Origin of the sequence: Kitasatospora purpeofusca (assembly GCF_000718025.1) — a bacterium.
In the GTDB taxonomy this organism is placed as follows: domain Bacteria; phylum Actinomycetota; class Actinomycetes; order Streptomycetales; family Streptomycetaceae; genus Kitasatospora; species Kitasatospora purpeofusca.
In genome coordinates, this window is record NZ_JODS01000004.1 from 171530 (window position 1) to 284973 (window position 113444).

At 72.5% G+C, this 113444-nt stretch carries 100 protein-coding genes, 1 pseudogene and 2 riboswitches (2 of these 103 running past the window's edge); of the genes and pseudogenes, 54 read left to right on the forward strand and 47 right to left on the reverse strand.

Annotated elements, in window-relative coordinates; genetic code table 11:
• The 5 genes from IF01_RS0109200 to IF01_RS0109220 all read right to left on the reverse strand — a co-directional run.
• Positions 1-87, reverse strand: partial view of an amino acid ABC transporter ATP-binding protein gene (locus tag IF01_RS0109200; RefSeq protein WP_030309219.1) — the beginning only. It extends 666 nt beyond the left edge of the window; the window shows 87 of its 753 coding nt (coding positions 1-87); it begins with the start codon at positions 85-87; the stop codon falls past the left edge of the window.
• A gap of 65 nt (positions 88-152) precedes the next feature.
• On the reverse strand, positions 153-1169 hold the full coding sequence (locus tag IF01_RS0109205) for an amino acid ABC transporter permease (RefSeq protein WP_051741147.1): 1017 nt from the start codon (positions 1167-1169) through the stop codon (positions 153-155).
• Positions 1170-1197: 28 nt separating this feature from the next.
• The gene (locus IF01_RS0109210; RefSeq protein WP_030392816.1) at positions 1198-2151 is read right to left on the reverse strand and encodes an ABC transporter substrate-binding protein; all 954 of its coding nucleotides are present in this window, start codon (positions 2149-2151) and stop codon (positions 1198-1200) included.
• 155 nt (positions 2152-2306) lie between these two features.
• Positions 2307-2792 carry a GNAT family N-acetyltransferase gene (locus IF01_RS0109215; protein WP_030392817.1) on the reverse strand — a complete coding sequence of 162 codons (486 nt, stop codon included), beginning with the start codon at positions 2790-2792 and terminating at the stop codon, positions 2307-2309.
• Positions 2789-3967, reverse strand: a complete 1179-nt coding sequence (locus tag IF01_RS0109220; RefSeq protein ID WP_030392818.1) for an LLM class flavin-dependent oxidoreductase — start codon at positions 3965-3967, stop codon at positions 2789-2791. Before IF01_RS0109220 ends, IF01_RS0109215 begins: the two co-directional genes overlap by 4 nt.
• 714 nt (positions 3968-4681) lie before the next feature.
• On the opposite strand from IF01_RS0109220, the gene IF01_RS41480 reads away from it, so the two are divergent.
• Positions 4682-5770, forward strand: coding sequence for an amino acid ABC transporter permease (locus IF01_RS41480; RefSeq protein ID WP_078879808.1), 1089 nt, complete (start codon positions 4682-4684; stop codon positions 5768-5770).
• Positions 5767-7692, forward strand: a complete 1926-nt coding sequence (locus IF01_RS0109235) for an FAD/NAD(P)-binding protein (RefSeq protein ID WP_030392820.1) — start codon at positions 5767-5769, stop codon at positions 7690-7692. The genes IF01_RS41480 and IF01_RS0109235 overlap by 4 nt, the downstream gene beginning before the upstream one ends.
• Positions 7693-7716: 24 nt before the next feature.
• Here the strand turns inward: IF01_RS0109235 and IF01_RS0109240 are convergent, their stop codons facing one another.
• Positions 7717-9609, reverse strand: coding sequence for a serine/threonine-protein kinase (locus IF01_RS0109240; RefSeq protein ID WP_051755039.1), 1893 nt, complete (start codon positions 9607-9609; stop codon positions 7717-7719).
• Between the two features lie 205 nt (positions 9610-9814).
• Here IF01_RS0109240 and IF01_RS0109245 point away from each other — a divergent pair, with 205 nt between their 5' ends.
• The 3 genes from IF01_RS0109245 to IF01_RS0109255 are packed head-to-tail and all read left to right on the forward strand — an operon-like array spanning position 9815 to position 13151.
• Entirely contained in the window at positions 9815-12100 is a 2286-nt protein-coding gene (locus IF01_RS0109245; protein WP_030392822.1) for an FdhF/YdeP family oxidoreductase, read from the forward strand.
• Positions 12093-12737, forward strand: a complete 645-nt coding sequence (locus IF01_RS0109250; RefSeq protein WP_030392823.1) for a CatB-related O-acetyltransferase — start codon at positions 12093-12095, stop codon at positions 12735-12737. The genes IF01_RS0109245 and IF01_RS0109250 overlap by 8 nt, the downstream gene beginning before the upstream one ends.
• 18 nt (positions 12738-12755) lie before the next feature.
• Positions 12756-13151, forward strand: a complete 396-nt coding sequence (locus tag IF01_RS0109255; RefSeq protein ID WP_030392824.1) for a hypothetical protein — start codon at positions 12756-12758, stop codon at positions 13149-13151.
• A 154-nt stretch (positions 13152-13305) separates the two neighbouring features.
• Here IF01_RS0109255 and IF01_RS0109260 read toward each other — a convergent pair whose 3' ends face one another.
• A complete protein-coding gene (locus tag IF01_RS0109260; RefSeq protein ID WP_030392825.1) occupies positions 13306-13497 on the reverse strand; it encodes a DUF397 domain-containing protein in 192 nt (63 codons plus the stop codon).
• A gap of 123 nt (positions 13498-13620) precedes the next feature.
• Here IF01_RS0109260 and IF01_RS0109265 point away from each other — a divergent pair, with 123 nt between their 5' ends.
• Positions 13621-14028, forward strand: a complete 408-nt coding sequence (locus tag IF01_RS0109265; protein ID WP_106981198.1) for a DUF3592 domain-containing protein — start codon at positions 13621-13623, stop codon at positions 14026-14028.
• A gap of 305 nt (positions 14029-14333) precedes the next feature.
• Here the strand turns inward: IF01_RS0109265 and IF01_RS45340 are convergent, their stop codons facing one another.
• Together IF01_RS45340 and IF01_RS0109275 are read right to left on the reverse strand one after the other, a co-directional pair.
• A complete protein-coding gene (locus IF01_RS45340) occupies positions 14334-14525 on the reverse strand; it encodes a DUF397 domain-containing protein (protein ID WP_078879811.1) in 192 nt (63 codons plus the stop codon).
• Between the two features lie 60 nt (positions 14526-14585).
• Entirely contained in the window at positions 14586-14777 is a 192-nt protein-coding gene (locus tag IF01_RS0109275; RefSeq protein WP_030392827.1) for a DUF397 domain-containing protein, read from the reverse strand.
• 301 nt (positions 14778-15078) lie between these two features.
• Here IF01_RS0109275 and IF01_RS0109280 point away from each other — a divergent pair, with 301 nt between their 5' ends.
• Positions 15079-15618: an SMI1/KNR4 family protein gene (locus IF01_RS0109280; protein ID WP_279617255.1), complete on the forward strand. Its 540-nt coding sequence runs from the start codon at positions 15079-15081 to the stop codon at positions 15616-15618.
• Here IF01_RS0109280 and IF01_RS48910 read toward each other — a convergent pair.
• The 4 genes and pseudogenes from IF01_RS48910 to IF01_RS0109295 form a co-directional block, all read right to left on the reverse strand.
• Positions 15590-15784, reverse strand: a pseudogene (locus IF01_RS48910) (hypothetical protein); the annotation flags it as partial. The gene IF01_RS0109280 and the pseudogene IF01_RS48910 sit on opposite strands and share 29 nt — an antisense overlap.
• A gap of 166 nt (positions 15785-15950) precedes the next feature.
• Positions 15951-16262 carry a DUF397 domain-containing protein gene (locus IF01_RS45350; RefSeq protein ID WP_078879813.1) on the reverse strand — a complete coding sequence of 104 codons (312 nt, stop codon included), beginning with the start codon at positions 16260-16262 and terminating at the stop codon, positions 15951-15953.
• Positions 16171-16362 carry a DUF397 domain-containing protein gene (locus tag IF01_RS50930; protein WP_078879814.1) on the reverse strand — a complete coding sequence of 64 codons (192 nt, stop codon included), beginning with the start codon at positions 16360-16362 and terminating at the stop codon, positions 16171-16173. Before IF01_RS50930 ends, IF01_RS45350 begins: the two co-directional genes overlap by 92 nt.
• A gap of 10 nt (positions 16363-16372) precedes the next feature.
• Positions 16373-17221 carry a helix-turn-helix domain-containing protein gene (locus IF01_RS0109295; RefSeq protein WP_030392829.1) on the reverse strand — a complete coding sequence of 283 codons (849 nt, stop codon included), beginning with the start codon at positions 17219-17221 and terminating at the stop codon, positions 16373-16375.
• A 288-nt stretch (positions 17222-17509) separates the two neighbouring features.
• Here IF01_RS0109295 and IF01_RS0109300 point away from each other — a divergent pair, with 288 nt between their 5' ends.
• The 3 genes from IF01_RS0109300 to IF01_RS0109310 are packed head-to-tail and all read left to right on the forward strand — an operon-like array spanning position 17510 to position 18323.
• Positions 17510-17875 carry an ATP-binding protein gene (locus IF01_RS0109300; protein WP_037779417.1) on the forward strand — a complete coding sequence of 122 codons (366 nt, stop codon included), beginning with the start codon at positions 17510-17512 and terminating at the stop codon, positions 17873-17875.
• Positions 17872-18105 (forward strand): hypothetical protein, encoded by a 234-nt coding sequence (locus IF01_RS0109305; RefSeq protein ID WP_030392831.1) that lies wholly within the window; start codon positions 17872-17874, stop codon positions 18103-18105. Before IF01_RS0109300 ends, IF01_RS0109305 begins: the two co-directional genes overlap by 4 nt.
• A complete protein-coding gene (locus IF01_RS0109310) occupies positions 18102-18323 on the forward strand; it encodes a hypothetical protein (RefSeq protein ID WP_030392832.1) in 222 nt (73 codons plus the stop codon). The genes IF01_RS0109305 and IF01_RS0109310 overlap by 4 nt, the downstream gene beginning before the upstream one ends.
• A gap of 1585 nt (positions 18324-19908) precedes the next feature.
• Here the strand turns inward: IF01_RS0109310 and IF01_RS43690 are convergent.
• Positions 19909-21660 (reverse strand): C40 family peptidase, encoded by a 1752-nt coding sequence (locus IF01_RS43690; protein WP_051755041.1) that lies wholly within the window; start codon positions 21658-21660, stop codon positions 19909-19911.
• Between the two features lie 335 nt (positions 21661-21995).
• On the opposite strand from IF01_RS43690, the gene IF01_RS0109325 reads away from it, so the two are divergent.
• A complete protein-coding gene (locus IF01_RS0109325; protein ID WP_030392834.1) occupies positions 21996-23180 on the forward strand; it encodes an inorganic phosphate transporter in 1185 nt (394 codons plus the stop codon).
• A gap of 29 nt (positions 23181-23209) precedes the next feature.
• On the forward strand, positions 23210-23464 hold the full coding sequence (locus IF01_RS0109330; RefSeq protein WP_030392835.1) for a hypothetical protein: 255 nt from the start codon (positions 23210-23212) through the stop codon (positions 23462-23464).
• A 320-nt stretch (positions 23465-23784) separates the two neighbouring features.
• Here IF01_RS0109330 and IF01_RS0109335 read toward each other — a convergent pair whose 3' ends face one another.
• Complete coding sequence (locus IF01_RS0109335) at positions 23785-25275, reverse strand: MDR family MFS transporter (protein WP_078879833.1); 1491 nt, start codon at positions 25273-25275, stop codon at positions 23785-23787.
• Between the two features lie 223 nt (positions 25276-25498).
• A complete protein-coding gene (locus IF01_RS0109340; RefSeq protein ID WP_037779419.1) occupies positions 25499-25972 on the reverse strand; it encodes a MarR family winged helix-turn-helix transcriptional regulator in 474 nt (157 codons plus the stop codon).
• Between the two features lie 111 nt (positions 25973-26083).
• On the opposite strand from IF01_RS0109340, the gene IF01_RS0109345 reads away from it, so the two are divergent.
• Complete coding sequence (locus tag IF01_RS0109345) at positions 26084-27181, forward strand: ABC transporter permease (protein WP_078879816.1); 1098 nt, start codon at positions 26084-26086, stop codon at positions 27179-27181.
• Between the two features lie 19 nt (positions 27182-27200).
• Here the strand turns inward: IF01_RS0109345 and IF01_RS0109350 are convergent, their stop codons facing one another.
• The 4 genes from IF01_RS0109350 to IF01_RS0109365 all read right to left on the reverse strand — a co-directional run bounded on the left by IF01_RS0109350 (position 27201) and on the right by IF01_RS0109365 (position 32548).
• Positions 27201-28415 (reverse strand): ROK family transcriptional regulator, encoded by a 1215-nt coding sequence (locus IF01_RS0109350; RefSeq protein ID WP_030392839.1) that lies wholly within the window; start codon positions 28413-28415, stop codon positions 27201-27203.
• A 37-nt stretch (positions 28416-28452) separates the two neighbouring features.
• Positions 28453-28986: a GtrA family protein gene (locus tag IF01_RS0109355; protein ID WP_051755042.1), complete on the reverse strand. Its 534-nt coding sequence runs from the start codon at positions 28984-28986 to the stop codon at positions 28453-28455.
• A 98-nt stretch (positions 28987-29084) separates the two neighbouring features.
• Positions 29085-31538: an endopeptidase La gene (gene lon, locus IF01_RS0109360; RefSeq protein ID WP_030392841.1), complete on the reverse strand. Its 2454-nt coding sequence runs from the start codon at positions 31536-31538 to the stop codon at positions 29085-29087.
• A 233-nt stretch (positions 31539-31771) separates the two neighbouring features.
• Positions 31772-32548: a rhomboid-like protein gene (locus IF01_RS0109365; protein WP_051755043.1), complete on the reverse strand. Its 777-nt coding sequence runs from the start codon at positions 32546-32548 to the stop codon at positions 31772-31774.
• Positions 32549-33097: 549 nt separating this feature from the next.
• Between IF01_RS0109365 and IF01_RS0109370 the strand changes: the two genes are divergently transcribed.
• From IF01_RS0109370 to IF01_RS0109400, 7 genes are all read left to right on the forward strand, one after another.
• Positions 33098-33835 (forward strand): response regulator transcription factor, encoded by a 738-nt coding sequence (locus IF01_RS0109370; protein ID WP_093864899.1) that lies wholly within the window; start codon positions 33098-33100, stop codon positions 33833-33835.
• Between the two features lie 89 nt (positions 33836-33924).
• The gene (locus IF01_RS0109375; RefSeq protein WP_030392843.1) at positions 33925-35055 is read left to right on the forward strand and encodes a sensor histidine kinase; all 1131 of its coding nucleotides are present in this window, start codon (positions 33925-33927) and stop codon (positions 35053-35055) included.
• Positions 35056-35404: 349 nt separating this feature from the next.
• Positions 35405-39169 carry a multifunctional oxoglutarate decarboxylase/oxoglutarate dehydrogenase thiamine pyrophosphate-binding subunit/dihydrolipoyllysine-residue succinyltransferase subunit gene (locus tag IF01_RS0109380; RefSeq protein WP_030392844.1) on the forward strand — a complete coding sequence of 1255 codons (3765 nt, stop codon included), beginning with the start codon at positions 35405-35407 and terminating at the stop codon, positions 39167-39169.
• A gap of 298 nt (positions 39170-39467) precedes the next feature.
• The gene (locus IF01_RS49235; RefSeq protein ID WP_051755044.1) at positions 39468-41540 is read left to right on the forward strand and encodes a serine/threonine-protein kinase; all 2073 of its coding nucleotides are present in this window, start codon (positions 39468-39470) and stop codon (positions 41538-41540) included.
• Positions 41541-41588: 48 nt separating this feature from the next.
• The gene (locus IF01_RS0109390) at positions 41589-41768 is read left to right on the forward strand and encodes a DUF6104 family protein (RefSeq protein ID WP_030392846.1); all 180 of its coding nucleotides are present in this window, start codon (positions 41589-41591) and stop codon (positions 41766-41768) included.
• A 198-nt stretch (positions 41769-41966) separates the two neighbouring features.
• Positions 41967-42896, forward strand: a complete 930-nt coding sequence (locus IF01_RS0109395) for a DUF4097 family beta strand repeat-containing protein (protein WP_051741158.1) — start codon at positions 41967-41969, stop codon at positions 42894-42896.
• A 1-nt stretch (position 42897) separates the two neighbouring features.
• Complete coding sequence (locus IF01_RS0109400; protein WP_030392848.1) at positions 42898-43977, forward strand: PadR family transcriptional regulator; 1080 nt, start codon at positions 42898-42900, stop codon at positions 43975-43977.
• 116 nt (positions 43978-44093) lie between these two features.
• Here IF01_RS0109400 and IF01_RS0109405 read toward each other — a convergent pair whose 3' ends face one another.
• Complete coding sequence (locus IF01_RS0109405; protein WP_030392849.1) at positions 44094-45056, reverse strand: zinc-binding dehydrogenase; 963 nt, start codon at positions 45054-45056, stop codon at positions 44094-44096.
• Positions 45057-45151: 95 nt separating this feature from the next.
• A complete protein-coding gene (locus tag IF01_RS0109410) occupies positions 45152-46348 on the reverse strand; it encodes an NAD(P)-dependent malic enzyme (protein ID WP_030392850.1) in 1197 nt (398 codons plus the stop codon).
• Positions 46349-46971: 623 nt separating this feature from the next.
• On the opposite strand from IF01_RS0109410, the gene IF01_RS0109415 reads away from it, so the two are divergent.
• The 5 genes from IF01_RS0109415 (at position 46972) to IF01_RS0109435 (ending at position 51813) form a co-directional block, all read left to right on the forward strand.
• The gene (locus tag IF01_RS0109415; protein WP_051755046.1) at positions 46972-47895 is read left to right on the forward strand and encodes an ABC transporter substrate-binding protein; all 924 of its coding nucleotides are present in this window, start codon (positions 46972-46974) and stop codon (positions 47893-47895) included.
• A gap of 454 nt (positions 47896-48349) precedes the next feature.
• Entirely contained in the window at positions 48350-49285 is a 936-nt protein-coding gene (locus IF01_RS0109420; protein ID WP_030392852.1) for an ABC transporter substrate-binding protein, read from the forward strand.
• Between the two features lie 58 nt (positions 49286-49343).
• Positions 49344-50294: an amino acid ABC transporter permease gene (locus IF01_RS0109425; RefSeq protein WP_233290171.1), complete on the forward strand. Its 951-nt coding sequence runs from the start codon at positions 49344-49346 to the stop codon at positions 50292-50294.
• A complete protein-coding gene (locus tag IF01_RS0109430; RefSeq protein ID WP_051755047.1) occupies positions 50291-51091 on the forward strand; it encodes an amino acid ABC transporter ATP-binding protein in 801 nt (266 codons plus the stop codon). Before IF01_RS0109425 ends, IF01_RS0109430 begins: the two co-directional genes overlap by 4 nt.
• A gap of 134 nt (positions 51092-51225) precedes the next feature.
• Positions 51226-51813, forward strand: a complete 588-nt coding sequence (locus tag IF01_RS0109435) for a CGNR zinc finger domain-containing protein (protein ID WP_030392855.1) — start codon at positions 51226-51228, stop codon at positions 51811-51813.
• Between the two features lie 30 nt (positions 51814-51843).
• Here the strand turns inward: IF01_RS0109435 and sodX are convergent, their stop codons facing one another.
• Positions 51844-52227 carry a nickel-type superoxide dismutase maturation protease gene (sodX, locus tag IF01_RS43700; protein ID WP_078879834.1) on the reverse strand — a complete coding sequence of 128 codons (384 nt, stop codon included), beginning with the start codon at positions 52225-52227 and terminating at the stop codon, positions 51844-51846.
• A 320-nt stretch (positions 52228-52547) separates the two neighbouring features.
• On the opposite strand from sodX, the gene sodN reads away from it, so the two are divergent.
• The 7 genes from sodN to IF01_RS0109475 all read left to right on the forward strand — a co-directional run bounded on the left by sodN (position 52548) and on the right by IF01_RS0109475 (position 58776).
• The gene (sodN, locus tag IF01_RS0109445) at positions 52548-52943 is read left to right on the forward strand and encodes a superoxide dismutase, Ni (RefSeq protein ID WP_030392857.1); all 396 of its coding nucleotides are present in this window, start codon (positions 52548-52550) and stop codon (positions 52941-52943) included.
• A gap of 88 nt (positions 52944-53031) precedes the next feature.
• Positions 53032-53176, forward strand: a riboswitch (cobalamin riboswitch).
• A gap of 97 nt (positions 53177-53273) precedes the next feature.
• Entirely contained in the window at positions 53274-54365 is a 1092-nt protein-coding gene (locus IF01_RS0109450) for a FecCD family ABC transporter permease (RefSeq protein WP_030392858.1), read from the forward strand.
• Positions 54362-55156 carry an ABC transporter ATP-binding protein gene (locus tag IF01_RS0109455; RefSeq protein WP_375340975.1) on the forward strand — a complete coding sequence of 265 codons (795 nt, stop codon included), beginning with the start codon at positions 54362-54364 and terminating at the stop codon, positions 55154-55156. Before IF01_RS0109450 ends, IF01_RS0109455 begins: the two co-directional genes overlap by 4 nt.
• Positions 55157-55248: 92 nt before the next feature.
• Positions 55249-56244 (forward strand): ABC transporter substrate-binding protein, encoded by a 996-nt coding sequence (locus IF01_RS0109460; protein WP_030392860.1) that lies wholly within the window; start codon positions 55249-55251, stop codon positions 56242-56244.
• Positions 56245-56325: 81 nt separating this feature from the next.
• The gene (locus tag IF01_RS0109465; RefSeq protein WP_030392861.1) at positions 56326-56802 is read left to right on the forward strand and encodes a GNAT family N-acetyltransferase; all 477 of its coding nucleotides are present in this window, start codon (positions 56326-56328) and stop codon (positions 56800-56802) included.
• Positions 56803-57133: 331 nt separating this feature from the next.
• Complete coding sequence (locus IF01_RS0109470) at positions 57134-57544, forward strand: ATP-binding protein (protein WP_030392862.1); 411 nt, start codon at positions 57134-57136, stop codon at positions 57542-57544.
• A 164-nt stretch (positions 57545-57708) separates the two neighbouring features.
• Positions 57709-58776 carry an RNA polymerase sigma factor SigF gene (locus tag IF01_RS0109475; protein ID WP_231978586.1) on the forward strand — a complete coding sequence of 356 codons (1068 nt, stop codon included), beginning with the start codon at positions 57709-57711 and terminating at the stop codon, positions 58774-58776.
• An 81-nt stretch (positions 58777-58857) separates the two neighbouring features.
• Here the strand turns inward: IF01_RS0109475 and IF01_RS0109480 are convergent, their stop codons facing one another.
• Positions 58858-59286, reverse strand: coding sequence for a hypothetical protein (locus IF01_RS0109480; RefSeq protein WP_030392864.1), 429 nt, complete (start codon positions 59284-59286; stop codon positions 58858-58860).
• A 50-nt stretch (positions 59287-59336) separates the two neighbouring features.
• On the opposite strand from IF01_RS0109480, the gene IF01_RS0109485 reads away from it, so the two are divergent.
• Together IF01_RS0109485 and IF01_RS0109490 are read left to right on the forward strand one after the other, a co-directional pair.
• Positions 59337-60308 carry a diacylglycerol/lipid kinase family protein gene (locus tag IF01_RS0109485; RefSeq protein ID WP_030392865.1) on the forward strand — a complete coding sequence of 324 codons (972 nt, stop codon included), beginning with the start codon at positions 59337-59339 and terminating at the stop codon, positions 60306-60308.
• Positions 60309-60678: 370 nt separating this feature from the next.
• Positions 60679-60930 (forward strand): WhiB family transcriptional regulator, encoded by a 252-nt coding sequence (locus tag IF01_RS0109490; protein WP_014138019.1) that lies wholly within the window; start codon positions 60679-60681, stop codon positions 60928-60930.
• Between the two features lie 441 nt (positions 60931-61371).
• On the opposite strand, the gene IF01_RS0109495 is transcribed toward IF01_RS0109490, so the two are convergent.
• The 7 genes from IF01_RS0109495 to IF01_RS0109525 all read right to left on the reverse strand — a co-directional run bounded on the left by IF01_RS0109495 (position 61372) and on the right by IF01_RS0109525 (position 71242).
• Positions 61372-62892: a sensor histidine kinase gene (locus tag IF01_RS0109495; protein WP_030392866.1), complete on the reverse strand. Its 1521-nt coding sequence runs from the start codon at positions 62890-62892 to the stop codon at positions 61372-61374.
• 502 nt (positions 62893-63394) lie between these two features.
• Positions 63395-64447: an SIS domain-containing protein gene (locus tag IF01_RS0109500; RefSeq protein WP_030392867.1), complete on the reverse strand. Its 1053-nt coding sequence runs from the start codon at positions 64445-64447 to the stop codon at positions 63395-63397.
• 246 nt (positions 64448-64693) lie between these two features.
• Entirely contained in the window at positions 64694-65986 is a 1293-nt protein-coding gene (locus IF01_RS0109505) for an extracellular solute-binding protein (protein ID WP_030392868.1), read from the reverse strand.
• Positions 65987-66431: 445 nt separating this feature from the next.
• Entirely contained in the window at positions 66432-67985 is a 1554-nt protein-coding gene (locus tag IF01_RS0109510; protein ID WP_030392869.1) for a glycoside hydrolase family 3 protein, read from the reverse strand.
• A gap of 7 nt (positions 67986-67992) precedes the next feature.
• Positions 67993-68820 carry a carbohydrate ABC transporter permease gene (locus IF01_RS0109515; RefSeq protein ID WP_030392870.1) on the reverse strand — a complete coding sequence of 276 codons (828 nt, stop codon included), beginning with the start codon at positions 68818-68820 and terminating at the stop codon, positions 67993-67995.
• Positions 68817-69848, reverse strand: a complete 1032-nt coding sequence (locus IF01_RS0109520) for a carbohydrate ABC transporter permease (protein WP_030392871.1) — start codon at positions 69846-69848, stop codon at positions 68817-68819. Before IF01_RS0109520 ends, IF01_RS0109515 begins: the two co-directional genes overlap by 4 nt.
• Before the next feature lie 89 nt (positions 69849-69937).
• On the reverse strand, positions 69938-71242 hold the full coding sequence (locus IF01_RS0109525) for an extracellular solute-binding protein (protein WP_030392872.1): 1305 nt from the start codon (positions 71240-71242) through the stop codon (positions 69938-69940).
• Positions 71243-71578: 336 nt separating this feature from the next.
• On the opposite strand from IF01_RS0109525, the gene IF01_RS0109530 reads away from it, so the two are divergent.
• The 4 genes from IF01_RS0109530 (at position 71579) to IF01_RS0109545 (ending at position 75540) form a co-directional block, all read left to right on the forward strand.
• Positions 71579-72376 (forward strand): GntR family transcriptional regulator, encoded by a 798-nt coding sequence (locus tag IF01_RS0109530; RefSeq protein WP_030392873.1) that lies wholly within the window; start codon positions 71579-71581, stop codon positions 72374-72376.
• Positions 72377-72670: 294 nt separating this feature from the next.
• A complete protein-coding gene (locus tag IF01_RS0109535; RefSeq protein ID WP_051741197.1) occupies positions 72671-72952 on the forward strand; it encodes a DUF3311 domain-containing protein in 282 nt (93 codons plus the stop codon).
• Positions 72949-74562, forward strand: coding sequence for a monocarboxylate uptake permease MctP (gene mctP / locus IF01_RS0109540; protein WP_030392875.1), 1614 nt, complete (start codon positions 72949-72951; stop codon positions 74560-74562). Before IF01_RS0109535 ends, mctP begins: the two co-directional genes overlap by 4 nt.
• 168 nt (positions 74563-74730) lie before the next feature.
• Positions 74731-75540 (forward strand): histidine phosphatase family protein, encoded by an 810-nt coding sequence (locus IF01_RS0109545; RefSeq protein WP_199523300.1) that lies wholly within the window; start codon positions 74731-74733, stop codon positions 75538-75540.
• A 42-nt stretch (positions 75541-75582) separates the two neighbouring features.
• Here the strand turns inward: IF01_RS0109545 and IF01_RS0109550 are convergent, their stop codons facing one another.
• On the reverse strand, positions 75583-76554 hold the full coding sequence (locus IF01_RS0109550) for a helix-turn-helix domain-containing protein (protein WP_030392877.1): 972 nt from the start codon (positions 76552-76554) through the stop codon (positions 75583-75585).
• 93 nt (positions 76555-76647) lie between these two features.
• On the opposite strand from IF01_RS0109550, the gene IF01_RS0109555 reads away from it, so the two are divergent.
• From IF01_RS0109555 to IF01_RS0109590, 8 genes are all read left to right on the forward strand, one after another.
• Positions 76648-77019: a hypothetical protein gene (locus tag IF01_RS0109555; protein ID WP_030392878.1), complete on the forward strand. Its 372-nt coding sequence runs from the start codon at positions 76648-76650 to the stop codon at positions 77017-77019.
• On the forward strand, positions 76962-77456 hold the full coding sequence (locus IF01_RS0109560; protein WP_030392879.1) for a GNAT family N-acetyltransferase: 495 nt from the start codon (positions 76962-76964) through the stop codon (positions 77454-77456). The genes IF01_RS0109555 and IF01_RS0109560 overlap by 58 nt, the downstream gene beginning before the upstream one ends.
• A 109-nt stretch (positions 77457-77565) precedes the next feature.
• Positions 77566-78582, forward strand: a complete 1017-nt coding sequence (locus IF01_RS0109565) for a DUF2510 domain-containing protein (protein WP_030392880.1) — start codon at positions 77566-77568, stop codon at positions 78580-78582.
• Between the two features lie 225 nt (positions 78583-78807).
• Positions 78808-80829: a glycosyltransferase family 2 protein gene (locus IF01_RS0109570; protein ID WP_051755049.1), complete on the forward strand. Its 2022-nt coding sequence runs from the start codon at positions 78808-78810 to the stop codon at positions 80827-80829.
• Entirely contained in the window at positions 80829-82256 is a 1428-nt protein-coding gene (locus tag IF01_RS0109575; protein WP_051755051.1) for a glycoside hydrolase family 26 protein, read from the forward strand. The genes IF01_RS0109570 and IF01_RS0109575 overlap by 1 nt, the downstream gene beginning before the upstream one ends.
• Before the next feature lie 97 nt (positions 82257-82353).
• Positions 82354-83607, forward strand: a complete 1254-nt coding sequence (locus IF01_RS0109580) for a GH12 family glycosyl hydrolase domain-containing protein (protein WP_030392883.1) — start codon at positions 82354-82356, stop codon at positions 83605-83607.
• 61 nt (positions 83608-83668) lie between these two features.
• Positions 83669-83830, forward strand: a riboswitch (cobalamin riboswitch).
• 185 nt (positions 83831-84015) lie between these two features.
• A complete protein-coding gene (locus IF01_RS0109585; RefSeq protein ID WP_051741383.1) occupies positions 84016-86436 on the forward strand; it encodes a ribonucleoside-diphosphate reductase subunit alpha in 2421 nt (806 codons plus the stop codon).
• A 20-nt stretch (positions 86437-86456) separates the two neighbouring features.
• The gene (locus tag IF01_RS0109590) at positions 86457-87452 is read left to right on the forward strand and encodes a ribonucleotide-diphosphate reductase subunit beta (protein WP_051755077.1); all 996 of its coding nucleotides are present in this window, start codon (positions 86457-86459) and stop codon (positions 87450-87452) included.
• 94 nt (positions 87453-87546) lie between these two features.
• Here IF01_RS0109590 and def read toward each other — a convergent pair whose 3' ends face one another.
• The 8 genes from def to IF01_RS0109630 form a co-directional block, all read right to left on the reverse strand.
• Positions 87547-88185: a peptide deformylase gene (def, locus tag IF01_RS0109595; RefSeq protein ID WP_030392886.1), complete on the reverse strand. Its 639-nt coding sequence runs from the start codon at positions 88183-88185 to the stop codon at positions 87547-87549.
• Positions 88186-88227: 42 nt separating this feature from the next.
• Positions 88228-89217: a tetratricopeptide repeat protein gene (locus tag IF01_RS0109600; protein WP_030392887.1), complete on the reverse strand. Its 990-nt coding sequence runs from the start codon at positions 89215-89217 to the stop codon at positions 88228-88230.
• A gap of 385 nt (positions 89218-89602) precedes the next feature.
• Complete coding sequence (locus IF01_RS0109605; protein WP_078879837.1) at positions 89603-90880, reverse strand: HD-GYP domain-containing protein; 1278 nt, start codon at positions 90878-90880, stop codon at positions 89603-89605.
• A gap of 80 nt (positions 90881-90960) precedes the next feature.
• A complete protein-coding gene (locus IF01_RS0109610) occupies positions 90961-92448 on the reverse strand; it encodes an HD-GYP domain-containing protein (protein WP_030392889.1) in 1488 nt (495 codons plus the stop codon).
• 320 nt (positions 92449-92768) lie between these two features.
• On the reverse strand, positions 92769-93155 hold the full coding sequence (gene rsrA / locus IF01_RS0109615) for a mycothiol system anti-sigma-R factor (protein ID WP_063764177.1): 387 nt from the start codon (positions 93153-93155) through the stop codon (positions 92769-92771).
• The gene (locus IF01_RS0109620) at positions 93152-93895 is read right to left on the reverse strand and encodes a sigma-70 family RNA polymerase sigma factor (protein WP_369826154.1); all 744 of its coding nucleotides are present in this window, start codon (positions 93893-93895) and stop codon (positions 93152-93154) included. Before IF01_RS0109620 ends, rsrA begins: the two co-directional genes overlap by 4 nt.
• A gap of 358 nt (positions 93896-94253) precedes the next feature.
• The gene (locus IF01_RS0109625) at positions 94254-94910 is read right to left on the reverse strand and encodes an alpha/beta hydrolase family protein (protein WP_030392892.1); all 657 of its coding nucleotides are present in this window, start codon (positions 94908-94910) and stop codon (positions 94254-94256) included.
• Between the two features lie 60 nt (positions 94911-94970).
• Positions 94971-95729: an SOS response-associated peptidase gene (locus tag IF01_RS0109630; RefSeq protein ID WP_030392893.1), complete on the reverse strand. Its 759-nt coding sequence runs from the start codon at positions 95727-95729 to the stop codon at positions 94971-94973.
• A gap of 117 nt (positions 95730-95846) precedes the next feature.
• Between IF01_RS0109630 and IF01_RS0109635 the strand changes: the two genes are divergently transcribed.
• The 5 genes from IF01_RS0109635 to hisN all read left to right on the forward strand — a co-directional run bounded on the left by IF01_RS0109635 (position 95847) and on the right by hisN (position 100440).
• Positions 95847-96563: a M50 family metallopeptidase gene (locus IF01_RS0109635; protein ID WP_030392894.1), complete on the forward strand. Its 717-nt coding sequence runs from the start codon at positions 95847-95849 to the stop codon at positions 96561-96563.
• Positions 96564-96683: 120 nt separating this feature from the next.
• Positions 96684-98015: a 3-phosphoshikimate 1-carboxyvinyltransferase gene (gene aroA / locus IF01_RS0109640; protein WP_030392895.1), complete on the forward strand. Its 1332-nt coding sequence runs from the start codon at positions 96684-96686 to the stop codon at positions 98013-98015.
• Positions 98016-98030: 15 nt separating this feature from the next.
• Positions 98031-99086 (forward strand): ribosome small subunit-dependent GTPase A, encoded by a 1056-nt coding sequence (rsgA, locus tag IF01_RS0109645; protein ID WP_030392896.1) that lies wholly within the window; start codon positions 98031-98033, stop codon positions 99084-99086.
• 162 nt (positions 99087-99248) lie between these two features.
• The gene (locus IF01_RS0109650; protein WP_030392897.1) at positions 99249-99572 is read left to right on the forward strand and encodes a DMT family transporter; all 324 of its coding nucleotides are present in this window, start codon (positions 99249-99251) and stop codon (positions 99570-99572) included.
• Positions 99573-99642: 70 nt separating this feature from the next.
• Complete coding sequence (hisN, locus tag IF01_RS0109655) at positions 99643-100440, forward strand: histidinol-phosphatase (protein ID WP_030392898.1); 798 nt, start codon at positions 99643-99645, stop codon at positions 100438-100440.
• A gap of 124 nt (positions 100441-100564) precedes the next feature.
• Here the strand turns inward: hisN and IF01_RS0109660 are convergent, their stop codons facing one another.
• Positions 100565-102043, reverse strand: a complete 1479-nt coding sequence (locus tag IF01_RS0109660; protein WP_030392899.1) for a catalase — start codon at positions 102041-102043, stop codon at positions 100565-100567.
• Between the two features lie 104 nt (positions 102044-102147).
• On the opposite strand from IF01_RS0109660, the gene IF01_RS0109665 reads away from it, so the two are divergent.
• On the forward strand, positions 102148-102567 hold the full coding sequence (locus IF01_RS0109665; RefSeq protein WP_030392900.1) for a Fur family transcriptional regulator: 420 nt from the start codon (positions 102148-102150) through the stop codon (positions 102565-102567).
• 54 nt (positions 102568-102621) lie between these two features.
• On the opposite strand, the gene IF01_RS0109670 is transcribed toward IF01_RS0109665, so the two are convergent.
• Complete coding sequence (locus tag IF01_RS0109670) at positions 102622-104589, reverse strand: tetratricopeptide repeat protein (protein ID WP_030392901.1); 1968 nt, start codon at positions 104587-104589, stop codon at positions 102622-102624.
• A gap of 406 nt (positions 104590-104995) precedes the next feature.
• Positions 104996-107962, reverse strand: a complete 2967-nt coding sequence (locus IF01_RS44950) for a UPF0182 family membrane protein (protein WP_078879821.1) — start codon at positions 107960-107962, stop codon at positions 104996-104998.
• Positions 107963-108159: 197 nt separating this feature from the next.
• On the opposite strand from IF01_RS44950, the gene IF01_RS0109725 reads away from it, so the two are divergent.
• A complete protein-coding gene (locus tag IF01_RS0109725) occupies positions 108160-108723 on the forward strand; it encodes a PPA1309 family protein (RefSeq protein ID WP_030392906.1) in 564 nt (187 codons plus the stop codon).
• Between the two features lie 63 nt (positions 108724-108786).
• Here the strand turns inward: IF01_RS0109725 and IF01_RS0109730 are convergent, their stop codons facing one another.
• The 4 genes from IF01_RS0109730 to IF01_RS0109745 form a co-directional block, all read right to left on the reverse strand.
• Positions 108787-109863, reverse strand: coding sequence for a YlbL family protein (locus IF01_RS0109730; RefSeq protein WP_030392907.1), 1077 nt, complete (start codon positions 109861-109863; stop codon positions 108787-108789).
• A gap of 63 nt (positions 109864-109926) precedes the next feature.
• Positions 109927-110115, reverse strand: a complete 189-nt coding sequence (locus IF01_RS0109735; protein WP_030392908.1) for a hypothetical protein — start codon at positions 110113-110115, stop codon at positions 109927-109929.
• 255 nt (positions 110116-110370) lie between these two features.
• Positions 110371-110811 carry a molybdenum cofactor biosynthesis protein MoaE gene (locus IF01_RS0109740; RefSeq protein ID WP_233290175.1) on the reverse strand — a complete coding sequence of 147 codons (441 nt, stop codon included), beginning with the start codon at positions 110809-110811 and terminating at the stop codon, positions 110371-110373.
• Positions 110812-110966: 155 nt separating this feature from the next.
• A complete protein-coding gene (locus tag IF01_RS0109745; protein ID WP_030392910.1) occupies positions 110967-112115 on the reverse strand; it encodes an NAD-dependent epimerase/dehydratase family protein in 1149 nt (382 codons plus the stop codon).
• Positions 112116-112324: 209 nt separating this feature from the next.
• On the opposite strand from IF01_RS0109745, the gene IF01_RS0109750 reads away from it, so the two are divergent.
• A protein-coding gene (locus tag IF01_RS0109750) for a zinc-dependent metalloprotease (protein ID WP_030392911.1) crosses the window boundary here: on the forward strand, positions 112325-113444 show its 5' portion. The gene runs 458 nt beyond the window's last position; the window shows 1120 of its 1578 coding nt (coding positions 1-1120); its start codon is at positions 112325-112327; its stop codon lies off the right edge, out of view.

Below are 113444 nucleotides of genomic sequence, written 5' to 3' on the forward strand. Positions count from 1 at the left end.
CACCGAGCCGGCCGGGACGTCGAGGTCGACGCCGCGCAGCACCGCGGTCGGGCCGAAGCTCTTCCACAGGCCGCGGACCTGCACCATCGACGGTGCGGCGACCGGCCCGTCCGCCGGGGTGTCCTCGACGCGCGGTTCCTTGACGACGGTGGTCATGAGCGGCCTCCGAGGGCGACGGCGGTGGCGGTGCGGGCGCGCAGGCCCCGGACGAGGGAGCGGGCCCGCTGGAGCGGGGTGGGCGGCGGGGTGCGGTCGGCGCCGCGGGCGAAGTACCGCTCGACGTAGTACTGGCCGATCGACAGCACGGTGGTCAGCAGCACGTACCAGACGGTGGCGACCATCAGCAGCGGCACCACCCGGCCGGTGCGGCCGTACACCACCTGCACCTGGTAGAAGAGTTCGCCGATCGCCATCACGTAGACCACCGAGGTGCCCTTGAACAGCGAGATCACCTCGTTGGCGGCGGACGGCAGGATGCCGCGCATCGCCTGCGGCAGGACGATCCGCCAGGCCTGCCGCCAGCGCGGCACGCCGAGCGCGGCGGCCGCCTCGCGCTGGCCGGGGTCGACGGCGATGATGCCGCCGCGGATGATCTCGGCGGCGAAGGCGGCCTGGTGCAGCCCGAGGCCGAGCACGGCCGCGCCGAGCGCGCCCAGCACCCCGATCGTCTCGAAGTCCCCGAAGGTGGGCCCGAACGGGATGCCGAAGCCGAAGCGCTTGTAGAGGTAGGAGAGGTTGAACCAGAAGACCAGCTGGACGATCAGCGGGATCGAGCGGAACACCCAGACGTAGGCCCAGGCGACGGTCTGCAGGATCGCGCTGCGGGAGAGCCGCATCGCGGCCACCACGGCGCCCAGCAGGAAGCCCAGCACGGTGCCGTAGGCGGTGAGTTCGACGGTGCGGCCGACCGCCCGCAGGATGGTGTCGGCGGAGAAGTAGACCCGGAAGGTGGCCCAGTCCCAGCCGGGGTTGGTGGCCAGGCCGTGGGCGAACTGGGCCAGGACGACGAGGGCGGCGAGGCCGGCCGCCCAGCGCCAGGGGTAGCGGGCGCGGACGGTGCGCAGACCGGCGAGTTCACCGAGGTCGAGCGGGGCGTCGGCGGGCGCGCGGTCGGGTTTCGAGCGGGTCGGGGTGCCGGTGGTGGTGGCGCCGGCGGTGGCGGTGGTCATGGGGGACTCCTCCCGGGAGGACAGGGGATCACGCGTGCTCGGGCGGGCTGATCAGGGACTCCTTGACGGCCGAGTCCGTCACCCCCCACTTCTTGAGGATCCGGTCGTAGGTGCCGTCCTTGATCAGCTCGTTGACGGCCGCCTGGAAGGCCGGGGTCAGCGCCGAGCCCTTCTTGAACGCGAAGCCGACGTCGAGCCGGTGGAACTCGCCCAGGAACCTGGTGCCGGAGGCCTCCTGGGCGGCCTGGTAGCGCAGGCCGTTGATGGTGGACATCACGACGTCCACCCGGCCCTGCTGGAGGCTGGTCAGCGTGGCGCCGCTGTCGCTGAACGCCTTGACCTCGTAGGGCTGCTTGCCGGCGTCGGTGCAGACGTTCTTCTTGGCGTTCAGGGTGGTCTCGAAGGTGGTGCCGGCGCCGGTGCCGATGGTCAGCCCGCACAGCTGGACCAGGTCGGTGATCGGCTTGACGGTGGTGTTGTCCTTCTTGACCGCGAAGCCCTGGCCGTCGTCGATGTAGGTGACGAAGTCGATGGTCTTCAGCCGGGCCGCGGTCACCCCGAAGTTGCCGGTGCCGACGTCGTACTTGCCGCTGTCGAGCGCGGGCAGGATGGTCTCGAACGCCGCCTCCTCGCGCCGCACGGTCAGGCCGAGCAGGCGGCCCACGGCGTCGCCGAAGTCGATGTCCACCCCGGCGGCCTTCTTGGTGGCCTGGTCGGCGTAGAAGGCCGAGGGCGGGGCGCCGATCGAGGAGCCGAACTTGACCGTCCCGGCGGCCCGGACGTCGGCGGGCAGCAGCGCGGCGGCGGTGTCCGACTTCTTCAGGCCGGAGACGAGGTCCTCGGCGGCGGCGGAGACGGCCGGCCGGCCGGAGCCGCCCGCCGCGGGGCCGGTGCTCGGGTCCGAACTGCACGCCGCCAGGGCCAGGACCGGCAGCAGGGCGGTGGCGGCGAGCAGCCGGGGGCGGGCGGTGGTGGTTCTCACGGAGGTGCCTTTCGGGAGGTACGGGGGGCGGTGCGGGTGCGGTGGGTTCAACGTGCGGGGCGGGCCCGACGTGCGGTGCGGGCCCGACGTGCGGTGCCGGCTCGACGTGCGGTGCCGGCTCGACGTGCGGTGCCGGCCCGGCGTGCGGTGCGGCTTCAGAGGAGCGGCTTCTCGAACGGCAGCGGTCCGATCGTCAGAGGATCGGCGTCGACGTCGAACAGCGGGGTGTAGCCGGCGGCCAGGTACAGCCCCCTGGCCTCGGGCTGGCGCGGGCCGGTGGTGAGGAAGATCCGGTCGTAGCCGGCCCCGGCGGCGGCCCGCTCCAGCTCGGCCAGCACCCGGCGGGCCAGCCCCCGGCGCCGGTGCGCCGAGGCCGTCCACATCCGCTTCACCTCCGCCGTCCGCTCGTCGTACCGCTTGTACGCGCCGCCGGCCACCGGTTCGCCGTCCTCCAGCAGGAGCAGCAGCAGGCCGTGCGGCGCGGTCCAGCTGTCCGCCGGGTAGCGGGTCATCTCCTCGTGCGCCTCGGGGCCGTAGCGGCGCACGTACTCCTCGGTGAGCTCGCGCACCAGCGGCTCGGCGAGCGGGTCGTCGATCCCGACCCGGCGGACCTCGACGTCGAGCGCCGGTGCGCCGCTCACGCCTGGGCCGCGATCAGCTGGTGCCGGTCGTGCTCGGCGCGTTCGGCCCGCTCGGCCTCCGCCGCCGCCTCGGCCGCCTCCCTGGCCGCGTCCCGCTTGGCGACCTCCTCGCGGACGATCGGGATGACGTGCCGGCCGAAGTCGATCGCGTCGTCCACCAGGTGGTAGCCACGGGCGGAGAGGATGTCCACGCCCAGGTCGTAGTAGTCCAGCAGCGCCTGGGCAACCGTCTCCGGGGTGCCGACCAGGGCGTTGGAGTTGCCCGCCCCGCCGGTGGCGGCGGCGGTCGGCGTCCACAGCGCCCGGTCGTAGCGCTCGCCGGCCTCGGCGATCTCCAGCAGCCGCTGCGAACCGGCGTTCTCGGGCCCGGTACCGGCCGGGCGGCCGCGGCGGATCAGGTCGCCGCCCTCGCGCCGGGCCTTGATCGCGGCGACCGTCCGGTGCGCCTTCTCCCAGGCCAGTTCCTCGGTCGGCGCGATGATCGGCCGGAACGCCACCTGGATCCGCGGCGCGTCCGTCCGCCCGGCCTGCTTGGCGGCCTCCAGCACCCGCTCGATCTGCTCGGCGGTGCGGGCCAGCGGCTCGCCCCAGAGGCAGTAGATGTCCGCCTCGGCGCCGCCGGCCGCGTACGCCGCCTCCGAGGAGCCGCCGAAGGAGACGCCCGGCCGGGGCGCCTGCACCGGGAAGACGTCGGAGACGAAGTCCTTGAAGCGGTAGTGGGTGCCCTCGTGGTCGAAGGCCTCCCGGCTGGTCCACGCCTTCTTGACGATCCGGATGTACTCCCGGGTGCGGTCGTAGCGCTCGTCCTTGGTCAGGAAGTCGCCCTCGCGCTGCTGCTCGTGGTCGTTGCCGCCGGTGATGAAGTGGACGGTGAGCCGGCCGTCGCTGATCCGGTCCAGGGTGGCGAAGGTCTTGGCGGCGAAGGTCGGGTACGAGACGTTCGGGCGGTGGGCGAGCAGGATCTGCAGGCGGTCGAGGCGGGAGGCGATGAACGCGGCGGCGGGCGCCGGGTCGGGCGAGCCGGAGCCGTAGGCGAACAGCACCCGGTCCCAGTCGTGGTCCTCGTGGGCGCGGGCCAGCTTCAGGGTGTAGTCGCGGTCGAACGCGGCCGTGGTGCTCGCGGTGGTCTCCGTACCGTCGGCGGTGGCGGCGATGCCGAGGAATTCGACGGGCATGGTGGCGGAACCTTTCGGATCGTCCGCGGTCCGGCCGGACGCGGGCAGCCGGTGGCGCGGGAGGGTGGGGGAAGGCGTGGGGCACCGCCGGCCGGCGGCCGGAGGGCGGTACGGAGCAGAGGGCGGTAGCCGTACGGGGCGGGACGACAGGAGGTGGCCACGGGCACGTGACGGCCCGGGGCAGTGCGGAGGACTGCCGGAGCGCAGCGGAGCGGGGAGGAAGAGGGCGGGCGGCAGCGCGCGGTCGACGAGCCGTCAGGACGTGACGGCTCTCCCGGCCCGGGACGGGGCACCGAGGGAGGTCGCTCCGGAGGAGGACGGGGCCGGACGAGCGGCCCGCTGCCGGGTCAGCCGCGACACGCCGCGGACCACACCCGACCGAAGTCGATGTGGTCGCGGGTGACCAGGGGCTGCTCGGCGTACATGGCCTCAAGTTGAGCAGCGAACCACGCACCCGTCAACCGGCTTCCATTACCGCTCTGTTGCGATCTCCTGTCGCCACGCGACACCTCCCGCGCCCCCGGCGTCCCGTCACCGCCGACCCTTGACACCCGCCGATCGCGCACGCGTACGATCGAAAGCGGAGTGCAGTGCCCCGCCGGACGCGTTGAGGGACGCGGGCCGGCCGCAACGGCCGTACGTGACCACGCCGTACCCCCACCCCGTGCGCCCGCGCGCATCCCGCATCTCCGCCCTCCCGCCTGGAGCCTCCGCATGGCCACCCCGCCGGACGTCCTGCCCGCCCCCTCCTCCCCGCCCGCTCCGGCACCGATCCGCCGAGGCGCTGCCACCACCACCGCCACCGCGCCCGACCTCTGGGCCGCCACCGCCCGGATCGTCCCGCGCCGCCGCACCGGCCAGTGGATCTCCGCCGCGGTCGCCCTGCTGCTGTTCGCGATGGCGGTCAACTCCCTGGTCCGCAACAAGGCGTTCCAGTGGGACGTGGTCGCCGAGTGGTTCACCGCCACCTCGGTGATGAACGGCCTCACCCTGACCCTCTGGCTGACCGCCGTCACCCTCGGCCTGGGCTTCGTGCTCGGCACCGTCCTCGCCACCATGCGGCTGTCCGCCAACCCGGTGCTGCGCACGCTCAGCTGGATCTACATCTGGATCTTCCGCTCCACCCCCGCCCTGGTGCAGCTGCTGCTGTTCTTCAACATCGGCGCGCTGTACCCGACCCTCGGCCTGGGCATCCCGTTCGGCCCGGAGTTCGTCACCGTCCGCACGGTCAACCTGTTCGGCCCGACCTTCACCGCCGTGGTGGGGCTCACCCTGCTGGAGGCCGCGTACGCCGCCGAGGTGGTGCGCGGCGGCATCCTCTCCGTCGACCGGGGCCAGCTGGAGGCCGCCGCCGCGCTCGGCCTCGGCCGGTGGCGGGTGCTGCGCCGGATCGTCGTCCCGCAGGCGATGCGCTCGATCGTGCCGACCGCCGGGAACATGCTGATCAGCGCCCTCAAGGGGACCAGCATCATCAGCGTGCTGGCCGTCTCCGACCTGCTCTACTCCGTCCAGCTGGTCTATCTGCAGTCGTACCAGGTCATCCCGATGCTGATGGTCGCCACCCTCTGGTACGTGGTGATCACCACCGTGCTCTCGGTCGGGCAGTTCTACGTCGAGCGCCACTTCGCGAAGGGCGCCACCCGCGAGGGCCTGCCGCCCACGCCGCTGCACCGGGCCCGCGCCGCGTACCGGCGGCTGCGCGCCGTCGCGGACGAGGCCGCCCCCGGGGAGACCGGCACGAGCGGGACCGGCACGAGCGGGACCGACACGGGCGGGACCGCCACCGGGAAGGACGCCCGATGAGCGCCGTCCTGGTCGTCGTCGGCGCCGGGCCGCGCGGCACCGGGGTGTTGGAGCGGATAGCCGCCAACGCCCCCGAACTGCTGCCCGCCGACCGGCCGTTGCACATCCACCTGGTCGACCCGCACCCGCCCGGCGGCGGCCGGATCTGGCGCCACGAGCAGTCCCCGCTGCTGCGGATGAACTCGATGGCGGAGGACGTCACCATGTTCACCGACGAGCGCTCGACCCTCGACGGGCCGGTCCGCCCCGGCCCCTCGCTCGCCGAATGGGCCGCCCGTCCCGAGGAGTTCGCCCCCTACCGGGAGATCGCCGACCCCGAACTGCGGGCCGAGCTGCGCACCCTCGCGCCCACCGACTTCCCCACCCGGCGGGCCCAGAGCGCCTATCTGGACTGGGTGTTCCGGCGCGCCGTCGCCGACCTGCCGCCGCACATCACGGTCACCGTCCACCGGGACACCGCGCAACGGATCGAGGGCCCGGCGGACGGTCCGCAGCTGGTCCACCTCTCCGACCGGGTACTGACCGCCGACCACGTCGTCCTCACCCTCGGCCACCTCGAATCCCACCCCGACCCCCGTTACGACGCCGACGCCGCCTTCGCCGCCCGGCACGGCCGCTTCCACCTGCCGCCCGCCCACTCCGCCGACGTCGCCGCCGAGCTGGAGCGCATCGCCCCCGGCGAGCACACCGTGCTGCGCGGCTTCGGGCTCGCCTTCGTCGACCTGGTCTCGCTGCTCACCGAGGGCCGCGGCGGCCGGTTCGAGGAGGCGGCCGACGGCGGCCTGGTCTACCGGCCCTCGGGCCGCGAACCGGTCGTGCACGTCGGCTCGCGGCGCGGCGTCCCGTACCACTCCAAGACCGGCTACCGCCTGGTCGGACCGCCGCCGCCGTTCCCCCGGTACTTCGACGCCACCGCCGTCGACGCCCTGCTCGACCGGCCCGGAGCGATCGAACTGCGGCGCGACGCCTGGCCGTTGATGGCCAAGGAGATCGCCTTCGGCCACTACCACGAACTGTTCCACGCCCACCCCGGGCGCACCGCCCTGCCCTGGGCGGAGTTCCTCGACGGCCTCGACGCGCACCCCTGGGCGTCCCCCGAGCTGGACGCGCTGGTCGAACGCGCCGTCCCCGACCCGGCCGACCGGCTCGACCTCGAACGCCTGGACCACCCGCTGGCCGGCCTGGAACTCGGCTCCGCCGAGGAACTCCAGCGGTACCTGCGCCGCTACATCGCCGAGGACGCCGACCGGCGCGCCGACCCCGCGCACAGCGCCGACCTCGGCGCCTTCCTCGCCCTGCTCTCGCTGTTCGGCCAGCTGCCCCGGATCCTCGCCTCCGGCCGGCTCACCGCCCGGTCGGTGGGCGAGGAGGCCGACGAGTGGTTCTTCGGCTACTTCAGCTACCTGGCGTCCGGGCCGCCCGGCTTCCGGCTGCGCCAACTGCTCGCGCTCTCCGAAGCCGGCGTGGTCCGCTTCCTCGGCGCGGGCGTCCGGGTCGAACGGGACGAGCGCACCGGCAGCTGGCTGGCCTCCGGCGCCACCGTGCCCGGCCGCACCGTCACCGCCACCGCGCTGGTCGAGGCGTACCTGCCCAAGCACGTCCTGGCCCGCACCCGGGACCCGCTGCTGCGCGAACTGCACCGGGACGGGCGGATCGTCGAGGAGGTGGTCAGCGACCCGGAGCACACCCACCGCTCGGGGCTGCTCACCATCCGGCCCCGGGACGGCCTCGTCCTCGACCCGGCCCTCGGCGGGGAACCGCACCCGCGCCGCACCGCGCTCGGCCCGCACACCAGCGTGCGGGCGGCGGCCGCGTTCGCCCGGCCGCGCACGGACTCGCCCGGCTTCCGGCAGAACGACGCGGCGGCGCGGGCGCTGCTGGGCGCGCTCGCCCAGGTGGGGGCCGAGGTGGTGCCGGTGTGAGAGCCCAGGCGCGCGCGGGCCGCGTCACGGACCGTAGATCTCCTCCACCAGGTCCTCGGCCGTGACGTGGTCCGGCGCGGCGAGGATCCACTCGCCGATCTGCTTGATCCCGGTGCCCCGTTCCAGCGCGTCCAGACAGGCGTCCGCCTCCTTCTCCGAGGCGAACTCCCAGGCCAGCACGCGGCGGATCAGCGCCAGCGCCTCGGCCGGGTGCATCCGCGGCCGCTTGCCGGGCTTCGGGCGCCCGGCCGGGGCCGCCGCCAGCCGCTGCTGGCGGGCGGCGAGGTCCTGCCAGGCGTGGACGGTCAGGGGGTGCTGCTCGCCGAGGACGGCGACCAGCTCCGGCAGCAGGGTGCGCAGCTGGAGCACGGCGCCCTCCAGGTCGCCCCGCTCCGCGGTGTACGCCGCCAGGTCGTGCCGCGCCTGGAACACCCGCGGGTCGTGCGGGCCCCAGACGGTGTGCAGCTCCGGCAGCAGCTCGGCGAGCCGGCGCATCGCGCTGACCGTCTCGCCGCTCTCGCCGATGCAGCGGAGCAGGTGGTAGCGGGCGGTGAGGGTGTCCGGGTCGGACGGGCCGAGGGCGACGCGCAGGTCCTCGGCGACGGTGGACAGCAGCCGGATCGCGCCGTCCAGGTCCCCGGTCCGGCTCAGGAACCAGGCGAAGTCGCGCCAGGCGGCGAGGGTCTCGCGGTCCGCGGGGCCGAGCGCGGCCAGCGCCTCCTGGGCGACCGCGTGCAGCAGGGCGGCGGCCTCCTCCGGCGTCGCGGCCCGGTGCGCGGCGCTCCGGCGCTCGCTCAGGGCGGCGCGGACCGGCGCGTGCGGCGCGGCGGACGGGGGCGTGGTGAGCGGGGGCAGCACACCCGGCGCGAACACACCCGGTGCGAACACGACCGGCGGCGGGAGCACCGGCACCGGGCCGAGCATCACGGGTGGCGGGAACACCGGCACCGGCGGGACGAGCACCACCACGGGCCCGAACCCCGGCTGCTCGGCGGGCACCTCGACGGCGGGCACCTCGACGGCGGGCGACGCCTCGGCCACGGGCACCTCGACGGCGGGCACCTCGGCCACGGGCTTCCCCGAAGGCCCCTCCCCCTCCAGGTCCGCGAGCCGCCGCTCCACCGTCCGCGCGTCCGCCGGCCGGTGCTCGGGGTCCTTCGCCAGCAGCTCCGTGACCAGGCCGGCCAGGTCCGCCGGCAGCCCGAACTCCGCCGGGTCCAGCGCCGGCGGCGGCGCGTTCAGGTGCTGGTACATCAGCACCGGCGTCGAGTCGCCGCTGAACGGCCGCACTCCGGTGCAGAGTTCCACCAGGACGCAGCCGAAGGCGTAGAGGTCCGCCCGGCCGTCCACCCGGCCGCCGGTCCAGCGTTCCGGCGCCATGTACGCGGGACTGCCGACGACCGTCCCGGTGGTGGTCAACCCGCCAGCCCCGATGTCGAGTTGGGCGATGCCGAAGTCCAGTACCTTCACCGTGCCGGCCTCGGTGACCATGATGTTCTCGGGCTTGATGTCGCGGTGCACCATGCCCGCGTCGTGGGCGGCGGCCAGCGCCGAGCAGATCTGCCGCCCCCACCGCACGCTCCGCTCCGGACCGGGCGGGCCGTCCCGGAGCACCGAGGTCAGGGTGCGGCCGGTGATCAGCTCCATCACCAGGTACGTCACCGTGCGGCCGCCCAACTCACCCTCGCCCAGATCGTGCACGGTGACGATGTGCGGATGCGAGAGGTTGCCCGCCGCGCAGGCCTCGCGGACGAACCGGAGCGCGGCCTTCTGCTGGTCCTCGCCGTGGTGGTTGATGACCTTGACCGCCACCGGGCGCCGCATCCGGGAGTCGAAGGCCCGCCACACCACACCGAAGCCGCCCTGGCCCAGCCGCTCCACCAGCTCGTACCGACCGTCGAGCACGTCGCCGATCATCACCCGCCCACCCCCGCACTCGTGCCGCCTCCGCACTCTATCCACGGGACCGCCCGCTCCGGCCGTCCCTTCGCCCGCTCTTTCTCCCGCCTCCACTTCCCGCCTTCGGCCACATCTCCCCTGCCGCCGGCGTGTGCCCTGGTGGGAGGATGGCAACGGGCCCCGCGACGACGCGTTGGCCGCACGCACAACAAGGAGCGCAGTCATGGCCAAGCAGGCCCCGCAGAGCGATCCGGCGCAGGACGCCCCCCGGGTGTCCGCGCCCCAGCACGCGGCCGCCGGGCTGCCCGCGGTCGGCCACAGCCTGCGGATGGCCGCCGAGCAGATGGGTGTCCGCCGCACCCTCAGCACCCTGCTCAAGGTCAACCAGCCCGACGGCTTCGACTGCCCCGGCTGCGCCTGGCCCGAGCCGGGCAAGACGCACACCGCCGAGTTCTGCGAGAACGGCGCCAAGGCCGTCGCCGAGGAGGCCACCGAGCGCCGGATCCGCGCCGAGTTCTTCGCCGCGCACCCGGTCGCCGAACTCGCCGAGCGCTCCGGCTACTGGCTCGGCCAGCAGGGCCGGCTCACCGCGCCGATGCTCCTCGACGAGGGCGCCACCCACTACACCCCGATCTCCTGGGACGACGCCTTCGCGCTCATCGCCGAGGAACTGCGGGCCCTGGACACCCCGGACGGCGCCGCGTTCTACACCTCGGGCCGGACCAGCAACGAGGCCGCGTTCGCCTACCAGCTGTTCGCCCGCCGGCTCGGCACCAACAACCTGCCGGACTGCTCCAACATGTGCCACGAGTCCTCCGGCTCGGCGCTCACCGAGACCCTCGGCGTCGGCAAGGGCAGTGTCAGCCTCAAGGACCTCTACCAGGCCGATCTGATCATCGTCGCGGGCCAGAACCCGGGCACCAACCACCCCCGGATGCTCTCCGCCCTGGAGCGGGCCAAGCGCGCCGGCGCCACCATCGTCAGCGTCAACCCGCTGCCCGAGGCCGGGCTGGAGCGGTTCAAGAACCCGCAGCAGGCCCGCGGCCTGGTCGGCCACGGCACCAAGCTGACCGACCTCTTCCTGCAGATCCGGCTCGGCGGCGACCTCGCCCTGTTCCGCGCCCTGAACCAGCTGATCCTGGAGAAGGACGCCGTCGACCACGCCTTCGTCGCCGAGCACGGCCACGGCTTCGAGGAGTTCGCCGCCGAGGCCCGGACCACCTCCCGCGAGGAGGTGCTCGCCGCCACCGGCCTGCCCTGGGAGCAGATCGAGGAGCTGGGCCGGATGGTTCTCGCCTCGGAGAAGGTCATCGTCTGCTGGGCGATGGGCCTCACTCAGCACAAGCACTCCGTGCCGACCATCCGCGAGGTGGTCAACTTCCTGCTGCTGCGCGGCAACGTGGGCCGCCCCGGCGCCGGCGTCTGCCCGGTGCGCGGCCACAGCAACGTCCAGGGCGACCGGACGATGGGCATCTTCGAACGGCCCTCCGCGGCCTTCCTGGACGCCCTCGGCCGCGAGTTCTCCTTCGAACCGCCGCGCGAGCACGGCTTCGACTCGGTCGACACCATCCGGGCCATGCGGGACGGCCGGATCGGCGTCTTCTTCGCCATGGGCGGCAACTTCGTCGCCGCCACCCCGGACACCGAGGTCACCGAGGCGGCGATGCGCCGCTGCCGGCTGACCGTGCACGTCTCCACCAAGCTCAACCGCTCGCACGTGATCACCGGCGCCCGCGCGCTGATCCTGCCCACCCTCGGCCGCACCGACCGGGACGTCACCGCACGCGGCGCCCAGTTCGTCAGCGTCGAGGACTCCATGGGCCAGGTCCACTCCTCGCGCGGCGGCCTGCGCCCGCCGGCCCCGGGACTGCTCTCCGAGGTCGCCATCGTCTGCCGCCTCGCCCGCGCCGCCCTCGGTCCGCAGGACACCGTGCCGTGGGAGGACTTCGCGGACGACTACGACACCCTGCGCGACCGGATCGCCAGGGTCGTCCCCGGCTTCCAGGACTTCAACGACAAGGTCCGCCGCCCGGGCGGCTTCACCCTCCCGCACGGCCCGCGCGACACCCGCACCTTCCCGACCGCGACCGGCAAGGCCAACTTCACGGTCAACCCGCTCACCGCCCCCGAGGTGCCGGAGGGCCGGCTGCTGCTGCAGACGCTGCGCTCGCACGACCAGTACAACACCACCATCTACGGCCTCGACGACCGCTACCGCGGCATCACGGGCGGGCGTCGGGTGGTGCTCGTCAACCCGGCGGACGCGGACGAGTTCGGCCTGTCCGACGGCCAGTACGTGGACCTGGTCAGCGAGTGGAAGGACGGCGTGGAGCGCCGCGCCCCGCACTTCCGCGTCGTCCACTACCCGGTGGCGCGGGGCGGGGCGGCCGCGTACTACCCGGAGACGAACGTGTTGGTGCCGCTGGACTCCACGGCGGACGTCAGCAACACCCCGACGTCGAAGGCGGTCGTGATCCGCTTCGAGGCCGACAGCGGCGCCGATGCCTGATCCCTCCGGCCCTGACCCGACGGTGCTCCACCCGATGCCGGAGCAGCCCCGCGTGGTGCTGCTCCGGCCGCTGGTGACGTCGCCGCTGATCGAGGTCGGGGAGTTCACCTACTACGACGACCCGGACGACCCGACGGCGTTCGAGACCCGGAACGTGCTGTACCACTACGGCCCGGAGCGGCTGGTCATCGGCAGGTACTGCGCCCTGGGCACCGGCGTCCGCTTCATCATGAACGGCGCCAACCACCGGACGGACGGCCCGTCGACCTTTCCGTTCCCGATCATGGGCGGCTCCTGGGCCGCGCATTTCGACCTGCTCACCGATCTCCCGAACCGTGGCGACACGGTGGCGGGCAGTGATGTGTGGTTCGGCAACGGCGTGACGGTGATGCCCGGCGTCCGCATCGGCCACGGCGCGATCGTGGCGACGGGCTCGGTGGTCACGGCGGACGTCCCGGACTACGCGGTCGTCGGGGGCAACCCGGCCCGGGTGATCCGCCGCCGGTACGAGGAGGCGGACGTCGCCCGTCTCGTGGCTGTGGCCTGGTGGGACTGGCCTGCTGAGCACATCACCGCCCATGTGCGGACGATCATGTCCGGGACGGTGGAGGAGCTGGAGGCGGTGGCACCGGAGTAGTTCTGGCAGTCTGCCCAGGTGTCGAAGAAGCAGAAGCACGTCACGACCTTCGCCGAGTTGGTGGCGGCCATGCCGTCACCGGCGGAGGATTCCCATGGCTCCTACGTCCAGATGCCCGTGGCTGCCCGCGGCTTCACCGATGCCGACGGCTGCTACTGGCGGCTCACCCGCGGCCCGATCGATCCCCGCCGGGCCAAGCGGCTCGCGGTTGATGCGGACGTGATGACGATGGGCACCTACTACGAGGAGCGGGTCGAACGGTGGCTTCCGCGTTTCGTCAAGGAGGCCGAACGCCCGGCGGCCTGGGTGGAGGCACGGGCCCGCTTCGACGCTGATGAGCTGCCGATTCATGAGGCGTACGAGTTTGTTGGGGAGGACGGCCGCGTCCTGCTTTTCATCGAGACGTACTGCTGAGTCCGGAACGAGCGCGACCGAACTCGGCCGGGAGGCACTCCGGAGTGGGAAGTCGGCGGTTCCGACTTCCCACTCCACCCCTTGCCCTCGCCAGGAGGAACAGCGGCCACTTGATGGCAGCCCCTCGATCGCGCCGAGCGAGAGGCCAGCGGGATCACGCGGGCTGGTCGAATCCGCTGGCCTTGATCGATTCGAGCAGGCTGAGGAAGGTCGCAGGATCCGTACCCAGGATCGTTCCGGGCTCGTCGGACTCCCGCAGTTCCACCACCTCACCGCGAGCACGGACCTCCACGCACTCGTTGTTCGCCGCGCTGTAACTGGACCTCTGCCAGCCGGAGCTGCTCACACCTTCCCCTTTCCGTCCGTGGCGCCGATACCCCTGGCCAAAGCCGACAACCCCGGACTCCCCGGTCATCTCCTATGCCTTGTCCGGCCGATCAGTTGAGCCGTGGACCCTAGACTCCGGTCCATGAACGTTGTGGCTGTCGCCTTTGGCTGCCTGCTCGGCCTCGGTGCTTGCTACGGCGCACGGGAGACCGTCCGGGTGCACCGAATACGGAATCATGGCGTGCGCGCCGTCGGCGAGGTCGACCACATCCGGACCGACACCGATGGAGACGGAGCCCTCCAGCACCACCCGGTGGTCCGCTTCACCCTTCCGGACGGAAAGACGGTGCTGGCGGAGAGCGCCACCAGCATGCCGGGCTTCTGCCCGCTCAGCCCGGGCGAACAGGTCGAGGTCGCCTACCACCCCCGCCGACCCGAACTGATCGTCATCCCCGGCTTCGACGGGCCCGCCAACCCGTGGCTGTACGGCTGCCTCACGTTGTTCCTGGCCGGCTTTTCCGCCCTGCTTCTGTACGCCGCGGTCATTTAGCTCACGATCGGCCGAACAGCCCAGTGGCGCATCACTCGGCAGGAAGTCGGCCCGGCCGACTTTCCACTCCAGCTTGGCCTCAGCCGGGCGGACAGCGCCCCGGATCCTGCTGCCCCTCGCTCGAACCGAGCGAGGGGCAGCAGCCTGGCCCAGGAAGTCGGAACCACCGACTTCCTGCACTCGCGGAGCGAGGAGTGGGAAGTCGGCGAATTCGACTTCCCACTCCCCGCCCGCCTTGGCTCAGCTGTGAGGGGCGGCGGCTTGGGTGGCTGGCCCTCGCTCGAGCCGAGCGAGGGCCAGCGAGATCACGCGGGCTGGTCGAGATCGCCGGCCTTGATGGCATCGAGGAGGTCGGCGAGAACTGCCGGAGCAGCCCGGAGGACGACTGCGCCGTCATCGGACTCGCGTAGCGCAACCAGCCCGCCCATCAGGCGAACCTCGACACACGCATTACTTGAGCCCGAGTAGCTGGACTTCTGCCAACGACGATTGAGCACGCCGCCCTTCCCCGTACCGTTGGCGGCCCCTCGCTCGAACCGAGCGAGGGGCCGGCGAGATCACGCGTACTGGTCGAATCCGCTGGCCTTGATCGATTCGAGCAGGTTGAGGAAGGTCGCAGGATCCGCGCCGAGGATCGTTCCGGGCTCGTCGGACTCCCGGAGTTCCACCACCTCGCCGCAAACACGGACCTCCACGCACTCGTTGTTCGCCGCGCTGAAACTGGACTTCTGCCAGCCGGAGCTGTTCACGCCTTCCCCTTTCCGTCCGTGATGCCAGTACCCCTGGCCACAGCCGACAGCCCCGGACTTCCCGATCATCTCCTGGCGGCACCTCGCTCGACAGGAAGTCGGCCCGGCCGACTTCCTGCTCCAGCTTTGCCTCGGCTGGGCGGACGATCGCGGGGGAGGAATGGAACACGCGCTCGAAGTACCATCCCTGCAAGGTTCTCCGGCCGGTACTTCTCAACCTCCGCAGTGGCGTGGTCGGACGGGGACATCCCTGCAGAGAGGGCAGAGGGCGATGAGTGTGGCTGAGAGTTGGTCGCGTGTGATGAGTCTTCTTCGGGAGCACGCGCCGGCCGATCACGCGGATCTGCCGGGGCCCGCTACGGAGCAGATGCTCGCGGCAGCCGAAGAGCGGATGGGGATCTCCCTGCATGTGGACCTGCGGACGTGGCTGTTGCAGAACAATCCGGATCTGCCGGTGGAGGACGTCGACGACGACGTGATGTGCTGCGGCTTCGACGGGTTCCCCGACGAGGGAAGCTTCTTTCTGGGTGTCCGGGCGATGGAGAGGCTTTACGCGAACCGCTCGACGTCCTGTGGATTCGACCCTCCGGACCAGCCGGACTATCCGTTCTGGCGTAACGAGTGGATCCCGTTCCTGTCCGACCAGGACGGCTGGAGGGGAAAGTTCATCGATGTGCGGGACGGGCGCGTCGGCAGCTGGTTCGTGGGTGAGATCACGGTCACGGGCGAGTACGAGTCGATGGCCCAGTACTTCGACTCCGTGGCGGAGACGCTGACGAGGATCGCTGATGGAAGCTCCCCGGTCTGTCGGTTCACCGAAGGCCGGCTTGTCTGGTCGTGAGACGGTCCTCAACTGGATGACGGCCATTGCCAGGCGTGAGGATGGCTGCGGCGATGACGGTCATCCGGTCGGGGCTGCAGCGGGCCCGGCGGAGGATCTGCCAGGACTTGAGTCGCGCGATGCTTCGTTCGACCGGTGCTCGTTCCGTTGACAAGGCTCGGTTGACGCCACCTGCGCTGATGAATTGGGACGTCGAGCTCGTTTCTCAACGGCACGGGAGCCTCGTGCCTAACGGAACGCTGGCCCGTCACCCGATCAGTGGCCACTCCGAAAGACCTCAGTGACCCGGATCCTGCGGCCCCTCGCTCGGCCCGAGCGAGGGGCCGCCGAGATCACGCGTGGTGGTCGAGTTCGCCAACCTTGATCGCATCGAGGAGGTCGGCGGAGGTGGCTGTGGCAGTGTGAAGTATGAGTTCACCGTCATCGGACTCCCGGAGTTCAACCAGCCCGCCTGCAGTTCGGACTTCCACGCAGTTATCGCTTGAGCTGCTGAAGGAAGACTTCTGGTTGGTGCTGTGGCGCCTCGCTCGGGTCGAGCGAGGCGCCACAGGGTCAGGCGTAGTGGTCCAGCGCGTCGGCCTTGATGATGCGGAGGAGGTCGGCGAAGGCGGCGGAAGTGGCGTGGAGTATGAGTTCGCCGTCATCGGATTCGCGGAGTTCGACCAGTCCGTTCATGGAGCGCACCTCGACACAGTCACCACCTGAGCCGCTGAACGATGACTTCTGCCAGTTGATATCAGGCATCCTCGGCCTCTCACAGGGATCGTGCAATCTTGTGGATCAGCTCGCGCGAGTCACTCTCGCTCAGCGCTGACGCCTCGGTGCGGCCGAAGATCGTTCGGTAGCTTGTCAGTTCGCTCACAGCATCGAGGTAGATGGAGCCTCTGGACGACTCAAGCTCCACGGTGTCCAGCTCTGATATGGCGCCGAACGCATAGGTGAGGTTTTCGACTGCTCCGGGAAACGTGCTGACATCGAACGGCACCACCCTGATCGTCATCCACGGTTGTTCGGAGTCCTCAAGGAGCGACTGAAGCTGCTCCTTGAGGATCTGGGAGCCGCCGAACCTCGTCCACAGGGCCGACTCGTAGATGAAGGCGGTCAGGGGCTTCCTGTCTCGCCGGAGGTCATTCTTGCGTTGCACTCTGAAGGCCGTGCGGGCCTCCAGTTCGTGTCGCGGCAGAGGCGGAATCAAGCGGCCGAAGACCGCAGACGCATAGCTGATGGTCTGGCACGGTCCGGGGATGTGGGTGAGGACCCAGATCATGAGCTCACGCGAGCTCTTCTCCAGTTCCGCGTTTTCGAGGAAGCCGTCCGGGATGGTCCCCCGATACTCCTCCCACCAGCCTCTCGACCGGTCTTGGAGCATGTCCTCAAGCGCGTCGACAAGAGGCGCATTCATGCACTTGCACGCGGCGGCGAATGACTTCAACCGTTCGGGACTCACGCCGACCTTGCCGGACTCCATCTGGCTGACCTGAGTCCTGTCGATCCCCAGCGCCTTGCAGAGCTGCGGCGCAGTGAGTCCGGCAGCCTCACGCATTCTCCGCAGCTCGGCACCGATGCGGCGCTGACGGAGAGTTGGGTTGCGTCGGGGCGGCATGGGTTCCTTCCTTGCCTTGGGTGATCCAAGTGTGCAGTGCGGCCCACGGGCGGGTCCACCTGCACACCCTGGGGTGAACCTATCCCGAATCCGTATCACAGGTGATTCGGTTGCTGTAGCGTCATCTCATCGACGTGCCGATGGTGCGTCAGCAATGCCTGTTCACAGGGCAGTAGGCGCCTGCTGCCCTCATGCGCCGCAGAGCAACCGGCTTCGGCCTGGCCTGGCTCACGGTGACGCATCCGTCGACGTTTCCTCCCTCCCTGCCCCTCCCCTTGGAGGTTCGCCATGCGTGCCTGCAACCCGCCCGACTGCTCCGCCGTCCGGGCCGAACTCCGCTCCCTCCTCCACACCGCCGGCTGGCCGCCGGACGCCATCGCCGACGCCGAACTCGCCTTCCAGGAACTCTTCGTCAACGCCTGGCAGCACGGCCGCTGCCCCGCCCCGGCCGTCCTGGTCTCCCTGCGGCCGACCATCCTCCGAGTCGCCGTCTGCGACGACTGCCCCGACCTCCCCGAACCCCGCATCTCCGCCGACCCCTACGCCGTCTCCGGGCGCGGACTCCACCTCGTGCGCGCCCTCACCCACCGGCTGGGCGTCGACCCCACCAGGACCGGCAAGGTCGTCTGGTTCGAACTGGACTTCGCCGCGTGAACGCCCCCGTCGACCCCCACGACCCCTACCTGCGCACCTACACCGAACCCGAGGTCACCGCCCTCCTCCTCGAACTCCACGAACGCGGCAGACCCCACGGCCTGCGCTGGGGCTCCATCACCGTGGCGGAGCCCACCATCGACGGCCGCCTCCTCGTCGACTTCGGCGACGCCCCCGTCTCCACCCTCCTCAACCTCCTCACCCTGCTCCGCGAAACGGCCCGGAAGTGAGCGGGTTCCTCGTCGGCGCCGCCTTCGCCGTCCTCCTCGCCCTCGCCATCGCCACCGTGATCACCGGCGTCGTCACCGCCCTGAAGATCGGCCCGCCCCCGCCCCCGATCACCCGCCACGGCCACTGGGAAACCCACACCCTCCCCGACGGCACCACCGAACACACCTGGACCGCCCACCAGGCCGACCGGCAACCCCGCACACGCATACCCCAGTAACCCTCCCGGAGTGGGAAGTCGAACCCACCGACCTCCCACTCCACCCGGTGACACGGCTCGGCCCCGGTGGCTCCCTCGCGAGCAGCAAGGGAGCCACCGAACGAGCCTGCAGGAACAGGAAGTCGGCGACACCGACTTCCTGCCCCACCCTCGGGCTTGGCCGGTGCTGCTCAGCAACCCTCGCCGGAACCCAACGAGGGCCCGCGCCGCACTCCGGTGGCTCCTTGCCCCGCGCAAGGAGCCACCGGAAGAAAACCCAGAAACAGGAAGTCAGCCCCGCCGACTTCCCACTCCGCCCGCCCCGGCTTGAACAACTGCCCCTCGCCCGAGCCGGGCGAGGGGCAGCCGGCCGAGGTCGGGTGAAGCGGAGCGGCTTGGTTTTCGGTGGCTCCCTTGCGCGCGGCAAGGGAGCCACCCTAGAAGGCCCAGAGCAGGAAGTCGGCCTCACCGACTTTCCACTCCGCCAGCGCTCCGACTTGAGCGCTGACCCCTCGCTCGGGCCGAGCGAGGGGCAGCCGGCCAGGGTCGAGTGAGTGGAGCGGTGGCTCCCTCGCCCCTCGCGAGGGAGCCACCCAAGGAGAACCCAGGCGTGGGAAGTCGGCGGCATCGACTTCCCACGCCACCTGGCTCCGGCCCACCAGAAAGAACAGCGTCGACAGGCGGCGCCCCGGAGGGGACGGGCGATGTTCCGGTGGCCCCTTGCGTGCAGCAAGGGGCCACCGGAAACGACCCCTCACCCACCCTCCCCTCACCTTCGACCAGAACAGCTGCCCCTCGCTCAGGCCGGGTGAGGGGCAGCCGGCCGAGGTCGGGTGTCGTGGAGCGACTCGGTCCCGGTGACTCCCTTGCCGTGCAGCAAGGGAGCCACCGAAGAAGCCCCCGAGCGCAGGAAGTCGGCGGTATCGACTTCCCACTCCCGGTGACCTCCGACCTCACCAGAAGGACCGGCGCCGGCGAACGGCCGCCCACGGACAACGGTGTTCCGGTGGCCCCCTTGCCGCGCAAGGGGGCCACCGGGGCGGAGTAGGAAGTCAGCCCCGTCGACTCCCCACTCCGCCCGGCCATCGACCAGAACAACTGCCCCTCGCGCGGCCCGAGCGAGGGGCAGCCGGCCAGGGTCGAGTGAGTGGAGCGGTGGCTCCCTCGCCCCTCGCGAGGGAGCCACCCAAGGAGAACCCAGGAGCAGGAAGTCGGCGGCATCGACTTCCCACTCCGCCCCCGGGGCTTGGGGGACCACTCCAAGGAGCCTCGCCCTGGCCCAACGAGTGCCCTTGCCGTGCTCTGGTAGCTCCTTGCCCGGCGCAAGGAGCTACCAGAGAAAGACCCAGAAACAGGAAGTCGGCCTCATCGACCTTCCACTCCGCCCGGCCATCGACCAGAGCAGCTGCCCCTCACTCAGGCCGGTGAGGGGCAGCTGGCCGAGGTCGGGTCATGGTGAGCGGCTCGGCTCGGTGGCTCCCGGGAGTGGGAAGTCGGCGGAATCGACTTCCTGCTCAGCCTGGAACTGCATCGGGGCGCAACAACGGAGGCCGGGCTTCGAGAGGGTCTCTCGAAGCCCGGCCTCCGCCGTGGTCCGTGCTGGGCGTCAGTGCTGGTTGGGCGGGAGGGTGCCCGTGCTGGTGCCGGAGGCCGTCGCGGACGCGGTGCCGGAGGCGGTGGCCGCGGCGGAACCGGAGGCGGTGGGCGAGCCGGTGCCGGTCGGGGTCCCGGTGGGGGTACCCGTGGACGTCTCGGTGGGCGTGCCGGTCGGGGTGCCGGTCGGCGTTCCCGTCGGGGTACCGGTGGGGGTGCCCGTGGGCGTCCCCGTCGGGGTACCGGTGGGCGTACCGGTCGGGATGCCCGTCGGGATCGACGTCGGCGTCCCGGTCGGCGTGGTCGTCGGCGTGCCGGTGCCCGGGTCGGTCGGGGTACCCGTGGGCGTCCCGGTCGGCGTCCCCGTCGGCGTGCCCGGGTTGGTCGGGTCGGGCGTGCCCGGGGTGACAGGGGCGGTGGTGCCCGGCGCGGGCGGGGTGCCCGGGAGGGCGGGCACGACCGGCGGGACCACGGTGCCCTCGGGAACCGGCGGCTGGTTCAGCGGGCTGGACGCGATCGGGGTGACCGCGTCCCAGCCGGCCGGCAGGTCCGGCACCTTCCAGGCGCCGCCCGCCTCGTCGGCGGTGCCGTCCGGGTCCGGCCGCACCGCGCCGAGGACCGGGTTGGCCCCGATCGGACCGACCTTGACGTACGAACCCGGCCGCGGCGCGTGCACGACCAGCCCGCCGCCGATGTACATCGCGACGTGCGTGGCGCCCTCGAAGTAGATGACGAGGTCGCCGGGCCGCATCTGGTTCAGCGGGATGTGCTGGAGCTGCGCCCACTGCTCCTGGCTGGTGCGTGGGATCGGCTTGCCGGCGTGCAGCCAGGCCTGCGAGGTGAGCCCGGAGCAGTCGAAGACGTCCGGACCGGCCCCGCCCCACACGTACGGCTTGCCGAGCTGGGCGAGCGCGAAGGCGACGGCGGCCCGCCCGGCCAGCGACGGCGTGCGCTCGCCCTGGCCGAGCACCCCGGAGGCGAGCAGGGCGAGCTGGGCCTCGTCGGCCTTGGCCTTCTCGACCTGCTCCAGTTCGGCGCGCTGCGCCCCGGTGAGCGAGGAGACCAGCTGCTCGACGGCGGCGAGGTCGGCGGCGACCTTGGCCTTGGCGGCGTCCTGCTGGGTGACCAGGGTCTGCGAGGTGCTGAGCGCCTCCTCGTTCTGCTTCTGCAGCACGCCCAGCGCGTCGCGGTCGGAGGTCAGCTTGGCGAGGAACTCGTTCTGCGAGCGGCTCGCGGTGGCGAGCAGCTCGGCGATGGTGACGGCCTCGTACGGGTCCTTGGAGAGCAGCAGCTCGGCGTAGGCGGAGGCGGAGCCGTTGCGGTACTGGGCGGCGGCGAGCTGGGCGGCGATGTCGGTGCCGGCGTCGACCTGCTTCTCCTGGCGGTCCACCTTGGACTTGAGCTCGGCGAGCGAGGCCTGCTGCTCGGCGACCTTGGCGACGGCCGCGTTGTACTGCTCGGTGGCAGCCTCGGCGCCCTGGTACAGCGCCTGCAGTTGCTCCAGCAGCGGGCCGAGGGTGGCCTTGGCGGCGGCGAGCGGGTCACCGTTGGGGTCGTTCACGGGCGCGCCGGGCGCGGTGGCGCCGGGGGTGGGCTGGGCCGGGTCGGCCCAGGCCGCGCCGGCGGCCAGCGGCAGCGCCAGCGCGGCGGCCGCGAGAACGGCCCCGCAGCGCAGTGCGGCCCGCACCCAGGCCGGCCGTCCGCCGCCGCGGTTGCCCGCCCGCCGTCCGTCCGTCGGTTCCGCTCCTCGTACCCCGCCGCCCATAGGTCCCGTCCTCCCCTAAGCCCACGCTCCGGGGTCCCCGGACCTCCGCAGATCCTGCCATGTGTTACTCACCGGAAACAGACCGCACCCGTACGGCTCGATGAATTTTTCGCCCCCGGTGTGAGACAGCTCTCAGCAAAACGGGCGAACCAGGGCAGACCTCCACTAATGTCCAGCTCAGCGCGGTGGTCAACCCCCTCCGGAAAGGTCCTGGCCACCCCCAAGTCACCATCGGAACCACGATTCCGATGCCTGTTCACCTTCCGTTCATCCACGATCCCTACCGTCGCGATCGACGCCAACGTCTGTGCGACAACTACGACGATTGTTTGGGTATGGAACACATCTCGTTCCTGGTGGCCGTTGTGATCATCACGGCGCTCGCCTTCGACTTCACCAACGGGTTCCACGACACCGCCAACGCGATGGCCACCTCCATCGCCACGGGAGCCCTCAGGCCGAAGGTCGCGGTCACCATCGCGGCCGTCCTCAACTTCGCGGGCGCGTTCCTCTCCGTGAAGGTCGCCACCACCATCTCGGGCGGCATCGTCAACGAGAAGGCCGGCATCCATCCGGAGATCATCTTCGCCGCACTGGCAGGCGCGATCCTCTGGAACCTGCTGACCTGGCTGCGCGGTCTGCCGTCGAGCTCCTCGCACGCGCTCTACGGCGGCCTGATCGGCGCCACCGTGGTCGGCGTCGGCGTCAACGGTGTCAACTTCGACACCGTCGTCAGCAAGATCCTCATCCCGGCCGTCGCCTCCCCGCTGGTGGCCGGCCTGGCCGCCTGGGGCGCCACCAAGCTCGCCTTCGCGCTCACCCGCAAGGCCAACGGCGAGACCGTCGGCAAGGGCTTCCGCACCGGCCAGATCTTCTCCTCCTCGCTGATCTCGCTGGCGCACGGCACCAACGACGCCCAGAAGACGATGGGCATCATCACCCTGACCCTGGTCTCGGTCGGCGCCCTGCCGAAGGGCGCGCTGCCCCCCACCTGGGTCATCGTCTCGGCCGGCGCCGCGATCGCGGTCGGCACCTACATGGGCGGCTGGCGGATCATCCGCTCGATGGGCAAGGGCCTCGCGGACATCACCCCGCGCCAGGGCTTCGCCTCCGAGTCGGCCGCCGCGACGGTCATCCTGACCTCCTCGCACATGGGCTTCGGCCTCTCCACCACCCAGGTCTGCTCCGGCGGCATCATGGGCGCCGGTCTCGGCGGCCCGAAGGCCGAGCTTCGCTGGGGCCTGGTTCGCCGCATGGTCTACACCTGGGGCCTGACCCTGCCCGCCGCCGCCACCGTGGGCGGACTCGCGGCCTTCCTGGCCGAGCAGGGCAACTGGGGCGTGGCGCTGGTCGGCGTCGCCCTGGTGGCCGGCTCGGGCGCGATGTGGGTCATCTCCCGCCGCCAGCCGGTCGGTGCGGACAACGTCACCGCCGACGACGTCGCCGACGTCACCCCGGTCGAGGTCGGCCCGGCCGCGTCCGCCACCCCGACCCCCGCCTCGACCACGGTCGCGGCCTGACCGCCGCCGGCTGAGGAGCTCGAAACACCATGCACATCAAGTGGAACGCCCTGGCCCAGACCGCAGGCGTCAGCTTCGGCATCACCGTCGCCGTCGTCGCCGTCTTCGCCCTCGGCATCCTGGCCCTGTCCCGCCGCGAGGCCTCGCTCACCGCGCAGCGCGAGGCGGCCGGACCGGGCGCCCCGGCGAACGGCGGCCGGCTGGCCCTGGCCGGCGCCTACACCTGCTTCGCCGTCTGCGGCGCGGCCGTCCTCTACGGGCTGTCGCTGATCGCGGGCAAGTAGCCCCACGGCGCAGCAGCCGCGCAGCACCGAACGGCCGGAGGGCCGGGAGCGGACCACCGCTCCCGGCCCTCCGGCCGTTCCCGTACCCGTCCCCCGGGCCGACAGCCGCCGACCCGCCCCCGGCCCTCCGTTCCCCTTCCCGTTCCCGTTCCCGGCCCGGACGCCCGCCCGCGTGCCGAGACACGCACGACCCGGACACCGCACGACCCGGGCCTCGGACGACCCGCACAGGGCACCCAACGCCGGACGCCCGCCCGGTGATCGGGCGGGCGTCCGGTCGGACGGGGTCCTGGTCCTGGTCGGACAGGGTCCTGGGCGGATCAGTCCTGAGCGGTGCGCAGCACCGTCTCGCGGATGAACAGCACCGTGAAGAAGGCCAGCAGCGCGAACGGCGCCGCGACCAGGAACACCACCCCGACCCCGTGCCCGAAGGCGTCGGTGACCAGCGGCACCAGCGGCGCGGGCAGCTTGTGCAGGTCCGGGATGCCGCCGCCGAGCGCGCCGCCGGCCGGGACGTGCGCGGCGGCCAGGTTCTCGGCGAGGTAGTGACCGACCCGGTTGTTCATCAGCGCGCCGAGCGCGGAGACGCCCATCGCGCCGCCCATGGTGCGGAAGAAGGTGACCACCGAGCTGGCCGCGCCGAGCTCGGCGCGCGGCACGGTGTTCTGCACGGCGAGGACGAGGTTCTGCATGGTGAGGCCGAGGCCGATGCCGGTGATCGCCATGTAGACCGAGAGCAGGCCGTAGGCCGTGTCGGCCCGGGCGGTGCCGAGCAGGGCGAAGCCGACGGCGAGCAGCAGGGTGCCGGCGACCAGGTAGGCCTTCCACTTGCCGTACTTGGTGATCAGCCGGCCGGCCACGGTGGACGAGACGGCCAGGCCGAGGATCATCGGCAGGGTCATCAGGCCGGCCACCGTCGGGGACTTGTCCCGGGCGAGCTGGAAGTACTGGCTGAGGAACGTGGTGGCGCCGTACATCCCGATCCCGACCAGGACGCTGGCCAGCGCGGACAGGGTGACCGTCCGGTGCCGGAACAGGTGCGGCGGGATGATCGGCTCGGCGGCGCGGCGCTCGACCACGACGGCCAGGCCGCCGAGCAGCAGTCCGCCGCCGACCATGGCCGCGGTCTGCCAGGAGAGCCAGGCGTAGTTCTTGCCGGCCAGGGTGATCCAGATCATCAGCAGGCTGACCGCGCCGGTGATCACCAGTGCACCCAGGTAGTCGATCCGCACCTTGCGCCGGACCACCGGCAGCTTCAGGGTCCGCTGCAGCACCAGGATGGCGGCCAGCGCGAAGGGGATGCCGACGTAGAAGCACCAGCGCCAGCCGAGCCAGGAGGTGTCCACGATGACGCCGCCGATCAGCGGGCCGCCGATGGTGGCGAGGGCGAAGACGGCGCCGAAGTAGCCGCTGTACCGGCCGCGCTCGCGCGGCGGGACCATCGCGGCCAGGCAGATCTGGGCGAGCGCGGTGACGCCGCCGGCGCCGATGCCCTGGAGGGCGCGGCAGGCGATCAGCTGGCCGGTGTTCTGGGAGAAGCCGGCCAGCGCGGAGGAGGCGATGTAGATGACCAGCGCGATCTGCAGCAGCAGCTTCTTGCTGGCGAGGTCGGAGAGCTTGCCCCAGATCGGGGTGGAGGCGGTGAGGGTGAGCAGGGTCGCGGTGATCACCCAGGTGTAGGCGGACTGGCCGCCGTGCAGATCGGTGAGGATCCGGGGCAGTGCGTTGGAGACGACGGTCGACGAGAGCACGGCGACGAAGAGGCCGAGCAGCAGGCCGGAGAGCGCCTCCATCACCTGCCTGTGCGTCATCGGTTGGTCGGTGGCGGCGGCGGCTCCGGTCGAGGCAGTCGGGGTGGCGGTGGCGGTCATCAAGGTCCTTCGGGATAGTTGCCTGACGCAACCATAGGCCGAGATGGTTGACTTGGGCAACCTTCTTCAAGAACAAGTAAAGCCCGGACCGACCCCGGCCCGGGCTCCCGGCAGACCACTCAGACACTCAGACGCTCAGCAACACGCTCAGGCGCCCAGGCACTCAGGCACTCGGCACGGCCGCCTCGCCCACCACGTCGTTGAAGCGGTGCAGCAGCTCGGCGAAGCGGACCACGTCCTCCTCCGACCAGTCGGCCAGCAGCTCCCGCACCCGGCCCATCCGCGCGTCCCGGGCCGCCAGGAACCGCCGCCGGCCGTCCTCGGTGAGCGACACCAGCGCCGAACGGCGGTCCAGCGGGTCCGCCTCCCGGGCCAGCAGGCCCAGCTCCTCCAGCGCCCGGATCTGCCGGCTGATGGTCGCCTTGCCGACCGCGAAGTGCACGCCGACGTCGGTCACCCGCACCGGCCCGGCCTGCTCGACATGGCCCAGCAGGCTGTACGCCATGCCCTCCAGCTGCGGGTGGACCCGCCGGGACAGCTCCGCCACCCGGGCCCGGCCGCGCCGGAACAGCACTCCGACCTCGCGCTCCACGGCCAGCAGGGGCTGCTCGTCGCGCTCCTCGTTCGGCTCCTTCACCGCGCCAGTATCCCGCAGCCCGCCCGGGGCACTGCGGCGCGGGAGAAACACAGAGGAAACTAGTTCATGCTATTAAGTATCCGGTTTCCCCCGATACACAAGGAGATGTGCATGACCTCCGCCCCCGGGCAACAGGCAGGGCAGGAACCCGTACAGGAACCGGCGCGGGCATCGGCCCCGGAACCGAGGAAGGGCTTCGCCGCCGAGCTGAAGGGCGCGGTCACCCCGCGTGCGGCGATGCTGGTGATCGGCGTGCTGCTGCTCCAGCTCGGCTTCGTCACCTCGTACGTCGGCGCCCTGCACCACCCCGCTCCGCACGAGCTGTCGGTCGCGGTGGTCGCCCCGCCGCAGGTCGCCCCCAAGTTCGTCCAGGGCCTGGAGTCCGTCCCGGACCAGGCCGTGAAGGCCGTCACCGCGCCGGACGCGGAGACCGCCACCCAGCAGATCAAGGACCAGAAGGTCTACGCCGCGCTGGTGGTGAACCCGGCCTCCACCGAGGACGTGCTGCTGGTCGCCAACGCGCGCGGCCCGTCCGCCGCCCGGGCCGCCGAGAGCATCGTCACCGGCCTGGAGAAGACCCAGGGCCGCACCGTGAAGGTCGAGGACGTGGTGCCGCTCGCCAAGGGCGACGCCAACGGCCTCTCCTCCTTCTACCTGGTGATCGGCTGGTGCGTCGGCGGCTACCTGGTCGCGTCCATCCTCGGCGTCAGCGCCGGGGCCAAGCCCGCCAACACCAACCGGGCGCTGATCCGCCTCGGCACGCTGGCGCTCTACTCGGTCGCGGCCGGCATCGGCGGCGCGATCATCGTGAAGTCGGTGCTGGACGCGCTGCCCGGGCCGTTCTGGTCGATGTCCGCCGTCGGCGCGCTGGTGGTCTTCGCGGTGGGCGCGTTCACCATGGCGCTGCAGTGCCTGTTCGACATCATCGGCATCGGCGTCGCGGTGCTGCTCTTCGTGGTGCTCGGCAACCCCAGCGCGGGCGGCGTCTTCCCGCCGCCGCTGATGCCGCCGTTCTGGCGGGCGATCGGGGCCTGGTTCCCGAACGGCGCGGGCACCGACGCGACCCGCTCCATCGCCTACTTCGACGGCACCGCGCTGACCCGGCCGCTGTTGGTGCTGCTGGCCTGGGCCCTGGCCGGGGTCGCGGTGACCTTCGCTGCCGTGCTGCGCCGACCCTCGCACCGCAGCCGCGAGCTGATCGAGGGCTGACCACCACCGCTCCTGGCCCTCAGGCCTCCAGCCGGCCCGGATCGGCGAGCACCGACCGGACCACTCCCGCCGCGGCTCCCAGCAGGGGGCCGCGGCGGCCCAGTCGGGAGACCGTCAGCCGCTCGTCCGCCCAGGGGCGGACGGTCACCCGGGCGGCCAGCTCGGCCCGCATCGCGGGCAGCAGCCAGGGCGCCAACTGCGCGTAGCCTCCGCCCAGCACCACCTCCGCCGGGTCCAGCAGGTTGACCGCGCCCGCCGAGGCGATCCCCAGCGCGGTACCGGCCCCGGCGAGCGCCTGCCGCACCTCCTCGTCCCCGGCCTCGGCCCGTTCGGCGAGCAGCGCCACCCAGTCGCCCCGGATGCCCTCCAGACCGGCTTCGCGCAGCACCGCCGCCTCCCCCGCGTACTGCTCAAGGCAGCCGTGCGCCCCGCAGGCGCAGCGCGGACCGTCCGGACGCACCGGGACGTGCCCCAGCTCGCCCGCGAAGCCGCGCGCGCCGCGCAGCAGCCGGCCCTCCACCACGATCGCCGAACCGATCCCGGCCTCGGCGGAGACGTGCAGGAAGTGCTCCGGCCCGCCGCCGAGCCAGAGCTCGGCGAGCCCGCCGAGGTTGGCCTCGTTGTCGGCCCGCATCGGCAGCTCGGCCAGCTCCCCCGCACCGGCGGCGCGCAGCGCGAGCCGCAGCTCGGCGGCGAGCGGCACCTCCTCCCAGCCCAGGTTGGCGGCCCGCTGGAGCAGTGCGCCGTCGATCCCGACCAGTCCGGGCACGGCCAGGGCCAGCCCGGCCGGGCGCAGTCCGGCCTCGGCGGCGGCCCGGCGGACGAGTTCGGCGAGGTCGGCCATCACGGCGGCCGGGCGCCGGCCCCGGTTGCGGATCTCCTGGCGGCGCCAGGCGCGGACCTCGCCGCGCAGGTCGACCACGCAGGCGCCCAGGTGCTCCACCCCGATCTCGGCGCCGAGGCCGCCCGGGCCGTCCGGGTTGAGACCGAGCGCGGTGCCGGGGCGGCCGACCTTGCCGCTGGGCGCGGCCGGGCCCTCCTCGACCACCAGTCCGGCCCCGATCAGCTCCTCGGCGAGCGAGGAGACCGCGGCCCTGGTCAGCCCGGTCCCGGCGGCCACCTCGGCGCGCGAGCGCGGGGCGCGCGCGATCACACCGAGCACCAGCGCCAGATTGGCCCGGCGCATCCCCTGCTGGCTCGCGGGCCCGGTCGGGGCGCCGTCCGTCTCACGCATCACCCTCACCCGCTCCCGCTGCCGGTCCCGCTTCGGCTCACTGCCCTTCCGAGCCTAGGACCCCGACGCTCGCGGGGCTTCCCGCGCCGGCCTCCTCCACCCGGGTGAAGACCCAGCGCTGCATGGCCCAGAAGCGGAACAGCATCGCCACGAAGGTGCCCAGCACCATCCCGCTCAGGAAGTCGGCCAGCTCCTGGGTGAACGGGCTGACCCAGGGCTCGCGCAGGTTCAGCAGGTAGCGCGAGGCGATCAGCGGCAGGTCGTTGACCGCCACGGCGACGGCGCTCACCAGGACGAACAGCAGCGGTTCGCGCCGGCGCCAGGAGGAGCGGAAGGACCACCGCCGGTTGAGCAGATAGGAGAGGACGGTGCCGACCACGGTCGCCACGGTGAGCGCCAGCACCGGCTTGCTCGGCATGACGGTGAACCGCAGCGCGTAGTTGATCAGCACGGTCAGGGCGAAGCAGCCGCTGCCGACCAGCAGGAACTTCACCAGCCGCCGGTGCCGGACCAGGGCCGGACGCACCCGGCCCGGTACCCGGGCCAGGACGCGCTGGGTGAGGGACGGCATCCTCGCAGTCTGGCACGGCGGACGGAGCCCGTCCCGTCCGGCGGACCGGGGCGGGACGGGCTCCGTGCGGGGCCGCCGGACCGAGGCCCGGCCGGGGATCAGGCGACGGCGGCCAGCACCTCGGCCGGCTCCAGGGCCAGCCGCAGCACCTCCCGGACGTCGGCGACCGGGTGCACGGTGAGCCGCTCCAGCACCTCGGCCGGGACGTCGTCCAGGTCGGCCTCGTTGCGCCGGGGGATGATCACCGTGGTGACCCCGGCCCGGTCGGCGGCGAGCAGCTTCTGCTTCACCCCGCCGATCGGCAGCACCCGCCCGGTCAGCGACACCTCACCGGTCATTGCCACATCGGCGCGCACCTTGCGCCCGGAGAGCAGCGAGGCCAGCGCGGTGGTCATGGTGATGCCGGCACTCGGACCGTCCTTGGGGACGGCGCCCGCCGGGATGTGCAGGTGCACTCCCCGGTCCCGCAGCGAGGTGACCGGCAGCTCCAGCTCGGCCCCGCGCGAGCGCAGGTAGGAGAGCGCGATGTGCGCGGACTCCTTCATGACGTCGCCCAGCTGGCCGGTCAGGGTCAGCCCGGTGCCGCCGGTCTCGGCGTCGGCGAGCGAGGCCTCGATGAAGAGGACGTCGCCGCCGGCCCCGGTGACCGCCAGGCCGGTCGCCACCCCGGGCACCGCGGTGCGGCGCTCGGCGGGCTCCTGGGCCGCCTCCGGCACGTGGTGCGGCCGGCCGATCAGGCCGCGCAGCTGCTCCGCGCCGATCGCGGCGGGCAGCTCGCGCTCCCCCAGCTCGGTCTGTGCGGCAACCTTGCGCAGCACCCGGGCGATCGCCCGTTCGAGGTTCCGGACGCCGGCCTCGCGGGTGTACTCGCCCGCGAGCCTGCGCAGCGCCGGCTCGTCGACCGCGACCTCCTCGTCCTTGAGCCCGGCCCGCTCCAGCTGGCGCGGGAGCAGGTGGTCGCGGGCGATGACGACCTTCTCGTCCTCGGTGTAGCCGTCCAGGCGGACCAGCTCCATCCGGTCGAGCAGCGGCTCGGGGATGGACTCCAGCACGTTGGCGGTGGCGAGGAAGACCACGTCGGAGAGGTCGAGCTCGACCTCCAGGTAGTGGTCCCGGAAGGTGTGGTTCTGCGCCGGGTCGAGCACCTCCAGCAGGGCGGCGGCCGGGTCGCCCCGGTAGTCGGAGCCGACCTTGTCGATCTCGTCGAGCAGGACGACCGGGTTCATCGAGCCGGCCTCCTTGAGCGCCCGGACCAGCCGGCCGGGCAGCGCGCCGACGTAGGTGCGCCGGTGGCCGCGGATCTCGGCCTCGTCCCGGACGCCGCCGAGCGAGACCCGGACGAAGGTGCGGCCCATGGCGCGGGCCACCGACTCGCCGAGCGAGGTCTTGCCGACACCGGGCGGGCCGACCAGCGCGAGCACCGCGCCGCCCGCCCGCCGTCCGCCGCCCTTCGGGGCGACGGCCTCGTCCGAGGCGTCCGGCTGCCCCGGGAGCGCCTGCCCCGCGGCCGCCTGCTCGGCCCGGCGCTTGCGGACGGCCAGGTACTCGACGATGCGGTCCTTGACGTCGGCCAGGCCGGCGTGGTCGGCGTCCAGTACCGCGCGGGCGCCGGCGATGTCGTAGCTGTCCTCGGTGCGCTCGTTCCAGGGCAGCTCCAGCACGGTGTCCAGCCAGGTGCGGATCCAGGAGCCCTCGGGCGACTGGTCGCTGGCCCGCTCCAGCTTGTCGACCTCCTTGAGGGCGGCCTCGCGGACCTTCTCCGGGAGGTCGGCGGCCTCGACCCGGGTGCGGTAGTCGTCCTCCTCGTCGGCCGGGTCGCCGTTCAGCTCTGCCAGCTCCTTGCGGACGGCCTCCAGCTGGCGGCGGAGCAGGAACTCCTTCTGCTGCTTGGCGACGCCCTCCTCGACGTCCTTGCGGATGGTGTCGTTGACCTCCTCCTCGGCGAGGTGGTCCCGGAGCAGGCCGAGCGCGTACTCCAGTCGCGCGACCTGGTCGGCCTCCAGCAGCACCTTGAGCTTCTGCTCGGCGGTGGCGAAGGGCGCGTAGCCGATGTTGTCGGCGAGCTCGCCGACGCCCTCGATCGCGGCCACCCGGTCGACGATCTGCCAGGCGCCGCGCCGCCGCAGCCACTGGGTGGAGAGCGACTTGTACTCCTTGACCAGCTCGGCGGCCCGGCCGGCCACCGGGGTGCCGACCGAGGACTCGCGGAACGGCGTGGTCTCCACCCAGAGCGCGGCGCCGGGTCCGGTGGTGCCGACGCCGATCCGCACCCGGCGCACCGCGCGGACCAGCGCGGCCGGGTCGCCGTCCGCCAGCCGGCCGACCTGCTCGACGGTGGCGAGGGTGCCGGCCGCCGCGTAGGAGCCGTCCACCCTCGGGACCAGCAGCACCTGGGGCTTCCCGGCACCGCCGGTGGCCGCGGCGCGCGCGGCCTCGACGGCGGCGCGGACCTCGGCGTCCTTCAGGTCCAGCGGGACGACCATGCCCGGCAGGACGACCTCGTCGTCGAGCGGCAGCACGGGCAGGGTGAGCGGTGTGGACGTCGATGCCATGATCTCTCCCCGGTCAGTGAACTTGAGTCGACCTGACTAAGGCTTGGCGGCCGCCGGATGTTCCCCGTCGCGCGTTCGCCGTCAGCGAACGCAACGGGCTCATCGAGGGCCGTCGCGGGGCCGTCAAAAAGGCCCGGTGCGCGAACCGGGAAGCGGTCCCACCGGACGGACCCGGCACGCGCCCGGCATGCACCCCCGTCACGCGGGCCCGGGGGCATCCCCGCCGCACGGACTCAGGAGCGGCCCGACACCACGGCCCTGCGGGCCGCGGACGCGGGCCGGGACAGTTCGGCGGGCACCCCGAGCCGGGCGCGGCGCGGCCGGTGGCCGTCCCAGCGGCGCAGCCAGCGCCACAGCGCCACCCCCGCCAGCAGCGCCACCGGATGGCCGATCCCGGTGACGAGGTCCCGGTCGGCGGCGATCTGCTCGGCGATCAGCGCCACCGCCAGCGCGAGCACGGCCGCGCGCCCGGCCGGCCGGAGCAGCCCGGCCAGCGCGCCGAGGCTGGCGAGCACGCCGTAGCTGACGCCGATGTCGAGGTAGTCCATGGCGGCCGGCTCCAGCCGACCGGTCTCCACCGCGACCACGACCACGCCCTGGGAGAGCAGGGTGGCGGCGACGTGCCCGGCCGCGAAGACCACGGCCGCCCGACCGGGGCCGACCCGGCGCTCCAGCGGCGCGACGGTGAAGGCGAAGGCCCAGAGGTAGGGCATCCAGACCGGCCCGGCCACCCAGAAGCCGCTGAACAGCAGCGCGCGCAGCGGGTGCTGCAACAGGTTGTGCCCGTCCGAGCTGGAGGCCTCCTGGAGCCGGAGCACGAGCTCCGGGGCGGCCAGCCCGGCGAAGGTGGTGGTGGCGCCGACCACGGCGAGGTAGCCGAGGGCGAAGGGATTGCGGCGCAGGGTGGGCACCCGGGCCAGGATCCAGTCGACCGCGCCGGTCCGCAGACCGGCCCGGAGCATCCCGTACGGCGGCCCGCCGTGCCCGGCGGGCGCCTGTCGCTCCGTCATGCCGCCTCCGCTCCAACGCCCGCAGCCGTCACCCGCGCGTGTCCAACGTACCGGCGCGTACCGGAAATCCCACCCCCACGAATTTGTCGTGGTCACGGTACGTCCGACAGCTGGGAGTCCGCTGGGAGAACGCCGTGAGGATCCGGGGTCCGCACCGGCCCGCATTGGTCCAGACCTTCTACCCCTTTCGGGGCCGCTTTCCGCCCTGACCGGCGGCTTGGTGTCAACTCATGTGCATACGTACCGTTACAGAGTGAAAAAACGCCGGGTAAGGTATCGGCCCGTGCCCACTTCCCGGTGGGCCCGAAAGCCGGTCCGACCGACCGGTCCGCGGGCCGGAAATGTCCGGTCCACCTGCCGGGAATCACCTGCGGTCCGTACGCTGCGAGGTGTACGGGAGACGGAGAGCGGCCCACGCCCTCGCCGTCACCCCCGCACGCGACGGGACGGCGGACCCGGCACAGTCCACGACGGAACAAGACTACGAAGCGGAGCCTTCGCCATCCCCACAGGTGGCCGGCCCGCAGCCCTGGGGGCGGTGGCGTGACCGTGACAGAAATTCAGCAGGACAACCAGAACACCGGCGGCACGGTGAGCAGCCAGCGCAGAGTGCTGGTGGTGGAGGACGAACCCACGATCGCCGAGTCGATCGCGGCCCGATTGGGCGCGGAGGGCTTCAAGGTGGCGGTGGCCCACGACGGCCCCGGCGCCGTCGACGGCTTCCACACCTGGCAGCCGGACCTCGTCGTCCTCGACATCATGCTGCCCGGCTTCGACGGACTGGAGGTGTGCCGCCGGATCCAGGCCCAGCGCCCGGTGCCGGTCCTGATGCTCACCGCGCGGGACGACGAGACGGACCTGCTGGTCGGCCTCGGCGTCGGTGCCGACGACTACATGACCAAGCCCTTCTCCATGCGCGAACTGGCCGCCCGGGTCAATGTGCTGCTGCGCCGCGTCGAGCGTGCCCAGCAGGCCGCCCGGACGCCCGCGCTGGGCAGCCTGCGCTTCGGCGAGCTGGAGATCGACCATGTGCAGCGCCGGGTCCGGCTGGCCTCGGGCGACGTCCACCTGACGCCGACCGAGTTCGACCTGCTCGCCTGCCTGGCCGCCCAGCCGCGCGCCGTGCTCACCCGTGAACAACTGCTGGCCGAGGTCTGGGACTGGACGGACGCGTCCGGCACCCGCACCGTCGACAGCCACGTCAAGGCGCTGCGCCGCAAGATCGGCGCCAGCTGGATCCGCACCGTGCACGGTGTCGGGTACGCGCTGGAGGCCCCGCTCTCGTAGCGGCACCACCCTCGGACAACGGGCCGCCGGGGGGCCCGCTGTCCCGAACCGCCGTGCGGCGGACCCACGCGGGGGACCACAGGGGACCAATGACCTTTCCACAGCAACGCAACGGGGACATCGACGGCAGTCGGCCGCCCACCCTGGCCGCCCGCGCCGCGAAACGGGTCTGGGCCGACATCCGGCCGCTCGACCCGGTCCGCTCCATCAAGGGCAAACTCGCCCTCCTGGTGATCGTCTCGGTCTTCCTGGCCACCGGCATGGTGGTCGTGGCGATCCGGTCCGAGACCCAGATCCGGATCATCATGATCTTCTCGATGATCGCCTCGCTGCTCTTCATGCAGTTCCTCGCGCACGGGCTGACCGCCCCGCTGCGCGACATGACCGCCGCCGCCCGCGCGATGGCCTCCGGCGACTACAGCCGCCGGGTCGAGGTGAACTCGCGCGACGAGATCGGCGAGCTCGCCGCGACCTTCAACCAGATGGCGTCCGACCTGGAGGCCGCCGACCGGCACCGGCGCGAGCTGGTCGCCAATGTCTCGCACGAGCTGCGCACGCCGATCGCCGCGCTGCGGGCCGTGCTGGAGAACGTGGTCGACGGCGTCGTCCAGCCCAACCCGGCGACCCTGGGTGCCGCGCTGGAGCAGACCGAGCGGCTCGGCCGGCTGGTCACCCACCTGCTCGACCTCTCCAAGATCGACGACGGTGTGGTCGACCTGGACGCGCGCCCGTTCGAGGTGCGCGAGTTCCTGGACGGCGTGCTGCGCGGGGTCACCGTGGACGGCGCCACGGCCGGCGGGGCGTTCTCCCGGCGCGGCGACGTCCGGCTCGCCCTGGAGGTGAGCCCGGCCGGGCTGACCGGCGTCGCCGACACCGAACGGCTCCACCAGGTGGTGGCCAACCTGGTCGACAACGCCTGCAAGCACTCCCCGCCCGGCGGCACCGTGACGGTGCGGGCCAGGCCCGACGAGGGGCCCGGGGCCCTGCTGCTGGAGGTCGAGGACGAGGGTCCCGGCATCCCGGCGGCGGACCGGGCCAGGGTCTTCGAGCGGTTCGGCCGCAGCGGCACCGCGACCGCCTCCGGTCCCGGCTCCGACGGCGGGACCGGCCTGGGCCTGGCCATCGCCCGCTGGGCGGTGGACCTGCACGGCGGGCGGATCGAGGTGGCCGAGGCGGCGCGCGGCTGCCGGATCGAGGTCCGGCTGCCCGGCCCGCGCTGACCGCCGTCCGCGTCGTGGCTCCGGGCCCGGACCCACGACGCGGACGGACCGGCGGCACCGGGACGACCGCTACGTGCACCGGGACGGATGTCACAGATCCGACACAGTGCACAAAGAGGATCGACGCCCACTTTTGTCCGTTTTTGTCACCCTTTGGATGGCGATCGGAAGCGGTCGGTTCCCCGCCGATGTGGCTTTCTAACGCACATTTCCAGCCAATCCGCAGGTCAGGACTGTGATCTGGGCGACGCCTGCCCCCCGGGGACTGCGCGATCACTGGTCGGAGGCGTAGCCTTAATCCCCGCTGTCCAAACATCCCAAAAGGAAGCGGAAGAGGGCGGTTGCCGCCGTGTCGCCACAGTCCCCTGAACACCCCAACAGCTCGGCTAGCTCCACTGGCTTCGGCCCCAATGAGTGGCTCGTCGACGAGATCTACCAGCAGTACCTCCAGGACCCGAACTCGGTAGACCGAGCCTGGTGGGACTTTTTCGCCGACTACAAGCCCGGTACCGAGGTGACCCCAGTGACCCAGGCCGCGACCCAGGTCGGCGTGACGCCGACCCCCGCCGCCGCCCCCGCGTCCGCTCCGGCCGTCCAGGCCCCCGCTGCCCCGGCCGCCCCCGCGCCGGTGCAGCAGGCCCCGACGGCTCCCGCGGCCCCCGTGGCTCCCGCGCCGCTCGCCGCCCCCCCGGCCGCGCCCCCGGCGCCCAAGGCCGCCGCCCCGGCGCCCGCGCCGGCCGCCGCGAGCGCGGGCCCCGAGCTGGTTCAGCTCCGCGGCCCGGCCAAGGCCGTCGCCACCAACATGGACGCCTCGCTGGAGGTGCCGACCGCCACCTCGGTCCGCGCCGTCCCGGCCAAGCTGCTGATCGACAACCGCATTGTCATCAACAACCACCTGCAGCGCGCCCGCGGTGGCAAGGTCTCCTTCACCCACCTGATCGGTTACGCCCTGGTCCAGGCCGTCAAGGCCTCCCCGGGCATGAACCACAGCTACAAGGTGGAGGACGGCAAGTCCTACCTGGTCAAGCCCGAGCACGTGAACCTCGGCCTGGCCATCGACCTGGTCAAGCCGAACGGCGACCGCCAGCTCGTCGTCGCGGCCATCAAGAAGGCCGAGACCCTCGACTTCTTCGGCTTCTGGCAGGCCTACGAGGACATCGTCCGCCGGGCCCGCGCCAACAAGCTGACCATGGACGACTTCACCGGCGTCACGGTCTCGCTGACCAACCCCGGCGGCATCGGCACCGTGCACTCCGTGCCGCGCCTGATGCAGAACCAGGGCACCATCGTCGGCGTCGGCGCCATGGAGTACCCGGCCGAGTTCCAGGGCTCCGCCCCGGAGACCCTGGCCCGCCTCGGCGTCTCCAAGATCATGACGCTGACCTCGACCTACGACCACCGCGTCATCCAGGGCGCGGCGTCGGGCGAGTTCCTGCGCACGATCCACCAGCTGCTGCTGGGGCAGAACGGTTTCTACGACGAGATCTTCGAGTCGCTCCGGATCCCGTACGAGCCGGTCCGCTGGGCCACCGACGTCGCCACCACGCACGACGACGAGGTCAACAAGACCGCCCGCGTCATCGAGCTGATCCACTCCTACCGGGTCCGCGGCCACCTCATGGCCGACACCGACCCGCTGGAGTACAAGCAGCGCAAGCACCCCGACCTGGACGTCACCACCCACGGCCTCACCCTGTGGGACCTGGAGCGCGAGTTCGCGGTCGGCGGCTTCGGCGGCCAGCGGATGATGAAGCTCCGCGACATCCTCGGCCTGCTGCGCAACACGTACTGCCGCACGGTCGGCATCGAGTACATGCACATCCAGGACCCGAAGCAGCGCAAGTGGCTGCAGGAGCGCCTGGAGAAGCCGTACACCAAGCCGGAGCGCGAGGAGCAGCTGCGCATCCTGCGCCGGCTGAACTCGGCCGAGGCCTTCGAGACCTTCCTGCAGACCAAGTACGTCGGGCAGAAGCGTTTCTCGCTGGAGGGCGGCGAGTCGCTCATCCCGCTGCTGGACGCCACCATCGACTCGGCGGCCGAGCACCGCCTGGACGAGGCCGTCATCGGCATGGCCCACCGCGGCCGCCTCAACGTGCTGGCCAACATCGTCGGCAAGCCGTACGGCAAGATCTTCGGCGAGTTCGAGGGCAACCTCGACCCGAAGTCGATGCACGGCTCCGGCGACGTGAAGTACCACCTCGGTTCCGAGGGCACCTTCACCGGCCTGGACGGCGAGACCATCAAGGTCTCGCTGGCCGCGAACCCCTCCCACCTGGAGGCCGTGGACCCGGTCGTCGAGGGCATCGCCCGCGCCAAGCAGGACATCCTGGACCAGGGCGGCACGACCTTCCCGGTGCTGCCGATCCAGATCCACGGCGACGCGGCCTTCGCCGGCCAGGGCGTCGTCGCGGAGACCCTGAACATGTCGCAGCTGCGCGGCTACCGCACCGGCGGCACCGTGCACGTCGTGGTGAACAACCAGGTCGGCTTCACCGCCGCCCCGGCCTCCAGCCGCTCCTCGATGTACTGCACCGACGTGGCCCGCATGATCGAGGCCCCGATCTTCCATGTGAACGGCGACGACCCGGAGGCCGTGGTCCGCGTCGCGCGGCTCGCCTTCGAGTTCCGCCAGGAGTTCCACAAGGACGTCGTGATCGACCTCATCTGCTACCGCCGCCGCGGTCACAACGAGGCCGACAACCCGTCGTTCACCCAGCCGCTGATGTACGACCTGATCGACAAGAAGCGCTCGGTGCGCAAGCTGTACACCGAGGGCCTGATCGGTCGCGGCGACATCACCATGGAAGAGGCGGAGCAGGCGCTCCAGGACTTCCAGGGCCAGCTGGAGAAGGTGTTCGCCGAGGTCCGCGACGCCGCCCAGACCCCCGCCGCCGCCACCAGCGGCAAGCCGGTCGCCGACTTCCCGGTCACCATCCGGACCGGCATCTCCGAGGAGATGGTCAAGCGGATCGCCGCCTCGCAGGTCAACCTGCCGGACTGGCTGACCGTGCACCCGCGACTGCTGCCGCAGCTGCAGCGCCGCGCCGGCTCGGTCGAGGACAACACCATCGACTGGGCGATGGGCGAGACCCTCGCCATCGGCTCGCTGCTCATGGAGGGCCACCCGGTCCGCCTGGCCGGCCAGGACAGCCGCCGCGGCACCTTCGGCCAGCGGCACGCCGTCCTGATCGACCGGGCCACCGGCGAGGACTACACCCCGCTGCAGTACCTCACCGAGGACCAGGCCCGCTACACCGTGTACGACAGCCTGCTGTCCGAGTACGCGGCGATGGGCTTCGAGTACGGCTACTCGCTGACCCGCCCGAACGCGCTGGTCATGTGGGAGGCGCAGTTCGGCGACTTCGTCAACGGCGCGCAGACCATGGTGGACGAGTACATCGCCTCCGCCGAGCAGAAGTGGGGCCAGCACTCGGGCGTCACCCTGCTGCTGCCGCACGGCTACGAGGGCCAGGGCCCGGACCACTCGTCCGCCCGCCCGGAGCGCTTCCTGCAGATGTGCGCGCAGGACAACATGACGGTCGCCATGCCCACCCTGCCGTCGAACTACTTCCACCTGCTGCGCTGGCAGGCGCACAACCCGCACCACAAGCCGCTGATCGTCTTCACCCCGAAGTCGATGCTGCGTCTGAAGGCCGCGGCGAGTGCGACGGAGGAGTTCCTGTCCGGCTCGTTCCGCCCGGTCATCGGCGACACCACCGTCGACCCGGCGAACGTCCGCAAGGTCGTCATCACGGCCGGCAAGTTCTACTACGACGTGGAGGCGGCCCGCACCGAGCGCGGCATCACCGACACCGCGATCGTCCGGGTCGAGCGCCTCTACCCGCTGCCGGTGGCCGAGCTCCAGGAGGAGCTGGCCAAGTACGGCGACGACGTCCAGTTCGTCTGGGCGCAGGAGGAGCCGGCCAACCAGGGTGCCTGGCCGTTCATCGCGATGAACCTGGTCGACCACCTGCAGGTCGTCATCGGCCGCAGCGCCGACGGCCCGCGGCTGCGCCGCGTCGCCCGCACGGCCTCCTCGGCCCCCGCGGTCGGCTCGGCCAAGCGCCACGGCGCCGAGCAGCAGGCGCTGCTGGAGGAGATCTTCACGATCTGACGCCGCCCGCACCGGTCGCCACCGGTCGGCCGCGCGCACGGCAACGGCCCCCCGCGTCCCTGGATCCCAGGGACGCGGGGGGCCGCCGTCGTTCCCCGGTGCGACGGCGGGCCCCGGCGGACCGCGGCCGCGCCGTGTGCGAAGGTCCCAGCTCTGCAACCAAAGCGGCACCGACCTGCGCGGCCTGCTGACGGATCGATAGGTTAAGGCTCGCCGGACCGTCGGCCGGGTGCCCGTCGTCGCGCCCACCGTCGGAGCCCGGTGGACCTCACCGCTCTCCCAGGGGGATCAAAACCGCATGACCGCCGACACGCCACGGGACGCCGCAGCCTCACCCCTCCCGCCGGTCTTCCAGCCGCTGCTCCCCGACGACCCCAGGGAGGTGGGCGGCTACCGGCTGTTCGCCCGGCTCGGGGCCGGCGGCATGGGCCGCGTCTACCTCTCCTACACGCCCGGCGGTCGGCCGGTGGCGCTCAAGGTGGTCCGCCCGGAGTTCGCCGAGGACGGCGAGTTCCGCCGCCGGTTCGCCCAGGAGGTCTCCAACGCCCAGCGCATCCACGGCCTCTACACCGCCCAGGTGATCGACTCCGGCGGTCTGGACTCGGACGCGCCGTGGCTGGTCACCGCCTACGTCCCCGGGCCGTCGCTGCAGCAGGTGGTGCGCGAGAACGGCGCGCTCCCGGTGCGCACCGTGCTGCTGCTGATGGGCGGCATCGCCGAGGCGCTGCAGGCCATCCACAGCGTCGAGGTGGTCCACCGCGACCTCAAGCCGGCCAATGTGCTGGTGGCCGGCGACGGCCCGCGGGTGATCGACTTCGGTATCGCCCGGGCCGCCGACGCCACCGCCCTGACCGGTACCGGCTACCGGATCGGCTCGCCCGCCTTCATGTCCCCGGAGCAGGCCCAGGGCCGCCCGGTCACTCCGGCGACCGACGTGTTCGCGCTCGGCGCGCTGGCCGCGTACGTGGCCGGCGGCAGCGCGCCGTTCGGCGACGGCCCGGACACCGCCGTGCTCTACCGGGTGGTGCACGAGCAGCCCGACCTGGACGCCGTGCCGGCGGACCTGCGCGAGCTGGTCCTGCGCTGCCTCGCGAAGTCGCCGGAGGACCGGCCCCGGCCGGCCGAGATCATCGACGTGGCCCGCAACCACCCGAGCGTCGGCGGCCAGCTGCGGTTCGCCGACGACTGGCTGCCCCGGCAGGTCAACACCGAGATCACCCGCCGCTCGGACCTGCCGAAGACGCCGCCCACCCCGCTGCCGGCCGCGCCTCCGCAGCCCTCCGGCCCGCCGACCGGGTCGTCCCCGCTGACTCCGCCGCCGGCCGTGCCACCGGCCCCGCCGCAGCCGGCCGGGGCGCCCGCCACCCACGCGGCCACCACGCCGTCCTTCGGCCCGCCGCCGCCCGGGTTCGGCCCCGTCCGACCGGACACCCCGCCGCCCGGCTTCGTCCCGCCGCCGCTCGGCGCGTACGGCGCCGCGCAGCCGCCCACCGAGGCGCCCACCGGCCCGCTGCTCGGCGCCCCGCCCACCGTCCAGTTGCGGCAGGAGCCGCCGTCCTACGACACCCCGCCGCCCGGCCCGGTGGTCACCGACAGCCCGGCGCCCGCGCCGGAGCAGGCCCGCAGCAGGGGCGGGGTCTCCTGGAAGGTGCTGCTGACCGTCGCCCTGGTGATGGCGGTCGGCGGCACGGCCGGCGGGGTCGCGCTGATGGCCAAGTTCAACAAGGACGACAAGAACAACTCCGCGCACCAGTCGAGCGCGGGCTCGGGCAGCTCCCAGCCGGCCGCGCCGCCGGCGGGCGGCGCCGCCGCGGCCGCGACCACCCCCGCGACCACGCCCTCGACCGATCCAACCCCGTCCTCGGCCAAGACCTCCGGCTCCTCCTCCGGGGCGGTGACCTCGGCCCCCTCGGCCTCGTCCGGCACCGGTGTGACCGCGCCGGCCCGGCCGACCGGCTACTCCCCGCTGCTGGCCCAGAAGCCGCTGTCCATCCCCGGCACCGACGCCTACTACGACTCCTACCGGATCGACCTGGACGCCGGGACGGTGGTGCCGCGCGGCACCGACCTCAAGTGGGGCCTGGGCCTGAACGCCACCGGCAGCAGCAGCAAGGCCAACTCCTTCGTCACCGCGGGCGACAACAAGTCGGACTTCGCGGTGATCACCGAGTCCACCGTGACGCCCGACCAGTGCGCCGTCGCGATCGACTCCCGGCCGGACACCGACCTGTCCTTCAACCGGGTCTCGCCGGGCCGCCTGCTCTGCATCCGGGACCGGGTCACCCGCAACATCGCCGTCGCGGTGGTCGAGGTCGCGGACGTCACCACCGGCGCGGTGAAGCTCACCGTGAGCACCTGGCGCGCCAGCTGACCCGGTCTATCCTGACCAGGTCGAATCCCCACCGGACCGGAGCGAACCGTGTATTTCACCGACCGAGGCATCGAGGAGCTGGCGAGCCGCCGCGGCGACGAGGAGGTCACCTTCGAGTGGCTGGCCGAGCGCCTGCGCGAGTTCGTCGACCTCAACCCGGACTTCGAGGTCCCGGTCGAGCGGCTGGCCACCTGGCTGGCCAGGCTCGACGACGAGGACGACGAGTGACCTGGTGAAACGGTGGCCCTGAGGGCCCGGAGGCAACCGCCTCCGGGCCCTCTCGCATGCTCCCCGTAGGGGCGGGTCTCGGGGTGTACTCCGGGTCGGCCTCGGGGTCGGACTCCCTTGACTTCGCCGTCACGCGATATATCGTCTTTGGAAGAGGACGCGATACATCGCGAGTCACAGCAACGGGAGGCGGCAGAGATGAGCCAGTGGACGGTCGAAGGACCCGACAGGATCACCATCGAGGAGACGGTCCGGACGCTCCAGGTGCGGACCATCGACGGCACGGTCAACGTGGTCGCCGCCGAGGGCCCCGCCCGGCTGGAGGTCACCGAGCTCAAGGGCGAGCCGCTGCACGTCACCCTGGTCGACGGCGTCCTCACCGTCACCTACAAGGACCTCAGCAGCTGGAACGAGTTCGGCGACGTGCTCAAGTCGGTCGACTCGGTGAAGGGCTTCTTCTCCTCCTTCAAGCGCAAGCGGACCGCCGCCGTCACCGTGACCGTCCCGGCCGGCACCGAGGTCAAGGTCGGCACCGTCTCCGCCGCGACGACGGTCTCCGGCTTCAGCGAGCACGTCTCGACCCAGACCGCCAACGCCGACATCACCCTGGTCGGCCTGACCGGGCGGACCGACGCCAACACCGTCACCGGCGACGTGGACGCCCAGTCGGTGGCCGGGCAGCTGCGGCTGAACACCGTCTCCGGCCGGCTCACCGTGCTGGCCGGCACCGCCGAGAAGGTGAGCGCCAACGCCGTCACCGGCGCGGTCACCCTGGACCTCGCGGCCGCCACCCCCGCCCAGATCAAGGTCAACACGGTCAGCGGCGCGGTCGGCGTCCGACTGCCCGCGCTGACCGGCACCAAGGTCGAGGCCGGCACCACCAGCGGCGACCTCTCCTCCGGCTTCGAGGAACTCACCGTCGCCGGCAGCTGGGGCACCAAGCGCCTCTCCGGCCAGCTCGGCGACGGCAGCGGCAGCCTCTCGGTCACCACCGTCTCCGGCGCGGTCACCGTGCTCCAGCGTCCGGAGGCCGAGGACGACACCCGGGCCGCCCGGGAGCTGCCCGCCCCCGACCTCACCAAGTCCGACACCCCCGGCACCGGCCCCGACCTCACCAAGGAGGCCTGACATGACCCCCGTCTTCGGCCACGGCCGGCTCCGGCTCTACCTGCTCAAGCTGCTCGACGAGGCCCCGCGCCACGGCTACGAGGTCATCCGCCTGCTGGAGGAGCGCTTCCAGGGCCTGTACGCGCCCTCGGCCGGCACCGTCTACCCGCGGCTCGCCAAGCTGGAGCAGGAGGGGCTGGTCGCCCACAGCACCGAGGGCGGTCGCAAGGTCTACCGACTCACCGACGCCGGGCGCGCCGAACTCGCCACCCGGCAGGGCGAGCTGGACGAGCTGGAGCTGGAGATCCACGACTCGGTGACCCAGCTCGCCGGGGCGATCCGCGAGGACGTCCGGGACAGCGCCAAGGACCTGCGCGAGCAGCTCTGGGGCGCGGCGGCCGAGCAGGCCAGGCGCGGCGCCCCGGACCCCGGGGAGCAGGGCCAGGAGAACGGCGGGAACCCGTGGGCCGGGCCGTGGGGCGACCAGGCCGCCTGGCAGCGCGCCAAGGAGGAGTTCGCCGCCTTCAAGCGGCAGGCCAAGGAGCAGGCGAAGCGCGCCAAGGAGCAGGAGAAGGCCGCCAAGGCCAAGGCGAAGGCCGCCGAGGAGGAGGCCCGCCGGCTGCGCGAGCAGTCCCGGGCGGCCCGGACGGCGGCCCAGCAGGAGGCGCTGCGGATCAAGCGCCGGGTGGAGCAGCAGGTCCGCGAGCACGCGGCGCGCGGCGACTGGCCGACCGGACTGGCCGAGGGGCTCTCCGAGCTGACCAAGGGCCTGGCCGGGCTGGCCGACGCGGCCCGCTGGGGACAGCCCGGGGAGTCGAAGGAGGACCTCGGCGCCGAGCGGGTCACCGTCACCCGGATCGACCTGGACAAGACCGACCTGGACGGGCCGGCCGACGCCGTCCCGGCCGAGCTGCCCGGGTGGACCGCCGTCGACCCGGCCGGCGACCCGGCCCGGGAGCTGGAGCGGCTGCTCGACCGCTTCCGCGACCAGGTCCGCGACGCGGCCAGGGACGGCGGGGTGACCCAGGCCCGGCTGGCCGAGGCGCGTGCCGTCCTCGGTACCGCCGGCGAGCGGCTGAAGCGGCTGCTCGACCGCTCCTGAGTACTCCTGAGTGCTCCTGAGTGCTCTCGACTGCGCCCGACCTGTCCCGACCGACCGGTCCGGCAACCGGCGCCCGGCTCCCCGCACAGGGAGCCGGGCGCCGGCGCGTCACGGGCTCACGGCGTCAGGACGAGCTTGCCGAACACCTCGCCCTTGGCCAGCCGGGCGAGCGCCTCCGGCGCCCCGTCCAGCGGCAGCACCGAGTCGATCACCGGCCGGACCCCGGTGGTGGCGCAGAACGACAGCAGCCCGGCCAGCTCCTCCTTGGTCCCCATGGTCGAACCGACCACCCGCAGCTCCAGGAAGAAGATCCGGTTCAGTTCGGCGGCCGCCGGGCTGGGGCCCGAGGTGGCCCCGGAGATGACGATCGTGCCGCCCGGGCGCAGCGACTTCACCGAGTGCGACCAGGTCGCGGCGCCGACCGTCTCCATCACCGCGTCCACCCGCTCGGGCAGCCTGGCCCCGCTCGGGAACGCCGCGTCGGCGCCGAGCTCCAGGGCCCGGTCCCGCTTGGCCTCGTCCCGGCCGGTGACCCAGACCCGCAGGCCGGCCGCCTTGCCGAGCACCACCAGCGCGGTCGACACCCCGCCGCCGGCGCCCTGCACCAGCACGGTGTCGCCGGGCTTCACCCCGGCGTTGGTGAACAGCATCCGATAGGCCGTCAGCCAGGCCGTGGGCAGGCAGGCGGCCTCCTCGAAGGAGAGTCCGGCGGGCTTGGGCAGCAGGTTCCAGGTGGGGACGGCCACCTGCTGGGCGAAGGTGCCCTGGTAGCGCTCGGTCAGGATCGAGCGCGGCTCGTCCGGGCCGACCCCGTGCCCGCTCTGGCCGATCACGGAGTGCAGGACCACCTCGTTGCCGTGCTCGTCGATGCCGGCGGCGTCGCAGCCGAGGATCATCGGCAGCTTCTCGGCGGGCAGCCCGACCCCGCGCAGCGACCAGAGGTCGTGGTGGTTCAGGCTGGCGGCCCGGACCGTGACCACGCTCCAGCCCGGCCGGGCCACGGGTTCGGGGCGTTCGCCCAACTCCAGCCCGCTCAGCGGGTCGTCGGCGTCGATTCGTGCGGCATAGGCAGCAAACATGCACCGGACGATAGCCAGAACGCCCCCGGGCCCGGAACAACGCGTGAGTGTGACGCGTGTCCCGGGCCCGGGCGGGGTTCCGGTACGGGTACCGGCTAGCGGCGGGCGACGCCCTCGGCCCGGGCGGCCTCGGCGACGGCCTTGGTGACGGCCGGGGCGACCCGCTCGTCGAACGGCGAGGGGATGACCTTCTGCGGGGTCAGCTCGTCGGCCACCACGCCGGCCAGCGCCTTGGCGGCGGCCAGCTTCATGCCCTCGGTGATCCGGGTGGCCCGGACCTGCAGCGCGCCGGCGAAGATGCCCGGGAACGCCAGCACGTTGTTGATCTGGTTCGGGAAGTCGCTGCGGCCGGTGGCCACCACGGCGGCGTACTTGTGCGCGACCTCGGGGTGGATCTCCGGGTTCGGGTTGGCCATGGCGAAGACGAACGCGCCCTCGGCCATGGTCGCGACGACCTCCTCCGGCACGGTGCCGCCGGAGACGCCGATGAAGACGTCGGCGCCGGCCATCGCGTCGGCCAGGGTGCCCTTGAGGCCGGTCCGGTTGGACAGGCCGGCGATCTCCGCCTTGACGTCGGTCAGGTCCCCGCGGCCCTCGTACACGACGCCCTTGCGGTCGCACACGGCCACGTCGCCGATGCCGGCCGCCAGCAGCATCTTGGCGATGGCGATGCCGGCCGCGCCGGCGCCGGAGATGACGGCGCGCAGCGAGCCGATCTCGCGGCCGGTCACCTTGGCCGCGTTCCAGAGCGCGGCGGTGGTGACGATCGCGGTGCCGTGCTGGTCGTCGTGGAAGATCGGGATGTCCAGGGCCTCCTGGAGCCGGCGCTCGATCTCGAAGCAGCGCGGGGCCGAGATGTCCTCCAGGTTGACGCCGCCGAAGGACGGGGCCAGCCGGACCACGGTCTCGACGATCTCGTCCACGTCGGTGCAGGCGAGCGCGATCGGCACCGCGTCGACGCCGCCGAACTGCTTGAACAGGATCGCCTTGCCCTCCATGACGGGCAGCGAGGCCTCGGGGCCGATGTCGCCGAGGCCCAGCACGGCGGTGCCGTCGGTGACCACGGCCACCGTGTTGGCCTTCCAGGTGTAGTCGTTCACGAGCTCGGGCTGCTCGGCGATGGCCGTGCAGACGCGGGCGACACCGGGGGTGTAGGCGAGGGACAGGTCGTCCGCGTCGCGCACCGGGACGGTCGCCCGGACCTCCATCTTGCCGCCGCGGTGGAGCGCGAACACGGCGTCGACCGGATCGTCGGTGTCCTGGGTACTGCTGTGGATGATCTCCGCTGCCACGATGACCTCTTCGTCATTGATCGAGCGAGGACACCCGGCCGACGGGGCGGACGACCCGGCCGGTCCCGGCATCCGGTGACCGGCGGCCGGTCAGCGGAACCCGGGAACGCCGAAGCGCCCCCGGGGGAAGGCTGGGTCGGGGCGCCGCCGTCGGACGAGCGCCTCGAAATGAGGGTTTATGGAGTTGTCCGCGAGTGGTCCGCGCTGTGCTTCCGGGCCGAGCGTAGGTCGGACGAGGGCATCGCACCCATGCCTTTTCGTCCAAGTCACATGGTTGTCGTACGCCTCACGGCCACCTGTGGGCACCAGGAACCATGAGAACCGGACCCCGGCAGCGGCAGTGGCGCACACGTACGCACACCCGCGGGGGTGAACACGGACACGGTGTGGAGGCCGGTGCCGCCGGATACGGAGTCGACGTTCTGGACTTCCGTTCCTGTGCACCCCGGGCCTGTTTGCGGCCCGGCGGTCCGGTTCGAGCGTCGGGGGTCACCCGGTACCGAATTCTGACACACCCGCCCACGGACGCGGCAGGTCGGGATGGGAGGATCCGTTGTTCCGCCATCTCGCGTCCACCTCCGCGATGCCGCGGCGCCTCCCCCTCCCTCCCTCAGGAGCAACCGATGCACCACCGTGCCCTGTCCCCCCGCCGGGCCCCCGCCGCGCTCGCCCTCGCCACCGCCGGAACCCTGCTGCTGACCGCCTGCGGCGGCGACAAGACCGTCGCCGAGGACCCGCTCCAGCAGCTCCGGGCGAAGGTCCCGAGCGCCCAGCAGTCGGGCAAGGTGCTGCGGATCGGGATGGACGTCAACTACCCGCCGGTGGAGTTCCGGGGCACCGACGGCAAGCCCGACGGCCTGGACCCGGACATCGCCGCGGCGCTCGGCCGGATCCTCGACCTGCGGATCGAGTACGTCGACACCCCCTTCGACAAGCTCATACCGAGCCTCCACCACAAGCAGTACGACGTCGCGATGTCCGCGCTCAGCGACATCCGCCAGCGCCGGGACGGCGTGGACGAGGCCGGCAAGTCGACCGGCCTGGCGGTGGACTTCGTGGACTACTTCATCGCCGGCACCTCGATCGTGGTGCCGAAGGGCAACCCCAAGGGCATCCGCGGTCTGGACGACCTCTGCGGCCGGACCGTCGCGGTGCAGAGCGGCACCACCCAGGACGAGATCGTGGCCCGCCAGGTGACCGCCTGCACCCGCGCCAACAAGCCGCTCACCGTCCACAAGTTCGACAGCGACGCCAAGGCGCTGGCCGAGGTCGCCGCCGGCACGTCGCAGGCGGGCCTGAACGACTTCCCGGTGGCCGCCTACGCGGCGAAGAACACCGACGGCGGCAACCGCTTCGAGGTGACCGGCGCGCAGTCCCGGTCCAACCCGTACGGGATCGCGCTGCGCAAGGAGGACACCGAACTGCGCGACGTCCTGGCCAAGGCGATCGACCAGCTGATCCGCAGCGGCGAGTACGACAAGATCCTCTCCAAGTGGAACGTCGCCGCCGGCGCGGCCCAGAACGCGGTGGTCAACGGAGGCATCTGAGCCGGGTCCGGTCGGCCGTCCGGGGCGGGGGCACGGGTGGCGGTCCGGGCGGGGGTCCGGGCCGCCGCGGAGCGGGCGCACGATCGGGCGAGTGCGCGGCCGGGCCTCCGGGCGGACCGCAGGGAGATCTGCATACTTATACGCAGGGTGACAGGGACACGGTATTCGTCCGAATAGCGGACAGCGCGGCCCCCCGTTATCCGATTTTGATCTGAATGAGGGCCACCCGAGCGTCATCAGATGGCAGGATTCCCCCCATCTCGGATCGAGCCGACCACTGGTCGAGGCGGTTCGGTCAACGCCCACCTCGGCGGACGGTGGCGGAGAGCAGTACCCGGTACCACCCTGCGTGTTCTCCCTGCCCGGCCGTACAGCGCCGTACGGCTCTGCTGCTCCGGCGCGCCGCTCCCCCGTGGCACGCCCGTCCGACCTCTCCCTCAGGAGGAGATCCCCCATGATCGCCCGTACCCAGCGCACCCGCCTCCTCGCCTCAGCGGCGGTGCTCGCGTCCGCGTCGCTCGTGCTGACCGCCTGCGGCAGCAGCAAGTCCTCCTCCAGCGGCGGCAGCAGTGCGGCCAACCCCAGCGTCAGCGTCGCCGCCGTGTCCGCCGACCCCGCGCTCGCCGGGCTCGTCCCCGCCGACATCAAGTCCTCCGGCAAGCTGATCGTCGCCGCCGACGCCTCCTACGCGCCCAACGAGTTCAAGGACGACAAGGGCAACATCGTCGGCCTCGACGTCGACCTGGCCGACGCGATCGCCAAGAAGCTCGGCCTGACCGCCGACGTGCAGAACGCCGACTTCACCTCGATCATCCCGGGCATCACGGCGAAGAAGTACCAGCTCGGCATGAGCTCCTTCACCGACACCAAGGAGCGCGAGCAGACCGTCGACATGGTCACCTACTTCACCGCGGGCAGCGCCATCGCGGTCAAGAAGGGCAACCCGGACAAGATCGACCCCAAGGACCTCTGCGGCAAGAAGGTCGCCGTCCAGACCGGCACCACCCAGGCGCAGGAGATCACCGACGTCCGCAACCCGGAGTGCACCAAGGCCGGCAAGCCGACCATCCCCAACGACGGTGACAAGTTCACCCTCCAGACCGACGTCACCACCGCGCTGGTCTCCGGCCGCGACCAGGTGATGATGGCCGACTCCCCGGTCGTCGACTACGCGATCAAGCAGACCAACGGCCAGCTGGAGAAGCTCGGCGGGACCTACGACAGCGCGCCCTACGGCGTCGTCGTCGACAAGGGCTCCCCGCTCTCCCCCGCCGTCCAGGGCGCCGTCCAGTCGCTGATCGCCGACGGCACCTACAAGCAGATCCTGGCGAAGTGGGGCGTCGAGGCCGGCGCGATCGACAAGTCCGAGATCAACGCCGCCAAGAGCTGATCCTCCGCACCACCACACCCCCTGAGGCCCCAAGGTGAAATCTTCCGAGCAGGGGGCGGTGAAATCGGGACGGCCTGAGACCATCAAGGCCGTCCCGGTGCGCCACCCCGGACGCTGGGCCGGAGCAGTAGTGATCGTCGTCCTCGCGGCGATGCTGCTCCACGCCCTGATCTTCAACCCCGCGTTCCAGTGGGACGTCGTCAGAGACACGCTCACCAACGAGCAGATCATCCACGGAATCTGGGTGACGCTCGAACTGACCGCCCTGTCCATGTTGATGGGCGTGGTCGGCGGCGTGCTCCTCGCGATCATGCGGCTCTCGCCGAACCCCCTGCTGTCGGGGACGGCCTGGTTCTACATCTGGATCTTCCGCGGCACCCCCGTGCTGGTGCAGCTGGTGTTCTGGAACTTCCTGGGCGCCCTGTGGCCGAACCTGTCGATCGGCATCCCGTTCGGGCCCGAGTTCTGGTCCGAGTCGACCAACACCCTGATCCCGACCTTCACCGCCGCCCTGCTGGGCCTCGGCCTCAACGAGGCGGCGTACATGGCGGAGATCGTCCGCGGCGGCATCCAGTCCGTCGACGAGGGCCAGACCGAGGCCGCCCACGCGCTCGGCATGAGCCGCGCCGCCACGCTGCGCCGGATCGTGCTCCCGCAGGCGATGCGGGTGATCATCCCGCCGACCGGCAACGAGACCATCTCGATGCTCAAGACCACCTCGCTGGTCCAGGTCATCTCGCTGGCGGAGCTGTTCACGGCCGGCCACGACATCTACTCGCGGACCTTCCAGACCATCCCGGTCCTGGTCGCGGTCAGCATCTACTACCTGCTCATGACCTCGATCCTCACGGTCGGGCAGTACTACATCGAGCGGCACTACGCTCGAGGTGCGAACCGGACCCTGCCGCCCACGCCGATCCAGCGGGTTCGGCTGCTGTTCGGCGGCAGGCCCACCCCGAAGGCCAAGAACGACGTGGTCCCCGGACTCGAGGGAGGTGGCCACGCATGACCGACCTCAGCAAGACCCCCGCCGACGCCCCGGGCAGCGGCCCGATGGTGAAGTCCGAGGGCGTCCGCAAGTCCTACGGCCTGGTCGAGGTGCTCAAGGGCATCGACCTGGAGGTCAAGCAGAGCGAGGTGTTCTGCCTGGTCGGCCCGTCCGGCTCCGGCAAGTCCACCTTCCTGCGCTGCATCAACCACCTGGAGAAGATCAACGGCGGCCGCCTCTGGGTGGACGGCGAGATGGTCGGCTACCGGCAGCGCGGCGACAAGCTCTACGAGCTCAAGGACCGCGAGGTCGCGCTCAAGCGGCGGGACATCGGCATGGTGTTCCAGCGCTTCAACCTCTTCCCGCACATGACCGCGGTGGAGAACGTGATGGAGGCGCCGGTCCAGGTCAAGCGCGAGTCCAGGGCCGAGGCCAGGGAGCGCTCGATGGCTCTGCTGGAGCGGGTCGGCCTGTCCGACAAGAGCGGGAACTACCCCTCCCAGCTCTCCGGCGGCCAGCAGCAGCGGGTGGCGATCGCCCGGGCGCTGGCGATGAAGCCCAAGCTGATGCTCTTCGACGAGCCGACCTCGGCGCTCGACCCCGAGCTGGTCGGCGAGGTGCTCGACGTCATGCGCGGGCTCGCCGAGGAGGGCATGACCATGATCGTGGTCACCCACGAGATGGGCTTCGCCCGCGAGGTCGGCGACGCGCTGGTGTTCATGGACGGCGGTGTGGTGGTCGAGTCCGGCAACCCCCGCGAGGTCCTCAGCAACCCGCAGCACGAGCGGACCCGCGCCTTCCTCTCCAAGGTGCTCTGATCCGAGGTGCGCCGGGCGCACCGTCGACGGCGCCCGGCAGGCGGAACCTGCCGGGCGCCGCGCTTTTCCGCTTTCCCCCTGCGGGTAATAGGCTGGAGGCAATCAGCCTGTTACCGATCTCTGGAAGGACCACCGTGGAGCTCGCCTCGTACGCCGATCTGGCCGTCCGGCTGGTGAACACCGAGGAGCCCGAGCGCGGCACCGACTCGCTGACCTCGGTGGACGGAGTGCGCGCCCTGTTCTCGGACTCCTCGCGCGCCCGCAACCTCGCCGACGAAGCGGACGTGCCCCGGCTGCGGGCCGTCCGCACCCGGCTGCGCGGGGTCTTCGAGGCCGCCGCCGAGGGCGAGGAGGTACGCAGCGTCGACCTGCTGAACAGCCTGCTGATGGAGTTCCCGGTCAGCCCGCTGGTCTCCGGGCACGACTACCTCGACGCGGCCGGCCGGCCGCGCTGGCACCTGCACCTCGCCGACAACTCGCCGACCGCCACCGCGCACTTCAGCGCCGTCGCCTGCATGGGCCTGGCCGTCCACCTGACCGAGCTGGGCGCCGACCGGCTCGGCATCTGCCAGGCCGCGCCCTGCCGCAACGCCTATCTGGACACCTCGACCAACCGGTCCCGCCGGTACTGCTCGGACCGCTGCGCCACCCGCGCCAATGTCGCCGCCTACCGGGCCCGCAAGCGCCTGGAGGCCCAGGAGGCCGCGGCGGCCGGGCACTAGCGGAGCCGCCCCGGCGGACCGGGCGTCCCGTCAGGCCTGGCGGACCGGGAGTTCCTCCGGCCGGATCCAGACGCCGAGGCGGCGGGCGAGGCCGGGCACCCGTGCCAGCGGGGCGGCCAGCAGCAGCCGCTCCAGCCGCCGCCCGGGGGCCAGCCAGGCCGGGCGCGGGCGCAGCCGCAGCAGCACCCGGCCGAGCACCAGTTCGTCCGGCACCGCCCCGTAGCTGCGGCTGTCGCTGTCCACCGGCCGGTTGTCGGAGAGCAGCCACCACCCCTTGGGGCGACGGCCGTCGGCCCGCTTGACCACCAGCAGGTTCTGCTGGAACGGGTGCCGGAACACCACCACCGCGCCGGGCCGGATCCGCGCGCCGTAGCGGACCAGCAGCTGGTCCCCGTCGCGCAGCGTCGGCACCATCGAGTCCCCCGCCACGTCGATCAGCCCGAACGGCGCGCCGCCGCCCGGCGGACCGTCCTCCGGTTCCGCGCTCCGTGCCACGGCTCCTCCTCCCGGCTCGCGTCCCGCCGTGTCCCGCGTCCTGCGTCCTGCGTCCTGCTGCCCCGCGTCCTGCTGTCGCGCTGTCGCGCACCAGTCTGCCGCACCGGCGCCGGCCGCCGATGTCCGGATTGGTCCGGTTCCGGCTCCGTCTTTTGCCCCAGGCAGACCGCCCGGCCGGGAAACCGGACGGTCCGGCAGGTAATCTCGGGCGCGGGAAGACGATCTAAGGAAGGACTCCCATGTTCTCTCGTCTGTTTGCACCTCGCGCCACCGCCCACGCCCACTGCGACCTGCCCTGCGGTGTCTACGACCCGGCCCAGGCCCGGATCGAGGCCGAGTCGGTCAAGGCCACCCAGGAGAAGTACCAGGCCAACGAGGACGCGCACTTCCGCGCCCGCGCGGTCATCATCAAGGAGCAGCGCGCCGAGGCCGTGAAGCACCACATCTCGGTGCTGTGGAGCGACTACTTCAAGGCCCCGCACTTCGAGAAGTACCCGCAGCTGCACCAGCTCATCAACGACACCCTGAAGGCCGCCTCGGCCGCCAAGGCGTCCACCGACCCGGCCACCGGCCAGGCGCTGCTGGACCTCATCGCCGAGGTCGACAAGATCTTCTGGGAGACCAAGCAGGGCTGATCCCCGCCCGGTCGCCTTTCGGCCGCCCCCGTCCGGATCCGGACGGGGGCGGCCGTGCGTTCGGGGCCGGACGGGCACGGCCGTTCGAACAGTAAGGGTCGTAGGCCATGAGCGCTTGTTATGCTGCCAGGGCGTCCCACGGGGGAAGCCGGTGCGAATCCGGCGCTGACCCGCAACGGTAAGCGGCCCCCGCGGCCGCGAGCCCGATCACCCGGGGGCGCCGACCTCCCGACAACTCGCCGCGGACTGCGAGGGGATGGCGCCCCGGCACACCCGCGCCCGGACGCGCCGCCCCTCGCCGTACCCGGCCCGAGGCAAGGCGTGCCACCAGTGAGCAGCACCACCGCGGCCGCACCGGCCACCGCTGCGGCCCCACCGGGCCCCCGGCGGATCCCCGCCCTCCCGCTGGCCGCCGTCCTCACCGCGGCCCTGCTCGGCTCGCTGGTCTGCGCCGTCGCGGTGGGCTCGGCCGGCCTCGGCTGGGGCCAGGTCCTGCGGCTCCTGGGCGCCGGCCTGACGGGCGGTCGGCTGGAGGCCGACGAGGCCGCCGCGTACGCCATCGTCTGGGAGATCCGGCTGCCGCGCGCCGTCCTGGCCGCCGTGGTCGGCGCCGGACTCGCCGCCACCGGGGTCGCGGTCCAGGCGATGGTGCGCAACGCGCTCGCCGACCCCTTCGTGCTCGGCATCTCCTCCGGGGCCTCGGTCGGCGCCAACGCCGTACTGATGTTCGGCGCCTTCGCCTCGCTCGGTGTCTGGGCGCTCTCCGCCTCCGCCTTCGTCTCGGCCCTGCTGGCCATGGTGCTGGTCTATCTGACGGCCCGTACCGCCCACGGGCTCACCCCGCTGCGACTGGTGCTCACCGGCACCGCGATGTCCTACGGCTTCTCCGCCGTGACCGCGCTGATGGTCTTCGCCGCCGCCCGCGGCGAGGCCGCCCGCTCGGCCATGATGTGGCTGCTCGGCAGCCTCGGCGGGGCCACCTGGGGCTCGGTGCCGATCGCCGCCGTCACCGTGCTCGCCGGCCTGGCGTACCTGGCCCGCGCCGCCGGACAGCTGGACGCGCTGGCGATGGGCGACGAGACGGCCGCCTCGCTCGGCGTGGACCCGGACCGGCTGCGGCGCGCGCTGTTCGTGGTGACCGCCGCCGTCACCGGCACCGTGGTCGCGGTGAGCGGGGCGATCGGCTTCGTCGGACTGATGGTCCCGCACCTGGCCCGGATGCTGGTCGGCGCCGGCCACCGCCGGTTGCTGCTGGTCGCGCCGCTCGCCGGGGCCCTGCTGCTGGTCTGGGTGGACATCGTCTCGCGCACCCTGCTGGCCCCCGCCGAACTGCCCGTCGGCGTGGTCACCGCGGCCGTCGGGGTGCCCTGCTTCCTGCTGCTGATGCGCCGTCGCGCCTACGCCTTCGGGGGTGGCCGGTGAGCACCGACGGCACCGGGGCCCTGGACCTCGCCGTCGACCGGGTCTCGGTCGACCTGGCCGGCGTCCGGCTGGTCCACGAGGTCACCCTGACCGCCGCCGCCGGCCAGGTGGTCGGCCTGGTCGGCCCGAACGGCAGCGGCAAGTCCACCCTGCTGCGCTGCGTCTACCGGGCGCTGCGGCCCGCCGCCGGAGCCGTCCTGCTGGGCGGCGAGGAGGTCCACCGGCTCGCGCCGCGCGAGGCCGCCCGGCGGGTGGCGGCGCTGCCGCAGGAGCACACCGCGGAGTTCGACTTCACCGTCGCCGAGGTGGTCGGCATGGGCCGGCTGCCGCACCGGCGCGGCGCCCTGGCCGGCCCGTCCGCGGCCGACGAGCAGCACTGCGCCGCCGCCCTGGACCGGGTCGGCGCCGGGCACCTGGCCGGCCGGGGCTTCCTGAGCCTCTCCGGGGGCGAGAAGCAGCGGGTGCTGATCGCCCGCGCGCTGGTCCAGGAGCCCCGGGTGCTGGTGCTCGACGAACCCACCAACCACCTGGACATCACCCACCAGCTGGAGGTGCTGGCGCTGGTCCGGGAGGCCGGGACGACGGTGCTCACCGCGCTGCACGACCTCAATCTGGCCGCCGGGCACTGCGATCTGCTGTACGTGCTCGCGGAGGGGCGGATCGTCGCCTCCGGACCGCCCGCCGAGGTGCTCGAACCGGGCCTGCTGGCGGAGGTGTTCAAGGTCCGGGCGACGCCGGTCCGGCACCCGGTCACCGGCGCCGTCCAGCTGCTGTTCGACCGCCTGCCCTGACCGACCCGTCCGAACCGCCGGCCCGGACCGTCTCCAGGTACGACCGACCGTTCTCCGCACGACCGACCCGCCCACCGCCCCGAGGACCCACCATGCGCACCAAGGCCGTTGCCGCCGCCGCCCTGCTCGCCCTCGCCCTCACCGGCTGCGGCGCCGAGATCGCCCCGCGCGGCGACGGCGCCGCCGCCTCCGCCCACTACCCGGTGACCGTCGAGAACTGCGGCGCCCCGGTCACCTTCCAGCAGAAGCCCGCCCGGGTGGTGACCAACGACGTCGGCATCACCGAGCTGATGTTCGCGCTCGGGCTGGAGGACCGGATGGCCGGCTACGTGATGCCGGACGACAAGGGCCAGGTCGACAAGGTCGCCTGGAAGGACGCCTACCAGCGCGCCCCGTGGCTCTCCAAGCAGCAGATCACCAAGGAGATCGCGCTGGAGGCCCGGGCCGACCTGGTGTTCGCCGGCTGGAACTACGGCTTCGACGAGAGCCGGGGCGTCACCCCGCAGGCCCTGGCCGGTGTCGGCATCGGCTCCTACGTGCTGACCGAGTCCTGCCGCAGCGGCAAGGGCACCGAGCGCGGGGTGATGTCCCCGCTGCACGCGCTCTACACGGACCTCGCCAACCTGGGCGACATCTTCGACGTCCGGGACCGGGCGGACCGGCTGATCGCCGGGTTCAAGGCGGAGATCGCGGCCGTCCCCGAGCCCGCGTACCGCCCGGGCGTCTTCCTGTACGACAGCGGCGAGGACAAGCCCTTCACCTCCGGCCGGTTCGCCGCCCCGGAGGAGATCATCACCAAGGCCGGCGGGCGGAACGTGACCGGCGACCTCGCCGACTCCTGGACCACCGTGGGCTGGGAGACCGTGGTCGAGCGCGACCCCGAGGTGATCGTGATCAACAACTACGGCACCCCCGACGCCGAGGCGAAGCGGAAGTTCCTGAAGTCCTTCCCGCCGCTGGCCGGAGTCTCGGCCGTCCGCAACGACCGGATCTTCGTCCTGGACTACGTGGACCTGGTCGAGAGCCCCCGCAACCCGGCCGCGGTCACCGCCCTGGCGGCCTACCTGCGGACCGTCCCGGCCCGCTGAGGCCCCGGCCGTCCCGCTCCCGTCCCGGCCTGCGGCCTCGGCCCGGGACGGGAGCGGGACGGCCCAAGTAGGCTCGGAGGCATGATCCGCACCGCAGCCCCCGCCGACGTCCCCGTGATCCACCGCATGATCCACGAACTCGCCGAGTACGAGAAGGCCGCGCACGAGGCGATCGCCACCGAGGAGCAGCTGCGGGACGCCCTGTTCGGCGAGCAGCCGGCCGTGTTCGGCCTGATCGCCGAGGACGACACCACCGGCGAGCCGGTCGGCTTCGCGCTCTGGTTCCTCAATTTCTCGACCTGGCGCGGCACCCACGGGATCTACCTGGAGGACCTCTACGTCGACCCGACCGCCCGCGGCGGCGGCCACGGCAAGGCGCTGCTCCTGGAGCTCGCCCGGATCGCCGTCGAGCGCGGCTACGCCCGGGTCGAGTGGTCGGTGCTGGACTGGAACCGGCCCTCGATCGACTTCTACAAGGCGCTCGGCGCGGTCCCGATGGACGGGTGGACGGTCTACCGCCTCACCGGCGAGGCGCTCACCGCCGCCGGCTCCCGTTGATCCGGGGGCGTTGATCCGGGGGCGCTGATCCGGGGGCGCTGATCCGGGCGCCGGACCGGGCGCGCGGAGGGCGTACGCGGAGGGCGCGCAAGGTCCTCGTCGGACCCCTGCCACCCTGAGTCGCGATGCCTTACCATGAGTGACTCCCGCTCCGGGGCACGAACGCGGTAACGTCTCGGGCGGACGGCGGCGTCCGGGAGACCCACGAGGGGTATGACCGGTACGTACCGCACCACCCCTCTGGACAGTTGGGGCGAAGCAGTTGAGCCAAGCAACAGACAGTGCCGCGGCCACCGGCCCGGAAGCACAGCGCGTCACCCAGGAGGTGAGGGTGTCCCAGATCGACGGCGAGCCCGGAGTCCAGGACTTCGTGGAGGTCCGGCTGCCCGCGGCCGGGGCCTATCTCTCGGTCCTGCGTACAGCCACGGCGGGCCTCGCGGCCCGGCTGGACTTCACCCTGGACGAGATCGAGGACCTGCGGATCGCGGTCGACGAGGCCTGCGCCATCCTGCTCCAGCAGGCCGTGCCCGGTTCGGTCCTCTGCTGCGAGTTCCGCCTGGTCGGCGACTCCCTGAAGGTGATCGTCTCGGCGCCCACCACCGACGGCCGGGCGCCCGAACGCGACACCTTCGCCTGGACGGTGCTCTCCGCGCTGGCCGGCGAGGTCGAGTCCTCGGTCGCCGAGGACAAGACCGTGTCGATCAGCCTGCACAAGAAGCGCGGCGGCTCCGCCGCCCACTAGGTCCGCCGCGGCAGCGCGGCAGCAGCACCGAACAAGGGCCGTCCGCCCGGCACCACCGGGCCGGACGGACGGCTCCCGGTACCGCCCCCACCCGGCGGTACGACCATCGAGACGAACCGGGACCGGCGGTCCCGGTGCTCCCGGAACGGAACGGGGGAATGGCCGTGAGTGATCTGGACCGTACCGGCCTCGCGACGGCGGGCCCTGCCGTACCGACCCAGGCGAGCGTCCCCGGCCTCGCCGCCAACGACGAAGCGCACCCGAAGGACGCCCACCGGATGAGCCAGCCGACCGAGCCGACGCCCGAGTCGTCGCCCGATCAGTCGCCCCCGCCCGTGCCGTCGGCCGCGGACCTCCCGCCGGCCGACCGCCCGGACGGGGGTCCGGACAGCGACGGCCCGGAGGACGGGGCCGCCGACGAGGCGGCCCGGGCACTGCGCGCCGCGGTGCCCGCCCAGGGTCCGCAGCGCAGCGGTGCCCCGGACCGCGAGGCGGCCCGGGCACTGTTCGTCCGGCTGTCCGCGCTGCCCGAGGGCTCCCCGGAGCGCGTCGAGCTGCGCAACCAGCTGGTGCGGATGCACATCCCGCTGGTCGAGCACCTGGCCCGGCGGTTCCGCAACCGGGGCGAGCCGCTGGACGACCTCACCCAGGTCGCCACCATCGGACTGATCAAGTCGGTGGACCGCTTCGACCACGAGCGCGGGGTCGAGTTCTCCACCTACGCCACGCCGACCATCGTCGGCGAGATCAAGCGGCACTTCCGCGACAAGGGCTGGGCGGTCCGGGTGCCGCGCCGGCTCCAGGAGCTGCGGCTGTCGCTCACCACGGCGACCAGCGAGCTCTCCCAGCGGCACGGCCGCTCCCCCACGGTGCACGAGCTGGCCGAGCACCTGGGGATCTCCGAGGAGGACGTGCTGGAGGGGCTGGAGTCCGCCAACGCGTACTCCACGCTGTCGCTGGACGTGCCGGACAACGACGACGAGTCGCCGGCCGTCGCGGACACCCTGGGCGCCACCGACGAGGCCCTGGAGGGCGTCGAGTACCGGGAGTCGCTCAAGCCGCTGCTCGCCCAACTGCCGCCCCGGGAGCAGAAGATCCTGGTGCTGCGGTTCTTCCGGAACATGACGCAGTCCCAGATCGCCGCCGAGGTGGGCATCTCCCAGATGCACGTCTCCCGGCTGCTCGCCCGGACGCTCGCGCAGCTGCGGGAGAAGCTGCTGGTGGAGGAGTAGGACCGGGAAAGCAGGACCGACGGCCGCCGGGCGGCGGCCGTCGGTCGGATGCGGTACCGGAAAGGCGGCGGCCCTCCGCGCTCAGCCCTCGTGCGGAGCGTAGAGGGCCGCCGTCGACTTCGGGCTGAGCAGCGCGCAGATGCCGGCCAGGCCGAGCAGGCCGACGCCCACCCCGACGGCGGCCATCGTGCCGCCGCTCTGCCACATGTAGTAGGCCACCGGCAGGCAGATCGAGTTGGTCAGCACGGCCGGGCTGCGGCCCCAGCGGCGGCCCTGGAGCAGCGCCCGGGCGGCGAGCAGCGGCAGCACGCCGAGCAGCACGATCACCAGGCCGCCGAACTCGTTCAGGGCGAGCTGCTTGGACTGGCCGGACAGGGCGGCGACCATGTCCCAGACGCCCACGACGGCCAGCGCGGCGCCCGCGACGGCCGTGATGGCGGCGCCCACGGTGAGGGCGGTCGGACGGCCGGCACCGGGCGCGGGTACGGGTGCGGAGGATTCTGCGGTCACTCCAGCAGGGTAGCCGCCAGGAGGTCCGTACCGACCCGTAGGCTGAGCACATGCGCGCTCTCCTGGTCGTCAACCCGAAAGCGACCACCACCAGCGGCCGCACCAGGGACGTCCTGATCCACGCCCTGCGCAGCGACCTCAAGCTGGAGGTGGCGCAGACCCAGTACCGCGGCCACGCGCGCGACCTGGCCCGCGAGGCGGTCGAGGACGGCACGGTCGACCTGGTGGTGGCCCTGGGCGGCGACGGCACCGTCAACGAGGCGGTCAACGGCCTGCTCTCGCACGGCCCGGGCGAGAAGGTCCCCCGGCTGGCCGTGGTCCCGGGCGGTTCGACCAACGTGTTCGCCCGCGCGCTGGGCCTGCCGAACGACCCGGTGGAGGCGACCGGCGCGCTGCTGAACGCCCTGGAGGGCCGGCGGGAGCGCCCGATCGGTCTGGGCAAGGCGATGACCGAGGGGCTGCCGGACCGCTGGTTCACCTTCACCGCCGGGCTCGGCTTCGACGCCGGAGTGGTCGGCCGGGTCGAGGAGCAGCGCCGGGCGGGGCGCAAGTCCACCCACGCGCTCTATGTCACCCAGGCGCTCCGCCACTTCGTCACCCAGCGTGAGCAGCGCAGATCAGGCCCGGTTTCCCTGGAACTGGCGGGCCACGGGCCGGTGCCCGGCCTGGCGCTGGCGATAGTCAGCAACACCTCGCCCTGGACGTTCCTGGGCAACCGCCCGGTCTACCCCTCGCCGCTGGCCTCCTTCGACGCGGACCTCGATGTCTTCGGCATCACCCGGATGACGGCGTTCGGCACTGCTCGAACGGTCCGTCAGATCCTGCGGTCGCACGGGCCTTCGAGCGACGGCGCCGCATCACCGGGCCCCTCCGGCAAGCACGTCGTCTCCTATCACGACGTCCGTCACTTCACCTTGGTTTCGGAGGAACCGGCCCCGTTCCAGGTCGACGGGGACCACCTTGGGTCCAGGAGTCGCGTCAGTTTCACAGGCGTACGGCGGGCACTGCGTGTGATTGTGTGACTAGAAGGGCCCTTCACCCTTCTTCTCGAACGCACAAGCCCCCTTCACTCCATAGAAGTACTGGCTGTGAGCTAGGCGACACCGAAGAATCAAAAATTCCTCCCTGAAGGGGGTTGTATCCGGGCCCGAGGTTTGCGAACCTCTACATGGCGATCGGGACGCATCGCAGCGACGGCAACCTCAGAACCTGTTGGGTGCCGACCGCGGGGTGTCCCTCGAATCGCCGAATCCCTCCCCAGCACAGACCTCCCGGGCCCGATGGGCCTTTGGTCTCTTTTGTTGTTGCGGGATTCGTGAAAGCGTTCACATTCACAAAGACCATCGATGTGCCGTGCGGGTGACCCCCGTCGGCAGGAGGAGTTGGACGACCATGGACTGGCGCCACCGCGCTGTCTGCCGCGAAGAGGACCCGGAGCTGTTCTTCCCGATCGGGAACACCGGTCCTGCTCTGCTGCAGATCGAGGAAGCCAAGGCCGTGTGCCGCCGCTGTCCGGTCATGGAGCAGTGCCTCCAGTGGGCCCTCGAGACCGGCCAGGACGCCGGCGTCTGGGGCGGCATGAGCGAGGACGAGCGTCGTGCGATGAAGCGTCGCGCCGCCCGCAACCGCGCCCGTACGGCCTGACCCGCACCGCCTGATCACACGCCGTAGTACCAGCAGTAACCACCGCACCGATCAACACATGATCAAAGGCTTCGCCTGCACTTCCTGGTGAAGCCTTCCGTACAAAGGGCCTTGCCCGAAAAGGTCCCGCGACACTTGCCCGCCCAGCCACTTGATACTGTTCACTTAGAGCAATATTGTGGAGCTGTGGCGCTCACCGTGTGCAACGCACCGGCGAGTGGCGCACCACTAGAGCCCCCGTTCCGGCCGACTCCCCCCGACGGCCGGAACGGGTTGAGAGGCCCTGTCGACCCACCCCCCCCGGTCGACAGGGCCTCGTTTTTGTCTTCGCCGTCCCCGCACCGCGGGCGGTGGCGCAGTGGACGGTGGTGAAGGAGCGGGCCACCGGCGCCCACGCCGAGTCGCACGCTCCCCCCGCACCCCTCTACGCCTCGGCGCAGCTCAGCGCACCGGGATCTCCAGCACCACCTTGGTACCGCCGTTCGGCCCCGCCACCATGTCGAAGGTGCCGCCCAGCTCCCCGGTGGCCAGCGTCCGGACGATCTGCAGCCCGAGGTTGCCCGCCTGCTGCGGGTCGAAGCCCTCCGGCATGCCCTTGCCGTCGTCCTGCACGGTGATCAGCAGGTACTCCTCCGGCCGCGCCCCGCCGTTCCAACTGTCCGACCAGCCCATCCCGGTGGCCGGCGCCCGGCCGCGCAGCGCGCTGACCTCCAGGTTGCCGGAGGCGCTCGGCCCGAAGGCGTGCTCCAGCGCGTTCTGCAGCAGCTCTGTGAGCACCATCGCCAGCGGGGTGGCCACCTCGGCCGAGAGGATGCCGAAACTGCCGCTGCGCCGGGTCGCCACCCGGCCGTCCTGGGACAGCTCCACCACCATGGCCAGCACCCGGTCGGCGATCTCGTCGAAGGCCACCTTCTCGTCCAGCGCCTGGGACAGCGTCTCGTGCACGATCGCGATCGAGCCGACCCGGCGGACCGCCTCGTCCAGGGCGGCCCGGCCGGCGTCCGAGTCCATCCGGCGGGACTGCAGCCGCAGCAGCGCGGCGACCGTCTGCAGGTTGTTCTTCACCCGGTGGTGGATCTCCCGGATGGTGGCGTCCTTGGTCATCAGTTCGCGGTCGCGGCGGCGCAGTTCGGTGACGTCCCGGCAGAGCACCAGCGAGCCCGTCAGGGTGCCCTTGGGCTTGAGCGGGATGGCCCGCAGGGTCACCACCCCGCCCTGGACCTCCACCTCGGTCTGCCGGGGTGCCCAGCCGCTCGCCAGCTTGACCAGCGCCTCGTGCACGGCCGCCCGGGAGGGCGGCACCAGTTCGGCGGTCGCCCGGCCCAGGTGGCTGCCGACCAGGTCGGTGGTGAGGCCGAGCCGGTGGTAGGCGGAGAGCGCGTTGGGGCTGGCGTAGGTGACCACGCCGTCCGCGTCGAGCCGGATCAGGCCGTCGCCGACCCGGGGCGCGGCGTCCATGTCGGTCTGCTCCACCCCGGGGTAGGGGAAGGTGCCGGCGGCGATCATCTGGGCCAGGTCGGAGGCGCTCTGCAGATAGGTGAGCTCCAGCCGGCTGGGGGTGCGGACGGTCAGCAGGTTGGTGTTGCGGGCGATCACCCCGAGCACCTTGCCCTCGCGCCGCACCGGGATCGACTCGACCCGGACCGGCACCTCCTCGCGCCACTCCGGATCGCCCTCGCGCACGATCCGACCCTCGTCGTAGGCGGCGTCCAGCAGGGGGCGGCGGCCGCGCGGGACGAGGTGGCCGACCATGTCGTCCTGGTAGGAGGTCGGGCCGGTGTTGGGCCGCATCTGGGCGACCGAGACGTACCGGATGCCGTCCCAGGTGGGGATCCACAGGACCAGGTCGGCGAAGGACAGGTCGGAGAGCAGCTGCCACTCCGAGACCAGCATGTGCAGCCACTCCACATCGGCACCGGTCAGGGTGGTGTGGCGGCGGACGAGTTCGTTCAGCGAGGGCACAGGCTGAGCGTAGCTCCAGGGGCGCGCGGACGGCCCGGGCCCACCCCCGACCGGCGGGCGCCGGGACCGCTCCCCCAAGTTGTCCAGACCAATTTTCGGGTCGGCCTGGACAAGCCAGATTGGTCTAGTCCACAATGAAAGGGCACCAAGGAGAGGCCCACCGCGCAACTGCCCTGACCGCGCGAGGCCCCTTCTCGGTCGGACGCCGCCGAGCGAGGACCCCGCACAGTTCTCGGTCATACACGGCGCCCGACGACAGCTCCGGGCTGCGGTGCCGCATGGGTTGAGGGTCCCGTGTCGGCGCCGTGGCCCGTAGTGCTTTCCAGGCCCGGGCTGCGGTGCCATGGGCCCCTCCTGCCCGTTGGCGGGCAAGGAGGGAGGGTTGAGGGTCCCGTGTCGGCGCCGTGGCCCGTAGTGCTTTCCGGACTTCCCTCGCCCCGAGGCGTGGAACGCCGAGACCCCCGTCCACAGGCTGTGGACGGGGGTCTCGGCGTTTTCCGCGTCAGTGGGTCTCGGTGACCTTGGCGAGGGCGCGGGGGGCGTCCGGGTCCTGGCCGCGGGCGATGGTGACCTCGTAGGCCAGCAGCTGCAGCGGCAGGATCTCCAGGATCGGCTGCACCTCCTCCGGCACGCCGGCCGGCAGCGCGAAGCCCGCCGAGGCGGACTCGACCTGCGCCTGCTGGCCCACCACGACCAGGTCCGCGCCACGGCCGCGCAGGCGGTCCAGCACCGGCTGCAGGGCCTCGCCGCCCTTGCCGTCCGGGACGATCGCGATGACCGGGGAGACGTTGTCGACCATGGCCAGCGGGCCGTGCAGCAGGTCGGCGCCGGAGAACGGGGAGGCCGGGATGTAGGTGGTCTCCATGAGCTTCAGCGCCGCCTCGCGGGCGGTCGGGTAGCCGTAGCCGCGCGAGGTGATGACCAGGCGCTGGGCGAAGCGGTAGCGCTCGGCCAGGGCCTTGACCTCGTCCTGGCGGGCCAGGATCCCGGCGGCCAGCTCCGGCAGGTCCTTGGCGGCCGCGCCGTCGCCGCCGCGCAGGCCCTCGATCAGCAGGTAGAGGGCGAGCAGCTCGGCGGTGTAGGTCTTGGTGGCCGGCAGCGCCTTCTCCGGGCCCGCCAGCACGTCGATGTGGAACTCGGAGACCTCGGCCAGCGGCGAACCCGCGTTGTTGGTGACGGCCAGGGTGATGGCCCCGGCCTCGCGGGCCGCCTTGGTGGAGGCGACCAGGTCGGGCGAGCCGCCCGACTGGCTGACGGTGATCACCAGCACGTCGGTGAGGTCCGGCTGGGCCCCGTACGCGGTGGTGGTGGACATCGAGGTGAGACCGGCCGGCTTGCCGAGCAGGATCTCGATCAGGTACTTGGCGTACAGCGCCGCATTGTCCGAGGTGCCGCGCCCGGTCAGCAGGACGAAGCGCGGCTTGCGGGCGGCGATCTGCCCGGCGATCTCGAAGATCTTGGGGGCGCCCTCGTCGAGGATGCGCTGCAGGACGGCCGGCTGCTCGGCCATCTCCGCCGCCATGATCCGGCCAGGGACGGTCTGCGTGTCGGACATCGTGGGGTGCCTCCGATGAGATGGTTCCACCCCGCCCGGGCGGGAATGCCCGGCGGGGACCTCTACGGCGGCGAGTCCGCACACTCGCTCCGGTGTTTGCTGCGGCAATCCTACGGGGGCCGCCCGGGTGCGGCACATCCGAGGACGTGGTCGCGCCCGGTCGGGCGGCCGCCGGGGGTGCCCCCGGGAGGGCGGAGCCCCTCCCGGCGGTGCGGGGAGGGGCTCCGGATCCGGGGCGGCGACCGCTCAGCCGGCCTTGTTGATCAGCTGGTCGATGGCGGCGTCCGCCTCCTTGGTGGCCTGGTCCACCGGCTTGCCCTTGAGGATGGCGGTCAGCATGTCCGGCAGGATCTTCTGCTTCTCCACCAGGCCCCAGCCGGGCGCCAGCGGGGTGAACCAGGCGTCCGGCACCGCGTTGGCCGCGGCGGCGGTGGCGGGCTTGCTCTTCAGCGGGTTCAGCTGGGTGAGGTTGTTCGGCAGGATGTCCTTGTCCGCCAGCGCCTGCTCGGACTTGGTGCTGGTGAACATCCGGACCCAGTCGGTGGCCAGGGCCGCGGCCGGCGACTTCGCGGTGACGGCGAGCGCCGAGCCGCCGATGAAGGTCGGCAGCGGCTTGCCACCCGGGCCGGGCATCGTGGCCACCTTGACGGCGTCCTTGAGGCTCGGGTCGCCGGTGACCGGGGCGGCGACGCTGGCGGCCTCGTAGCCGTTGCCGTAGAAGGCCGCCGCGTGGCCGCGGGCCATCGCCTCGTACTGGTTCTGCTCGTTGAGCGTCAGATCGCCCTTGTTGTACTTGCGCACCAGGTCGACGAAGTGGTTGATGCCCTGCTGCGACTTGGGGTCGCTCAGGGTGCCGTGCCAGGTGCCGCCGCTGTCGAAGCGGGCGATGGCGCCGCCGTACGCGGAGACGTAGCTCATCGCGGCGTACCAGTACGGGCCGGGCAGGTAGAGCGGGGAGTAGGTGCGGTCCGCCTTGTTCTTGTCGGCGATCCGGTCCAGGGCCGTGCGCAGCTCTTCCTCGGTCTTCGGGAAGTCGGCGCTGCCCGTCGCCTGCTGGAGGGCCGCCGAGTTGTAGATCGCGACCCGGGCGCCCGCGTAGTAGGGCACGCACCAGAGCTTGTCCTGGTAGGTGCAGGTGTTGGCGAGCGCCTTGATCCAGCTGTCCGCGTTGTCGAAGGTGTTCCGCTCGACCGGCGCCAGCGCGCCGGAGAGCACGTACTTCATGGTCTCGGTGTTGCCGAGCTCGACCACGTCCGGGGCGGTGCCGTCGCCGAGCGCCTTGTCGAGCTTGGCGACCTTGTCGGCCCAACCCTGGTAGGCCAGCCGCAGGGTGACCTTCGGGTACTTGGCCGCGAACTCGTCGTTGACCCGCTGGACGAGGTCGGGCCAGCTCTTCTGGGCATCGTCCATCAGCCAGACCGTGACGGTGCCGGTGGCGGACTGCGGGTCCGCCGAGGCCGACTTGCCACCGGAGGCCGGACCGCCCGACGAACAGGCCGTCAGACCCGCGGCCAGCGCCATGATGCCGACCGACGCCATGAACCGACGCTTTCCCACGCCATCCTCCGAGGTGTTTGAGCTGTGCCCGCCGGCTGCGTGCTGGCGCCCGACGGGACGGTGTCCGGGGAGGGCGGCGAAGAGCTTCGGGGTGGGCCAATACCACATCCGGGGAAATTGAAATTCGAACCGGATGGACTGGAGCCTGGCCTAGACCACTGCTGGTGTCAACGCCAAATGGCCTGGCAGGAAGGGCCGTTGCAGACCTGTTGTCTCCCGTGGGCGATCAGTCGCGCCACGGTCACCCTAAGTAGAACTTAAGGGTGCCTTAAGACGGATTTGAGGGAACACCGTCAGGTTGTTCGAATCGGCAGGTCACACGGCCCGCCGCGCCCCGGGGACGCCGACGGGCCCGCCGTGCGCCATGCGCACGACGGGCCCGTCGGAGGGGGACTCGCGGTCCCCCGGGTCACGGTCCGACCGGGAGTCAGCCGATCGCCCCCGGCTGCCCGGTGAGCACCTCGACGGCGGCCAGGCCGCAGACCCGGGCCGCACCGTGGGTGGCGATGTGCAGCGCGCCGACCGGCTCGGACTGCGGCAGGCCCATCTCGACCACCGCGGCGTCCGGCCGGGCCGCCACCAGGCGGGCCAGCGCGGCCGACATCCACTCGTGCCGGTGGGCGTCCCGCACCACCAGCACCAGGCGGCGGTCCGCGGCCTCGGCCAGCACCTCGGCCACCACCGCGTCCAGCACCTGCGGCGCGGCGGCCTCCGGGCCGACCTCACGGGTCCGGGTGCCCGGGAAGCGGTCGGCCAGCATGGCGGCCACGCCCCACGGGGTGACGTCGCCGACGGCGATGTTGGGCTCGGCCGAGAACGAGGCCACGAAGGGGCGCTCGGTCACCGGCAGGACCTCCCGGCCCGGCGCCCGGACCACCCGCAGCGCCCGGCGGGCCGCCCGCAGGCCGACCGCGAGGTCCGCCTCCGGCCGCTCGCCCTGGGCCGCGATCCGGCCCCAGCTGCCCAGCGCCCGCACCCGGTCGGCCGCGTCGGCGAGCCGCTCCTCCGGGAGCCGGCCCGACTGCACGCCCGCCACGATGGCGTCCCGCAGCATCAGCACGGTGGCCTCGTCGGCCAGCCCGCCGCCCACGCAGATCGCGTCCGCGCCGGCCGCCAGGGCCAGCACGGTGCCCTCGCCCATGCCGAAGGTGTCGGCGATGGCGCCCATCTCGATCGCGTCGCTGACGATCAGGCCCTGGTAGCCCAGGCCGCCGTCCTGCGGGGCCGCGCGCAGCAGGTCGCGCAGCACGGTGGGGCTGAGCGTGGCGGGCAGCTTCGGGTCGAGCGCCGGGATCATGATGTGGGCCGTCATCACGGCCTTGGTCCCGGCGGCGATGGCGGCCTGGAACGGCACCAGGTCGCGGGCGCGCAGCACGTCCAGGTCGACGTCGATGACCGGCAGCCCGTGGTGCGAGTCGACGGCGGTGTCGCCGTGGCCCGGGAAGTGCTTCGAGCAGGCCGCGACGCCGGCCGACTGCAGGCCCTCGACCCAGGCGGCGGTGTGGCGGGCGCACAGCTCCGGGTCGGCGCCGAAGGAGCGGACGCCGATCACCGGGTTGCGCGGGTTGGAGTTGACGTCGGCGGTGGGCGCCCAGTTGTAGTTCACGCCGGCGGCGGCCAGGGCCCGGCCCAGCTCACGGGCGACGTCGCGGGTCAGCGCCGGGTCGTCGATCGCGCCGAGGGCGAGGTTGCCCGGCCAGGACGAGCCGGAGCCCGCCTCCAGCCGGGTGACGTCGCCGGACTCCTCGTCGATGGCGATCAGCAGGTCGGGGTTCTCGGCCCGCAGCGCGGCGGTGAGGGCGGCCAGCTGGCCGAGGTCGGCCACGTTGCGGTCGAACAGCGCGACCGAGCCGAGGCCGGCCGCGAGGTGCCGGCGCAGCCACTCCGGCGGCTCGGTGCCGACGAAGCCGGGCTGGAGGACGGTCAGCGCGTCGCGGTGCAGCTGGTCGGAGGCCGGGAGGGTGGGAACGAGGATGCTCACGATGGGATCAGCCCTTCACGGCGCCGTCGGTGAGCCCACCGACCGCCTTGCGCTGCAGGAAGACGAACAGGATCAGCACCGGGAGGGCGAACAGCGTCGACGCCGCCATGGTGGCGCCCCAGTCGTTGCCGAAGGCGGTCTGGAACGAGGACAGCCACAGCGGCAGGGTCTGGCCGTCGGTCTTGTTGATGATGAGGACGAGCGGGAACTCGTTCCAGGCCGTGATGAAGCCGAACAGCGAGGTGGACATCAGGCCCGGCGCCAGCAGCGGGAAGATCACCTTCACGAAGGCCTGGGTGCGGGTGCAGCCGTCCACCATGGCCGACTCCTCCAGCTCCTTCGGGACCGCCGCGATGAAGCCGCGCAGGGTCCAGATGGTGAAGGGCAGCACCATCATCATGTAGAAGGCGGTGAGCGGGACGAGGCTGTTCAGCATCTCGTTGTCGCGGGAGATCAGGTAGACCGCGATGGTCATGACCTCCCAGGGCGCCATCTGCGCGGCCATGATGACCAGCACGAAGACCTTGCGGCCGCGGAAGCGCATCCGCGCGATCGCGAAGGACGCCAGCGTGGCGATCACCAGCGAGATCACCACCGCGAGGACGGTGACGATGAAGCTGTTGGCGGTGTACGTCCAGAACTTCGGCACGTTGACCGCGGTCTTGAAGTGCTCCAGGGTCGCGTCGAACGGCACGAACACCGGCGTCTTGCTGATGATGTCCTTCGACGGCTTGAAGGCCGTACTGATCATCCAGTAGACGGGGAACGCGAAGAAGACGAAGAGGACGACCGCGACGACGTTGGGCCAGGTACGTCCGATGAGCGAGCGCCTCACAGCTCGTCCTCCTGCTTGAGAATGATCCGGAAGTAGTACGCCATCAGGACGCCCAGGATCAGGATGGTGAGCACCGCGATCGCGGCACCGGTGCCGTAGTGCTGGCGGCCGGAGCCCTCCAGGAAGGCGTGGATCGGCAGGGTCCGGGTGAGCCCGTCGGGACCGCCGGCCTTGATCGCGTAGATCTGGGTGAAGGCCTTGAAGATCCAGATGACCTCGAGGAACGTCGTGGCCAGGAAGAACGGCTTGAGGTTGGGGAACATCACCGCGGTGAAGATCTTCACCGATCCGGCGCCGTCCATCCGGGCCGCCTCGTAGAGCTCCTTGGGGATGGTGGTCAGCGCGGCGTACATGTTGAACGCCACGAACGGGATCGAGCCCCAGACCAGCAGCAGGAGGATCACGAAGAAGGTCGAGTACTGGCTGCCGGTCCAGTTGTAGGCGGCCATCGAGTGCCAGCCCAGACTGTCCAGGAGCCAGTTGACGACGCCGAACCTGGTCTCGAAGAGCCAGGTGTAGACGGTGGTCGAGGCGACCACCGGCATCGCCCAGGCGAACAGCAGGCCGATCGACAGCAGCAGCCGCATCTTCTTGCCGAGCCGGTTGAGCAGCAGCCCGACCAGCGCGCCGCCGACCATGATCAGGAAGACGTTCAGCACCGTGAAGGCGACCGACCGGCCGGTGACGGCCCAGAACTGCTCGTCCTTGAGCTGCTCGGTGTAGTTCTCGAAGCCGTTCCACTCGGTCAGGTGCTGGACGAGCTGGCGCGCGTTCAGGTTCTGGAACGAGACCAGGACGGTCTTCAGCAGGGGCCAGCCCAGTAGGCCAAGAGTGGCCACGGTGGCAGGCAGGAGCAGCAGGTACGGCGCGAGTCGGGAGCCGATGCTCCGCCCGTCCGCCGGTCTGGCGCTCTTCTTCTTCGCGGTGCCGGCGCCGTCGCCACGGGCGGCGCTCGTCTCAATAGTGGCCACAGCAGCCTTCCCTGACTCCGGGGACTGTGTCTGCACCCGCTCCGAATGCACAGCCATCGTTCTCTCTTCCTGACAACCCGACCACGACGGACAGGCGCCGCCCACCGGCCCCCCGCCGGGGGCCGGTGAGCGACGCCGCTCGACTGCTACTGCTTGGCGTTCAGACGCTTGGCGATCTCGTCGTCCGCCTTCTTGGCGGCGGCGGCGTAGTCGCCGGTCAGGGCAGCGGTCAGGAACTCCTTGATCGGGTTCGGGTCGTTCTCGACGCTCGCCCAGTTCGGGGTGGTCGGGGTGATGCCACCGACCACCGCGGCCAGCTTCGCCGCGGAGGCGAAGTCACCGACGACCTTGTCGTTCAGCGAGGTCTTGTTCGGGATGAGACCCGAGGCCGCGACCGCGCCCTCGTTCTTGTCGTTGAGCGCGATCTTCAGGAAGTCCTTGGCCATGTCGGTGTTCTTGCTGGCCGAGGCGACGGCCAGGTTCGAGCCACCGAGGAACGCGCCGGAGGGCTTGTCGGCGGTCTTGCCCGGGAGCGGGAAGAAGCCGATCTTGTCCTTGGCCATGGCCTTCTCGTCCGGGAGCTCCCAGCCGAGGCCGATCATCGCGCCGACGTCACCCTTGCCGAAGACGTCCTTCTGCTGCGGCTTGGCCTCGTCCTTGTCCTTGGCACCCGTGGTCGAGTAGCCCTGGAGCTTCTTGTAGACGTCGAAGGCCTTCTGCGCCTCGGGGGTCGACAGACCGCCGGTCCACTTGTCGCCGTCCTTCTTCGCCAGCTTGCCGCCCTCGCTGGTGAGGAGACCGAAGTAGACGTACCACTCCTGGCCCGGCATGTAGATCGGGTCGGCGACGCCCTCGGTGGTCTTGAGCTTCTCCAGCGCGGTGTAGAACTCGTCCAGCGTCTTCGGGATGCTCAGACCGGCCTTGGTCCAGAGGTCCTTGTTGTAGGAGACGACGCGGTTGGTGACGTACCACGGGGCGGCGTACTGCTTGCCGTCCAGGATCGCCGACTCGCTCTGGTTGGCGGCCCAGTCGGCACCGCCGATGGCGGCCTTGTCCTTGGTGATGTCCAGCAGACCACCGGTGGCGGCGTAGCCCGCCGTCTGGGTGTTGCCGACCTCGAGGACGTCGACGGAACCCTCGGAGAGCGCGGCGGTGACCTTGGGGCCGATGCCGGTCCACTCCTGGATCTGGAAGTCGACCTTGGAGCCCGGGTAGGCGGTCTCGAAGTCGCTCTTGACCGAGTCCGTCCAGCCCTTGGGGGCCGAGCCGGTCATCAGCCACACCTTGAGCGTCTTGCCGTTGTAGTCCTTCTTGCCGTCGGCCGTGGCGGACGAGCCGGACGAGCCCGACGCGGAGTTGCCGCTGTCGGTCTTCTTGGCGTCCGAGCCACAGGCCGCGAGACCAACAACCATGGCCGCGACGCCGACCGCCGCGATGAGCTGACGCTTCACGCCATCCTCCTGAGGGATGCCTGGTTACCCCCGTCGGGTGGCAGCGGCATACCCACACGAGGTGGGAGGAATGGTGCCGCGGACTCCATCGAACGGTGGGGGGGATTCATAGTGACCGGCCTAGTGGTGTAGACCAGATGCCTGGAGCTTGGCCTAGACCAATGGGCCTGTCAACGGCTGTTCGACCGATCAGGACCACCCGTTATCAAGCCGACACCGCACATCGTTCATCGCGTGATGAGGTATTCGTTCCGTAGCCATACATGCAACGATGTGAGCCGTTAATGAAGTGGCGAGGCCCCACTGGGGCCCCGCGAGAAGCGGGAGACACGTCCGATGAGCAGCGACGGGGGCAGCACGGCCCAGGTCAACGACCCCCAGGTGAAGAGCCCCGCGGCCCAGGGCGGTACGGACCCGACCGCCAGGGTGCCGAAGTACTACGGCCTCAAGCGCCACCTGCTGCAGCTCACCGAGACCCAGCCCGCCGGCACCCCGGTACCGCCCGAACGGGCACTGGCGGCGCAGTTCGACACCTCGCGCACCACCGTCCGGCAGGCCCTGCAGGAGCTCGTCGTCGAGGGGCGGCTGGAGCGCATCCAGGGCAAGGGCACCTTCGTCGCCAAGCCCAAGGTGGCCCAGGCCCTCCAGCTGACCTCCTACACCGAGGACATGCGCGCCCAGGGGCTGGAGCCCACCTCCCGGCTGATCGAGATCGGCTACATCACCGCCGACGACCGGCTGGCCCCGCTGCTGGACATCAAGCCCGGCGGCCGGGTGCTGCGGATCGAGCGCCTGCGACTGGCCAACGGCGACCCGATGGCCATCGAGGTGGCCCATCTGTCCGCCAAGCGCTTCCCGGCCCTGCGCCGCAACCTGGCCAAGCACAACTCCCTCTACACGGCCCTGCGCGAGGTCTACGGGGTGACCGTGGCCGAGGCCGAGGAGACCATCGAGACCACCCTGGCCGACCCGCGCGAGGCCGGACTGCTCGGCTCCGACCTCGGCCTGCCGATGCTCCAGCTGTCCCGGCACTCCTTCGACGCCGAGGGCGACCCGGTCGAGTGGGTCCGCTCGATCTACCGGGGCGACCGCTACAAGTTCATCACCCGCCTCCAGCGGCCCGAGCCGGCGTAGCGAACGGCCTCCCGCACCACCCCCACCGCTTCCGGGCCCCGGCGTACGCGCCGGGGCCCGTGGTGCGTCCGGGGCGCGCGGCAGGTCCGGATGGCGGGAATCTGCGCCGATCCGGTGACATGGATCACTCGATGCTCTAGATTCCGCATCCATACTGACTGCCGATCACCAGTGGTGCTGCTCGGCGGGCCACGGGGGGCTGTGCGGTTCCCCGGGGCTGCGGCGCCGGCGAGGTGAGACCCTCCGGAGCGGAGCCGAACCATGTCGTCAGATCTCGACACCGACCGACCTGTCATGCCCGAGCCAGAAGAGCCACCGGGCCACGCCCTGCCGGCGGTGACCCCCGAGCGGGTGCTGGCCGTGCTCGCCCTGCTGGTGCCGATCGTCGCGATGCTCTGGGTGGGCTCGTACGACAAGCTCGACCCCGAGGCGGGCGGTGTCCCCTTCTTCTACTGGTACCAGTTGCTCTGGGTGCCCGCCTCGGCCGTCTTCACGGTCGCGGCCTACCTGCTGATCAACCGCGACGAGAAGGCCCGCCGGGCCGCCCGCGCCGGGAAGGCGGGTGAGGTCCGGTGAACGGGGTCAACGTGCCCGCGCTGACGGTCTTTGTCCTCTTCTTCCTGCTGGTCACCGTGATGGGCTTCCTGGCCTCCCGGTGGCGGCGGGCCGACAACGCCCACCACCTCGACGAATGGGGCCTGGGCGGGCGCAGCTTCGGGACCTGGGTCACCTGGTTCCTGCTCGGCGGCGACCTCTACACCGCCTACACCTTCGTGGCCGTGCCCGCCGCGGTCTACGCGACCGGCGCGGCGGGCTTCTTCGCCGTCCCCTACACGATCGTCGCCTACCCGCTGGTCTTCCTCTTCCTCCCCCGGCTCTGGTCGGTCTCCCGGGTGCACGGCTACGTCACCCCCGCCGACTTCGTGCGCGGGCGGTACGGCTCCCGGCCGCTGTCGCTGATGGTCGCGCTGACCGGCATCCTCGCCACCATGCCGTACATCGCGCTGCAGCTGGTCGGCATCCAGGCGGTGCTGGACGTGCTGGGCGTCGGCGGCGGCGAGAACGCGAACTGGTTCGTCAAGGACCTGCCGCTGTTCATCGCCTTCGGGGTGCTCGCCGCCTACACCTACTCCTCCGGGCTGCGCGCGCCGGCGCTGATCGCCTTCGTCAAGGACGCCCTCATCTACGTGGTGATCATCGTCGCGGTGATCTACATCCCGATCCGCCTCGGCGGCTACGGCCACATCTTCGACACGGTCGGCGAGAAGTTCGCCGCGCCCAAGTCCGGCGGCTCGCTCACCGTGCCCGAGAACAAGCAGTGGACGTACGCGACGCTGGCGCTCGGCTCGGCGATGGCCCTGTTCATGTACCCGCACTCGGTCACCGGTGTGCTGGCCAGCAAGTCCCGCAACACGGTGCGCCGGAACATGGCGATCATGCCCGCCTACTCGCTGATGCTCGGCCTGCTGGCGCTGCTCGGCTTCATGGCGATCGCGGCCGGCGTCGGCAAGGGCGACAAGGGCTTCAACACCCAGCTCTCGGTGCCGCAGCTGTTCGAGAACATGTTCCCCGACTGGTTCACCGGCGTCGCCTTCGCCGCGATCGGGATCGGCGCGCTGGTGCCGGCCGCGATCATGTCGATCGCGGCGGCGAACCTGTTCACCCGCAACGTCTACAAGGAGTTCCTGCGGCCCGCCGCCACCCCGGCCGACGAGACCCGGGTCGCCAAGCTGGTCTCGCTGCTGGTCAAGGTCGGCGCACTGGTCTTCGTGCTCGGCATGGACAAGCAGGCGGCGATCAACCTCCAGCTGCTCGGCGGCCTGTGGATCCTGCAGACCTTCGTCTCCATCGTCGGCGGCCTGTTCACCCGCTGGTTCCACCACTGGGCGCTGCTGGCCGGCTGGGCGGCCGGCATGGTCTACGGCACCTGGAAGGCCTACGGGATCGCCAGCCCCAAGACCAAGCACTTCGGCGGGAACGCGGCCGAGATCCCCGGCATCGGCGAGATCGGCTACATCGGGCTCACCGCCTTCGTCCTCAACCTGCTGGTCGCGGTGGTGCTGACGCTGGTCCTGCGCGCCGTCAAGGCGCCCGACGGGCCGGACGAGACCCGGCCGGGCGACTACAGCGCCGAGAGCGGCGACGTGGAGCCGAAGAACGCGCCGGAGCCCGTGGCAGCGCACTGATACGTGCTGTGCGCGCCCTGTGTTCGCGCCGTCCCCTCCGTCAACACTGGAGGGGACGGCGCGATCATATGTATGAACGGCCGCGTGATTTGGGCACCACACCAGGGCACCAACCAGACCGGACCGACAGCCGGCCGGCAACTGATCGACCCACGGGGAGCGGCGGCAATGGCAGAACTCGGCACCACCCTCAACGGCCAGCACCACCACACCGACGGACGGCACCGGACGGCTGCCCCGCACCGGCCCGCCGGTGCCACCGCGGCCCCCGGCCTGTCCTCCGTCCCCTCCGTCCTGATCGCCACCCGCCACGGCGAGTCCACCGCGAACGTCGAGTTCCAGCACGCCGAGGCGGCCGGCGCGCTCAGCGTCCCGATCAGCTGCCGGGACGCGGACATCCCGCTCTCGATGCACGGCCAGCAGCAGGCGCAGGCCCTCGGCCGCTGGTGGGCCGGGCTGCCCAGCGCCGACCGGCCGCGCAGCGTCTGGTGCTCGCCGTACGTGCGCACCGCCGAGACCGCCCGGATCGCGCTCGCCCAGGCCGCCGGCCTCGGCGCCGTCCCGGTCTCGCTGGCCGTCCGCTACGACGAGCGGCTGCGCGACCGCGAGCTCGGCGTGCTGGAGATGCTGACCCGGGCCGCCATCGAGGCCGAGCACCCCGAGGAGGCGGCCCGGCGGCGGAAGATGGGCGAGCTGTACTACCGCCCGCCCGGCGGCGAGTCCTGGGCCGACGTGGCGCTGCGGGTGCGCAGCGTGCTGCGCGACGTCTGCGCCGAGGACGCCGGGCGGCCGGTCCTGCTGATCGCGCACGACTGCACGGTGCTCATGCTCCGCTACGCGCTGGACCGGCTCTCCGAGGAGCAGCTGACCGGGCTGGAGCCGGTGCGCAACTGCTCCACCAGCCTCTGGCGCGCCGAGGCCGGCCGGCTGCGGCCGGAGCACTGGAACGACACCGGGCACCTGGAGCGCACGGACTGAACGGCGGCCGGCGGCCCAGCGTCCGGGGTCCGGACGGAGCCGTCAGGCCCGGACGGCGACCCTGGCGGCGGGCTCGGCGAAGCAGCGCCGGTAGGCCAGCGGCGTGGTGCCCAGCCGGCGGCCGAAGTGGTGCCGCAGGGTGGCCGCGTTGCCGAAGCCGCAGCGGGCGGCGATGGTGTCCACCGGCTCGCTGGTCGACTCCAGCAGCCGCTGGGCGAGCAGCAGCCGCTGCCCGATCAGCCAGCGGTGCGGGGTGGTGCCGGTCTCCTGGTGGAAGCGCCGGGCGAAGGTGCGCGGCGACATGTGGACCCGGGCGGCCAGCTGCTCGACGGTCGACTCCTCGTCCAGGTGGTGGCGCATCCAGTCGAGCAGCGGGGCCAGCGAGTCGCCGTCCCCCTCCGGCAGCGGCCGGTAGACGAACTGCGCCTGCCCGCCCTCGCGGTGCGGGGCCACCACCATCCGGCGGGCGATGCCCCGGGCCACCTCGGCGCCCTGCACCCGGCGGACCAGGTGCAGACAGGCGTCGATGCCGGCCGCCGTACCGGCGGAGGTGATCACCGGGTCGTCGTCCACGTACAGGACGTCCGGCTCGACCGTGGTCCGCGGGTACCGGGCGGCGAGTTCGGCGCTGTACCGCCAGTGCGTGGTGGAGCGCCGGCCGTCCAGCAGTCCGGCGGCGCCGAGCACGAACGCGCCGCTGCAGATCGACAGCACCCGGGCGCCGCGGGCGTGGGCCGCCCGCAGCGCGTCCAGCAGCGGCTCCGGGTACTCCCGGCTGATGGTGGTGGCCGTGACCACCACCAGGTCGGCGGCGGCGATCCGCTCGGGGCCGTGCGGGACGTCGATGGTGAAGCCGGCGTGGGTGCGGTGCGGACCGGGGCGGGGACCGGCGATCGCGAAGTCGTAGCCGGGCAGTCCGTCCTCGGTCCGGTCGAGGCCGAACACCTCGCAGGCCACCCCGAGCTCGAAGGGGTGGACCTCTTCCATCACGACCGCGACCACGTTCTTGAGCATGCCGACAGGGTAGCCCCGGCGTTGGCAGTTTTTCGATGCATTCGGGCATTCCTGCCACTCGTCCGGCGCCGGTGCCGACGGGAGAGTGGAGACATGGATTCCGACACGCTCGCCAGCGCACTGGCCCTGCTCGGGACGGTCGGCGGATTCGGCCTGCTCGGTGCCCTGATCGGACGCGAGGTGGCCGCGCAGAAGGCCACCGGACGCGACAACTGGCACCGTCAGGGGGGCTACCCCGTCGACCCCGCCCTGCCCGACCGGCTCTACGGCACCATGCCCGCCGCCTCGCTCCGCCCGTCCGCCGACCCCGCCACCGACCCTGTCCGCACCGCCGCCACCGCCCCGACCGGCGCCGATGCCGGACCCCCGCTCACCGTCCTCCCCGGCGGCTCGGGCAGACTGACCGAATGGACATCGTCATCCGCCCGGCCCGGCCCGAGGAGTTCGAGGAAGCCGGCCGCATAACCGTCGAGGCCTTCGTCGGCGACGGCCACACCGCACCCGACGGCGACTACGTCCACCGGCTGCGCGACGCGGCCCGCCGGGCCGCGGAGGCCGAACTCCTGGTCGCGGTCGACTCGGCCGCCGGCACCGTCCTCGGCTGCGTCACCTTCGCGGTCGGCGGCACCACCTGGGCGGACATCGCCACCACCGAGGAGGGCGAGATCCGGATGCTGGCCACCGCGGCGGCCGCCCGCGGGCGCGGCGTCGGCGAGGCCCTGGTCCGCGCCGCGCTCGCCCGCAGCCGCGAACTCGGCCTGACCGGGATGGCGTTCTCCACCCAGCCGGCGATGACCACCGCCCACCGGATCTACGAGCGGGTCGGTTTCGGCCGCGCCCCCGAGCGGGACTGGTCGCCGGTGCCGGGCATCGATCTGATGGTCTACAGCATGCTGTTCTGAACGCCGGTGCGAGCCGTCGTCCGACGCCGGCCGGACGACTTGCGAGGCCAGGGTTGCGATCCGCCGATGGGTATGACGATCGGATTTGGGCGCTGCTAGGATCCGCCGCATGACGACGGGGAACACGCCGGCTGGCTGGTACGACGATCCTTCCGGCCAGCCCAATACGGAACGCTGGTGGGACGGTTCCGCGTGGAGCGGCCGCACCCGGCCGAAGTCCGCGGCCGACGCCGCGACGGTGAGCTCGGGGACCGGCGGCGCCGCCGGGCAGGGCGCCCCGGGCGCGTTCGGCCCCGCCCCCTCGGTCTCCGCGACGCCCACGGTGGTCACGCCCGCGGCCACCCCGGCCGCGCCGCAGCCGTTCACGCCGACCTCCGTCGTGTTCGAGACCGTCGAGCCCAACACCGGCCGCCGCAAGCTGCTGCTCGGCGTCGGCGCCGTGCTGCTCTCCGTGGTCATGGCCGGCGCCGGCTACGTCGTCGGCCACCGGACCGCCGACAAGCCCACCACCCCGCAGGCCGGCGGCAGCGCGAGCCCGACCTCCACCGCCGACCCCAAGAGCCCCAACGGCTTCATGGGCGCCACCCTGACCGGCAGTCAGCAGTTCCCCGGCGGGAAGCAGGTGACCGGCCAGGAGTCGAAGATGAACTTCCTGCTGCCGGCCGACTGGCAGGTCCAGAGCGACGCCAAGAACCCCACCGACGTGCGCTACGCGGTCTCCCCGTACGCCTGCGTCGGCCACGGCAGCGGCGCCTGCACCCGCGGTCTGGTGGTCCAGAACCTCCGGGTCTTCAACGGCGGCTGGGCCGATCCGAAGTCCATGGTCCTCGGCATGGGCCAGCTGCTCTACAACACCCGCTTCGGCTCCGACGCGCCCACGCCGCCCGAGCCGCTGAAGCAGTCCGCCGTCAAGATCCAGGGCATGGACGGCTACCTGGCGCTCTGGCACGTCCCGATGTCCAGCGGCTCCTCGACCCCCGACGCCTACTGCGGCGTCCTCGAGGTGACCCCGACGGCCGGCGCCACCACCGTGCCGGTGCTGCAGATCTGCCTCGACCAGGCCCCCGAGGCACCGGCCCTGACGCTGATGGACCAGATAGCCAACTCTGTGAAGATCACTCCCTGATTCGAATACATCCGGACGAATCGAGTCCGCAGGATCTCCCCGCCCCCCGGTGACCCGTCACCGGGGGGTGCCCTTATGCTCACTAGCGGCCACCGGACCCGTCGCCCATACGGCGGGACCACCGGACCCGCCGCCCACACGGCGGGCACCACGCACGCACCGGCCAGGACGAGTACGACCGCAGCCGCCCGCTCACGGGACGGCCCACAACGGGGGATTGGACTGGTGGACTCCACCGACGAACGGACGACGCACACCGGCGGCCGGCGCGGACGAGGACGCCACAGCAGGCTCCTCCCCGAGGCCCCGCACGAGCGGCGCGCGACCCGCAGCCAGTCCCGCAACGCCTCGGCGCGGCGCAACTACCTGGCCTGCGCGGAGGCCACCGGCCCGCTGCAGGACGGCGAGGGCGTCGACACCGTCCGCTACCGCGCCGTCTCCTCACTCGGCGTCAAGGTCGTACTGACCCTGCTGGTCGCCCTGAACGCGGTGGCCGGCCTGGTGTTCGTCGGCTGGCTGCTGCTGCCCTCGCACATACCCGGGCCGGGCGTCGGCTGGTCCCCGGACTGGCGGATCAATGTCGCCCGGATCTGCTTCTGCGCCGTGGTCACCGTCGAACTGGTGCGGCTCGTCCAGAACCTCGCGGTCTGGGTGTTCGCCTTCCGCGCCAAGGACCCGATACCCGTGACCGCCCCGTCCGGCCTCAAGGTCGCGGTGCTCACCACCATCGTGCCGTCCAAGGAGCCGATCGAGATCGTCGAGCAGACCCTCGCGGCCATGCTGGAGATCGAGTACGACGGCGAGGTCGACGTCTGGATCCTCGACGAGGGCGACGACGACCGGGTGAAGGCGATGGCCGCCCGCCTCGGCGTGCACCACTTCAGCCGCAAGGGCCGCCCCGAGTACAACCGGGCGGAGGGCGAGTTCCGGGCGAGGACCAAGTCCGGCAACCACAACTCCTGGCGGGCCGAGCACGAGCACAAGTACGACGTGGTGGCCCAGATGGACCCGGACCACGTCCCCCTGCCGTGCTTCCTGGAACGCACCCTCGGCTACTTCCGCGACCCCGACACCGCCTTCGTGGTCGCCCCCCAGGTGTACGGCAACATGTACGACAACTGGGTCGCGCACGGCGCCTCCGTGCAGCAGTACCTCTTCTCCGGCCTGGTAGAGCGCGGCGGCAACGGCATGGACGCCCCGCTGCTGATCGGCACCAACCACCTCTACCGGCCCGCCGCCTGGCAGCAGATCGGCGGCTACCAGGACTCGATCATCGAGGACCACCTGACCAGCATGCGGGTGCAGGCCACCGAGAACCCGGCCACCGGACGCCGCTGGAAGGGCGTCTACACCCCCGACGTGCTGGCCGTGGGCGAGGGCCCGACCTCCTGGACCGACTACTTCAACCAGCAGAAGCGCTGGGCGTTCGGCATCTGGGAGATCCTGCTCAAGACCCGGCTGCGCAAGGGCATCCGGCTGCGGACGCGCCAGCGGGTGCTGTACGGGCTGGTCCAGTTCTACTACCCCAGCGTGGCCGTGACCACCGTCCTGGGCAGCCTCGCCACCGCCGTCTACCTGGCCTGCGGGATCACCTCGATCCAGCTCGACACCGTGCTCTGGAGCTCGCTCTGGGGCGCCAGCATGGGCAGTTGGTTCCTGCTCTGGCTCTGGCTGCGGCGCTTCAACCTGGCCGCCCACGAGCGGCGCGAGATCGGCATGGCCGGCATGGGCCTGGCCCTGTTCGCCGGACCGGTGTACCTCGCGGCCGCGATCGCCGCGCTGCTGCGCCGCCCGCTGGCCTACGCGGTGACCGCCAAGGGCGACCTGCGCAGCGCCGAGCGGCTGTCGACCTTCCGGCTGCACCTGGTGTGGGCCGCCGTCGCGGCCGGGCTGCTCGCCGCGAGCTTCACCCTGCACCACGGCATCTGGCTGCTGCGGTTCTGGGCCGGCCTCAGCATGTTCACCGGCATCGCGCCGCCGGTCATCTCCTTCGTCAGCGCGCGCCGGATCGCCCGGGCCGAGCGCCGGGCCGCCGCCGGACTGCCCGCCCCGCGCCGTGCCGCCGAGGCCGTCGACGCCGTCGAGGCCGACGACCGTGCCGTCGACGAGGCGGAGGACGAGGCCGAACCGGTCGGACCCGACGAGGACGGAACAGCCGCGGGAGGCCCCGGGACGGGCCCCGAGCGGGAACTCGCGGAGCTGCTGGAGCCGGCCCCGGCCGGCGGCGGCCGGAAGGGCGGTCGCTGATGCTGCGGATCACCGTGCCCCGGATCGTCGGCCTGCTCGCGCTCACGCTGCTGGCCAGCTACGCCTTCGTGCTGGCGCCGAAGTACAACGCCCGCCACGCGCCCGAGCCGTACGCCTTCTCCGGCAAGGCGCCGACCGCGATGCCGGACTGGCTGGTCGCCGCACTGGCCGCGCCGGCCCCGACCGCCGCCGCCACCACCGGCGCCGCGACGCCCACCGACACCCCCGTCGCCACGCCCGCCCCCACCCCCGCCCCGACCGGCGGCGAGGACGCGGGCAGCCCCGCCCCGGCCCCTGCCGAACCGGCCCCGGCCGCGGCCCCCTTCCCGGCCCCCGGCGGCGCCTTCATGGGCCTCATGACCAAGGCCGGCCCCTACGACCTCGACCCGGTCGAGGAGTTCGCCACCGCCGTGAAGCACAACCCGAACGTGCTGGAGTTCTCGGTCGGCTGGTGGGACAAGCGGTTCGACCGCCGGGTCTTCGACACCGTGGCCGAGCGCGGCATCATGCCGATGGTCGCCTGGGAGCCCTGGGACTTCCACAAGGAGTCCAAGGTCGACAAGCTCCGCGGCGAACAGCCCGACTACGCGCTGAGCCGCATCGTCGGCGGCGAGTTCGACCCCTACATCAAGCAGTGGGCGGAGGGCGTCAAGAACCTCGGCTACCCGATCGCCCTGCGCTTCGCGCACGAGATGAACGGCTACTGGTACCCGTGGGCCGAGCAGGCCAACGGCAACCGCCGCGGCCAGTACGTGCAGGCCTGGAAGCACGTCCACGACCTCTTCCGGCAGGCCGGCGCCGACAAGGTGGTCTGGGTGTGGAGCCCGAACATCGACTACGAGAACGCCACCCCGCTGGACTCGCTCTACCCCGGTGACGACTACGTCGACTGGATCGGACTGTCCGGCTACTACGGCACCGTCGGCCTGGAGAAGTACGCCTCCTTCGAGCAGATCTTCGAGCCGACGCTGAAGAAGCTGCGGACCTTCAGCCAGAAGCCCGTGGTGATCACCGAGACCGCCGCCACCGACAGCTCCGGCCAGAAGGCCCGCTGGATCACCGAGATGTTCGAGCAGCTGCCCCGGCACCCGGACATCATCGGCCTGATCTGGTACGAGGCCGTCAAGGAGGTCGACTGGCGGGTCACCGCGTCCGCCGCGTCCGCCGCGGCCTACGCCGCCGGGGTCTCCGCGCCCCGCTACGCCGGGCAGTGGACCGTCCGCTCGCAGCCGCTGCTCACCGTGCCGCCGCCGGCGCCGCCCACCGTGCCGCCCGCCACCACGCCCCCGCCGTCGACCCCGGCGACTCCCCCGCCGAGCGCCAGGCCGACCGGCGGCAGCGGCACCAAGCCGTCCGGGACGGGCGTCCCGACCCGGAAGCCGGCCACCACCAAGCCCCGGAGCTCCCCGTCGGCCGACGCCGGATAGCCCCGACCGGCCGCGGGCCCGTCCGCCCGCAGGAGGCCGCCGGGACACCGGCCGACCCGCACACCGAACACCAGTACCCCGTTGGGAGGCGAAGAGCATGCTCCGCCCGTTCCTGCCCGGCCCCGGGCGTCCCCGGCCGCGCGCCTGGTGGTGGCTCGCGCCCACCGCCCTGCTGGTGCTCTGCCTGTGCGCCGTGCTGATCCCGCGCGAGAGCGCCCCCTCGACCGCCGCCGTCGCCCCGCCGCCTCCCCCGCCGCCGCTGTCCTCGGCCGAGCCGGGCGAGCTGTGCTCCACCGCGCAGAACCGCTACCCCTCGCAGCCGGTGGACTCCGGGCGCTACGTCATCAACCCCAACGAGTGGAACGCCACCGGCGGCCTGTGCGTGCACGGCGGCAACGACAGCGCCGCCTTCAGCGTCACCCGCAGCGCGGTCGCCCGCGGCAACCTCACCGACCCGGCCCGCGGCCCCGGCGCCTACCCCCACATCAGCACCCCGCTCGGCGGCGACGGCGTCAGCCCGCTGCCCATCGCCGTCGACAACCTGCGGTACGCCACCAGCACCTGGCGCACCACCCAGGTGGACGGCGGCGTCTGGAACGCCTCCTACGACCTCTGGTACAGCACCACCCGGGGCAGCTGCTCGTTCACCGAGAGCGCCGAGGTGATGATCTGGCTGCGCGGCAACGGCACCTCGCCGTTCGGCAAGCAGTCCGGCGAGCTGCGCAGCGGCGGCCAGGCCTACCGGGTGTACGAGGCGCCGAAGAAGAGCAGCCACACCCTGATCACCTACGAGGCGGCCTCCGCCACCAACGTCGTCACCGACCTCGACCTGCGCGCCTTCACCCGCGACGCGGTCCAGCGCGGCTACGTCCCGGCCGGCTCGTACCTGTGCGCCGTCCAGGCCGGCTTCGAGATCTGGGAGGGCGGCGCGGGCCTCGGCACCGACACGTTCTCGTTCGAGGTCGCCGCGGGCCGTCCCAGCGGCGCGATCACCTCCGCGGTACCCGGCTACTGCCTGGACAGCCGGGTGGCCGGCGACCCGGCCGCGGTCGGCGCCGCCACCTGCGACGGCTCCCCGGCGCAGAGCTGGACCATGGGCGAGGACGGCTCGGTCGGCCAGGCCGGACGCTGTCTGGAGGACCCCGACATCGGGTTCCCGGTCCTCACCGGCTGCACCCGCCGGCCCGACCAGCGGTGGCGCGCCACCGACGGCGGGCAGCTGCTCAACGAGGACTCCGGGAAGTGTCTGGAGAACCCCGCGACCGGCCCCACGGGCACCGGGAACGGCTCCCAGGTACGGATGCGGCTGTGCGCCGCCAAGCCCGCCCAGGAGTGGCACAGGCCGGTCTGAGGGGCGCCGAAAGCCCCCGCAGCCTATCGCACCCGACCCGCGACACGCAGCGCCGCGACACTACATGTGGTGCTTCGTCGGACGAGCGCCACTAGATGTATGCTCACTCCTGCTGTCGAAGCAGGGGAACCCGGTGTGAATCCGGGACTGCCCCGCAGCGGTGTGCGGCCTACTCCCGAGGGGGCCCGCGAGTCCGAGTACCTGCCGACAGCGTGCCGGCGCCTCCCCGCAGAGGCCATGCGCACCAGCACCATTTCCGGGCCTCGCGGGCGGGCCGGGGACGAATCGCGCGCGACGCCCACGGGCTCGCGCGGCGTACTCCCCTGCCCCGAACGGCCCGGCCCCCGATCCACCGCCGTCGACCGCCGCCAGGAGAGAAGCGCCTTGACCACCGCTGCCTCAGTCGTCCTGCCCGCCCAGGGTTCCAGCTCCGTCCCCGTCGACCCGACGGTCGCCGACCCGGGCGGTGCGCTCCTGCGCCTTCTCACCGACCGCAGCGCCGACCTTCCCCAGGTGGACCCCGGTCATGTCGCCGCCGCCGCGCTCCGCGGCCGCCACGCCGGCTCGGACTTCGCCGAGCTGCGCGGCCTGGCCGTCGACGCCTCCGCGTCGATGATCGCCGAGGACCCGCAGTACTCGAAGCTCGCGGCGCGACTGCTCGCGCTGGAGATCGTCGACGAGGCGGCGACCCAGGGCGTGGTCTCGTTCTCCACCTCGATCGCCGTCGGCCACGCCGAGGGCCTGATCGGTGACACCACCGCCGCCTTCGTCGCCAAGCACACCGCCACCCTGGACGCGCTGATCGACCCCAAGGGCGACGACCGCTTCGAGTACTTCGGCCTGCGCACCGTCCAGAGCCGCTACCTGCTGCGCCACCCGATCACCCGCAAGGTCGTCGAGACCCCGCAGCACTTCCTGCTCCGTGTCGCCTGTGGCCTGGCGGTCGGCGACACCGAGCAGTCGGTGCGCGAGGTGGCCGAGCTGTACCGCCTGATGAGCCGGCTGGAGTACCTGACCTCCTCGCCGACCCTCTTCAACTCCGGCACCCGGCACCCGCAGATGTCCAGCTGCTACCTGCTGGACTCGCCGCTGGACAACCTGGACTCGATCTACTCCCGCTACGCGCAGATCGCCCGGCTGTCCAAGCACGCCGGCGGCATCGGCCTGTCCTACTCCCGGATCCGCTCCCGCGGCTCGCTGATCCGCGGCACCAACGGCAAGTCCAACGGCATCGTGCCGTTCCTGCGCACCCTCGACTCCTCGGTCGCCGCCGTCAACCAGGGCGGCCGCCGCAAGGGCGCGGCCTGCGTCTACCTGGAGACCTGGCACGCGGACATCGAGGAGTTCCTCGAGCTGCGCGACAACACCGGTGAGGAGGCGCGCCGCACCCACAACCTGAACCTGGCGCACTGGATCCCGGACGAGTTCATGCGCCGGGTCAACGCCAACGCCGACTGGTCGCTGTTCTCCCCCGCCGACGTCCCCGAGCTGGTCGACCTGTGGGGCGCCGAGTTCGACGAGGCGTACCTGAAGGCCGAGCTGGCCGGCAAGGCCGTCCGCACCATCCCCGCGCAGACCCTCTACGCCCGGATGATGCGCACCCTGGCGCAGACCGGCAACGGCTGGATGACCTTCAAGGACGCCTCCAACCGCGCCGCCAACCAGACCGCGCTGCCCGGCCGCACGGTGCACAGCTCCAACCTCTGCACCGAGATCCTGGAGGTCACCGACGACTCCGAGACCGCGGTCTGCAACCTCGGCTCGGTCAACCTCGGCGCCCACGTCGCCGCCGGCGCCACCGCCGCCGACCTGCTGAACGCGATGGACTGGGACCGGCTGGACGCCACCGTGCGCACCGCCGTCACCTTCCTCGACCGCGTGGTGGACATCAACTTCTACCCGACCCCCGAGGCCGGCGCCTCCAACTCCCGCTGGCGCCCGGTCGGCCTCGGCGTGATGGGCCTGCAGGACGTCTTCTTCCAGCTGCGGATCGACTTCGACTCCGCCGAGGCCAAGGCGCTCTCCACGCTGATCGCCGAGCGCATCATGCTCACCGCCTACGAGCGCTCCGCCGACCTGGCCGAGCAGCTGGGCCGGCACGAGGCGTACGAGGAGACCCGCGCCGCCCGCGGCGAGCTGCACATCGACCACTTCCCGACCGCCGCGCCCGAGTGGGCCGACCGCTGGGAGGCGCTGCGCACCCGGATCGCCTCGACCGGCCTGCGCAACTCGCTGCTGCTGGCCATCGCGCCGACCGCGACGATCGCCTCGATCGCCGGCGTCTACGAGTGCATCGAGCCGCAGGTGTCCAACCTGTTCAAGCGCGAGACCCTCTCCGGCGAGTTCCTCCAGGTCAACCCGTACCTGGTGCGCGAGCTCAAGGAGCTCGGCGTCTGGGACCAGCAGACCCGGGACGCGCTGCGCGACGCCAACGGCTCCGTGCAGGAGCTCGGCTGGCTGCCCGAGCAGGTCCGCTCGCTGTACCGCACCGCCTGGGAGCTGCCGCAGCGCGCGCTGATCGACCTGGCCGCCGCCCGGATGCCGTACATCGACCAGAGCCAGTCGCTGAACCTGTTCATGGCCGCGCCGACCATCGGCAAGCTCAGCTCGATGTACGCCTACGCGTGGAAGGTCGGCCTGAAGACCACCTACTACCTGCGTTCGCGCCCGGCCACCCGGATCGCCCAGGCCGCCTCGGGCGCCGCCCGTACCGCCGCGCCGGTGCCGACCCAGACCGTCACCGTGGGCGCCCCGACCCTCACCCCGGAGGAGGAGGCCGCGCTGGCCTGCTCCCTGGAGAACCCCGAGTCCTGCGAGGCCTGCCAGTGAGCACCCCCGACCGCGAGAAGATGCTGCTCGACCCCGGTTTCGAGCTGACGCTGCGCCCGATGCGCTACCCGTCGTTCTACGACCGGTACCGCGACGCCATCAAGAACACCTGGACGGTGGAGGAGGTGGACCTGCACTCGGACGTCGCCGACCTGGCGAAGCTGAGTGAGGGCGAGCGGCACATGATCGGCCGGCTGGTCGCGTTCTTCGCGACCGGTGACTCGATCGTCTCCAACAACGTGGTGCTGAGCCTGTACAAGCACATCAACTCCCCGGAGGCGCGGCTGTACCTGAGCCGTCAGCTGTTCGAGGAGGCCGTGCACGTCCAGTTCTACCTGACGCTGCTGGACACCTACCTTCCGGACCCGGAGGACCGCAACGCGGCCTTCGCCGCGGTGGAGAACATCCCCTCCATCCACCAGAAGGCCCAGTTCTGCTTCAAGTACATGAACGCGGTCGACCACATCGACTCGCTGCAGACCAAGGACGACCGGCGGGCGTTCCTGCTGAACCTGATCTGCTTCGCGGCCTGCGTCGAGGGGCTGTTCTTCTACGGCGCCTTCGCGTACGTGTACTGGTTCCGCTCGCGCGGCCTGCTGCACGGCCTGGCGACGGGGACGAACTGGGTGTTCCGCGACGAGTCCATGCACATGGACTTCGCGATGTCGGTGGTCGACACCGTGCGCGAGGAGGAGCCCGACCTCTTCGACGAGAAGATGGCCCAGCAGGTGACGGAGATGCTGGAGGAGGCCGTCGAGGCCGAGCTCCAGTTCGCCCAGGACCTGTGCGGCGACGGCCTGCCCGGCATGAACACCGCGTCGATGCGCGAGTACCTCCAGGCCGTGGCCGACCAGCGGCTCGCCCGCCTCGGCATGCCGATCCGGTACGGCTCGACCAACCCGTTCGGGTTCATGGAGCTCCAGAACGTCCAGGAGCTGACCAACTTCTTCGAGCGCCGCGTCTCGGCGTACCAGGTCGCGGTCGAGGGCTCGGTCGCCTTCGACGACGACTTCTAGACCGCGGCCGGGCCGCCCCGGGACACCGGGGTCCGGACACACGAAGGGCCGGGGAGCTTCCGCTCCCCGGCCCTCCGCCGTTCCCTTACGGGCGTCAGTTGTTCGGGACGGTCGCGTAGCGCGGGGTGCCCTCGCCCATCTGCTTCAGCGCGTCCTTGCGGTCCCGCTTCGACAGCTTGTCGATGTAGAGGAAGCCGTACAGGTGGTCGGTCTCGTGCTGGAGGCAGCGGGCGAAGAAGCCGGTGCCCTCGACCCGGAGCGGGTTGCCGTCCTTGTCCTGGCCGGTCACCGCGGCGTACTCGGGGCGCGGCAGCTCGGCGTAGGCGGTCGGCACCGACAGGCAGCCCTCGTTGCCGTCGTCCAGGATCCGCTGGCGGTCCTTCGGGAACTCCTCCAGCACCGGGTTGATCATGTGACCGATGTGGCGCACGCCCTCGTCGTCCGGGCAGTCGTAGACGAAGACCTTCAGGTCGACGCCGATCTGGTTGGCGGCCAGGCCCACGCCCTCCGCCGCGTACATCGACTGGAACATGTCGTCGATCAGTGCGGACAGCTCGCCGTCGAAGACGGTCACGTCCTTCACCTCGCGGTGCAGCACGGGGTTGCCGAAGACCGTGATCGGACGCGCGGTGCCCTTGGTCAGGTCCGGCTCCGTTCCGACCACCTTCACGGGCGCCTCGGGCGCCGCCCCCTCCACGTCGTGCTCGTGCTCGTGGTCGTGCTGCTCGGCCATGTCTTCCGCTTCCATAGGTCTACGCGTACCTCACCAGGGTACTCAGCAGACTTCTTCGAGATCCCGGTACGCCCGGGTCCCGGGGGCGGCCGCCGCCCAGCGGTCCAGCAGGGTCCGCACCAGGTGCGCGGGCGCGGCGATCCCGCACTCGCGTTCGGCCAGCCAGGACATCCCGCCCGCGCCCGGGCTCAGATGGCTGAGGTGGCCCGGGTGCGCGGCGTCCCCGTCGTCGTGCGGGTCGTGGTGGGCGGTGTGCCCGTCGTCCGTGGCCATCCGGCTCTCCGAACAGGCCCGGCAGAGCAGCCGCACCGAGGACGTCCAGTCCTCCGCCGCGTAGCCGGCGTCCGCGACCAGCCGCTCCAGCGCGTCCCGGTCCGCCTCGGTCGCCGCCTGGAGCAGCACCACGTAGGTCGGCACCGGCGACGGCGCCCACAGCTCGATCTCGTCGAACACCGGGTACGCCACCCCGTCGGTGACCCGCTCGCCGTGCGGGGCGCCGTCGTGCAGCACCACCTCGCCCCAGCGTCTGCCGGAGGACGGCAGCGGGATCGACAGCACCTCGATCCGGGCCGGGTCCAGCCGCCGGCCCCACACCACCTCGGACTCGCCCTCCGGGGAGAGCCGCACCGGGGTGGTGCCCAGGTCCAGGCTGACCGGGCCGTCGCCGTGCGCGTTCGGGCCGCCCGGCAGCCGCAGCCCGTACGCCTGCCAGGCGCGGCGGGCCAGCGGCCAGTCCTGCAGCGCGGTCGCGGTGATGCCGAGGTTCCACCAGTCCGGTGCCCCCTGCTCGCGGTCCAGCAGCGCCACCGCCCGCAGCCCGGCTGCCCGGGACTGCTCCCAGTCGCGGCGGAACTTGTGCAGCAGCGCCAGGTTGAACCACGAGTCCGACAGCCACGGTTCCAGGTCGGCCGCCATCACCAGCAGCGCGCCGGCGTCCTCGTAGCGTCCGTCGCCGATCAGCGTGAATGCCCGATCGGTCGTCTGCCGCCAGGTGGCGGACGGCCGGTGCCGTGCCCGGTGGAAGATCCTCACGTTCGTCCCTGCCGTCGTCGTCCGCTCAAGTCCCTTGTCCGCTCCCGTGCCCGCTCCCGCGGCACGGGCCCGGCGCCCCGGGTCGGTGTTCCACGCTACGACCGCATCCAACCACGACGGCCGCCGCCCGCGCTCCCCACCGCCGAGGTTGCCCGTAACCGGCCCCCACCCCAGCCTGCCCGCCCCGCCCCGGCTCCTCAACCCCGGGCCGGACCGGTCCGGGGCCGGCCCCCGCCCGCCCCGGGTCCGCCCCGCGCGCGCCGCGCCACCGCCCGGCGAGCGCCCGCGGACGCCCGCGAGCGCCCCCCGCGGCGCCCCTCGCGGCGCCCCTCGCGACAGGACGCGGGACGGGCCCGCCGCCCCGTGCCGCCGACCGCCCCGGCCCTCAGCCGCGGACCCGGACCAGCGCGTCCACCACCCGGGGGTCGTACAGCCGCCCCCGCCCCAGCCGCAGCGCCTCCAGCACCTCCAGCCGGCCGACCGCCTCCCCCAGCCCGCGCCCCCGGGCCGCCGTCAGCAGGTCGTCGTGCGCGTTCGCCACCCGGATGATCCGCGCCGCCAGGGGCACCGCCCGCCCGCCGCCCTCCGGCCCGGGGTGCGGATCGGCCAGCCGGGCGACCTGTTCGGCCACCTGCCGGGGCACCCCGGTGCGCCGGATCACCTCACTGCCCAGCCGGGCGATCCGCTGCTGCTCCTCGTCCGGCAGCAGCGCCGTCGCCCCGCCCGGCACCGGCTCCACCAGCGACAGCTGCCCGACGTCGTGCATCAGCGCCGCGTACTCCAGCAGGGCCAGCTCCCGGGTGCCCAGGCCCAGCTCCCGGCCGACCGCGCAGGCCGTGTCGGCCACCCGGCGGGCGTGCCCCGGCGGCGTGTAGCCCGCCACCTCGGTGGCCTTGGCCAGACTGGCGATGGTCTGCCCGGTGGTGGCCCGGACCGCCGCCGCCCGCCGGAACGACACCTGCGCCAGTAGCAGCGGCGCGCAGAACAGCGGCAGCGCCCACAGGCCCACCTCCCCGGCGGCCAGACTGACCAGCATCCCGGTGGCCGCGATCGCCGAGCCGATCCCGAACAGCGAGCGCAGCTCGTCCTCCAGCCCGGCCGGGAACCGCAGCCCGCTGCGGGCCCGCCGCAGCACCGCCGCCAGCACCGCGTCGCACAGCGCGGCCAGCGCGGCCACCGCGGTCAGGAACGCCCCGTACGCCGGGCCGTCGGCGGAGAACCGGTCCACCACCCCGCTGTTGTAGAGCGGCTGGAACACGGCGGCCGCGAACGCCGCCCCGAGCAGCCGCCGCGCCGCGCCGTCCCGGCGGGCCCGCTCCCGCCAGGGCGCCCGCGCCCGCCGGCGGACCCCGTGCCAGGGCCCCAGCGCCGGCGCCAGCGCCCCGGGCAGCAGCGCCAGCAGCAGGCCCGCGCCGGTCACCGCCACCACCTGGAGCACCCCGTGCCCGGTCGGCAGCCCGCGCAGCGGACCGAGCAGCGCGTACGCCAGCGCCCCCGCCGCCCCGATCGGCGCCTGCTCACGATCGCCCGGAAGGGTGATCCGGACGCACTCGCCGAGCGCGATCAGCAGTATGAACGCCAGCGCCACCCCGGGCGCGGACAGCCCCCGCACCGCGACCGCGCCGAGGGACGCGGCCAGCAGGGCGAGCGCCGCGCCGTGCACCGCGCACACCACCCCGGCGCACCCCTCGGGCTCCCCGCCGCGCCCGGCGCCCGCCGTCGGACCCGCGCCCCGCCGCGCGCTCACGACGGCCCGGCCGTCGGCACGGAGCCGCCGCCCTGGGCGGGCACTCCGCGCGGCGCGGCCCGGACCGGCTCGGGCACGCCCAGCGGGATGTCCGGCACCGCCCTGATCGTCTCGGGCGGCGGCAGCACCGGCTGCCAGTCGTGCACGGCCAGCGCGTCGACCAGCGCCCGCACCATCACCGGGTCGAACTGGCTGCCGGAGCAGCGCTCCAGCTCGGCGACGGCCTCGGTGACCGGCCGGCCGCGCCGGTAGGAGCGGGTGGAGGTCATCGAGTCGAAGGCGTCGGCGACCGAGATGATCCGGGCGAACTCGGGGATCTGCTCCCCCGCCAGCCCGCTCGGGTAGCCGCGCCCGTCCATCCGCTCGTGGTGGTGCAGGATCCCCGCGTGCGCCTCGCCGAGGAAGGCGATCCCGCGCACCAGCTCGTAGCCGTGCACCGGGTGCACCTCGACCGCCCGCCGTTCGGCCTCGGTGAGGGGACCGTTTCTGCGCAGCAGTTCGGTGGCGACGCCGAGCTTGCCGACGTCGTGCAGGACGCCCGCGTACCGCAGGGTGCGCAGCCGCTCGGCCTCCATGCCGAGCTGACCGGCGATCAGCACCGAGGCCCGGCCGACCCGTTCGCTGTGGCCCCGGGTGTAGGCGTCCTTGATCTCCACCGCCTGGACCAGCGCCTGGACGGTGGCCTGGTGGGCGTCGCGCTCCCGGTGCCCCTGGGCGAACACCCACGCCGAGATGGACAGCGGCAGCAGGGCCAGCAGCGCCGCGAACGCGCCGTACGGCCCCTGCCACAGCACGGCCACCATCAGCCCGCCGGCCGCGTGCACCAGCACCGGCAGGCCGGGCACGGCGGCCGCGCGGCGGTGCGCCGGCGGACGGTGCGCCGAGGGGCGCCGGGGGCCGTCGGCCAGCAGCCGCATGGCGCCCACCAGCACCCCGTTGACCAGGCAGAACGCGGCGAGCGCGGCGCACCCGGGCAGCAGCGCGGCGGGGAACCGGGAACCGAGCAGCAGCTGCGGGCCGGCCAGCCGGTGGAACACCACCGAGGCCGCGAAGGCCGACAGCGCGAGCTGGGAGCCGTTCCACACCTGGCGGCGGCGGCAGGTCGGTTCGGCGGCGCCGAGCAGCGCGGCCGGGGCCGCGACCAGCGCGGCGGCGGCCGGCGGCAGCATCAGCACCCCGGCGAACAGCACCGGGAAGAAGGAGTTGACATCGGGCCGGGCCGGCGGGCGGCCGTGCGGCCGCGGGCGGCGCAGCAGCAGCCGGACCAGTCGCAGGCAGGGGCTGGGCAGCCCCTGGGCGAGCGACTCCCAGCAGCCGTGCAGGAAGGCCAGCAGTCCGACCTTCGGCCAGTCCACCGGGTCGCCCAGCCAGTGCGGCCCGGCCAGTGGGGCGGGGAGCGGCAGCAGCGGCAGCAGGCAGCAGAGCGCCGCCACCGGGACCGCCACGAGGTAGCCCGCGGCGCCCCGCGGCAGGTCCGTGTCCACGCTGTCGCTGGCGATCCCGACCTCCCCGCGTCCTGGCCCGCGCCGTTCTGGCCCGTCGGCCGGTCGCACGCCGGGGGCGGCGGACGGGCGACGGTGAGCGTCCGTCAGGAGGATAGGCCGCCGCTCCGGCACGGGGACGCATGATCGCGCAATGCCGCTGCTGGCACACCACCAACTCACTCGAACGAGTGACGGCGCATCCGAGTGGAAGGGGCGCGGACACGGAGCGGCCCCGGGAGCGGATGCTCCCGGGGCCGTCCCGATGTACGCCGTTCGCCGTGCGAGATGTACGCCGTACGAGAGGTACGCCGTGCCGCGCGCTAGCCGCCGGCCGCCGCCTGTGCGGCGCGGTCCGGTTCGGCGACCGGCTGCGCGACCGGTTGGGCCGCCGCTTCGGCGTGCACCTCGATCGTCGTCTCGACCGAGACCACCAGCGCCTCTCCCGTCCGCTGCCCGGCCCGGATCGAATCGATCCTGGCCAGCACCTTGCCGCGCAGATCGGCCGGGGTGTCGTCGCAGCCGCAGGAACGCTTGATCAGCGCCTTGATCGCCTGCTCCAGCCCGTACTGCTTCAGGCAGGGCGAGCACTCCTCGAAGTGCACGCGCAGCTTGTCGCAGTCGCCCTCGGCCATCTCGTTGTCGAGGAATTCGTAGAGGTGGTCGAGGACCTCGCCACACTCGGTGTCGTGCGGATCGCCGCAGCTCATGAACCCGAGCCCTTCGCTTCCTGCCCTGCCCCGCTACCGGCCGGGACCAGCCCGCGCTCACGGGCGTAATCCTCCAGCATGCCGCGCAACTGACGGCGGCCGCGGTGCAGTCGGGACATCACCGTACCGATGGGAGTACCCATGATGTCCGCGATCTCCTTGTACGCAAAGCCCTCGACGTCCGCGAGATAGACGGCGATGCGGAACTCCTCCGGAATGGCCTGGAGGGCGTCCTTCACATCACTGTCCGGAAGGTGGTCCAGGGCCTGGGTCTCCGCCGAGCGCAGACCGGTCGACATGTGCGACTCGGCCCGGGCCAGCTGCCAGTCCTCGATCTCCTCGGCGGCGGTGCGCTGGGGCTCCCGCTGCTTCTTGCGGTACGAGTTGATGAACGTGTTGGTGAGGATGCGGTACAGCCAGGCCTTGAGGTTGGTGCCCTCGCGGAACTGGTGGAAGGACGCGTATGCCTTCGCGAACGCCTCCTGGAGGAGGTCCTCCGCATCGGCCGGGTTGCGGGTCATCCGCAGCGCCGCCGAGTACATCGGGTCCAGGTAGCCCAGGGCGTCGCGCTCGAAGCGCTCCCGCCGGGCCTCCTCGGTCTCCTCGGCCGACACCCGGAAGGTGTCCTCACCGATCGCCTCGGCCAGCTCCTCACCGGTGAGCGCCTCGCCCGCGGGCAGGCTCTCGTCCGGGCCCCGGCCCGGCTCGGCCTCGTGCTCGGTCCCGACGACCGGACCCACCTCCTCGGCATGACGGACACGGCCCACGGCGGGCCGCCCCGAAAGCGAGGATATCGGGCCGACGGGCTTCTCGCCCGCGGCGATCCAGTCCGACCAGGAGGGCACGAACGCCGACTCGGCCTCGTGCTGCTCAAGCCGCTCGGGGCACGCGATCGAACCCATCTGCCCTGCCTTCCACCGGGACTCATGCTGACAAGGGCGTCAACCACGCCGGCCCCGCCCGCATTCCCGGCCCCCACGGGCGGATCCGCGCCACCTCCGCGCGGCCCGCCGCACGCCGCGCGCACCGCCCGTCCGCACCGGCCCGCACCGGCCCGCAACGGCCCGCACCGGCCCGGCCCGACCCGCAGGGTCCGTCTCACCCCAGCCGCAGCACCCAGTCCCCCACCGCGGCGACGATCAGCTCCAGCAGCTCCTCCTGCCCCACCGGCGCCCGCTTCGGCACCTCGAAGCCGTGGTTGCCGTACTCCAGCGCCACCAGCTCGTGCGAGGCCGGCAGCTCCGGGAACTCGGCCGGACCGCCGAACGGGTCCGCCGCACCCTGCACCACCAGCGTCGGCAGCCCCGTGCCGAGCAGTTCCTCCGCCCGGCTGCGCTCCGGCTTGCCCGGCGGGTGCAGCGGGAACGCCAGCGCCACCACCCCCGCCGCCCCGGTCTCCGCCCCGGTCCGGCAGGCCACCCGGGCGCCCGCGCTGCGGCCGCCCACCACCAGCGGCGGGCCGGCCGCCGCCAGCCGCTCGGCCACCGGCGTCCACCCGGTGTCCAGGGTGCGCGGCGCGGGCGCCACCTTCTTCCCCGCCACCCGCCACGGCTGCTCCACCAGGGCCACCGAGACCCCCCGGGCCGGCAGTGCGGCGGCCAGCGCCGCCAGGTCCCGCGCCTCGATGCCGCCGCCGGCGCCGTGGCCCAGCGCCAGCACCGCCCGCGGCGCGGCCGCCGGGTGCAGGGTGATCCGGGCGTCCCCGGCGGGCGTGGGCACGAGCTCCCGGGTGACGGGGGCGGTGTCGGCGGTCACGGCGACTGCGGTCCTCTCGGCTCGGCGGCGGCGCGCACGAAAAGGGGGGTGCGCGCGGGATCAGAACAGGGTGGTCTCGTACTCGACCTCGGTATGGGGCTCGGTGAGCCCGGCGTGGTTGTTGCGGATGCTGCCGACGTCCGGCGACACCGGCGTCGCCAGCAGCGCGCCCGGCGGCGGGGGTATCAGCAGCCGCCGCAGCTCCGGTGCCTCCCCGTCGTCCAGCCCCGGGTCCAGCCAGGCGTCGAACGACCCCGGGTCCAGGAACAGCGGCATCCGCTCGTGGATCGGCGCCAGCAGCTCCTCCGCCTCCGTCGTCACCACGGTGAACGTCACCAGCCAGCCCTCCGGGTGGTCCGAGGGCACCGTGCGATTGCGCCAGAACTCGTACAGCCCCGCCAGCGCCAGCGGCGCGCCGTCCGCCCGGGACACGAAGAACGGCTTCTTCTTCGGCCGGCCCCGCTCCGCGGGCACCGTCTGCCACTCGTAATAACCGTCCACCGGCAGGATGCACCGGCGGGACGCGAACGCCTGCCGGTAGGAGGGCTTCTCGTGCACCGTGTCCGAACGGGCGTTGATCATCTTCACCGCCGACTCCGGCGACTTCGCCCACTGCGGCACCAGCCCCCAGCGCAGCGCCCGCAGCTGCCGCACCGGCCGCGCCGCCCCCTTCGGGAGCCGTTCCAGCACCACCAGGGCGCTCTGGGTGGGGGCGACGTTCCAGCTCGGATCCAGCGTCTCGGCCGGATCCCACTGCTGCACGCCGAACAGCTCGACGATGTCCTCGGGCCTGTTACTCGCGGCGAAGCGACCACACATGCCGTCAGCTTGCCACGGCCCCGGCCGCCCGCCAGAACCACCCGCCCCGGGACCGCCGTCCCCTCCATGACAGGCTGCCGTACCGAAGGAGCGGCCGAACCGAGGCGGAGGAGACCCATGGACGCCAGGACCCTCGACGAGCTGTGGACCGCCGTCACCGGCACCCAGCCCGACCCGCCCGGCTGGCTCGTCCTCGCCGCCGGCGCCGCCGCGCTGCTCACCGTGCTCTTCCGCCCGCTGTGGCGGATCGCCCGCAACGCCGTCACCATCGCCCACGAGGGCGGCCACGGCCTCGCCGCCCTCGCCACCAGACGCAAACTGGCCGGCATCCGGCTGCACTCCGACACCTCCGGCCTCACCCTGTCCTGGGGCCGCCCCACCGGTCCCGGCATGGTCCTCACCGCCGCGGCCGGCTACCTCACCCCCGCCCTGCTCGGCCTCGGCTGCGCCGCGCTGCTCGCCGCCGACCGGATCACCCTGCTGCTGTGGCTGGCCGTCGCCCTGCTGCTGGCCCTGCTGGTGCGGATCCGCAACGCCTTCGGCTTCCTCAGCGTGCTGCTCACCGGCGGCGCGTTCTTCCTGGTCAGCTGGTTCGGCTCGACCGAGGTCCAGGCCGGCTTCGCCTACCTGGGCACCTGGTTCCTGCTGTTCGGCGCCGTCCGCCCGGTCCTCGAACTCCAGCGCCAGCGCCGGCAGGGCCGGGCCGACGACTCCGACGCCGACCAGCTGGCCCGGCTCACCGGCGTCCCCGGCCTCGCCTGGGTCACGCTCTTCCTCGTCACCGCCCTCGCCTGCCTCGCGCTCGGCGCCGACTGGCTGCTGCGCCCGCTCTGAGCCCCCGGTCCGGCCGCCGCGCGCCGACCGCCCCGGTCCGCCCCGGGTCCGCCCCGTCCGCCCCGGTCCGCGCATCGGAGGCGAACGGGCGAGCCCCACCACGGCCCCTAGACTGGCGGCATGACCGAGACCCTGTGGCCCGCCCCCGTCGCGACCACCCCCGTGGACGCCACCGTCACCATCCCCGGCTCCAAGTCGGTCACCAACCGGGCCCTGGTGCTGGCCGCGCTCGCCGACGGACCGGGCTGGGTGCGCCGCCCGCTGCGCAGCCGCGACTCCCAGCTGATGGCCGACGGCCTGCGCGCCCTCGGCGTCACCATCGAGGAGCAGGTCAACAACGACACCGGCGGCACCGGCGGCGGCGAGGCCTGGCGGGTCATCCCCGCCCCCGTGCTGCGCGGCCCCGCCTCGGTCGACGTGGGCAACGCCGGCACGGTCATGCGCTTCCTGCCCCCGCTGGCCGTCCTCGCCGACGGCCCGGTCCACTTCGACGGCGACCCGCGCAGCCACGAGCGCCCCCAGCACGGCGTGATCGACGCCCTGCGCGCGCTCGGCGCCCGGATCGAGGACGGCGGCCGCGGCAGCTTCCCGCTCACCGTGCACGGCACCGGCGCCCTCGACGGCGGCACCGTCCAGCTCGACGCCTCCGCCTCCTCCCAGTTCGTCTCCGCCCTGCTGCTCTCCGGCGCCCGCTACAACAACGGCGTCGAGGTCCGGCACGTCGGCGGCCCCGTGCCCTCGCTGCCGCACATCCGGATGACCGTCGACATGCTGCGCCTGGCCGGCGTCCAGGTCGACGCCCCCGAGGACGGCGGCGAGAAGGACGTCTGGCGGGTCACCCCCGGCGCCCTGCTCGGCCGCGACCTGGTGGTCGAGCCCGACCTCTCCAACGCCGCGCCGTTCTTCGCCGCCGCCCTGGTCACCGGCGGCCGGGTCACCGTCCGCGACTGGCCCCGGCACACCACCCAGCCCGGCGACCAGCTGCGCGAGCTGTACACCCGGATGGGCGGCAGCTGCGAGTTCACCGACGAGGGCCTGCGCTTCACCGGCGGCGACCGGATCCACGGCATCGAGGCCGACCTGCACGACGTCGGCGAGCTCACCCCGGTGATCGCCGCCGTCGCCGCCCTCGCCGACTCCGAGTCCCACCTCTACGGCATCGCCCACCTGCGGCTGCACGAGACCGACCGGCTCGCGGCGCTCGCCAAGGAGATCAACGGCCTCGGCGGCGACGTCAGCGAGACCGAGGACGGCCTGCGGATCCGCCCGCGCAAGCTGACCGGCGGCGTCTTCCACACCTACGAGGACCACCGGCTGGCGACCGCCGCCGCCGTGGTCGGCCTCGCCGTGCCCGGCGTCCAGGTCGAGAACGTGGCCACCACCGCCAAGACCCTGCCGGACTTCACCGCCATGTGGGACGAGCTGCTCACCGGACCGGTGGCGGGCGGCTGAGCGGGGACTGGGCACATGCGCCGCTACGGCAAGGACGCCGACGAGGACGACATCCGCAACCGCCCCGCCCGCCGGGGCTCCCGGCCGCGGACCAGGATCCGGCCCAAGCACGAGGACGCCGACGAGGCGATGGTGCTCACCGTCGACCGGGGCCGGATCACCTGCCTGGTCGACCCGGGCACCAAGCAGGAGCGCCAGGTACTCGCCATGAAGGCCCGTGAGCTGGGCCGCAAGGGCGTGGTCGTCGGGGACATCGTCTCCCTGGTCGGCGACCTCTCCGGGGAGCCCGACACCCTGGCCCGGATCGTCCGGGTCGAGGAGCGCACCTCGGTGCTGCGACGCACCGCGGACGACGACGACCCGTACGAGCGGATCGTCGTCGCCAACGCCGACCAGCTCGCCATCGTCACCGCGCTGGCCGACCCGGAGCCCCGGCCCCGGCTGATCGACCGCTGCCTGGTCGCCGCCTACGACGCCGGCATGGAGCCGCTGCTCGTCCTGACCAAGGCCGACCTGGCCCCGGCCGAACCGCTGCTGGAGTCCTACGCCCCGCTCGGCATCGAGTACGTGGTCACCCGCAGGGACGAACTGGAGGGCGCCGGCGCCGAGGCCGTCCGGGCGCACCTGCGCGGGCTGAGCACGGTGTTCATCGGCCACTCCGGCGTCGGCAAGACCACCCTGGTCAACGCGCTCGTCCCGGAGCGGCAGCGGGTCACCGGCCACGTCAACGCCGTCACCGGCCGGGGCCGGCACACCACCGTGTCGGCGCTCGCGCTGCGGCTGCCGCCGCCGCCCGGGGCCAAGCCCGGTTCGAAGAAGGCGCTGGACACCGGCTGGGTGATCGACACCCCCGGCTTCCGCTCCTTCGGGCTCTCCCACATCGACCCGTCCCGGGTCATCCTGGCCTTCCCCGACCTGGAGCCCGGCACCGCCGAATGCCCGCGCGCGTGCAGCCACGACGAGCCGGACTGCGCGCTGGACGCCTGGGTCGCCGACGGCCACGCCGACCAGGCCCGGCTCTACTCGCTGCGCCGGCTGCTCGCCAGCAAGGAGGCCCGGGAGGACGACTGACGGCCGGTGCGGCGAACCGGTTCCGGCGTTCGAGGTGTCGGAGTGCCCGCTCGTGGTGATCATAGGAAAGTCGGGCCGGATCACGGTCCGCCCGGCACCCGGTCCGCCGACCGGTCCCGACCGGTCCCCGACCGATCCTCCGACCCGCAGGGAGAGCACGCGATGGCATGGGCCCTGGTGATCCTGGCCGGACTGCTGGAGACCGGCTTCGCGATCAACCTCAAGCTCAGCGACGGCTTCACCAAGCTCTGGCCCACCGTCAGCTTCTGCGTCTTCGCCCTGGGCAGCTTCGGCCTGCTGACCATCTCGCTGAAGACGCTCCCGGTGGGCCCCGCCTACGCGGTGTGGACCGGGATCGGGGCCGCGGGCACCGCGATCTACGGCATGCTCTTCCTGGACGAGACCACCTCGGTGCTCAAGCTGGTCTCGATCTCCCTGGTCATCGCCGGGGTGATCGGCCTCCAGCTCAGCGGCTCCGCCCACTGACGGACACCGACGGTCGCCCGCCGGGGCCTGAGCCGCGGTCCGGGGGCGGGTCCGCGCTAGGGTTTCCGGCATGGCCGACTACCACGACGATCTCCGACTCGCCCATGTCCTCGCCGACTCGGCCGACTCGGTCACCCTGGAGCGTTTCAAGGCACTCGACCTGCGGATCGAGACCAAGCCCGACCTGACGCCCGTCAGCGACGCCGACAAGGCCGCCGAGGAGCTGGTGCGCAGCATCCTGCAGCGGGCCCGCCCGCGCGACGCGGTGCTCGGCGAGGAGTTCGGCCTGCAGGGCACGGGCCCGCGCCGGTGGGTGATCGACCCGATCGACGGCACCAAGAACTACATCCGCGGCGTCCCGGTCTGGGCCACCCTGATCGCGCTGCTGGAGGACGGCCCGGACGGCGTGGAGCGCCCCGTCGTCGGCATCGTCTCCGCCCCCGCGCTGAACCGCCGCTGGTGGGCCGCCAAGGGCCTGGGCGCGTACGCGGGCCGCAGCCTCGCCAAGGCCTCCCGGATCCACGTGTCCGGCGTCTCCCGGATCGAGGACGCCTCGTTCTCCTACTCCTCGCTGTCCGGCTGGGAGGAGCGCGGCCGGCTGGAGCCGTTCCTGGACCTCACCCGGGCCTGCTGGCGCACCCGCGCCTACGGCGACTTCTGGTCCTACATGATGGTCGCCGAGGGCGCGGTGGACATCGCCGCCGAGCCGGAGCTGTCGCTGTGGGACATGGCGGCGAACAGTGTCATCGTCGAGGAGGCCGGCGGCCGCTTCACCGGCCTGGACGGCGTCCCGGGCCCGGGCGGCGCCGACGCCGTCGCCTCCAACGGCCTGCTCCACCAGGAGGCCCTGGACCGCCTGAGCGTCTGACCTCGACGCCGCGCCCCGGAGGCGAGCGGGTGAGCAACCGCGCGGGCCCCGGGTGCCGGTTCTCCTCGGCACCCGGGGCCCGCTGCTCGGCGGCGCCCCTCACCGGGCCCCGCCGCGCGGTGCGTCAGCCCTGCTTGCGCAGTTCCCGCACCGCCGTCTCGAGACGCCGGCCGTAGTCGGCGTCGGCCTTGCGGAAGTTCTCGACCGCCCGCTCGACGATGTCGTCGCGGTCGGCCGAGACCTTGGCGATGAAGCCGGCCAGGTTGGCGACCAGCCGCTGCTTCTCCTCCTCGGAGAACAGCCGGTAGAGGTTGCCCGCCTGCACGAAGTCGTCGTCCTCGGCGTGCACGGGCGCCTCGTGGGTGCCGGTGGCACCGTCGACCGGGGTCGCGGCCCAGAGCGGGCGGCCGGTCTCCACCGGGCCGCCGAAGCTGTTCGGCTCGTAGTTCTTGCGGCGGCCGTGGCGACCGTCGTACAGGTGGCCGTCCCGGTGGTTGTTGAGCGCCTCGGTGGCGTGCGGGCGGTTCACCGGCAGGTGGTCGGCGTTGATGCCGACGCGGTAGCGGTGGGCGTCCGCGTAGGCGAACAGACGGCCCTGCAGCATCTTGTCCGGGGACGGGCCGATGCCGGGCACGAAGTGACCCGGGGAGAAGATCGACTGCTCGACCTCGGCGAAGACGTTGTCGGGGTTGCGGTTCAGCTCCAGCTTGCCGACCTCGACCAGCGGGTAGTCGGCGTGCGGCCAGACCTTGGTCAGGTCGAAGGGGTTGAAGCGGTAGCTCGCCGCGTCCTCGGCCGGCATGATCTGCACGCTGACCGTCCAGCTCGGGAACTCGCCGCGCTCGATGGCCTCGCGCAGGTCGCGCTGGTGGCTGTCCGGGTCTTCTCCGGCCAGCTTGTTGGCCTCGGCCTGGGTCAGGTTCCTGATGCCCTGGTCCGTCTTGAAGTGGTACTTCACCCAGAAGTACTCGCCGGCCTCGTTCTGCCACTGGTAGGTGTGCGAGCCGAAGCCGTCCAGGTGGCGGTAGGACGCCGGGATGCCGCGGTCGCCGAACAGCCAGGTCACCTGGTGGGTGGACTCGGGCGACAGCCCCCAGAAGTCCCAGACGTTGTCGGCCTCCTGCGAGCCGGTGTACGGGTCCCGCTTCTGGGTGTGGATGAAGTCGGGGAACTTGCTGGCGTCCTTGATGAAGAACACCGGGGTGTTGTTGCCGACGAGGTCGTAGTTGCCCTCCTCGGTGTAGAACTTCAGCGCGAATCCGCGCGGGTCGCGCACCGCGTCCGCCGAGCCGAGGTTGCCCGCCACGGTGGAGAACCGCAGGAAGGTCTCGGTCTGCTTGCCGACCTCGGAGAGGAAGGCCGCCCGGGTCCAGCGCGAGACGTCGGCCGTCACCGTGAACGTGCCGTAGGCGGCGGCGCCGCGGGCGTGCACCACGCGCTCCGGAATGCGCTCGCGGTTGAAGTGCGCGAGCTTCTCGAACAGCTGCTGGTCCTGGATCAGCGCCGGACCGCCGACACCGGCGGTCTCGGTGTTCTGGTTGTCGGCGACGGGGGCACCCGCCTCCGTCGTGAGGGTGGGGCGCAGCTCGTCCTGGGTAGTCATGTGAGGGGCCTCCGCGTGATCCGGTCGTGACGAACCGATCCTAACTTGGACTTTGTCCAAGTCAACACTGGAACCAAACTCGGAGTCTCACTTACCCTTGGTCCATGAGTGACCTGCTGGAACGACTTCGTGGACGTGGATGGCGGCTGACCTCGCAGCGCCGGGTCGTGGCCGAGGTCCTCGACGGCGAGCACGTGCACCTGACCGCCGACGAGGTGCACGCCCGCGCGGTGGAACGGCTGCCCGAGATCAGCCGCGCCACCGTCTACAACACGCTCGGCGAACTCGTCTGCATCGGCGAGGTACTGGAGGTCGCCACCGACGGCCGCGCCAAGCGCTACGACCCCAACGCGCACCACGCGCACCAGCACCTGATCTGCTCGGGCTGCGGCGCCATCCGCGACGTCCACCCGCTGGGGGATCCGCTGGCCGCGCTGCCCGAGGCCGAACGCTTCGGCTTCACCGTCTCCGGCGCCGAGATCACCTACCGCGGCCTCTGTCCGCAGTGCTCGAACAGACCCTGACGCGAACAGACCCGGCGCGAACAGACCTCTAGCGCCCCGCCCGGCCCGGCACCGCTACGCGCTGAGCTCCGCGTGCAGCGCGCCCAGCAGCCGGCCCGCCCGCTCGGCGACCTCCGCCGGACCGTAGTCCGCGGCCCGCCGGCACCAGCCCTCCGCCTGCACCGGCTCCCCCCGGCGCAGCGCCAGCAGGGCCAGCCGCAGCGCCGCCCGCCCGTGCCCGGCGTCCGCCGCCCGGGTGTACCAGAGCATCGCCTCGGCCTCGCTGTCCTGCCGCGCCAGCAGCAGCCCCAGGTTGAACGCCGCGCTGCGGCTGCCCGCCTCCGCCGCCCGCCGGTACCAGCTCTCCGCGATCTCCAGCGCCCCCCGCTCGGCCGCCCGCACGCCCATCCGGACCTGCGCCCGCCGGTGCCCGGCGTCCGCCGCCGAGGCGTACCAGTGCTCGGCCTCCGCGTCCGCGTCCCCGCGCCGGTCCAGCACCGAGGCCAGCCGGAACGCGCCCTCGGCCGAACCGCCCGCCGCCGCCTGCCGGTAGCGCTCCAGCGCGCCCGCCGCGTTGCCCCGCTGCTCCTGCACGACCGCCAGCTGCAGCGCCGCCTCGCCGTGCCCCTCCGCGGCGGCCCGCGCGTACCACTCCTGCGCCTGCCGCTGCTCGCCGCGCCCGGCGTGCAGCACACCCAGGTTGAACGCGCCGTCCACGCTGCCGGCCTCGGCCGCCCTGGAGAACCACGGCTCCGCGCCCGACTCGTCGCCGCGCTGCAGCAGCACCACGGCCAGCGCGTTGCAGGCCTCCCGGTGCCCGGCGTACGCGGCCCGGCGGTACCACTGCTCGGCCTGCTGGTCGCGGCCCGCCCCGGCGCACAGCAGCCCCAGGTTGAACGCGCCGTTGTGGTCGCCGGCCTCCAGCGCGCTGCGGTACCAGCGCTCCGCCTCGGCGGCCGCGCCGCGCGAGGCGTGCAGCGCGCCCAGCGCGTTGGCGGCGTTGCCGTCGCCCGCCTCGGCGGCCTCCTGCCACCACTCGGCGGCCGCGCCGAGGTCCCCCGAGTCGCGCAGCAGGTACCCCAGCGCGCACGCGGCCCTCGGCTCGCCGTTCTGCGCCGACTGCCGGTACCAGCGGGCGGCCTCGTCCAGCAGCGGCGCCTCCCCGCCGGACCGGTCCTCCAGCAGCACGCCCAGCCGCAGCGCGGCCCGGGCGTGGCTGCGGGCGGCGGCGATCCGGTACCAGGCCTCGGCGGTCTCCTTGTCCCCCGCCGCCTCGCGCATCCGGGCCAGCCGGTAGGCGCCCTCCCGGTGCCCGGCGTCCGCGGACACCTTGAACCAGCGCTCGGCGCGGACGTCCCGGCGGTGCTCCATGAGGTCGCCCAGCGCGTAGGCGCCCAGCGGGTGGCCGTGGTCGGCGGCGAAGTGCAGCCAGTACTCGGCCGCCTCCTCCTCGCCCTGGTCGCGCAGCTGCAGGCCGAGCGCGTGCGCGGCCGGCGCGCTGCCGGCCACCGCCGCCTGGCGCCACCACTGGGCGGCCTCGGCCCGGTGGCCGCGCTGGTGCAGCAGCACGCCGAGGTTGTTGGCGGCCGCGCGCAGGCCCGCCGCGGCGGCGGCCCGCAGATAGGGTTCGGCGTCCGCCAGGTCGCCGCGGCGCAGCAGCAGGGTGCCGAGCCGGGCGGCCGCGTCCGGGTCGCCGTCGTCGGCGGCGCGCCGGTGCCGGGCCTCCAGGGCGGCCTGCTCGCGGGCGGCGAGCGCGGTCTCGAAGCTCGCCGAGTCGAAGCCGGGGTCGCCCTCCACGTCCGGGCCGGCCTGGCCGTCGGACCCGCCGTGGGCGCCGAGCGCGGCGGCGAGGCCGCCGGCCGGCACGTGCACCAGGGAGTCCGGGCCGTAGCCGCCCGCGGGCCGGCGCTCGGCCAGACCGCTGGTGCGCTGTGCGGGCAGGGCGCCGGGCCGCCGTTCGGGGCTCTCCGCCCAGGTCTCGGTGTCCGCCTCGGTGGTCGCCGCCGGCCCTGCTCCCGTCCCGTTCCTGCCGATCAGCCTCATGCCGACTCCCGCTCCCCCAGAGTGTCGCGGCGTCGTCCTCCGGCGCTGGGCCGGGGGCACTTTACGGGGGCCGCATCGACCCGACGGCCGCTCAGCGGCCGTGCAACGTCCCCCATGTGTCCCATCGTCGCATCACCCGCAACCCGCGTACACCTGCCCCGGCCGAATTCGGCGAGGCGGACCTGAGCCGACGAGATTGCTTCGGCGCTTTGTCGATTTCCCGACACTCGCCCCTCACAAACCCCGTTGCCGTCGTCCTTGGCGACGCTCGATGGTACCGGAGCGTTCCCGGCCACCCGTGCGGACGACCGACCGCGGGCAAACGACGAAGGCCCGGAGGACGAGTCCTCCGGGCCTTCGTTGCTACTGAGTAGCGGGGACAGGATTTGAACCTGCGACCTCTGGGTTATGAGCCCAGCGCCGGCGTCGGCGCCCCGGTCGCGGGCGGTGTGGCGGGCGGTGTGGCGGGCGCCGTCGGGGCCGGGGTGATCCCGGCCTTCTGCTCGGCCGCCTCGATCGCCTTGAACGCGTCGCCGAGCGCCTTCTGGGCCTGGCCCCACGCCACCCAGTCACCGCTCTTGAACGCGGTCTGGCTGTCGTTGTTGGCCTTCACCGCGTCCGCGAGCGCCTTCTGCAACTCGGGGGTGATCGATCCCTGCGGCGTGGGCGTGGTCGGGTTGGTGGGCGTCGTCGGGTTGCCCGGCGTGGTGGGGACGGTCGGCGTGGTCGCCGGCGCCGCGCCCGCGAACACCTTCCGCAGCGCCTCCTCCAGCGTGTTCTCGAACGCCACGTTGTCGTTGCCGTAGACCGCCAGCACCTTCTGCAGCGTCGGGTACTTGGCACCGCGCCCGCGGACGTACACGGGCTCCACGTTCAGGAGTCCGCCGCCGACGGGCAGCGTCAGCAGGTTGCCGTACTCGAGTTCGGAGTCGCCGCCGCTCTTCAGCAGGGTGATCTGCTGCGCGACCTCCTGCCGCGAGTTGAACTGCGACTGCACCAGGTTGGGGCCGAGCGTCTTGGAGTCCCCCGGCACCTTGAGGATCCGGATCTTGCCGTAGTCCGGCCCCGGGTCGGCGCTGACGGCCATGAACGCCGCCAGGTTGTCCCGGCCGCGCGGCACGAAGGTGGTGGTCAGCGAGAAGCTCGCCGAGGTGACCGCCGGGTCCGGCATCCGCACCGTCAGGTAGTACGGCGGCTGGAACTGCTTGGTGTCACTGGTCGGGTCCACCGGGACCTGCCAGATGTCGCTGCCGTTGAAGAACGAGTCGGCGTCGGTCACGTGGTACTGGCCCAGCAGGTCGCGCTGCACCTTGAACATGTCCTGCGGGTACCGCAGGTGCGGCAGCAACGTGCCCGGGATCTCCGCCTTGGCCTTCACGGTGTCCGGGAACGCCTTCATCCAGGTCTTCAGCACCGGGTCGTTCTCGTCCCACTGGTACAGCGTCACCTCGCCGGTGTACGCGTCCACGGTGGCCTTGACCGAGTTGCGGATGTAGTTGACCTGGTTGGCGACGGTCAGCAGCTCACCGCGCTGGTTGGTCAGCGAGTCCTTGGTGGCCGTGCCCAGCGTCGTCTTCGACGAGAAGGGGTAGCCGTCCGAGGTGGTGTAGCCGTCCAGCACCCAGACCACCCGGCCGTTCTGCACCACCGGGTACGGGTCGGCGTCGATCGACAGCCACGGCGCGACCTTCTCCACCCGCTCCTTGGGCGTCCGGTCGTAGATCACCTTGGCGCCGTCGGTGATCGCCCCCGCGTACAGGATCTGCGGCTCGGCGAACTTGACCGCGTACGCGGCCCGGGTCAGCGGGTTGTCCAGCGAGACGCCGCTGCCGCCGGTGTACTTGTACTGCTTGTTCTCGCCGGAGTCGGTGGTGTAGTCGATCTCCTGGTTGGAGCCGCCCACGATCGAGTACGTGGAGGTCTTCTCGCCGTAGTAGATCCGCTGCTGGTAGTCGCCCAGCGAACCCGTCGCCGGCAGGCCGGACTCGGTGAAGACCGGCTGGCCCTTGTCGTTGACCTGGTTGCCCTTGGCCACGACCGCGCCGTAGCCGTGGGTGTACTTGAAGTGGTCGTTGATCCAGTTCCGCTGCACACCGTTGAGGTCCAGCTCGCGCAGGCCGATCACGGTGTCCTGGGCGCCCTCGCCCTTGCCGTACCGGTCCACGTCCAGGGTCTGCGGGAACGCGTAGTACGAACGCTGCTGCTCGATCGACTGGAAGGTCGGCGAGACGACGTTCGGGTCGATCAGCCGGATGTCCGCGATGGTCTGCGCGTCCGGCTTCAGCGCCTCGGCGTCGGTCGTGCCCTTCGGGGTGTACGGGGTCGTCTGGCTGTCCGCGATCCCGTACGCCCGGCGCGTGGCGTCGATGTTCTTCTGGATGTAGGGCGTCTCCTTGGCCTGCTCGTTCGGCTTGACCTGGAACTGCTGCACGATCGCCGGGTACACCCCGCCGATCAGCACCGCCGACAGCACCATCAGGCCCAGCCCGATCAGGGCCGGCGCCCAGGTGCGCCGCACCGGGGTCAGGAAGAACAGCACCGCGCAGATCACCGCGACGAAGAACAGGATCGTCTTCGCCGGCAGGAACGCGTTGGCGTCCACGTACCGCAGGCCGGTCCAGCCGGAGACCTCGCGGTAGGCGCCGGTCTTCACCGCCAGCGCGTACCGGTCCAGCCAGTACGCCACCGCCTTCAGCAGCACGAAGACGCCCAGCAGCACCGCGAGGTGCCCCTGCGCGCCGGTGCTCGCCCGCCGGCCGGGGCCCTGCAGCCGCAGCCCCCCGTAGAGGTAGTGCACCAGCGCCGAGGTCAGCAGCGAGACGATCACCGCGCTGAACGCGAAGCCCAGCAGGAACTCGTAGAACGGAAGGTCGAAGGCGTAGAACGAGACGTCCTTGCCGAACTGCGCGTCCTTCTCGCCGAAGGAGGTCCCGTTCGTCCACAGCAGCCAGGTCCGCCACTGGCCCGAGGCCGCGGCACCCGCCACCAGCCCGATCACCAGCGACACCCCGAGCAGTGCCCAGCGCTTGAACGGCGCCAGCCCCGAGCGGTACCGGTCCAGACTCTGCTGCTCGACCGACATCGCCGACAGCGGCGGCCGCAGCCGGTGCGCCAGCCACACGTTGAAGCCGACGATCACCGCCATCAGCAGGCCGAACACCGCGAACAGGCCGACCTTCGTCCACAGCTGGGTGGTGAACACCGAGGAGTAGTGGACCGACCTGAACCAGAGCCAGTCCGTCCAGAACCCCGCGAACATGACGAACAGCAGGAAGAGCACCGCGAGTACGCCCAGGGTCAACAGGGCCACCCGCGCCCGCCGGGAGGGCGGGCCTACCCTGCGCCGGAACCCCGGCCCTGAGCGTTCCGGCATCTGGAATACCACGGTGGCACCTCAGTTGTGTCGTCTTGAGTCGGTCGGTCTTCAGTGCAACTTAACCAGTCTTTGGTCGAGTTCCCACCGTTAGCAGACGGTTACGACAACCCCGCCCGACGCGGGCCCTCCCCCGGGGCCCCACCCCGGCCCGGCGGCGCGCCACGGCGCACCGCCCGGCGTGTGAGGATTGAGGCATGTCCGATGGATCCAACCTCCCCGACGACGTCTCCACCCTCCCGGCCGGCAGCCCGCTGACCCGGGCCGCGCTGGAGATCGACGAGTACGCCGCCACCCTCGGCTGGGACCTCCCGGCCCGCCTCTTCGCCCTGGTCGACAGCGCCGCGCTGCGCAAGGCCGACCCCCGTATCGCCGAGCAGCTCGGCCTCGCCGACAGCGACCAGCCCGGTCTCACCCCGGTCGAGCAGGACGAGCTGCCCGCCGGCATGGAGCTGGACAAGTTCCTCGGCACCATCGCCTGGCCCGCCGCGGTGGTCGGCTGCGCGCTGGTCGTCGAGCGGCTGATGCTGCCGCCGGGTGCCGAGCAGTCCCGCCCGCGCAACGCCAACGACGCCCAGCTCGCCGAGTGGGTGGCCAACCACCCCAAGCGCGAGGAGGTGCGGATCACCGCGGCGGTGCTGCGCGGCGGCAAGCGGGAGGTCGCGCTGCGGCTCCGCTCCAAGGACGTCGCGCGCGAGGTGCTCACCGGCCCCGACCTGGTGCCGGGCCTCACCGAGGCGCTGCTGGCGACCTTCTCCTGACGGACTCCCCGGCCGGGGCTCCGTCCGGGAGCCCCGGGGCCCGGGCCGCGCCGGGTTCTGCTTCTAGGAGGAGCAGGACGGCAGCGCGGAGGTCTGCCCGGACCGGACCTGCTCCAGCGCCTTCAGCGCGCCGTCCAGCGTCTCCACCTTGACCAGGCGCAGCCCCGACGGGGTGTTCTTGGCCGCCTCGGCGCAGTTCGCCGACGGGGTGAGGAAGAACTCGGCGCCGGCCTCGCGGGCGGCGATCAGCTTCATCGAGATGCCGCCGATCGGCCCGACCTGGCCCCCGTCGTCGATGGTGCCCGTGCCGGCCACGAACCGTCCGGCGGTCAGGTCGTCGGGGGTCAGCTTGTCGATGATGCCGAGCGAGAACATCAGGCCGGCGCTGGGCCCGCCGACGTCCTGGAGCCCGATGTCGATCCGGAACGGGTAGGTGTGCCTGAGGCCCGGGCGGATGCCGACCATCGCCGCGCCGGTGTCCGGGGACTTCACGGTCGGCACGCTGATGTCGGTGCGGGTGCCGGGCTCGGCCGAGCCCTCCTTGACCCGGGGCACCACGGTGAAGACCGCCGGCTCGCCGGGCTGGTGCTTGGTGACCGCCTTGGCGACCGCGTCCGCGTCGGCCACCGGGGTGCCGTCGACCGCGACGATCTGGTCCCCCGCGTGCAGCCGGCCCTCCGCCGGGGCGCCGGCGGTGACGGCCTGGACGATCAGCTCGCTGCCCATCGGGATGCCGAGCTGGCTCAGCGCGGCGGTGCGGGCGTGGTCCTCGGAGAGCGCGAACTCCTCGGCGTTCTGCCGCTTGGCGTCGGCGTCGGACTGGCCCTTCGGGTAGACGTTGTCGTGCGGCACCACCAGCACGTCGTCGCGCAGCCAGCCGACCACCGCGTTGACCAGGCTCGGCTCGTACTTGGCGCCGGTGACCTGGACCGTGGTCATGTTGAGGTGGCCGCTCGCCGGGTACGACTCGTGGCCGGTGATGGTGATCACCGGCGTGCCCGTCTTCTCCTGCACCCCGAGCGTGTTGTACGTCGGGCCCGGGCTCATCTCGGTGTACGGCACCTTCATCAGCACCGAGGCACAGAGCAGCGCTATGAGCAGCAGGGTGGCGGCGAGCATCGTCGCAGAGCGGCGTGGCATGCCTCGACAGTACGGGACGCGGGTGACCGTGCGCCCGGCGGGTCGTCGGGACGCCGGGCGGCGTCAGCGGCCGGTGCGCTCCTCGGGGCCGCCGCCGGCGGTGGTGCGTTGCATCGCGGCCATGAACCGCTGGTGCTCGGCCAGCGAGGCCGGGTCCCCCGTCGCTCTCGGGGCCCGCTGGGCCCAACCCGCCCACACGGCGGCCAGCACCGCGGCGACGCAGGGAATGATCAACCAGGCGAGCACAGCCATCTCAGTACTCCCAGCTCGTCGTGTCTATGAGCAGATTAACCATCCCGACGGACAACGCTGCGGGCGCCGTCCGGGTTACGGCACGGCCGATCGGCTCACTGCCAGGGAGTATCCGGCGCAGCGGCCCACACCCGTTCGAGTGAGCGACCGGCGCGCCTGCGTGTCGCGGGGGCAGGACGGGTGTCCGAGTGGGTGCCCGGGCAGCCGTACGAACGGCTGTACGAGGAATGTACGAGCGGCTGCGCGGACGGCTGCTCAGCAGCTCCCGGCGCCCACCCACTCCTCCTCGCCGTCGGCGAAGACCTGGTGCTTCCAGATCGGCACCTCGTGCTTGAGGTCGTCGATCAGCCGCCGGGCGGCGGCGAACGCCTCGCCCCGGTGGGCGCAGGAGACGGCGACGATCACGGCCTTGTCGGTGATCCCCAGCCGGCCCACCCGGTGCACCGCGGCCAGCGCGCGGACCGGGAAGTCGGCGACGACCTTCTCGGCCACCCGGCGCAGCTCGCGCTCCGCCGTCGGGTGGCAGCTGTACTCCAGCGCGGAGACGTGCTTGCCGCCGTCGTGGTCGCGGACCGTCCCGACGAAGACGGTCGTCCCGCCGGCCGCGTCGTCACCGACCGCTTCGTACACCTCGTCGAGGGAGAGCGGGGTGTCGCGGATGGCGAGCAGGCGGATCGGGTCGTGGTTCTCGGACATGCCCCCATGATTGCCCATGCCGGGCGGGCGGGGGCAAGTACCTTCCGCATCACGATTGCGAAATTTCGCATCGTGAGAACGGCATGCTCAAGGGCGCGGGTCCCGGTGCGGCCGGTCTCCCGGCCCCGGGCTTCGGGGCCCGGGACCGGAGGCGCTCAGAACCGGCGCCGCTTGCGCGCCCGCCGCACCAGCGCCGCCGTACCCACCAGCGCCACCGTCGCGCCCGCAGCGCCCAGACTCGTGGCCGCCTCCTTGCCGCCCAGCCGCCGGCCCGCCACCGCGTGCTTGCCCGCCACCTGCGCCAGCAGCTCCGCCAGCACCTCCTCGTTGGTGTGCGTCGGACGCCAGCCCGCCTCGTGCAGCCGGCTCCCCGACACCACCCACGGGTACATCGTGTAGGCCAGGTCCCCGGCCGGCGCCGGGGTCAGCCCCAGCCGGTGCAGCCGCGCCGCCGTGCCCAGCGCGAGCGAGGCCGGCAGCTCCATCCGCCGGATCCCCGACAGTCGCTCCACGTCCTCCTGCTCCAGCCAGCCGTCGCAGCCGACCGTCACCTCGCCCTCGACCAGGCCGAGCGCCGCGTACTCCAGCGCCGCCGCCAGGTCGTCCACGTGGCAGAACTGCCAGCACGGCCGGGACCCGGCCACCACCAGCAGCCTCGGCGCCTCGAAGTGCCGGGTCAGCACCGTGTCCACCCCGGGACCCACCACCACGGCCGGCCGCAGCACCGTCACCTGCAGCCCCGGGTGCGCCCTCGGCGCGCGGCGTGCCAGCCGCTCGATCTCCAGCAGGTCCCCGACCAGCGAGGCCTCCTCGGTCGCCCGCAGCTCCGAGTCCTCCGCCAGCGGCACCTCGTTGTCCGCCAGCGCGCCGTAGACCATCGCCGACGTGCACAGCACCACCCGGTGCACCCCGGCCGCCGCGGCCGCCGTCAGCACCGTCTGCGCGCCCCGCACGTTGTAGGCGCTGCGCGCCCTCGGGTCGGACTCCATGCCCAGGTCCATCGCGAGGTGCACCACCACGTCCACCCCGGCCAGGCGCTCGGCCACGGCCGGGTCCCGGACGTCGAGGACCCGCCACTGCACCCCGGGCACCTCACCGCGCCGGTCGTCGACGGCCAGCACCTTCCGGACCCCCGGCGAGGCCACCAGCCGGGCCGCGACCCGTTCGCCGAGCACTCCGGCGGCACCTGTGACGGCCACGGTCAGGGGTCTTCCGGCATAGGCTGGAGGCGGCGACGCCGTGGTGTCCGGGGCGTCCTCTCCTCCGGTCAGCCCAGAGCGAACGTCCGAAGGCGGGGAACTCACCGGCCATCCTCCACGGTTAGCTTATGTGCGTACGTACGTGTGTCACGTACGTCCATCCTGCCCGAGGCTGAGGCCCGGCGGTGCACCCGGCGCGGTACAGCCGTCCGGGAGCCGCCCGCCGGCGGGGAGTCCCCCAGCTCCGCCGACCGCCCCGGGCAGCAGGAAACACCGCCACCACCCGTATGACGGCCGACCGGATCGAGGACCCCGTGAGCGACCTTCCCTTCGGATTCGGCGTTCCGCCCGAGGAGCCCGAGGACGGCAAGGCCAAGCCCGACAACGACCCGAAGAAGAAGGACCAGGGCGACGAGCCCACCGGTCCGCAGTCCTTCGGCTTCAGCGGGAACAACCCGCTGGGCGCCCTGTTCGGCATGGGCCTGCCCGGCATGCCCGGCGGACCCGGCGCGGGTGGCCCCGGCGCGCCCGGCGCGGGCGACAACCCCTTCGCCGCGATGTTCGGCGGCCTCAACCCCAACGACCTCGGCGCCGCCTTCCAGCAGCTCGGCCAGATGCTCTCCTTCGAGGGCGGCCCGGTGAACTGGGACCTCGCCAAGGACATCGCCCGGCAGACCGTGGTCGCCGAACCCGCCGAGGGCAAGAGCAAGGACCGCTCCGTCGGCGACGCCGAGCGCTCCGCCGTGGTCGAGGCCGTCCGCCTCGCCGACCTGTGGCTCGACGGCGTCACCACCTTCCCCTCCGGCGCCGCGGCCGCCGTGGCCTGGAGCCGCGCCGAGTGGATCGAGGCCACCCTCCCGGTCTGGAAGGACCTCGTCGACCCCGTCGCCGAGCGGGTCGGCAACGCCATGGGCGGTGTCCTCCCCGAGGAGATGCAGGCCATGGCCGGCCCGCTGATGGGCATGATGCGGTCCATGGGCGGCGCCATGTTCGGCACCCAGATCGGCCAGGCCCTCGGCGCCCTCGCCGGCGAGGTGGTCGGCTCCACCGACGTCGGCCTGCCGCTCGCCCCCGCCGGCAAGGCCGCGCTGCTGCCCCAGAACGTCGCCGAGTTCGGCGAGGGCCTCAATGTGCCGGCCGAGGAGGTCCGCCTCTACCTCGCCCTGCGCGAAGCCGCCCACCAGCGGCTGTTCGCCCACGTGCCGTGGCTGCGCGCCCACCTGCTCGGCGCCGTCGAGGCGTACGCCCGGGGCATCAAGGTCGACACCTCCCGGATGGAGGAGCTCGTCGGCCAGCTCGACCCGGGCAACCCCGAGGCCCTCCAGGAGGCCCTCGCCGGTGGTCTGCTCCAGCCCGAGGACACCCCCGAGCAGAAGGCCGCCCTGGCCCGTCTGGAGACCGCCCTCGCGCTCGTCGAGGGCTGGGTCGACGCGG

What these genes read in the sequence shown, in the direction of transcription:
- IF01_RS0109335 (WP_078879833.1), bottom strand. Translation starts at nt 25,275, where the DNA reads ATGACGCACAGGCAGGTGATGGAGGCGCTCTCCGGCCTGCTGCTCGGC.
- IF01_RS0109395 (WP_051741158.1), top strand. Translation starts at nt 41,967, where the DNA reads ATGAGCCAGTGGACGGTCGAAGGACCCGACAGGATCACCATCGAGGAG.
- IF01_RS0109355 (WP_051755042.1), bottom strand. Translation starts at nt 28,986, where the DNA reads ATGCCGTCCCTCACCCAGCGCGTCCTGGCCCGGGTACCGGGCCGGGTG.
- IF01_RS0109505 (WP_030392868.1), bottom strand. Translation starts at nt 65,986, where the DNA reads ATGGCGTCGGTCGGCATCATGGCGCTGGCCGCGGGTCTGACGGCCTGT.
- IF01_RS0109405 (WP_030392849.1), bottom strand. Translation starts at nt 45,056, where the DNA reads ATGTTTGCTGCCTATGCCGCACGAATCGACGCCGACGACCCGCTGAGC.
- IF01_RS43690 (WP_051755041.1), bottom strand. Translation starts at nt 21,660, where the DNA reads ATGGGCGGCGGGGTACGAGGAGCGGAACCGACGGACGGACGGCGGGCG.
- IF01_RS0109590 (WP_051755077.1), top strand. Translation starts at nt 86,457, where the DNA reads ATGCTGCTCGACCCCGGTTTCGAGCTGACGCTGCGCCCGATGCGCTAC.
- IF01_RS0109670 (WP_030392901.1), bottom strand. Translation starts at nt 104,589, where the DNA reads ATGAGGCTGATCGGCAGGAACGGGACGGGAGCAGGGCCGGCGGCGACC.
- IF01_RS0109580 (WP_030392883.1), top strand. Translation starts at nt 82,354, where the DNA reads ATGCTCCGCCCGTTCCTGCCCGGCCCCGGGCGTCCCCGGCCGCGCGCC.
- IF01_RS0109420 (WP_030392852.1), top strand. Translation starts at nt 48,350, where the DNA reads ATGATCGCCCGTACCCAGCGCACCCGCCTCCTCGCCTCAGCGGCGGTG.
- IF01_RS0109735 (WP_030392908.1), bottom strand. Translation starts at nt 110,115, where the DNA reads ATGGCTGTGCTCGCCTGGTTGATCATTCCCTGCGTCGCCGCGGTGCTG.
- IF01_RS0109520 (WP_030392871.1), bottom strand. Translation starts at nt 69,848, where the DNA reads ATGGCTGTGCATTCGGAGCGGGTGCAGACACAGTCCCCGGAGTCAGGG.
- IF01_RS0109375 (WP_030392843.1), top strand. Translation starts at nt 33,925, where the DNA reads ATGACCTTTCCACAGCAACGCAACGGGGACATCGACGGCAGTCGGCCG.
- IF01_RS0109235 (WP_030392820.1), top strand. Translation starts at nt 5,767, where the DNA reads ATGAGCGCCGTCCTGGTCGTCGTCGGCGCCGGGCCGCGCGGCACCGGG.
- IF01_RS0109550 (WP_030392877.1), bottom strand. Translation starts at nt 76,554, where the DNA reads ATGCTCAAGAACGTGGTCGCGGTCGTGATGGAAGAGGTCCACCCCTTC.
- IF01_RS0109650 (WP_030392897.1), top strand. Translation starts at nt 99,249, where the DNA reads ATGGCATGGGCCCTGGTGATCCTGGCCGGACTGCTGGAGACCGGCTTC.
- IF01_RS0109545 (WP_199523300.1), top strand. Translation starts at nt 74,731, where the DNA reads ATGGCAGAACTCGGCACCACCCTCAACGGCCAGCACCACCACACCGAC.
- IF01_RS41480 (WP_078879808.1), top strand. Translation starts at nt 4,682, where the DNA reads ATGGCCACCCCGCCGGACGTCCTGCCCGCCCCCTCCTCCCCGCCCGCT.
- IF01_RS0109345 (WP_078879816.1), top strand. Translation starts at nt 26,084, where the DNA reads ATGACCTCCGCCCCCGGGCAACAGGCAGGGCAGGAACCCGTACAGGAA.
- IF01_RS0109740 (WP_233290175.1), bottom strand. Translation starts at nt 110,811, where the DNA reads ATGTCCGAGAACCACGACCCGATCCGCCTGCTCGCCATCCGCGACACC.
- IF01_RS0109730 (WP_030392907.1), bottom strand. Translation starts at nt 109,863, where the DNA reads ATGCCACGCCGCTCTGCGACGATGCTCGCCGCCACCCTGCTGCTCATA.
- IF01_RS0109250 (WP_030392823.1), top strand. Translation starts at nt 12,093, where the DNA reads ATGCCTGATCCCTCCGGCCCTGACCCGACGGTGCTCCACCCGATGCCG.
- IF01_RS0109560 (WP_030392879.1), top strand. Translation starts at nt 76,962, where the DNA reads ATGGACATCGTCATCCGCCCGGCCCGGCCCGAGGAGTTCGAGGAAGCC.
- rsrA (WP_063764177.1), bottom strand. Translation starts at nt 93,155, where the DNA reads ATGAGCTGCGGCGATCCGCACGACACCGAGTGTGGCGAGGTCCTCGAC.
- rsgA (WP_030392896.1), top strand. Translation starts at nt 98,031, where the DNA reads ATGCGCCGCTACGGCAAGGACGCCGACGAGGACGACATCCGCAACCGC.
- IF01_RS0109530 (WP_030392873.1), top strand. Translation starts at nt 71,579, where the DNA reads ATGAGCAGCGACGGGGGCAGCACGGCCCAGGTCAACGACCCCCAGGTG.
- sodX (WP_078879834.1), bottom strand. Translation starts at nt 52,227, where the DNA reads ATGGTGCCGACGCTGCGCGACGGGGACCAGCTGCTGGTCCGCTACGGC.
- IF01_RS0109460 (WP_030392860.1), top strand. Translation starts at nt 55,249, where the DNA reads ATGCGCACCAAGGCCGTTGCCGCCGCCGCCCTGCTCGCCCTCGCCCTC.
- IF01_RS0109295 (WP_030392829.1), bottom strand. Translation starts at nt 17,221, where the DNA reads ATGCCGCCCCGACGCAACCCAACTCTCCGTCAGCGCCGCATCGGTGCC.
- IF01_RS50930 (WP_078879814.1), bottom strand. Translation starts at nt 16,362, where the DNA reads ATGCCTGATATCAACTGGCAGAAGTCATCGTTCAGCGGCTCAGGTGGT.
- IF01_RS0109430 (WP_051755047.1), top strand. Translation starts at nt 50,291, where the DNA reads ATGACCGACCTCAGCAAGACCCCCGCCGACGCCCCGGGCAGCGGCCCG.
- IF01_RS45350 (WP_078879813.1), bottom strand. Translation starts at nt 16,262, where the DNA reads ATGACGGCGAACTCATACTCCACGCCACTTCCGCCGCCTTCGCCGACC.
- IF01_RS0109465 (WP_030392861.1), top strand. Translation starts at nt 56,326, where the DNA reads ATGATCCGCACCGCAGCCCCCGCCGACGTCCCCGTGATCCACCGCATG.
- IF01_RS0109725 (WP_030392906.1), top strand. Translation starts at nt 108,160, where the DNA reads ATGTCCGATGGATCCAACCTCCCCGACGACGTCTCCACCCTCCCGGCC.
- IF01_RS0109555 (WP_030392878.1), top strand. Translation starts at nt 76,648, where the DNA reads ATGGATTCCGACACGCTCGCCAGCGCACTGGCCCTGCTCGGGACGGTC.
- IF01_RS0109630 (WP_030392893.1), bottom strand. Translation starts at nt 95,729, where the DNA reads ATGTGTGGTCGCTTCGCCGCGAGTAACAGGCCCGAGGACATCGTCGAG.
- IF01_RS0109205 (WP_051741147.1), bottom strand. Translation starts at nt 1,169, where the DNA reads ATGACCACCGCCACCGCCGGCGCCACCACCACCGGCACCCCGACCCGC.
- lon (WP_030392841.1), bottom strand. Translation starts at nt 31,538, where the DNA reads ATGGCATCGACGTCCACACCGCTCACCCTGCCCGTGCTGCCGCTCGAC.
- def (WP_030392886.1), bottom strand. Translation starts at nt 88,185, where the DNA reads ATGGCCGAGCAGCACGACCACGAGCACGAGCACGACGTGGAGGGGGCG.
- IF01_RS0109325 (WP_030392834.1), top strand. Translation starts at nt 21,996, where the DNA reads ATGGAACACATCTCGTTCCTGGTGGCCGTTGTGATCATCACGGCGCTC.
- IF01_RS0109485 (WP_030392865.1), top strand. Translation starts at nt 59,337, where the DNA reads ATGCGCGCTCTCCTGGTCGTCAACCCGAAAGCGACCACCACCAGCGGC.
- IF01_RS0109365 (WP_051755043.1), bottom strand. Translation starts at nt 32,548, where the DNA reads ATGACGGAGCGACAGGCGCCCGCCGGGCACGGCGGGCCGCCGTACGGG.
- IF01_RS0109575 (WP_051755051.1), top strand. Translation starts at nt 80,829, where the DNA reads ATGCTGCGGATCACCGTGCCCCGGATCGTCGGCCTGCTCGCGCTCACG.
- aroA (WP_030392895.1), top strand. Translation starts at nt 96,684, where the DNA reads ATGACCGAGACCCTGTGGCCCGCCCCCGTCGCGACCACCCCCGTGGAC.
- IF01_RS0109500 (WP_030392867.1), bottom strand. Translation starts at nt 64,447, where the DNA reads ATGTCCGACACGCAGACCGTCCCTGGCCGGATCATGGCGGCGGAGATG.
- IF01_RS0109330 (WP_030392835.1), top strand. Translation starts at nt 23,210, where the DNA reads ATGCACATCAAGTGGAACGCCCTGGCCCAGACCGCAGGCGTCAGCTTC.
- IF01_RS0109535 (WP_051741197.1), top strand. Translation starts at nt 72,671, where the DNA reads ATGCCCGAGCCAGAAGAGCCACCGGGCCACGCCCTGCCGGCGGTGACC.
- IF01_RS0109350 (WP_030392839.1), bottom strand. Translation starts at nt 28,415, where the DNA reads ATGCGTGAGACGGACGGCGCCCCGACCGGGCCCGCGAGCCAGCAGGGG.
- IF01_RS0109490 (WP_014138019.1), top strand. Translation starts at nt 60,679, where the DNA reads ATGGACTGGCGCCACCGCGCTGTCTGCCGCGAAGAGGACCCGGAGCTG.
- IF01_RS0109220 (WP_030392818.1), bottom strand. Translation starts at nt 3,967, where the DNA reads ATGCCCGTCGAATTCCTCGGCATCGCCGCCACCGCCGACGGTACGGAG.
- IF01_RS44950 (WP_078879821.1), bottom strand. Translation starts at nt 107,962, where the DNA reads ATGCCGGAACGCTCAGGGCCGGGGTTCCGGCGCAGGGTAGGCCCGCCC.
- IF01_RS0109565 (WP_030392880.1), top strand. Translation starts at nt 77,566, where the DNA reads ATGACGACGGGGAACACGCCGGCTGGCTGGTACGACGATCCTTCCGGC.
- IF01_RS0109240 (WP_051755039.1), bottom strand. Translation starts at nt 9,609, where the DNA reads ATGATCGGCGACGTGCTCGACGGTCGGTACGAGCTGGTGGAGCGGCTG.
- sodN (WP_030392857.1), top strand. Translation starts at nt 52,548, where the DNA reads ATGTTCTCTCGTCTGTTTGCACCTCGCGCCACCGCCCACGCCCACTGC.
- IF01_RS0109660 (WP_030392899.1), bottom strand. Translation starts at nt 102,043, where the DNA reads ATGACTACCCAGGACGAGCTGCGCCCCACCCTCACGACGGAGGCGGGT.
- IF01_RS0109400 (WP_030392848.1), top strand. Translation starts at nt 42,898, where the DNA reads ATGACCCCCGTCTTCGGCCACGGCCGGCTCCGGCTCTACCTGCTCAAG.
- IF01_RS0109280 (WP_279617255.1), top strand. Translation starts at nt 15,079, where the DNA reads ATGAGTCTTCTTCGGGAGCACGCGCCGGCCGATCACGCGGATCTGCCG.
- IF01_RS0109265 (WP_106981198.1), top strand. Translation starts at nt 13,621, where the DNA reads ATGAACGTTGTGGCTGTCGCCTTTGGCTGCCTGCTCGGCCTCGGTGCT.
- IF01_RS0109300 (WP_037779417.1), top strand. Translation starts at nt 17,510, where the DNA reads ATGCGTGCCTGCAACCCGCCCGACTGCTCCGCCGTCCGGGCCGAACTC.
- IF01_RS0109415 (WP_051755046.1), top strand. Translation starts at nt 46,972, where the DNA reads ATGCACCACCGTGCCCTGTCCCCCCGCCGGGCCCCCGCCGCGCTCGCC.
- IF01_RS49235 (WP_051755044.1), top strand. Translation starts at nt 39,468, where the DNA reads ATGACCGCCGACACGCCACGGGACGCCGCAGCCTCACCCCTCCCGCCG.
- IF01_RS0109635 (WP_030392894.1), top strand. Translation starts at nt 95,847, where the DNA reads ATGGACGCCAGGACCCTCGACGAGCTGTGGACCGCCGTCACCGGCACC.
- IF01_RS0109245 (WP_030392822.1), top strand. Translation starts at nt 9,815, where the DNA reads ATGGCCAAGCAGGCCCCGCAGAGCGATCCGGCGCAGGACGCCCCCCGG.
- hisN (WP_030392898.1), top strand. Translation starts at nt 99,643, where the DNA reads ATGGCCGACTACCACGACGATCTCCGACTCGCCCATGTCCTCGCCGAC.
- IF01_RS0109665 (WP_030392900.1), top strand. Translation starts at nt 102,148, where the DNA reads ATGAGTGACCTGCTGGAACGACTTCGTGGACGTGGATGGCGGCTGACC.